Genomic DNA, 115343 nt, shown 5'->3' with positions numbered 1-115343 from the left:
GTTTACACAGTCCTCTACTACGCCATCAAGGCTGCGGGCCAGTTTGATCTGGCTGACATCGTGCTGGTACTGGCCCACGCCGATGGACTTCGGATCAATTTTTACCAACTCCGCCAGAGGGTCCTGCAGGCGGCGGGCGATGGATACCGCGCCACGGTAGGACACATCAAGGTCGGGGAATTCCCGGGCCGCCAATTCGGAGGCTGAATACACTGAAGCGCCGGCTTCGTTAACGATGATCTTGCTGATTTTCTGGTCCGGCAGTTTTTTCATTACTTCCCCGGCCAGCTTGTCGGTTTCCCGGCCGGCGGTGCCATTGCCGATGGCGATCAGGGCTACCTTGTACTTCATGCACAGGGCGCCAAGGGTAGCCAGCGATTGATCCCAGCGATTCTGTGGCACATGGGGAAAAATGGTGCAGGACTCCAGCAGCTTGCCGGTCTGATCGACCACCACCACCTTGACCCCGGTGCGCAGGCCCGGGTCCAGACCCATGGTGGCGTGCATGCCGGCTGGCGGTGACATCAGCAGGGCCTTCAGGTTGCGCGAGAATACCGAGATGGCACCTTCTTCAGCCATTTCGCGGATGCGTCCAAGAAGTTCGGTTTCCAGATGGGTGGCCAGTTTGATCTTCCAGGTCCAGCGCACGGTTTCTGCCAGCCAGGCGTCGCCGGCCCGTTGCTGATTGGTCCACTCAATGCACTTTGCCACCATGTCTTCGCACGGGTGCGGCAATGCACTTTCCAGTTCTTCAGGCAGGGCCATGCTGACATGCAGTACCCCTTCATTGCGGCCACGAAACAGGGCCAGGGCACGGTGGGAGGGGATCTCGGAAAGTTTTTCGCTGTGATCAAAGTAGTCGCGGAACTTGCTTGCTTCATCCTCTTTGCCGTCGGCCACCTTGGCGGTGACCATGGCGTGCTGCCACAGCCAGGTGCGCAGCCGGGTGAGCAGGTCGGCGTTTTCCGCAAAGCGCTCCATCAAGATCTGTTTGGCGCCGTCCAGTGCATCCTTGGCGCTATTGATGTTGTGCTCCGTGTTCAGGTAGCCGTTGGCCAGCTCTTCCGGATTTTGCGACGGGTCGGCGAGGATGGCATCGGCCAGCGGCTCCAGACCTGCTTCGCGGGCAATCATGGCGCGGGTGCGACGCTTTGGTTTGTAGGGCAGGTACAGATCTTCCAGCCGGGTCTTGCTGTCGGCGGCCAGAATCTGTGCTTCCAGAGTGGGGGTCAGCTTGTCCTGCTCGGTAATGCTTTTCAGGATTGCCACGCGGCGATCTTCCAGCTCGCGCAGGTAGCGCAGGCGCTCGTCCAGGTTACGCAGCTGGGTGTCGTCGAGGCCGCCGGTGGCCTCTTTGCGGTAACGGGCAATAAACGGCACGGTGGCGCCTTCATCAAGCAGGGCGACGGTGGCGCGGACCTGCTCCGGTTGGCAATTGATCTCGCTGGCGATGATCGCTTCGATGCTGGCCTTGGTGGCGGCCGGTGTGGGGGTCGACATGGAGAAAAAATCCCTCAGGCAAAAAACACAACGGCCGGCATCATAGGCAATGAGGCCGGCCGTTCACAGATTGTATTTTTGTGCTGAATGGTGTCAGCCGAGCAGTTCGTTGACCTTGCTGATCAGCGCATTCTCCTGCACGGGCTTGACCAGATAGGCTTTGGCGCCCTGACGCTCGCCCCATACCTTGTCCGTATCCTGATCCTTGGTGGTCACCAGAATCACCGGAATATGAGCGGTGGATGGCTCCTTGGTGATCTTGCGGGTGGCCTGAAAGCCGTTCAGCTCCGGCATTACCACGTCCATCAGGATCAGGTCAGGCAGTTCTTTTTTTGCCATCTCGACCCCTTCCAGACCATTGGTGGCGGTCACTGTCTGGTGACCATGGCTTTCCACGATCTTGATCATGTTAGCCATTTGGGTGGGGGAATCATCAACGATAAGGATCTTTGCCATGGGGTACTTTCTCCGCTCTTTCCCGGGGACCATCTTAAGTGGCCTCATTCAGGTCATCATCATAGCAGCGCAGTGAAATTGCCACACCTGCTGTTTACATGATTTCACCGTTAGGCGGCGGTGTCTGTCGGATGAGTGGTCAAGCGGCAGGCTTAGCGCCTGAAAGTAACCCGGGCACGGCGCAGCCAGCGCAGCAAAATGACCGTCAGGCCGACCTCCAGCAGCAGCCGCATGGCCAGCTGCCATTGGGCCAGCGCCAGTGTTTGCAGGGCCGGATCAAAGCGGCTTAACACACTGCCAATTAGCAGCAGCGGCAGGCCGGTGAGCAGCAGTATCCGGCTGCGGCTACGCACCGCCAGCTGCTGACCGAACAAGGCGCGCAGGGCCTGAGTGGTCAGCCAGCCGAGCAGCAGGGTAGTGAGCAGTGCCAGGGTTAGTGTGCCGCTGATACCGCTCTCCCTGATTAGTCCGAGCAGCATGAGCAGGTGGCCAAGCAATTGCAGGCCAAATAACAGCAGCAGGCCCGTGGGCCACCACAGGCTGCCGCGCAGGCCCGGTTGCGGTTCTTCGTTGCGGCGATATTGCTTTGGATCGAAATGCCAAATGCCGCTAACCGTGGCAGGGAGCTGGCGTGGCACCATGGCCTGGCCGATAAGTCCGGTGAGCCGTGCCAGCTTGGGTTTGGTTTCCTCGATGATCATCAGCATGCTCGGCACCACCAGCAGGATCAGCACGGTGCCAAAGCTCAGCCCGAATACCAGACTGACCGCCATGGGTTTGAGGAACTGTGCCTGCAGCGAGGTCTCCAGCAGGATCGGTGCAAGGCCTGCCACCGTGGTGATGGAAGTCAGCAGTACCGCACGCAGGCGCCGTACGCAGGCTTCAACAATAGCTTCGAAGTGATCCATGCCCGAGGCCACCAGCTGGCGGAAGAAACTTACCAATACGATGGAGTCGTTGACGATAATGCCGGCCAGGCCGAACAGACCCATGATGGAAAACATGGAGAACTTGACGCCGAATATGCCCATAAACAGATGGCCAATTACGGCACCGGTGAAGCCAAACATGATGGCGGTCATGATTGCCACCGGCCAGGACCAGCTGGCAAATACCCAGGCCAGAATGATGTAGATCAGCGCCAGCGCCAGCATTTGTCCGGTCTGGATGTCGCGCATGTTTTCGGCCTGCTCCTTGAGCTTGCCTTCCACATCAACACTGATGTGATAGCGCGCCTGAATCGCCGGCAGCACTCGCTCGGTGAGATCCTGAATGATCTGGTTGGCATTGCCCTGTTCGGGATCAAGATCAGCGGACACCACCACGGACAGTCGGCCATCTACCCGGCGCAGCAAATCAACGCCCTGACGACTGCTGAAAGTAACCACGTCGCTAAGTAGCAGGGTGTCGCCGTTGGGGGCAATTACCGGCATGCTGTCCAGCGCCGACAGGCTGCCCCGTTCGCTGTCCGGCAGCATTACCCGCACTTCCACTTCATCGTCCTGATCGTTGAACAGCTGAGCCAGAGTGCCATCGAAAGCGCTGCGCAGCTGGGCGGCCACAGAGGCCAGCGTCAGCCCCAGTGCACGGGCCTCGGCGGTTAGCTCGAAGGTTAGCTGTTCCTTGCCCCACGGAAGGTCATCCTCGACATTGCTGATGCCGCTATAACGCTTCAGGGCTTCCTGTATTTCCAGGGATGCGGATTTCAGTGTGTTGATATCCGCGCCACCAAGGCGCAGGGCCACCGGGCTGCCGGGCGGTCCCGCATCCGGTTGGCCGATGGTTAGCAGTTCCAGACCTGGCGGAGAGGTAATTCTTTCCCGCCAGGCGGTGATAAATTCGTCATTGGACACGCTGCGATCATTGCCCGTCCAAACCTCTACCAACAATGTGCCGTAGTGATCGCCGAGTTTATTGCGGCTGCCGCCGATACTTGGAAAGCCGGCGGCACTGCGATGAATTTGCACCACGGTTTGAACGATGTCGTCGTCAAATGAGGCGTCGGTTTCCTGCAAAGTGGTTTCCAGATGATTGAGGAAACGGTCAACCGTGCGTTGGTCGGTGCCAGCACTGAACTCCACCACAGCACGCAACTGGTCGCCATCCACCGGTGGGAAAAAGGTGAACTTGAGCCAGCCGGTGGCAACAATTGCCAGAGCCACAAAGAACGCACAGAAGGCGCCGGTAACTACCGCATAACGTCTCTCGATGGCCCAGCGTACTATGGGACGGAAAGTGTTTTCCCGGAAGCGGTCAAAACGTTGATCCATCCGTTCGCGCAGGCCGCCTTGCTGGATCTCCTTGTTGGCAAAGCTGTGGTGCAGGTGGCCGGGCAGAATCAGGAAACACTCGATCAGCGAAGCGATGATCACGCAGATCATTACAAACGGTATATCGAAAGCGATTTTGCCCATGGCGCCGCCCATTAGCGCCAACGGCAGGAATGCAGCAATGGTGGTCAGTGATGAGGCCACCACTGGCCAGAACATTCTTTTCGCCCCGCCAATGGCCGCGTGCAGGGGGGACTCCCCTTGTTGCAGGTGGGTCAAGGTGTCTTCACCAACAACGATGGCATCATCAACAATGACACCTAGCGCCAGAATCAGGCCAAACAGGCTGATCATATTGATGGTGCCACCCATAAAAAGCAGCACGCCCAGTGTTGCCATAAAAGACACTGGAATGCCCACGGTGACCCACCATGCCACCCGTGCATTAAGAAAAAAGAACAGCGTGGCGATCACTAGAATCAAGCCGGTAATACCGTTCCACATCAGTGTTTCTATTCGGTCGCGAAGGTGCTTCCAGGTTTCGAAGTAGACATGCATGTGCATGCCATCCGGCAGGGTAGGCTGCACCTCCGCAATCCATTGCTGCATGATGGCGGCGGAGTCCAGCGAGTCATCCTTCTCCGCGCGCATCACCTGAATTTCAATCGCCGGGAAGCCTTGGTAAGTCATGTAAGGCTGTTCATCGCGGGGCCGTCTTTCGATCAGGGCAATGTCACCCAGTCGCAGCAGGCGGCCGCTCTGGTCGGTGAACAAAGGCAGGTCGGCAAAGCCACGTTCATTACGGCGCTGGCCCAGTCCGCGCAATTGCTTGGCCGCTTCATCGCGGCCCACGGTGCCGGCGGGAATGTCGTCGCTGAATTGACGGATACGCACCGCCAGTTCATCCAGCGTCATGCCCAAGTCATGCAGGTTGGCGGCAGGCACCTGAATGGCCATTTCTTCAGCGGGTAGCCCGGCAAACTGTACCTGGCCGATACCACGGGTCAGCAACTCGTTTTCCATGCGCCGCACTAATGGCCGCAGTTCGGCCAGCGAGCCGCGCTCGGTATAAACCAGAATATTGCCGATGGGTGAGAAACGATCCAGTTTCTTGACCACCGGTTGCTCTGCATCCTGAGGCAGGTTGCGGATGGTGCTGATGCGCTGGCGGACGTCGGAAATGGCCAGGCTCAGGTCCGTGCCGTCTTCCATCTCCATAAAGAACATGGCCAGGCCTTGCTCAGAGCGGGCGGTCAGGCGACGCATGTTGGCCAGCGTTTTCAGGTTTTGTTCCACCGGGATGGTGATGGCCCGTTCAATGTCTTCCGGGCTGGCGCCGCGCCACGGCACGGACACGGTGATGTAATCGAAATCAAAGGTGGGGAACAGCTGGCGGTTAAGCTGCTGCAGGCCGTACAGACCCGCCATCAGCATCAGCAGCATGAGCAGATTGGCGGCCAGGCGATGTTCGGTAAAACTGGCAATGATGCCGCGCTGACTCATTGGCTATCTGACTCCGGGGTTTGCGTCTCCGGTTCAGGTTCCGGTTCCAGGCCTTGCGGGGTCTGGCCGCCTTCCGCCGGCTGGACGCGCAGGCCATCAATGGCGCCGGGGAGCTGGTTGATCACCAGGCGGTCGCCGGGTTGGAAGTCACCCTGAAACAGCAATCGTTGTTCACCGTCTGCGCCCTGCCAGTCGCCGATGCGCGTCACGGCTACCGTCTGCAGGCGGTTCTCATCGTCAAGTCGGTAAACCCGGTCAAGGCCATGCAGTGCGGCGGCGGGCAGCGCCACTAACCCATCCCGGGGCGGCAGCGTCAGGGTCATAGGTAGTGGCCGGCCCAGCTCCGGGGTGACATCACTGGCGTCCAGTATAAACAGGCCATCAATACCGCCGCGGCCGCGCTCCACTTCGCCGGCCAATCTGGCCAGCCGCAGCGGCAAGCGGCGGTTCTCGATAACCAGTTCACCAGCGAGACCGCCGGCATCAAGACCAGCACGCACCTCCGGCAGGTGGTTGAGTGGAATCTGGGCACGAATCTCGATGCCCTGATCCGCATACAGGCTGATTAGCGGCTCACCGGGCCTAACCCGCTCGCCCTCAGCCACATGCAGGGCGGTGATGCGTCCGTCGAAAGGGGCGCGTACTTCGCTACGGGCCAGATCCAGATCGGCCTGATCGCGGGCCGCCTGAGCACGTTCAATTTCGCTGTCGAGGCGGCGCACATCGTTCTGGTAATTGGAAACGGCCAGCTGGCGGGTCTCCAGGCTCAGCTGCTGTCGGGCCAGTGCCTGTCGGGCTTCATCAAGCTGGGTCTGGGAGGCCAGATTGGTTTCCCTGAGTCGCTCCAGGCGACCCACGTTCTGCTTGGCCAGATCGGTAAGCTGCTGCTCCAGCTCCAATGCCTTGCGGTCACTTTGATGGCGTTTTGTGGCGCTGGCCTTTTGTGCCTGAGTCTGAGATAGCGCCGCATCCGCTTGAGCGCGAGCCAGCGCTGCTTCGCGCGGGTCCAGCTGGAGGATCAGGTCGCCGGCGCTGACCCGGTCACCGGGTAAGGCAACCGCTTGCTGAACCAGCGCGGTGACGGAGGATGACAGGGTGGCGCTGGCCGGTGACTCAATGCGGCCAAACAGTGATAACTGCGGAGCGAACAGCCCCGGCCGGGCAATTTCGATCAGCACCCGCGGGCTGGAGTCCGTGGCTGGCTCCTGCGGCGCGGGCGGCTTGAACAGCACCAGTAAAGTAATCACCACTATGGTGCCGATCAGCAGCCGTGGTACCGGCGGCAGTTCTCGCCAAAGGGCGCTGAGACGGGCGGGCAGGTCAGACATGAAAGATAGTCTCGTTAAAGTTCGGACAATGGGCGGATGATACCCCCCGGGGGGTGCCAACGGTCAGTGATGATTCGTTACCGCAAAGGTCTGGCTGGCCGTTTTCGTCACAGATTGATACTTATCCCGTCAACTTGAGGCCCTTCCGGCAGTTGAAAAGCCCGCCACCTGCCCGGAAGATGCCCTCACATCTGACCTAGCGGAGTAGTCCATGAGTGCGGAACAACCGACAGACAAGATTCTGGTGGTAGACGATGACCAGCGTCTGCGTGGGCTGCTGCAGCGCTTTCTCGAAGAACAGGGCTTTTACGTCAAGGGCGTGGCCGACGCCGAGCAAATGGATAAGGCTTTGTCGCGCGAGCTTTTCTCCCTGATCGTGCTGGACCTGATGCTACCCGGTGAGGACGGCCTGTCGATCTGCAAGCGCCTGCGCCAGCGTGGTGATGATGTGCCGATCATTATGCTGACCGCCAAGGGAGACGATAACGAGCGTATCGAGGGGCTACAGCTTGGTGCTGATGACTATCTGGCCAAGCCGTTTAACCCGCAGGAGCTGGATGCACGTATCCGCGCTGTGCTGCGCCGTCGAGTGCGTGATCTGCCTGGCGCGCCGAGCCGTGATCAGGAGCAGATCAGCTTTGGCCCGTGGACGTTGGATCTGGGTACCCGGATTCTTAGTCGCGACGGCCAGGAGGTGGGTCTGACCACCGGTGAGTTTGCCGTTCTGAAAGCACTGGCCCAGCATCAGCGTGAGCCGTTGACCCGGGACAAGCTGATGAACCTGGCCCGTGGCCGCGAATGGTCGGCCATGGAGCGTTCCATTGACGTTCAGGTGTCGCGCCTGCGCCGGTTGATTGAGGAAGACCCGTCCCGCCCCCGTTATCTGCAGACCGTGTGGGGTGTTGGTTACGTTTTTGTTCCCGAGTAAGAATTGTCTGAGTAAAGGCGGATAGTGCCTGCCGCATACTTCGGTATGTGGCATGCTTGCCAGTATCTGTTGCTCAGGGAATGCATGTTCAATGGCCTCGTTTCTTCTTCCGCGTACCGCGTTTGGTCGTACTGCTGTTATCACCGGTCTGATCGTTGGCCTCAGTCAGGCGCTGAGCCTGTGGTTTTTTGCCCGTAACGCCTACCTTCCCGGCATTCGTGAATATGCTGAGCTGACCCATCTCTATGCCAGCGCGTCCGTGGGCAGCAAGGCGGATGTGGATATGGCGCGACGTATTGCGGACGCTACGGGTATCCAGATTACCGCCGGTCGAATGCCCCCGGATGATGAGCCATCATTTATTGCCCGGCCTCTGGTTGATCGTTTCCAGTTGGAAGTTGAAGAGCTGCTTAATGAGCCGGTGATGGTGCGCATGGAAGAAACCAGTTCACCGGTTCTGTGGGTTACCGCGCAAAGTCTGGACTACCAGTGGATTCGTGTGCCGATGAAGTTTTTCCGCCACTACGATCGCTATTTGCTGATCGGCTGGGGTGTGACTGTGCCGTTGTTCGCTTTTCTGGCGGGCGTATTTATTGCGCGTGGCTTGACTGATCCGTTACGCAAATTGGCGCGGGTGGCGGGAATTGTTGGCCGTGGCGATCAGGTGCCCCTGCTTGATGAGGAGGCCGGCCCGCTGGAGCTGGATGCAGTGAATAAGGCGTTCAACCGCATGGCTGCGGATATGTTGCATGCACAGCGTGACCGCGCCCTGTTGCTGGCGGGAATTTCCCATGACTTGCGCACACCGCTAACCCGTATTCGTCTGTCGGCGGAATTTATGAACGATGCGGAGTTGCGTGATGGTATTGTCGCTGACATTGAGGATATGGATGCCATCCTTGAGCAATTTATTGCCTTTATCCGCGATGGCTCTGACGAAGTGCCGGAGTTTGAAAGCATTAATGTGCTGATCGAAGAGGTACGTAATCGTCATGCCAGTATTGATGTGCGTACCTCGTTGCATGATGTGCCGCGCCTGATGCTGAAACGTCTTACGTTTCGCCGGCTGTTATCGAACTTGATTACCAATGCGGTGAAGTATGGCGCCGAGCCTGTGCTGATTAGTACCTCAGCAGGAAAAGGCGTTGTAGTGCTGACAGTTCGGGATCATGGGAAAGGCGTAAATGAAGCGGATATTCCAACACTATTGCAGCCGTTCTCACGTGGTGAAAAGGCGCGCACACTAAGCGGTTCCGGTCTCGGTCTGGCAATCGTCAAACGTATCGTTGATATGCATCATGGCAGCATGACGCTGAGCAATCATCCGGAGGGTGGTCTGGTGGTGGAAATCCGCTTGCCGTTTACCGGCAGACTGGTGCAGCCGGAGGCCCTGTCTGCGCGGGTGCGCTGACACTGGCGAACATGGTTCGCCAGTGGCTGGTTACATATATACCTTCAGCTTTTCACGGATCACTCTCTGAATGCTGCCGACTTCCATGGCGGAGCGCTCACGAATCATTTTCGGCACGATACGTTGCAAGTGCAGGCAGGGATCGTCTTTGCGGAATGAACGCAGATCGCCCTTGGTAATGACGGGTAGAAACGGTGCCTCCGGCTTTTCCTGACGCATCAGGGTGAGCAGGCCGACTTTCAACGGCACATTGCGCATTACCCGTTTGCCGCTGCTGTCTCGCATTGGCAGTGTCATATATAGCCCCTCTTTACCAAGCAGGTCACCGGGAATAATGGTGATGCCGGTTTCCTTAACGGCGTCTTCCGGGATGCCATTAAAGGTATCGTGATAGGCATAGGGGTTGGGCAGGATAATAAGCGAGCGGTCGTCCTGCTCCGGCACGGAAATTTCGTAGTTTGTATAGAGCTGTTGAACCGGCCCGCTATATACGCACAGCGTTTCCTGAAACTGTCGTACGAAGCTGATCGCCCGGTTATGGTTTTCAAAATGACTCAGACGCCAGATAAGGTGATCCGGCGCGTTCATCTCCTGACTGGGGTCTGTCATGCGTACGACACTCTTCGTAGTAATGCAGTGATTGTGCTTAGGGTTAAGCCGCTATGCAAATACTGTTGTGAGCTGATTGCAGACTTGTGTCAGGGACTATGTTGATGGGCACCTTGTCGGGTAAGCGACTGATGCCAGACCAGACCAATGGCAGCCCGGTTCTCAGCGCTGCCAAGGGTGGCATCGCGGGTAAGATCCGCACGCAATGCCAACGCATCGCGCCACTGCCAGCGCCAGCCCAGTCCAAGTCGCCATGGATTGTGATCGTTGATCAGGTTGGCGTCCTCGGATAGTGGCAGCGCTGCGGCGCCGGTAACATGGTTGTCCAATACCAGCTGTTCTGCGCGCAGCGCAAAGGAGTGGCGGGCTACGGTAATTTCCGGCTGTACAATAATGCCGCTGTAAACGCTGTCGATGGCCGCCCGCCGGGTGATATCTTCGATTACCCCGTCGGCCTCTACTTGCATCCACTCCATGCGCAGTGCCGCGCGCATATCGGAACGTACTTGCCAGCCAATTAATGCGTGAATACCGCCGAGTACACTGTCGCCGGTAAAGCGCACATCCGGCGGTGGCACAGCGCCAATACCACCGTGAGTATGGCCGTCGCTATAGCGATGATCGGGCCGCTCGGTGGCGCGGGCAAACAATGTCCACACTCCGGTTTGCAGGGTTAGTCTGCCACTTTGATGATTGAGCGAGGCAAAAAGGTCAGCAGCACCGCCGCTATCATCTGCGCTGGCGGGGAAGGCCTCGCCTTGCCAGAGCTCCACCCCGAAACTTATTCCATGGGGATTATGGCGCCACAGGCGAAAGCCATTGTCGTGAAAGTGACGGCCAAGAAAAGCATCTGCTGGCAAAGTGGCATCACTGAAAATACGCGCGCTACTGTGCTCGGATACGGACGGAGTAAATGCTGCGGACATCCGTCCTGCTTCAATCACCAGCGGGCCAACGGAATCGCAGCACACATATCCGACCCAGGCATGCTCAATGCTGGGGCCATCATCATGGCCGCTATGCTGTGCCGCCTTGAGTACGGCAAAAAAGTTTTCGTCGATGCGATAGCCCAGTGACAAGGACAGTTCGTCCATGCTGATGCCCCGTTGAGCCGGCCATGCGTGCCCGCCCATCATGACGCCAGGAATGCGCCAGTACTCATCGGATGCCACGGCGCCGTCAGTGCGTGCCGTCACCGCCAGACTGACGTCCAGTTGCGGCTGGCCAATTTCGCTGGGAATGCTATGGGCGAAAACATTAAAGCTGGCAGTCAGCAGCAACGCGGGAAGAAAAAAAGTTCTCATGGCGTAGCCCAGGGGTCAGCGAAGCGTTCCGAGTTAAGAAACTCGTCATCGGTGAGTGATTGCAAGAAAGCGATTAAATCGTTGATCTCATCATCGGTGATACTGAAGCCGGAGATAAAGCCATCCTTGTAGGGGTTCATCCGGCCATCGCCGGCATTTGGTCCGGCGGTTAGATTGCGGCCGCCGGCGGCGTAGTTGCGGATCGCATCTTCCAACGTGGCGACACTGCCGTCATGCATGTACGGTGCAGTGACCGCAATATTACGCAGTGATGGCGCGCGAAAGCGGCCCATATCCTGAGCGCGGCTGGTGATTTCATGCACGCCGGTATTCGGTTCGGGATATGCGCCGAGCCCGTCAATGTTGTACAGCCCGGTGTTATGGAAAGGTCGATCCACCAAAAACATGGTGCGGTCCTGTACTGAATCGGTGAAGTTGTATCCGCCGTGACAGTGGAAACACTCCAGCTCTTCGCTGAAGAAAAGCGCCATGCCGTTCTTGGCTGATTCACTCAGGGCGTTGCCATCGCCCTGCTCATAACGATCGAAGTTACTGGAGAACGACGTCATGCCGCGAATAAAGCTGGCCAGTCCTTTGACGATGGTGTCGTAGCTGATTGGCTGGCCCGGAAACGCAGCGTCGAATAATGGCGCATACCGTGGCTCGGACAATATCCGGTTAAGTACCAGCTCCTGATTTGCGTCGCTAATTCCGTGCTCAATGGGGGTTTCGCCAAACAGCGGAATAACGATTTGCTGTTCAATGGTTCGCAGGGATGGATTGCCCCAGGTCAGAGTCGGGTTATAAGCGATGTTAACCAGTGCCTGGGAATTACGTGGATGTAGTTCTCCGGTGGCACCGCGTGGCGCCACACGGCCATCCGCAAAGGCTTTGTCTTGGTGATGGCAGGAGCTGCAGCTGATAGTTTCATTGCTGGACAGACGTGGATCATAAAAAAGATGGCGGCCAAGCTGAAACTTGGCTTCGCTCATTGCATTGTCGATGGGTTCAACCGGCAATGGGATATTGGCGCGCACCTGCCAGTCAAAGTCACTGCGCAGGGCGCCGGCATCATCAATGGTGGTGATGCTTTCCGGGCAGCCGCTTAACAGCGGCAGTAGCAACGGAATCAGCAGGCGCCAACGCATGATTGATTAAGGCTGCAGAACAACAGAGAACACGGATTGCTCGTTTGCCGGCCCCACCGCTGCACCGAGGGTCATGCCAAGATTATCGAAGACGTTAGTGCACTCCGGGTCGGTATTGCCGGACATGCAGCCTGGGGCGCCGCCGGCATCCTCGGATAGTTCGTTATCAATAACCAGTGCTGCATAGTCAATGCGAATAGCAGAGGCGGTATCGTCAAAGCCGGTCAGGCTGATCTCTGGGCGATTGTTATATTCGCAGCTCACGTCTTCCGGTGTGTTTGGATCAACCCGCGGGTCGGGCGTGCAATTGGTGGCACCCAGATGGATGTTCCAGGTTGTGTTGGTCCAGGCGCCATCCGTGGGCCGTGTTACACCACCGTTGGGACGCACATCAAAACGCAGGTGCTTGTAGCCACCTTGCCAGTTCCAGAACATGCCCGGCAGGTTCAGCGGTGTGGGCGCGGTGGCCACATTATTGTGGTTGTGGCTGGATGGCACGCCGACTTTGAAGCGGACGCCGGCAATGACAACTGGCTGGTCCGGTACACTGCCGCGCAGGCTGGTGTTCACCGGTTTCAGATCGCCATTGCAACCGTCACCCTTGTCCTGAAAGTCGAGCAGGGCGATGCCGTCTGCCTGCCAGTTGTCGTCGTCCAGTGTTACCGGAATTTCCACGTCTTCATCGGTAACCAGTCGTACGTCATGAATAAAAATTTTAAAGTCTGCTAACGAGGCGCTGCTGCCACCAATGCCGAGGCCTTGCAGGCTGGCGTCGCAACTGATTTCAGTGCTGCCAGCAAAGGCTTCGAAGGGAATGCTGATGGTGCGAGTAGCGTTTCCGGAGTTTGTTGAGCTGCCGCCGCAGGCGGTCAGCAGGGCGGCGCTGCCCAGCACGACGATGGCGCGAAGAGTAGTCATATGACCCCCGGTTAGTTGGTGCATAAGTAGCGCGCGGACTAATTGGCGCTTCGATGGGGCGGGATTCTAGGGGTAGGGGGAGCAAAGCGGGATGTGGCAAAGTGTCGCAGGCGGCTTGTGCCGCCTGCGCTGGTGGGTCAGTGCAGCTTCAGACGTGGCCGTACCAGGCGGCTGAATTTGCCAGCCAGCAACAGCATGATGGTGCGCGGCCAGCCATACAGGGTTGCCTGATGCAGCCGGTACAGGCTGATATACATCATCCGCGCCAGCCACCCCTCAACGAAGAAGTTGCCGCCCTTCAGGTTGCCCATCAGCATGCCCACCGAGCTGTAGTTGGACAGCGATACCAGCGAGCCATGGTCTTTATAGACAAAAGGTCGTGGCGGGCGGTTGAACATCAGCAGGCGCTCAATCTCCTTGGCCAGATGATGGGCCATCTGCTGGGCTGACTGGGCACGGGGCGGGATCGGTCGATCCATGCCGGGTAGGTGGCAGGCGGCGCAGTCGCCGATAACAAAGACATTTTCCTGACCTTTGGCTAGCAGATTGCTGTCCACTTCCACCTGGTTCAGTCGGTTCAGAGTCAGGCCATCGATGTGGGTCAGGAGCTCGGCGGCTTTGACCCCCGCAGCCCAGACCAGCAGATCCGCTTCGATACGCTCGTCTTCGTTGGTGACAAAGGCATCCTGTTCAACCCGCGCCACCACCACGCCGGTACTGACGGTGACGCCCAGCGCTTGCAGGCGCTCGGTGGCTGCTATCGATACGCGCTCCGATAGCACCGGCAGAATGCGCGGCGCACCTTCAATAACGCGCACATCCAGCAGAGCCCGATCAAGCTGCTCGTGACCGTAGAACTTGAGCATGCTGATGGCGTGGTGCAGTTCGGCGGCCAGCTCGACGCCGGTGGCGCCACCGCCAACGATAGCCACCGACAGCGGTTTGCTGTTGTAGTTGGCGTGCAGGCAGGCGTTAAGGAATTTTTCCCGGAAGCGATCTGCCTGCTGGCGGCTGTCGATAAACAGGCAGTGTTTGGCCACTCCGGGTGTGCCGAAATCATTACTGCGGCTGCCTACCGCGAGCACCAGATAGTCGTAGCTGATCTGTCGCTCGGGCAGCACTTCATTGCCGCTGGCGTCGGCCAGCGCGGCCAAAGTAATAGTGCGTGCCTCGACGTCAGTGCCGGTTAATGTGCCAGGCTCAAAGCGGTAGCCATTCAGGCGGGCGTGGGCGCGGTAATCCACCGCATCCAGATCCGCATCGATGGCTCCTGTGGCCACTTCATGGAAACGGGGCTTCCAGACATGGAAGCTGTTGTTGTCCACCAGCGTGACGTCGGCGCGGCCGCCCCGTCCCAGTTTCCGCCCCAGCAGGGTTACCAGTGGCAGCCCACCGGCACCGCCCCCCACCACTACAATGCGTGGTTTACCCATAGACATGTCCCCAATTGCGGAAAGCGCGCCAGTCTAGTGCGCGGGGGAAACAAGTAAAGGCCGAATGTTGACTGAGATGTTGCCCGGGGGTCAGTCCGTTGGCCGATTGCCAAGCCGAAATTGGTGGGGAAAGGGAGCGTCAGCGGAAAAATGCAGCTATACAGGCGCCAATCACTGCTAACAGCAGAACGATGCGCAACGTGTCCGCATTGGCCTTGACGGCAAAGCCCACTGATAGCCGCACGCCAACAAGGGTGCCGGCGGTAATAATCAGGCCCGGAATCCAAAGTACCTGACCGCGAATGGCGAATACTGTCAGCGCCACCGCCCCGAACACGCCGGTGCAGACCAGCTTCAAGGCGTTGCCGGCCAGCAGGTTGTAGCGCAGCACGCCAACCAGTGCGAACAGTAGCAGGAAGCCGACTCCTCCCTGAACAAAGCCGCCGTAAAGGCCAGCGCCAAACAGGGCCAGCCAGCCGCCGGGGGACTCGCCCAGTTTTTTCGGTAGCTCATCCGCAGTTGGAGCCATTACCGCAGGCTTGAGCAGCAGCACCATCGCCATGGCAATCATGCTGCCAAGCAGCAGCGGTTTAAGCAGTCCCACTGGCATCCAGGAGGCCACCACGGAGCCAATCAGTGAGCCGGAAAGTGTCGGTAGCAGGATCGGCCGGATGGCGGACTTGTCCAGCACATTATGGCGATGAAAGCCGCGCACACCCTCTATGGACTGGGCCGCCACACTGACCCGGTTGGTGCCATTGGCAATGTCCGCAGGAATACCCATCAGCATCAGCGCCGACAGGGTAAACAGGCCGCCACCGCCGGCCAGCGTATTGACGAAACCAGCTGCCAGCCCGGAAACCACCAGCATGATCACGGTCCAGAATGTCAGTTCGTATTCCACGCAGGCTCTCGGCTGGGCATTAACTTGCGCAGTGTGCCAGCTTTGCGTGGCCTTGTCGGTGGCTGGGGCTTAACTCAACAGGTGGTTGCTGACCGGAGTGATCGGCAGATTGACCAGAATTGGTCAGCAGCTGCAGGGTGAATGGCAGGCACAATCGTCCCATTCAAACAGGAGGACATCATCATGACCCTGACTGCTCCCGTGGAAGGCATTCACCATATTGCTTTCGGTACCAAGTGCACCCGTGCCACCTACGAGTTCTATAACGACAAGTTAGGCATGCCGCTAATACACACCGAGAACCACAAGCTAAAGGATGGCTACTTTCGTCATTTCTTTTTCGATATGGGCATGGGGCAGGCGTTGGGCTTTTTTGAAATCCATGATGTCGGAGAGCAGCCGAACTACCGCACCGATCCGTCCACCGGGCTGGGTCTGCCGATCTGGGTGAATCATGTTTCTTTTCGTGTGCCGGACATGGCCAGTTATGAAGCTTTCCGCGAGCGACTGCGGGAGCGTGGAGTGATGGTGCTGGGCGAGACGGACCATGATTTCTGCCAGTCCATGTACTTGCTTGACCCGAATATGCTGATGATTGAATTCAGTGTCGACACTGACACGGAAAAATTCGGCATGAGTCACGACGAGGCGTACAAGTTACTGTTCGATACGCCGCCGGAGCAGATTCCGGAATCTGCATACAAGGGCCGTAAAAATCCGAAAGTAAAAATTTACGTCTAAGTTTGCTGTCTGTTTCCGGGGGGAAACCATGCTACTGATTTCGAAAACCTATTGGCTGGGGATGCCGTTTAATTACAAGGGCCCGCTGCCGCAAGACACCACCGTGACGCCGATTCATATCCAGGCTGCGGACATGCGTTGGATTTCCGGCTTGCACTACACCCCGCCAGCTGCCAGGCAGCAGAAGATCGGTGTGCTGGTGATGCATCCCCGGGCGGACTTTACCCGTCACTATTGTATTCCCGGCTTTGTCGGCGCTGGCATCAGTGTGCTTGGCCTGTGTACGCGCACATTAAACAACGATGCCACAGCGATTCACGAAGACCTTATTCTGGATGTTGCTGCCGGGGTGAAGTATCTACGTAGCAATGGTTGCGACAAGGTGCTGCTGTTCGGCAATTCCGGTGGTGGTTCGCTGTTCGCCTTCTATCAGGCGCAGGCGGAGAAGAGTCCCGCCGAGCGACTGGCGGTGGATGCTGCCGGCAAGCCCACCAAGCTGCAAATGGCCGAGATGATTCCCGCCGATGGATTGCTGGCGGTATCCGCCCATCCGGGCGAGGGCAAAATACTAGAACACTGTATTGATCCAGCAGTGGTTGATGAGCAGCAACCACTGCTTGGTAACCCGGCACTGGATATGTATAACCCGGCCAATGGTTTTGTTGCGCCGCCGGAGCCGAGCCACTACGACCGGGAATTTGTGGCGCGCTATCGCGCCGCCCAGAGGGCCCGGGTTGAGAAGCTGGATAATCTGGCTCGCGCCATGATCCATGATGCCCGGGAAGCGGAAGTGTTGTACAAGACATCCCGCGACACCCTGTCTTTTGAGGAGCGCCAGCAGATCGGTCGGCGAGCCGCATTGGAGCCGGTAATGGTGATCTATCGCACCATGGCCAACCTGCACTACACCGACCCTGATCTTGATCCAAGCAAGCGCAGCTATGGCTCCCTGTTTTCGGAACGCCCTGACCTGATGAACTTCCAGTACATCGGTTTTGGCCGGGTGGTAACGCCGGCTGCCTGGCTGTCGACCTGGTCCGGGTTGTCTTCCCATGCGGATTTTTGCAAAAACGCTGCGCAGATGAGTTGCCCGGTTTTATTAGTCAATGCGCTGCGCGATAAAGAAATCTATCCCGGCGATGCGCAGTTAATGTGGCAGAGTCTGGCCAGCGCGGATCGTACCTATCTGGATATTGATGCGGAGCATTATTTTGAGCCGCCATTTGGAGAGCAGACTGCCCCGGATGTGGATGCACTGATGGCCGAGGTATTGCCCTGGGTGATGGAGCGTTTTGCCTGATATTTTCAGGCAATAAAAAAGCCCGCATGAGGCGCGAGGCGTTCAATTAAACTGTTGATCTATCGAATCACCCAGCAATCAGGCCCATCTGGGGCCTGGTAGCTCCTTTGGGCGTACATTGCAGATCTTTCCCTGGCTCCTCGCTCCCTCTTCTCTCTTCTTATTACAGGTGGTCTGTATTTCCACTCGAAAGAGGGCTGCGGCTGCGGCCTTGGCCCTAGGAGCAGCGAGATATTTTGGCTGGAGGGGGAGACACCAGCGACACGAGCCCAAATTAGTCTGTTCGTCCTGCCTGATCGTATCTGTCGGTATTGAAAACGATGAGGATGTTGAGCTTACTGCCAATCCGGCATTCCAGCTGTAAGCGCATTTAGATAAGGCAGAAAATCGAACGCCTCGATGCCTTGAGTATCGAGGCGTTTATCTTTTGGGTCATCGGCTAAGTTGATTTCGGTAAAGTTGCGTGGTATTTAAGGACCATGCAAAAGCATTGGCATATCCGCCAGAGCTGCCACCGGCTCGAATCGATCGCGGCGTCCGCCGCGCCAAACATTTGTCGTGATCTCTTGCGCGAGTTCAGTGCGTAATCGGTGGCCAATAGTGAATTCGTGCATCGGAGAAAGCGATGAACAGCAATATATCGATTGCATTAGACATTGTTAATGATGTCATCCAGACCGCGAAAGGCACTATCTGCTTCAGCCGTGGACACTTGCAGGAATCAATTGCAAGCGGGTTTGGCTATAAATCATGGGCCTCATTTCGGGCTTCTGCGAAGCAAGAGGGATCATCGTCATCTTCCAAGGTCGTACCAGCCAAGCTCAGTCCGGAGATGGCCCGAGGACGAATGCGTGACCTATGCCCAAAAGATGCAGACTCTCTTCACGCGATACTCCTGGGCTGCAGCCTTTCCCTAGATGTCTGGAGCAGACCTCGTCAGCCAGAATTTCCTGGCAGGAGGATTTACGATATCCACGCATCCGTCCGGAACCATATCTGGGAGCTTGATGAGGTGTCGACCTTCGCACTCCCCATCTTTGGCAGTCCAAGAAAGAGTGAGCCTGGCGATGTCAACATGCTGGACGATAGATACATCGCAACGTCCTCAAGGTTCTATAGCCGCGCGAGCCTATCTGGATATTGGCTCGATTCCGACAATAATTACAGAGCGGGCGGCCTTGATTTCGATCGATACTTAGCGCCAGTAAAATCCTCGGGATTTGCAAGACTCAAGAACGGGGAGTGGAAGGGCGCATTATTTATTAACGAAGACGTCGAACAGAGGGAGACTGATGATCAAATCCTGAACAGGGTAAGGGGCGCGCTCTCGCGATCCATCCTTGCTGCATCCTCCCCCGGCGTACGCTGTCTTATTTATGCGCCAGATGGCTACGACTTTGGTGCATGGCGTGTATTGATGACTCTTGGAGTCAAGGCCTTGAAAGGGCCATGGAGTGAATCAAGTGGCGACATCCATTTTGACCTCCCGCAGTTAAAGAAAAGGATTTTCAGGCTCGAACAGCCGTTTCTGTGGCCATATCCAAGCTTTGCTCAAAGCGAGACAAAGATGCCTTTCGGAGGAAAGTTCGAGAAGGGGGTGTTCCATGCCCACCTATACACAAACGGCGTTCCTGAGGAAGCAAACACAACTAGGATTAATGACGTTCGTAATTGCCTCATTGACCAAGCTGAGTTGGTGCTAGGGATATAGAGAAGGACGTCCGGCATCGACGGTGGCTCAGGTTGGTTGGAGGGTAACAGACCCCACCGCCGGGCCGGACGATTTGTGGGATCGTAATAAAGTCGGTAACAACATAATAAAGTTGGTAACTCCGACGTCCCTCCTCCTTTACAAGTGGTCTGCATTTCTGCTCGAAAGGGAGCTGCGGCCTAGGACTAGCCAGATATTTTGGCTGGAGGGGGAGACACCAGCGACACGGGCCCAAATTAGTCTGTTCGTCCTGCCTTCCCTTCGTCTGATCACCCTTAGTCTGCTTAACACGTTATATCCTACTTTGGGAGACAACCCCGTCCTGGGGCCAGGGGACATCGGCGACCTTGCCTCAGGACATGAATGTCTCACCCCCCAAGACATGAGCGCCCTCCCTGTTAACTTGGAAAGCGTGAATAACATCCGCATTATGTCCCTTACACGATAGATGCGGAGGGTCGCACATGGTTGCCCAAAACAAACAAAGCACTGCCACTCTGAAAGAGAATGAGAAGAAATGGGGGAAGGATTTGATGGAAGCCGGCTGGACGGCTGTTCCTAGTATTGTTCTGGAGAAACAGGCAGCTCTAGGACTTGATTCAGTCGAGGTTAACATCTTGCTTCACCTAATGACTTATTGGTGGCATGCGGATAACAAGCCCTACCCCTCCAAGCGAGCTATTGCTGAGGCGATGAACTATACGCCCCGCCATATCCAAAGAAAGCTGGATGCTTTGGAAAAAGCAGGGTTCATTGAGCGGGAGAAGCGTTTTGATTCCGCCGGGGGCCAGCTCTCAAATCGGTACAGCTTTAACGGTCTGATTAAGGCGGTGCGACCTTATGCCGAGGAAAAGAACCAGCAGCGGGAGAAAAATCGCACAGAGGAAGTCGAGCGCCGCCGCCGGAAGGGGCGGCCAAAGCTGGCCGCCGTGAACGGCAAAATCGCCGACGATTAAGTTTTGATGGTTAGCGCGGCGTAGCTCAGTGGGATAGAGCGCCTTGCTTCGACATACCAGAGATCCGCAATCAAATGGTATGGGCAGGGGGGTCGCGGGTTCAAGTCCCGCCGCCGCAACCTCTACAATTAATTTGGCGCTGATGCGCCTAACGGGCCTCTCTGGCCCCGTAGGCATCGCCAGCAAAGCCGCCTTCATTTTGCTCTTCGCTCTCTGTATGCCTTCCCTAGCGCAGTCATGGGCTCCGCTGTAACATGCAAATGATGTCAGCGACACATGACAAAGTGGTTGGCAACTTAAGGCGCTCTTGCTGATCTGGAGTGGGCTTGGCATCGTCGGTGCCTTTTAGTTAGCAACTGATTTTTATTAGGCAATCATTAATTCGCAGATAAATAGACATTCCATGCGAGTTAATTTACCAGCTTATTTGGCTGCCGCTGCTTGGTAGCCAACAAGGAGGCAGTATGTCGTTTATGCGAGACATGAAGCGCGCTGCCCGCATAGCCAACAAGATCGACCGGTCCATCCAGCGCTCTCAGCGCGACGCGGAGCGCCGGCAGAAGGCCAGGGAGCGGGAACAACAGGCAGCGGAGCGCCGGGCCGCCCAGACTGCGCGTGCCCTGGAACGAGCAGCGAAACAGGCCATCAAGGATGAGCTCGCAGATGCCAGAGATGCCTATCAGGATCGGGTAGAGGAACGCCGGATCACCAAGGAAGAGATCATCAACGAGTACATGAGGTAACCATGTCCATCGAACTGATTACCGTACTGGCGGGCGTCTACTTCGTCTCGCTGGTGGCGGTGTATTTCATCGCCATGAAACTGGCGGACAAAAAATTCGAATACATCGAGTCCCTGAGCGACGCCTTGAAGAAGGCGAAGGCGGCCACGGGAGTAGCCCAGGCGGAGCTGAAATCCGTGCAGGCTGAAGTCCAGGTGGCAAAGGAAGAGCACAGCTTCCTTGATGCCTCAACAAAAGACCTGCAGGAGCTGCGCACTAACGCCCACGCCATCCGTGATCGGCTTACAAATGACAAGGCATCACTGGAGTCAGTGAAGAAAGAGCTCCACGACAAGGAGGTCGCCACCAGGGAACAGCAGGCCGCACTGAACAAGGTTCTGGGCCTGATCGACCTGTATTCCCGGGTTGACGAATATGTCTCCTATGGCCACTACGAGACCCCGGACTACCTGTTCGAGACCAGCGAGCGATTCGCGGCTGAGATCAAGGCTCTGCGGGAGAAGCAGAAGGCCATGATCAAGGACGGCTCGGCATTTGTGCAGGATGGGAATGTGCGCATCACCGGTGACGAGAGCATCGACAAGAAAATCATCGATGGTCAGATGAAGCTGCTAATGAGAGCGTTCAACATCGAGTGCGACGCGTTAATTGCCAAGGTGTCTCCCTCCAGCTTCAACCGCACTCTTGATCGTATTGAAAAGCTGGCCAATGATCTGGAGAAGTTGGTTGCCAGCCTGCGCTGCGGCATCAGCATCGATTATGTAGCGTCGAAATACGAAGAGTGCGGCGTGCAATATCAGTTCACTCTGAAGAAGAAGGATGAGCAGGATGAGCAGCGGCTCATTCGCGAGCAGATGCGTGAGGAGGCCAGGGCGGAGAAGGAGTACCAGAAAGCTCTGCAGGATGCCGAAAAGGAAGAGCAACTGTACGAATCCCTGTTGGCCAAGGCCCGCGAGGAGCTGGCAAGGGCGACGGCGGAGGAGCGTGCCGTGGCGGAAGCCAAGCTGGCGGAGCTGCAGGCGAAGCTCGAAGAAGCCGAAGCAAAGCGTGAGCGAGCCAAGAGCATGGCCGAACAAACCCGCCGCGGGCACGTGTACGTGATCAGCAATGTCGGCTCCTTCGGTGAGCACGTCTACAAGATCGGCCTGACGCGCAGACTGGATCCCATGGACCGGGTCAAGGAGCTGGGCGACGCGAGCGTACCGTTCAGTTTCGATGTTCATGCCATCATCTACGCCGATGATGCGCCGGCACTGGAAACGGCCCTGCACCGGGAGTTCAGTCACCGCCGGGTAAATGCCGTCAATCTTCGCAAGGAGTTCTTCCGAGTGCCGCTACCCCATATCCAGGAGGCCGTGGAGAAGCTCACCGAAGACGAGGCGGAATTCATCACCACTATCGCGGCCGAGGAATACTACGAGACCTTGCGACTGAAAGAACCTGAGGAAGTGGTCGGCGTCACAGGTTGAGTCTTGTTGCTGTCACCAACTAACAGCACAGCCATGCCCAACAGCAGCGTTATGGTCTGGCATGCTAGTAGGCGAGTTCATGTTGGAGGTTTGAGCTCTCCTGCTCAATAGGCCGAGTGTCGACATCTCCTACAACATGCGAATTAAGTCGGCCACCTGATAAAATAGGTGGTCGACTTGATGAGCTGCTTTCCAGCTGGCCGATCAGATTCAATGCAGTCCGGAGTCGTTGGCTGCAGGTTCAGATACTATGGATGTCTAGTTCGTCAGAGACAGCACCCCGGCAACAACGGACGGCCAATCTGGGTAGTCGTTGCTACCAAACTGGAGCACCGTTCCCCTGAAGCGCTCCTGTCCCTTTCCCTTGATATTATCGTCGATAAGAATGTCACCCTGGAACAGGCCTTTGTCCGCGCTGATATGGAGTCGCTTGACGAATCGATAGCCCAGATGCTGCTCGACCCATAGCCGCTTTTCGGTATAGCAATGCGGGTTGCGGGGAGAGGGTGCAGTTAAAATATGAACATCAAGGCCAGCCATGGCATCCAGCGCATGGACGGCTTCAATCGCGTCAGGCAAAGGTTCCAGATTCTGGAAGAAGCCGATCTTGGATTGTGGCCATCGGTTGTCAGGTTCCCGCTCTCGAGCCTTCAAAAACGCGCCACGGAAATCAGTCAGTACATCATCCATATCCACGAAGATGAGCAGCTTATCTCGGTTCCGGGGCCACCCCTCATCAGCCTCATGTGCGGCGCAAAGAGTCCGCCACCCCACCTCCCGAACACATCGCTTGGCCGGTGCGCCGCAGACTTCGCAGGTTCGCGAGGACAGTAATTCCGCCATGAGAACCATGCCCGATTGAAGCGAATCACACCCACCTGCGTAAAATCGAAGCCCGCCAAACTTTTCTTTCACCTGGACGGCCTGCACCTGTGGCATCCCGCTCTTGTCTGTCAGGTCTTGCAGACCTGCGCAAAGCGAGTCGATAAGGCAAAACCACCCATCATCAACCGCAAGTCCATTCGCTCGGCATTGTCCAAGAATTGTCGGGTACCGACTAAACAGCAGCTCATCTAATTCTTCTTTCACGTGCCCTCCTTCAGTGCCCGCTAGGATTCTGACTTTCAGTATTCAGCGCTCCAACCGCTGCGCGCAGCCGATCGTAGTCAATGAACGGCAGTAAGCGGGCAATGTTGCGCGCATCATCGATGCCGCGATGGTGTCTGCCCTCAAACTCCAGTTTGTGAAATGCCATCGCGGCGCGCAGGCCGGTACGACGATGGCCAGTGGATTTTTTCCAGGGTCTCTTCAGGTTCACATGCGGCATCTGAAGGAATGCGGCCTGGCTGGGATGGCTGTGCTCTATCGCAACAAACTGCCGGTAGTCGTAATTACCCCACGATCCCCAGATACCTGGTCTACTGTTGACCCACGCATCCAGCTGGCGCATTGCCTCCGTATAGACGGGCGCCGAGTCGACGTCTGACTGGGTGATACTGGTAAGCCGGGTGCAGAACTCACTCAGCAACGGTTCCCGAGTTGGCCGGACGAATGTGTCGAACTCGTCCAGCACCACGCCATCCGGGGTTGCCAGCACGCAGCCGATCTCAATGATTTCCATCTGGGCCACCGTGTATTTTGGCCGGTCATCCCAGCAAGTCGCTTCCAAATCAACAATAAAAAGAGGACGGGGCATACTGCCTCCTGCTTCTCTGGCCAAGCTGGCTAACCAGCCAATGAACATGATCGCGCCTATGACCGATATCAACGACGAGCATCACTGTGTCGGTGTCTGGCTCGCATATCTGGAAGGGCAGCTCGCCCATAAGCTCAAGGCGAATATCGATAGATACATGGGCTTGCATGACGTACGCTCGATTGGGATTTAAATCAGCCCTCCGCCAAACTGGCGAGAGCAACGGTGGCGGGCGCCACCAGCCTGGCGGAGCAGGCTTATATCGAGCGTGATATTCGGGGTGTCGGGTGGCGCAGTGATGTCACATGCCCACGCTGCTGCGAGCCGGCATTTGCAAACGCCGGCGGCCATGCCAGCACAAGATGGGAGATGGGGTGGGTCATGAGTATTTGCCGATCATTACGTTTTCGCACGATAGCGTAACTTCCTTTCTTTACGCAACATTTAGCATGCAAAAAAGTCGTAGCGAAGTGAGCCCAGCGCGATCTGGCTAGGTCGAGCAACGTAGGAAAATATGCCCAACAGTAATCGTTCCACCTTTTGGGGCCTTCTCGGGAGGACGATTATGCTCAGTATCGAAAGTTACTACGCTATCTACAATCTTCGATGGTTTAACAATATATTGTCCATGAACATCATGAACCATACGCAGGGCACGCTGCTGAGCAGAATTGCAAAGAGAGCGATAGAGGGCATCTATAGAATTTTCATCATCGGCCTTCATTATGCCAACCATAAAAGCGAGGGGCTCATCGATTGCATAGTTACCAGTGATAAATCGGCTTAGCCCATCTTTACCCAAGTAGGCGCTTCTGTTGTTGGTGATTTTCTTGAACTCGAATATCAAATTAAGGCGTTGAGCGGCCTGATTGGAAAGATAGACGATATCCTTTCGGATCCGTATAACCTTTCCTTCTTCGTCCAGCATCGGGTGCTGAGGCTCATTCTGCCAGAATCCGGTTAGACCTGCTGATTGTGAATTCATATACAATTCCATGTACAAAAGTTCTGTCAGCTTAGGCTCATGCTTTTTATAGAAGAACTCTGGATTTCGATGAGAACATCGATCCCACATGCTGGCGATAAAAGATACGGCCATCCGCGTTTCATCGGCCGGTATCAGTTCACTCCATGAATAGCGGGTCCTCACTGAGCGGCCTCCATGTCTCCCGATGCGGCTATCACACTCCGCACAACGCGCTCAGCATCCCGGTATGCCTCTGAGCTCATCCAGAGTCTGCGGATCAGAGGCTTTACCAGATACAGCGCATCGCCAGATCGAACGATTGTTTCAGGGATAAACTGAAGGTTATCGCCTAGATCCATAGGTAGTAGCTTGTTGGCAGATAACTTGGACAACAGTGCACTCAAGGCACGGTCATCCTTATTCAGTTGAAGCGCACCGCCAGAGGAAGCCTCTCGGGAAGCGGGCTGGATTTTCACCACTCCCAATGCTCCGGAGATGTCCTGCGTGTTGATAATGACGGACACATTGATAGTGCCGCGTCCGCCTCTCGCCTTCGACCAGTTCTGAATCTCCTCACGTAAAGCTCTTGTATACTTCTCAATCTGTACTTGTGGAGTCCGACCCTGAAGGGGGGTGTCCAGTCTGTCAATGGATCCTGGCTGAAGGTTTGGCGCGATATACTCAGAGACCTCCCTGATTCGAGACCTCTGCAAGCGACTTAGGGAGAAATAATCAAAAACAAGATCGTCAATAATCTTTGTATCCATGCCCTGACGTAGTATCTCTCTTGCTTTCTCCAGCGCTTGCATCTGAGTAGAGAGATCTTTGATTATTTTCCATGCCATCTCAGGGTTTGCATGTTGATCAGGATGAACGAATGGAAGGCCCTCAATGTCCTTGAGAGATACACGTTCGCGCTCAAAATTAACCTGATATGCCGTCATTAACAGAACATACTGCGCAAGGCTCGATTGCATATACGCTGCAACAAAGCGCATGACAGGCTCATCTTCCTCAGGCCCAGATAGCATGCCCACACTATGCTTAAAAGAGAAAGCCTCTTTCGAGAATACTGCCCGGATCTTGCGGTCACTTGTTATGCCATCTGTGAAAATGATCTTTGGTCCAGCGAAGGCCTGCAAAAGAGATTTTGGCAACCTTGTCACTGTTTTCATGAGAGGAGGGAAAGGCTCTAGTGCTGAGCGATCCAGAAGGGGGCCATCAACATGCAAGTTACGCGCATCAAGGAAAAGCATCTTGCGCAGTGGCTTAGAGGAAACAGGGTCAGAGATTGAGGCATCATGTGCATGAAACCCCTTTCGATTACTCCATGGGCCATTGCTGCCAATCAGGTCACCTAATTGGCCCTGTGCTCGCAGCGAGCTGATAGTCGCCATGTCCTGCATCGTTCCCCAAAACAGCGTTGTCAGGGATTCATTACGAAGTTGCAGGAACCGGGTCGCCAAGAGATGTCTATCGTGACTGTGCAGAGATAGTCGATTGAACGCCAAACTGATGTCTGCCTTGGGGACCCAGTACTCAAATGTCTCGTTGCCTGCCACACAGCCAATCATGTCTTGTGGCCTGGCTGTCCCAACGGCGATAAGACAGGGTTGCTTTGCCGTGCTGAACAGAAGTTTTCGGATATCCCCGAAATTAATTAACGTCTCTAGCTCATAGTGATCCAGCCAGGTACGTAAGAACTCCGAGCTGGTTGGGGCGGCCACTACACTTACCGGCAGGATCAGGCATGCGCGACCCTGCGGCTGCAGATAATCTCTGGCGCGCAACATGAATGCAGCAGCCATCTGCCGGCGCGGAATCTTGAAGCCCCTTTTCTTGGCCCAAGCATCGCTTGTAACGCTGGTTTTGCCTTTTGGCTCAACCCAGGGAGGGTTTGACAGAATGATGCTGAACTTCGTACCGGTCAGGTGCCCGTTCTTCTCGGAGAAGAAATCTCCCCGAGTCGCGCCACCAATAATGTTCCGCTTACTCAAGTTCGGCAGCTTTACCTGGTTGTCGTCCTGCAGCCGGGAGATATCGGATGGTTGCAAGCCTTCCAACAAGGAAAGATACAAACTGAAAGCCGTTACCCGGCAGGCAGACTCATTCAGATCCGAGCCAAAAATGTGCCCCTCAAGCAGGTCTCTACGCTCCTCAAACGATAGCGACCGGTCTTTGCCCCGTGCCTGTGCATAGGACAGCATGCGCCGATAAGCGGTGGTCAGCAGGATACCTGAGCCACAAGCACCATCGTATATGCGCTCTGAAAGAATGTTTGTTGATTTCTGGAATGCCAGATCTACCGCCAGGTTCGCCAAATGACGCGGGGTGTAGTAGGCGCCGGCATCGCGTTTATCGTCTGCAAGGAATGATTCATATATCCCGGACAGCAGCTCGACAGGGATGTACCGGAAGTCGTAATGCCAAAGGCTTTGCTGGCCGCCCTCAAGATCATCGCGGCATAGAAAACGATGCAGCAAAGCCAAGGCTTCATCGGATAGGGTTTTCCATAAGCCGGTACCCTCAGTTTCCGGCTCAAGCAACTCCCCGTTGAAATCCCCTTTCAATCTATTAATCAGTCGATAGATGCCTTTGCGGTCCCTGGCAGCTACTAAATATTCCAGACTGGAAAGGTTGTGCTTCTGGCGGTACCTATCGCCAACAATGCCACGATGCTCTAGGTAGGAGATGAACAGTACTTGCGCCATCAGGAACTGCGCGTCCACCTTGAGCAACCCGGATCCCTCAAGACTCCGAATCATATAATTCAGGTTCCGCAGGAGGTGCTGATCTACCCGGTCCTCAGGGACAAACCAGTCCTTGTGGCGCCGGAATAGCTCACCGGCCTGCACGCCCCGACAGGAATATGGGCCATGTGTGCCCCGGTCGGCCCAGGCAATGGTTTCGGGCTTCAGGTCTTTGCGACTGACAGGAACCAGGGTGGCTTGGGAAGGGCTGATCAGCAATAGCACCGAAATAAGGTTCTGATTCCAGATTTTCTCCCTTATGCGGTCCAGCGCATCCTGGCTCTCGGCCAAGGCGCCGTTGTCTTCAATAAAACAAACCGTGGGAACCCCTTCCACGTCAAAGACAGCCGTGGCTTTAATCGTGTTTTCGGGGTCTAGTAACTCACTGATTTCATTGCGATAGGCGTGGTTCGGCGGGATTGAATCCCCCCGGCAATGCAGCGCCTGCCGGGCGTTCGCATACCCCCAGCCATCAAGCCAACGCTGTGTGATTGAGCTCGCCACGAGTGCAATCCTTCCTTATCTATCCTTATGCAGACAAGGATAGTATCATGAGATTTACAGTAATCATATCCATTGTTGTAATGCAGACGAGCACACCACTCGTCATGATTGGTGACTAATGTCCACGACGACCATCAGCGCTACAGACCGCAAGCTGACGATGCGAGAGCGGCAATCATGGATTGCCAGCCTGAGCTACAGTCAGCAGCAACGATACCGTTTTCTGGAGTCACGGTTGCTCTGGGAGGGAGAGGTCAATCGCCGAGATATCTGTGACCAGTTTGGAGTCACACCGAACCACCTGACGCGGGAGATGCGGTCCTACAAGACACATTTTCCGAACAATCTTCGGTATGACGAGGTGAACCGCTCTTATAGACCTGGGGATCAGTTCACGCCCGTTTTCGCTTCTGGGGATGGGCAGGAATATCTAACCTTGTTGCTCGCACACGCTCAGAGCCCCTCCGATGGCCTGAAGGCGGAGCTCGGGTCTTTTGCTCCTTGCGATGTGTTACTGCCGCCTCAAAGCCATATAGACAACGCCATTCTTCGTGGCGTTTTACTGGCTATTCATCAGAAACGAGGATGCGAGATACGCTATCAGTCCTTCTCAACACCTCAAGCAGAGAACAGAACCATTTGGCCTCATGCCCTTGCATGGACAGGAGATCGGTGGCATGTGCGGGCATTCGATGGGCATCGCAGTATGCATATCGATTTGGCGCTTACCCGCATTCAGACGATAAAGCCATCCAACAAGGCTTGTCCTGAAGCCGGAGCGACAGATCATGCCTGGGAAATATTTGAGACTATCGAGATCATGCCAAGCCCTGATTTATCCGCCGGGCAGCAACGGGTCGTGACCCAAGAGTATGGAATGATAAAACGATCATATGGCTGGGTATGGGAGGTCTCCCTGCGGCGCTGCATGATTCCTTATTTCCTTTTCCGCTTTCGGCTGGATGATTGCCGAGGCAGTGAAAAGAGTGGAGGGGTTCCAGTTCAGCGAATTGTATTGCGAGACCCAAGGGTCCGAGAGCAATACGCCTTCAGGCGAGACTAGCTAGTCCTCATCGAAGTTCAAAACATCCTGAATGCTGTAAGGCTTTTCTGCCAACCCCAATCGCATAGCCGGTGTTTTTTTATCCTTTCCGGTAAGTATGTAATTGTGCGCCACGCGGAAAACGGAGACTATCTGCAATACCTTCTCGGGATTGTAAGGACTACCCCCTAACCATGTCCGCGCACTTGATGGTGAGTGGATCGGGCGCTCCAGCAATGACAAGCGGCGTCTGATTTTCATGAAGAATCGGTCGACACCATGCAGGCTTCCCCAGAGCATCATGTTTGCTATTTCCTGCGAAGACCAACACCCGCTATCGGTAAGATAACAGACACTTTTCACCGGTTCGGCCATATTGGGAAGTGGATGGCTTACCCAGCGCCTAGTTAAAATGGCTTCTTGCTTGCAAACTTTTTCGTACTCTTTCTCTACCATGCTACGAGCGAGCAGCCAGTCTGACTGATCGGGGGTTTCTCTCCTTAACTTTGCCAGCTGGCTCTCCCTTCTTGACAAACTCAGGCGCTTCTCATCAATAGTGATATCCTTGGCTGATTTCACTAGAAATGCATCAACCCTCCCATTCTTAATATCATCATGAAAGGCAGAAACGCATGCCGAGCGTATGCCCGCCTCATGATCCATATAAAAGACAATTCTTCTAGCTCCAGGAAGGAGTCTCTTCAGAAAATGAAAATGCGCGAACATTGTATAGTCACGCCTTACGCGCGCCCCCGTGGCCGGAAGTGCCATTGATGGTAGATTTTTCGCGATAACAATCTGATCTGGCTCTTGATCACTTGGCAACCAAAGTCTTGCGTACATACGAAATGGTTCGTATGTATCAAGATCGCCAATTTCTCGAGCATGTAGATCCACCTCAAAGATATCCAGAGACGGATCGTGGTCGAAGTGCATTCCGAAAACGTAGCCTGAATGGTTGTCGGCGCTCGCAACTCCGGTAATTCGGGCATTGCGGCGGTCCATGGCGCTGCCCCAGTTCATGCTATGTTCCTGTCGGTCAATCGCAATATTCAGGGCTCCAACATCAAACCCGTCAATCAACGGTCGCTCAGCATGTCGAGCGAATCGATTACATTGCTTTTGGAAAAATCCTAGTCGTTGATACAGAACAGCCGGTTGAACCTCCACAAGCTCGCAAATGCGACGCATGGGAACCTTGTTAATCAGTGCCCGGAAGATGGCTTCATTCTTTTCGGGGTGGCGCTGTCGCAGTGTGGCCTTGGGGCTGAATGAGAAGACTTTGTGGCAGCGATTGCAGCGGTAGCGCCTTGAGCCACTGGAGTTTGTGCCAAAGCCAGCATACTCGTAAGGATGGAGTCGCAGAGGATGATGCCGGTTCTCGCAGTCATTGTTCTTGCAGGCAGGACCCAAGGGAGGGACATGAGGTGCCCAAAGCCGCTCTAGCTCCTCGCATATAGCCTGGTTGCTTCTAAGACGATTGTATCGCCCACACGCAGCGCAATGGAGGGCCTTTTGCCCGCCACCGGTGCCTACAACTCGGAAGCCGTCACGGATCTTCTTACCGTCTGAATTATTCTGAGGGTGGCGTCCATACTGCGGACATAGAGGGTTGTGGCAGGTATTCACCTGAATGCCCCCCGCTTCGGGAGGTACGCGAGGTTTAGTACCCATCCGATGTCCCTCAGATAAATGCTGAGGGTACATCGAATCAGGCAAACATCAACAGTTTAATTGAACGCCTCGCATGAGGCGGGCTCTTTTATTGCTGCCTGAAGTAGCTTACATCTTCGGGCCGGCAGCGCGAATGTCCTCTGAAACATCCGGGTACTTGTCAGCAAAGTTCTGCTGGAACTGGGCTGCCAGATGCTTGGCTTGAGCATCGTAAGCGGCCGGGTCTTTCCAGGTTTTCTTCGGTACCAGCAGGTCGTCGTCAACACCCGGAACGGATACCGGTACGTCCAGATTCAGGCCGTCAATGTGGACAGTATCCACGCTGTCCAGAGCACCGGAAACAATCGCGTTAACTACGCCGCGGGTGGTGGGAATGCTAAAGCGCTTGCCTTCACCGTAGGCACCACCGGTCCAGCCGGTGTTGACCAGAAATACCTGAGCGCCGAAAGCATCAACACGCTTCATCAGCAGCTCGGCATATTCACTAGCGCGACGCGGGAAGAACGGTGCGCCAAAGCAGGTGGAGAAGGTGCTCTTGATGCCTGAGCCTGCACCCATTTCGGTGGAGCCAACCAGCGCGGTGTAACCGGACAGGAAGTGGTAAGCAGCCGCTTCACGGGACAGCTTGGACACTGGCGGCAGTACGCCGGTCAGGTCGCAGGTGAGGAAGATGATGCGCTTCGGCTCACCGGCCAGGTTTTCAACCACGCGCTTGTCAACGTTCTGCAGCGGGTAGGCGGCACGGGTGTTTTGGGTTTTCGATACGTTGGTGTAATCAGGCACGCGGGTCTGCGGGTCGATGACTACGTTTTCCAGTACCGCACCAAACTTGATGGCGTTCCAGATTACCGGTTCGTTCTGCTGTGACAGGTCGATGCACTTGGCATAGCAACCGCCCTCGATATTGAACACCACGCCTTCGCCCCAGCCGTGCTCGTCGTCACCGATCAGGTAACGGGCCGGATCTGCGGACAGGGTGGTTTTGCCGGTGCCAGACAGGCCGAAGAACAGCACCACATCGCCGTCGTCACCAACGTTGGCGGAGCAATGCATGGGCAGCACGTCAGCTTCCGGCAGCAGGAAGTTCTGCACGGCGAACATGGCCTTCTTCATTTCGCCGGCGTACTCCATGCCAGCGATCAGCACGCGACGTTGGGCGAACTGGAAAATGACGCAGCCGTCAGAGTGGGTGCCGTCACGCTCCGGGTCACACTTGAAGTTGGCAGCGTGGAGAATTTCCCAGTTGTCTTTCCGCGCCGGGTTGTACTGGGACGGACGGATAAACAGGGTGTTGGCAAACAGGTTGTGCCAGGCGGTCTGGGTGGTCACCTTGACCGGGATATAGTGGGCCGGTGCCGAGCCGACATGCAGGTGCGAGGTAAAGGTGTCGCTCTGCTCGACGAACTGCTCCACCCGTGACCACAGGGCGTCGAATTTGGCTGCGTCAAATGCGCGGTTGATCGGGCCCCAGTGAATCTTGGCGCTGGTGGTCGGCTCATCAACGATAAAGCGATCCATCGGCGAACGACCGGTGCGATGACCGGTGTCGCATACCAGGGCGCCGTTGGCTGCCAGTTGGCCTTCGTTGCGCTGGATAGCCAGCTCGACGAGTTGAGAGGGGCTCAGATCAGTATACGCATTGGTCATGTCAGGCTTCCTGGGCTTGTGGCCGGCCGGTGTGGATTCAGTTCTGGTTATTTGCACGGCAGGTCGCCGCGCGGGCCCCGTGCCAGATGGACTGGCAGGGCGGCCGGAGGAGGCGATGGGCCCACCCGGCAGTTACGGCGCGCGATTATGCCAGAACATGGACAGGATGGCGACGCGGGATCGAGGATCGGCGTGACTGGCCCGTCTGCACCGGTGGGCTTTTTACAGTTGGTGGATCAGCTGGCCCAGATCCACTCGGTCGAAGTGTTCATCTCGGGAGCAGAAATCACAGCTGATGGTGGCGCTACCCTGTTCATGCAGAATGGCCTGCAGCTCCGTGCAGCCCAGAGACAGCAGTGTATCGGTCACTTTGTCCCGCGAGCAGGTGCACTGGAAGTGCAGCGGGGTCGGCGCGGTGACCTGCGGCGGGGTTTCATGGAACAGTCGGTGCAGCACGGTTTCCGCTGGCAGGTCGAGCAGCTCTTCCATGCTCAGGGTGTCGGCCAGCGTCACCACATGCTGCCAGATGGCGGCGTTGTACTCATGATCAGCGATCCGGTCTGGCAGGCGCTGCAGTAGCAAACCGGCGGCACGACCATTGCCGCCGGCCAGCCATAGCCGGGTTGGCAGCTGCTCGGACTGGCGGAAGTAGTCTTCCAGGCAGGCAGCCAGGGAGCTGCCCTCCAGTGGCACCACGCCCTGATACTGGCTGCCGCGCTCTGGGCGGATGGTGATGGCCATAACGCCGTTGTCACCGATCAGCTCATGTAAATGCGGTTGCTCGGTGCTGGCGGTGGTATCACTGAAGCGCGCCAGACCACGGATGCCGCCATCGTGGGTGGCCTCCGCCAGCAGCAGGCTGACGGCGCCATTACCCTGAGCCTGCAGACTCAGCCGTCCCTCGAATTTAAGGGTGCCAGTCATCAGCACCACGGCGGCCAGACTCTCTGCCAGCAGGCCCTGCACCACCATGGGGTAGTCCCGCGCGCTCAGCACTGGGGCGACACTGGCCTCAAGGCGGACGATTTCGCCGCGGATATCGGAATCGGGAAACAGAAAGCGCTGGCGTTGGTCTTGCTGGGACATGGAAGCCTCCGGGGGGATGCGGGCGGGCATTCTACATTTGATCGCGGCGAAATCTCTCCATGGCGCGACGTTCTTTCTTGTCAGGCCGATGATCCGGCCCGGCGCCGACCAGCTTGCGGTTGGCGGCGGCGGTTTCCCGGGCGGCAATGCTGGCCTCGGTTTCCCGGTACATTTTTGCCGCCTGCGGGGCACCGCCGCGCTTGTCGGAGACCTCCAATACTTCCACCTCGCGCAGGTCGTTGCCCTGACGCAGGCTGATCAGCATGCCCACTTTGACCGCCTTGGCCGGACGGCCACGATCGCCATCCACCTGTATCTTGCCGCCGTCGATCATGTCGCGGGCGATGCTGCGGGTTTTGTAGAACCGCGCTGCCCACAGCCACTTGTCCAGGCGGACTCCTTCAACGCTGCTCATGCCGGCTGCACTTTAGATGGCATCACATCGGCGAACCGGTCGATGGCCGGGAACGGGTTGGTGTGGGGGCGGGGCGTCTGGGTTGAATCGGGATGCAGGATGCTCCACAGATGGCCGACGCCATATTCCTTGCCGGCCTGCAGCACTGGCAACGAGTCATCCACCAGAATGCTGCGCTGGCGATCAAATGGCAGGTGCTGCTGCAGCGCCTCCCAGAACGGCGCGGACTCCTTGGCGGCGCCAAGTTCGTGGCTGGTGATCAGCTTGTCGAAATACTGCTCCAGCCCAGTAAGTGCCTTTTTTACCGCAAGGGTATCCGGGTGGGCGTTGGTGACCATAACGATATGCCGGCCGCTTTCCCTTAATGCACGCAGAAAATCTTCCGCCCCAGGGCGATAACAGATGCGGCTGGCCACGTCTCGCTTCAGCGAGGCGATGTCCAGCCCCAACTCCGAAGACCAGAAATCCAGGCAATACCAATTCAGGGTGCCCTGATGGCGGTCGATCCATTCCTTTATCAGCCGATGGGCCTGATCATTGGTCAGGCCGTTCACCTCGGCATATTTTTGCGGCACCACTTGCTGCCAGAACCAGTTATCAAAGGCCAGGTCCAGCAGGGTGCCGTCCATGTCCAGCAATACGGTGTCGATGTCGTTCCAGGCGATCATTTTTCCCAATGTCCTGCCAAGCAGTTAAGCTAACGCGCTCCAGTATGCCCGATCAGAAGAGACAGATCATGACCGACCGCCAATCCTTGCTCGATCCCGTTGCCGATATCGCCCGCCGTGCCGGCGCTGCCATTCTTGAGGTCTACAACGGCCCGGACTTCAATGTGGAACGCAAAGGTGACGATTCTCCGCTCACCGCCGCCGACCTTGCCGCCCACAAGCTGATCCTGAAAGGGTTGACTGAACTGACCCCGGATATCCCGGTGCACTCGGAAGAATCCGAAGGCATTACCTGGGAAATGCGTCGTGACTGGCAGCGCTACTGGCTGGTCGATCCGCTCGATGGCACCAAGGAGTTTATCAAGCGTAACGGCGAGTTCACCGTGAATATCGCCCTGATCGAAAACGGCGTGCCGGTGCTTGGCGTAGTCCATGTGCCAGTAATGGGCGTGACCTATCTGGGCGGCGAAGGCGTTGGTGCTTTCAAGGAAACAGAAGACGGCCGTCAGGCTATTCAGGTGCGCAGCACTCCTCCCCATACCATTGTCATGGTTGCCAGTCGCAGTCACGGCACCGATACCATCGCTGTTCTGGAGGGCTTGATCGGCCAGCGTCTTGCCCCGGTGGAGCTGACCAGCATGGGCTCGTCCCTGAAGCTGTGTCTGGTTGCCGAAGGCCGTGCTGACATTTATCCGCGTTTGGCGCCGACGTCGGAGTGGGATACTGCCGCTGCCGATGCCGTGGTGCGCGCCGCCGGCGGCACCGTGGTCAATACATCTTTCGAGCCACTGCAGTACAACAAGCAGGACATTCTCAACCCGCACTTCCTGGTACTCGGCGCCGGCGTCGATACCTGGAAATTCCTCGAACCCGTGCTGAAGTCGTAACAGCGATAGATCAATCAGGAACCAGACAAACTGACAGGGAGTTCATCATGTTCACGCGCACCGATCTTGCTTTTACCAGCCATGGCGTTACCTGCAAGGGTTACCTGTATATGCCGTCCGAAGCCAAAGGTCCGGTGCCCTGCGTGATCATGGGGCACGGCTTCGCCGCCACCCGCGAATGCGGCATCGCACCCTTTGCTGAAGCCTTCGCCAATGCCGGCTACGCTGCGTTCATGTTCGACTACCGCCACTTCGGCGCCAGCGGCGGTGAGCCGCGTCAGGTGCTGGTGCCGTCGCGGGAAGTGGAAGACTGGCTTTCCGCCATTGCCTTCGTGCGCAAGCTCGATGGCATAAAGCCGGACGCCATTGCCCTATGGGGCACATCGTTCGGCGGTGGCCTGGTCACTGTTGCCGCCGCGCGCGACGGCAACGTGCAGGCGATCATTGCCCAGTGCCCGATGATGGATGGTCTGGCATCCGTGTTTGAAGTGATCCGCTATGCCGGCATTGCTCAGGTTCTCAAGCTCAGCGCCCACGGCGTTGTGGATATCACCCGCGCCCTGCTGGGTATGTCACCGCACTACATCGCCTCCGCTGGCCGCCCCGGCGAAGTGGCAGCGATGAGCGCCGCCGATTGTTATGACGGCTATCTCGCCCTGATCCCTGAGGGCGTGCCCAATAAAGTTGCCGCACGTATTTCCGCCACACTGATGACCTTCCGCCCGGTAGCAGAAGCACACAAAGTTACCTGCCCGGCACTGATCCAGATTTGCGAGAAGGACACCGTTGCGCCCATGGCCGCAGCAGAGAAAGCCGCGAAGAAAATGAAGCGGGCTGAAGTGCGCCGTTATGAGATGGGACACTTTGATATTTATCAGGGGGATTATCGGGAGAAGAGTGTGGCGGATCAGTTGGAGTTTCTTCAGAGGTGCGTGCACTAAAAAAGAGCGACCTTACTGCTGACAGAATATATTCGTAGGCGCCGGAAATGTTTGGCGTTTTATGAAATATGATTTCGTGAAAAAAGTTCCATGTTATGAATATTTATCTTGACCATTTGATATGTTGACGTTAAAAAACAAACCCAGCACGGCAAGGACTGGCCGGATAGTGTCAGGATGACATCAGTCTTCTGAGTATCATTTCTTCCAGACCCTTCATTTTCCGTCGTGAATCTCGTCTTTGGCGCGAGAACGGCGGGCATGTGGCTATGCGCGGCAATTGCTAATAAATTTGGGGGTAAAATCATGAAGCTTTTTGGTAAACATATAATCTCATTTTTCGTTGTGTCTCTGATGGCCGCCAACGCCAATGCTGACAAAGTTTGGCTTTTTGAAGATGTCCTCATAGAGGCGGTGGTTCTTTCTGACGTGAGCGGGACCATCGCAGCTCAAATTCATATGGATCATGCAAATCAATCCGATAATAATTCTTATGTTTGCGCGCCAACTTCGCAAAACAAAATCGTGAGTTACTGGAATGGATCCGCCAGTTCGCTTTTGCAGACTTTCCTGTCCACTGCCATGGCGGCGCAGGCTCAAGGGCTCAGAGTCGATATCATGGTTGATACTTCCAGCTGCAACACAAGTAATAACTGGCCGAATGACGGCGCCAATGGGCTCGGGTTTTATCTTCAGGGAATTCGCATTAAAGGGCCAGATTACGACCTTCCGTAGTTTTGCTCCGATAAAAGTTTAGGTGAGTTCGTGGCGTTGGGCTGATTATTGCTAGCTCTGGGATGTGGGCGCGGCTAGGGCTGCCCCAGTTTTGCCGCCATTCTTTCTCAACTCCAGAAGTCAGTGTTTCAGTGTGCCTTGCGGCATGCTATGGGGGATCTATGCGCTTAATCTCGTTAACTTTCTTTCTGGCCTTGCTAGTTTCAGTGCCAGCCTGGGGGGCTTCTGCTAGCCACGCCTATTATGGTGATTTTAACGGCGATGGTGAGATTGACGTATATATAGCCCCCGAAAATAAGCTGCTGCCTATGGTGGTTCCTACTTCTCAGTTGTTGCCTCTCGCCCCCCAGTATCCGCCGATGATCGTATGGTCCATTGGAATGGCGGGGCAATCCAGTGAGATTCTTTCGAACAGCACGCTTGCCTACAGAAGGTCACTTATAAAGGCTTCCGAGTACACGGGAAGCGTGTTCATCGGTGACTTTGATGGTGATGGAGAGTCGGATATCTTTGTTCAGGCACCGATAGCCGGCATGCCTTCGCTGCAATGGTTCTCATATAGTAACTCTTCCCACAATGTACGTGCATTTGAAGACATTGACGGAATTTCTGTCAGTGCCGACGAGGCAGTCGTAACGCTATTTGACAGAAATGGCGATGGCCGAACTGATATTACAGTATCGCCTCTTAATGAAGTTCTTTCCTATACATCTCTGGCGGGGCTCGATGGAGAATGGCTGGATGTCTCGGTTGTTTCTACCGGGCTGAGCGATCCAATGGATGACAGCCTATACTTCCTGGCTGCGGCTGTCCCAGGTGGTGCCGATGTGGTGAATGGCGCCGCAAATTATTCCATTCCCATTAATTTGGTTCCTGGGTCTGCCGGGCTTGCGCCGGAGCTGTCGTTGAACTACTCCAGCGAGGCGGGATATAGCTATCTCGGCATGGGCTTCTCTATGCCCGGGTTCGACAATATATCTCGTTGTCCGACAGATTATTTGCGCAGCGGTGTGATAAAGGGGGTGCAGTATGACAACACCGACCGGCTCTGTTTTGGGGGCAATCCACTGATTCTTGTTTCCGGCTCCCATTTCTCGAATGGAGCTGAATATCGAACCGAGGCAGAAACGTATCAAAAGATAATCTACCACACGAGTAATGGCGGCTGGTTCTCAGTTCTTACCAAGGATGGGCTTGATAAGCGCTACGGTTTTGCGGCTGGCTCGGCCATGACTATTGGTAGTGTTAAGGCTCAGTGGGCACTCGATAGAGTGGCGGACAGAGTTGGAACATACTACATAATTGAGTATGTCGCAGATGGTACGGCAGCGAGGCCACTGAAAATATCCTACTCATTTAACGATAGCGTGCCAGCGGTAAGTGGCTATGCGGAAGTTCTCTTTAACTATGAAGATGACTCGTATAAGCAGAAATACTACAGACATGGCTCATTGCTTGATCAAAGTGGGTTGCTAACGTCTATTGTAAATAAGCTAGATGGGAACGTGGTTTCGGAATACAAGTTTGGGTATTCCAGAAACCCTATAACTGGCAGGGCGCGAGTTGAAAGAGTGTATCAGTGTGGAGCCGACAGCTACTGTGCTCTGCCAACAGTTTTGGCGTGGACCGATGGCGGTGGTGCCGGTTTTGATGCAGAAATTGTAACGCCAATTAGTACGCAGTATACGGAAATCTATGAGGGCTATACCTCCTGGGCTGATATTAACAGGGACGGGAATGCTGACTATTGCAGAATCCAAAGTGGCAATCCTATTCAGCGTGGGAAGCCATACAACGATACCATCTACAGGCACAAGCCGATTTGCTCTTTGGGAGATGGTGCGCAGTTCAACCAATCAATAGAACTGGATAAAACGTTCTACTCCCTTAGTGATCTCAATGGCACGCAAACATGGATCGATATAAATAGCGATGGATATCCAGATTTTTGTTACTTCTACGGAGATAGTGGCAAAGAGAAAACCAAGTGCATGCTCAGCTCTAGCGGAGAAAGCTTCGCTTCGGAGACACTGGTCGCTGAGCCGGCAAAGCCTGGTGTGCCCGGTAGTAGCGTCCTAGCCCGGTATTGGGTTGACTTCAATGCTGACGGCGCTGTTGATTTATGTATTGTTCATAGTGGTGGCGGCTATTGGCTGAGATGCGCACTCAGCACTTTCAATGCATCCAAGACGATTGGTTTCTCGGATTTCGTTCTACTTGGTGAAGTATGGCGTTATTCAAAGCTCAACTTTGCAGATGTTAACGGGGACTCTCTGCCGGACGTCTGCTACGGGAAGAAGAATGAGTTGAGGTGCGTGCTTAATGTCGGTGGCACGTCAATTGCTGACTTTAATCAGGCTGGTGAAGGGCACTGGTTAAGTACCAGTGTGATGGCTGGGTCAGAGATGAGGACCCAGTTTGTTGACTTCAATGGCGACAGTTATCTTGATTGGTGTCGGGTTGTCAAAAATGGTGGCCATAGGGCTGTATGTACTTTAGGTACGGGGGTGGGCTGGGGTGATGAGCTGATTTCGCCCGCCATACCTGTAGGTGGCGCGCTGTCTATTTGGACAGACATTAATGATGATGGCAGGGCGGATTGGTGCAGAAACTACGAAGGAAAAATCCGCTGCATAATTTCAAAGGGATATTCGTTTGGTCATGATCTTGTCGTTGGCACGGCGTGGGTTGACGGGGCAATCAAGATCATCAATGACTCCGATGAGATAACGGCAAGCACCACAGACCAAGACAGAACCTTCACCGATCTCGATGGTGACGGTGTTATGGAGTACTGCCAGTTTCGGTCTACCGAAAGTGACGCGGCAATTGAATGCTATGCTATGGAGGAGAAGGAGCTCTCGGATTACCTGCTGTCCGCCGTGAATGGATTCGGATTAAAGACAGAGTTCGATTATGCCTCGATCCGAGACCCAGAGGTATACAGCTATCAGGAAGATATGTATGACGGAATTCTTGATGTAACAGGGTCTTTGATTGTCGTTAAGAATGTGACGGTATCCGGGCCTAGTGGCACATCGGAGTCATCTGGTTATAAGTATGAGAGCTACGGCTACAGACCAGACTATTTTGGGCCTCTGGGTTACAAGAAAATTACTATTACTTCCGATGCAGGCAGGAAAGTTACTGAAATTAATTACTCTCAGGATGTCGAAAACCTCAAGGCTGGCTTGGTTTTAGGCAAGGTAACTCGATATTTTGGTGATGGCTTGCCGGCAAGCGGTGAGATTACTGAGCAAGTGGTTAATAGTTGGCTTGTCCGGACTCTCGACGGTGTTGGTAATCTGGCGACCAATTCAATTCCGGACATCTGGGATAATGATGCTGCGACAGACTATCGTTATTCTATTCATCTCGAAGGCTCTACGGTCAGTAAATATGACCTTAATGGTGTGAGTCTGGGGGTTAGCACGGCAACCAATACCTTCGATGGTTTTGGGAATGTCCTCACTACAACAGCCTCGAACACGCTTTCTGGACAGGCGTTCTCGACAGTCACGGCCAATACCTATGATAACGACACGACGTCTTGGGTGTTGTCGCGCATTCGTACCGCAGAAGTTACTGAGTCCGTGACCTACAACGGCATTACAGACAGCGATACTCGTAAAACTGCCTGGACCTATTACCCGCCAACACATGCCAATTGGCCAGGCCAGATTCACACTCAATCTATAGAGCCTGACGAAGTCGGAGGCCCCATCACAACGAACACATTCGTTTATGATGAGCTCGGCCTGCAGCGCTCAATAACGGTTGATGCCAGAGATGCGCTTAGTACGACCAGCTGGTCCTATCATGATAATCGCTACCGCTATATCAACCGGGAAGTTAATTCACTCGGGCATGAAATGCTGCACTACTATAATGACGAGCTGGCCAAGCGCTCTTCATCTGTCGGTGCCAATGGCTTGTCTGTCCACTGGACCTACGATGAGCTGGGGCGCGTTCTAACAGAAACTGCAGCCGACGGTGCAATAACCCATACTCAGTATCAGCTATGCAGCGGTACTTGCTATGGCGCGGTGCATCAGGTTAGCAAGCATGTGACCGGTGCGGCAGGGGCGGTACTTGCTCCGTCTTCGACTGTTTATTTCGATGAGTTCGGCCGTCAGGTGGCTACTCGTAGCCTTGGAGCGGACGGCACGCCAATACTAACGCTTGCTGAGTTTGATGCCGAGGGGCGTGAGCTGAGATCCAGTGAGCCGTTCTTTGACGGTGACCCCATATTTTGGAATACCATCAACGCGCGCGACCTGATGGGGCGGATCACTAGCCAATCTACAGCTGGTGGATTGAACCAGCTGACCACTTTCAGCGGATTACAATCAATATCGACGAGCTCTTGGATTGATCCGCTGGATAGCTCTTCCAAGGTACGTGCATACACTGCCCTGGTGGATCTCAAAGGTAATAAACGCCAAGTCACCGACGACCTGAACCAAGTCATCACTTACGAGTATGACGCCTACGGAAATCAGACCGCAGTTAATCAGCCTGGCGGCATTACTATTAGTCAGACGTTCGATGCCTATGGCCGCCGGGTGGCCATGTCGGATCCGGATGCTGGTAGCTGGCAGTATTTTTATGATGGTCTTGGACGTTTGCTGCTTCAGGAAAACGGTGCTGGCCAGCGTGTGTGTATGAGCTATGACAAGCTTGGCAGGATGGTAACGCGTACGGATGATTACCAGAATGCAGCTACCTGGCAGGCGGCCACTGCTAGTGCCGCCGCCGGTTGCTCGGGCCAAGCTGTCACCACGACTTGGATCTACGACACTATTTCTTCAGGCAAAGGGCGGCTGGATAGCGTTGTGCATACGGGTGGGTATGACCGCGCACTGACATATGATGCCATCGGCCGAGTTACCGACCAGGTGGTGACCTACCAATCGACCACATACGCGTTTGGTTCAGAGTATGACGCCAACGGTCGGCTAGTACGCTCATCAATGCCGGGTATTGAGTCCGGGCGTGCTCTCAAGACAGAGAATATCTATAACAGCCAGTTTGGGCACCTTGAGGCAATGAAGGGGGTCGATCCAGATGGCACTGCAGACGTTGTCTACTGGCAGCTTGGCGCAACCGATGCTCGGGGAAATGCAACAGAACAGTTTCTGCAGAACGGACTAATTCGAGTTGAGCAGTTATATCAGTCGGCCACTGGCCAGGTTGCGAATATCCGGGCAAAGCGTGTAGCTGATCCCGACTGGGCTATACAGAACATGGGTTTCGCGTTTGATGCTGTGGGATCACTGCGCCAGCGTGACGAGTACATAGGCTCTCAGCAGCAGATTGAGGAAACCTTCTCCTTCGATGTGCTTGGGCGCCTTACTGACAGCGCTGTAGTGAACCTTCTTGATTCGAACAAGAACTACACTCAGTCACTTACCTACGGCGGGGATGGCAATATTCTGACCAAGTCAGATGTTGGTTCATACAGCTACGGTGCATCCTGTCAGGTTAACGGTGTCACATATACACCGGGACCGCATGCAGTAACTAGCGTCAACGGCATCAGGAATGAAAGCTATTGCTACGACAATGCCGGCCGGATGATTCGTCACAACGGCAAGACCATCAGCTATAACGCGTTTAGCAAAACCACCGAGATTCTCAGTGCAGATGCGTCAATGACTTTTGTCTACGGCCCGGAAAGAGAGTTGCTGCAATCAAGTACCATCATTACTGGCGAGCAGGTTACCAAAGTGATGTTGTCGGGCTATGAACATATCACCCGCACCGTCGCCGGGGTAACGACGGTTGAGGAAAAGTACTATCTCTCTGGCAATATCCTTGTCACGGTGGTGGACGGTGCGGACGGCCTGGCTTCGCGACAGGAAGAATTCCTGTTCAAAGATCATATTGGTTCTGTGGTTGCCGTCGCAGACGCATTCGGCTCGGTTACATCAAGAATGAGTTTTGACCCCTGGGGGCGTCGTCGTGACTGGGTTGATTGGCAGGGTTTCTCGGATAGCCAGTGGTTGGATGGCGGCTTCCTGAGCGAAACCACCCAGAAGGGCTTTACTGGCCACGAGATGCTCGATGAAGTGGGCCTGATCCATATGGGCGGGCGGGTATATGACCCGACGTTGGGCCGCTTCCTGAGCACAGATCCGGTGGTTCAGCAGGACTACAATCTACAGAACTACAACCGCTATACCTATGTGCTGAATAATCCGGTTAGTTATACAGATCCGACGGGCTACTTTCTTCAGGCTGCAGTTGCGTACACCGTCTTCGCTGTTGGTGTTACTACTGTACTGGCTGTCGCTGCCTCTCCTTATATTGCTACAGCATATTTTCTAGCAAGAGAGCTAGGCCGTTTAGCGGCTAAAAACAAATTTGGAGGGCAGCTTCTACAGATTGTAGCAGTGGGTGGTTGTGTCATAGGGGGAGGAGGGCCAGGGTGTATTGCAATGGCCTCAGGATGGGCTACTACCGCCGTAGCCGTGGGGAATGGTGCTAGTTTTAGTCAGGCGCTAAGGCTCGGCGTGCGGGCAGCAGCAGTGGCCTATGTTGCGGCTAGTTTTGCAGAGGGTATTGGCGATGCAACCACCGGGAAAGGATTTGGCATTCATGCAGAAAAAGCGTTTGCTCATGGTTTGAATGGTACATGGGCGTCGGCGGCGATGGGGGGAGAACCTTTATCTGGGTTTGCATCCGGCATGGTTTCTAGTGTGGCAGGGGGGTATGCATCGGGATTTGATGATGCTACCGCTGCTATGATCACGGGCATGGCTGGTGGGCTATCCTCTGCTGCTGCGGGCGGAAAGTTTGAGCATGGCTTTATGTTGGGAGTTGTGACCTATCTGTTTAATCATGCTGGTGACCATGGACAAAAGAGATGCACTGGGCGACCGTGCCCTTCTACTGGTGGAAGTCAAAATCCTTATGAGCCTGGTCTGGGCGATTTCTTAGAGCTATTGGGAGATAGCTTTATGAACAACTTTAGGGTTGGCTCTCGTTTAGGTGCTGCCTTTGGTACGGGTGTTGGAGTTTCCGCCGACCACGATGTTGACTTTCAATCTCATAACCTTGATTTGGAAGCAATTAAAGGCGCTAAGCTTGAGTGGGGTTTGTCTATAGGTGGAACGGCCTACTCATCTGGAAAAATTGAAGGTTTTTATCAGGGGGTAGAATTTCGTGCTTGGGGCGGAGCTAAAGTTATATGGGATTATCAGGGAAATTTCGCTGTTTCAACTTCGCTTGCTTTTCCCGTTTCTCATGGGGGAGGAGTTGTGTCGGGTTATGCAACTACAGGTCAAGAAATATCTGATAATTTAATGAGGTAATAAAATGATATTTATGTACATGTTGGTTTTTTTAATTTGGTTTATTGGATTTTTTCTATATTTTTCGAGTTTGAAAAGGATAGATAAACATAGGGTTGAAAATAAAAGTGTAATTTTTTGTCATTCATATACTGGTCTGTCGGCGATGGGGTCAGATGCCCATTTTTTGAATAATTTGTGGTCAGGCAAGGCTATATCTGATCATGAAGATAAGGAGTTAGTCGAAATATTAAAAAGCGCGAGGGTCATGCTCCGCTTGCAAGTATATTACTCCGTATCAGTATTCTTGCTTTTAATGCTTATGTCTCAGTTTTAGAAAAATTTAGCTGAGGCTCTTATATTTGTCCAAGTAGCCTAATCGGGATTTTCTACCGCTGCTTGCCTTGTCGATAGGCCACACTGGGTCAATGGGGCCGGATTCAATCACAGCTAATTAATCTGGAGTCGTTATTCAGTTCTCGCAAAAAAGGAGACAGATCTATTTAGGGCGCTCGCATTCAATTTCCTTTAGCGGTGGGACGTCGCACGCAAGATTTCAATGCAGCCTTTTCTAAAAACGTCTCGGTAGATCAGGATCAGCAGGATGCCATCGATGATCAGAAGCTTGCCTGCTCTAATGACTTGACCCGTATTTGCTCCTGTTCATTAAAAAGTTTGCTCCTAACCGCATCAATCTGCCGCTCCTTGTCCGCCTCACTGATTCCCGTGTTCGCAAGAATCGCCTCCCGCTCCCGCAGCCAGCTATCGACCCGCTGCTGCCACTGCGCCCGCTCCTGATCCAGCTTCGCCAATCGCTCAGCCGCTTCCCGGCCGACCAGATTCTCTCGCATCTGCTGCAAGTTGGCGGGGTTGCCATCGGTTTCCTGCCATTGCTGCGTCAGTGTCTGTAGATCCTGATAGCGGGTGATATCGCGGATTGATTCCTGCAGCTCCGCCGGCAGCTGGTTTTCAAGGGCGGCCAGTTGGCTGGCGCGTTCTTCTGCGCTCAGGTCTTCGTTTTGCATGACTTCCAGTCGGGACAGGGTGTAGTGGTCGTAGGCTTCTTCCTCGGCAAAGAAAGCGTCGTTGGCCACGGCATCGAAGCGGCCGGCGCGAATCGCTTCCAGTTGTTCTTTCTGGGCGCGTAGTTGGGTGGGGTCGATGCCATTTACGGGTGTCGCTGGTGCATCAAGGGCGGCGACGTCGTCCAGATAGCCGAGATAGCTTTCCAGCAGTTGCTCTGCTTCGGCGGCGGCGTCTCCGGAAAGGGTGTTATGGATATAGGCGCGCAGGCGCTGAACGATGGTCGGCAATGATTCTTCGCCCTGGGCTGAAAGGAAATAATCAAACAGCTGGCGGATGCGATTGGTGATGATCAGGTTGCCGTCGGCATCAAGCTGGAAGCCACCATCAACGTCGGTGTCCTGCAGGGAGGCGGGCAGGTTTTCCAGGCCGGTAATAAATTGCTGATTGCCGTTGCTGGTTTTGCTTGCGGCAATAATGGCAGAGGCGATGGTGCCGCTGTTTTCCTTGCTCTGGTTTGCAGCCGTTAGAGCGGCAACGTGCTGTTGCTCTTCGGCCGGCATCTGCCACCAGGTCACCAGCGCAGTCATCAACACAAAAGCGGTAACAGGGGCAGCGATAAGATAGCGGGTGCGAGGCATGGGATCAGCTCTGTTGTTATTTTAGGGCAGTGTAAATGACAAGGCGCCCGTGTGGGCGCCTTGTTTGTATTGCCGGTTTGGGTGGTGCTTTAGAGACCGGCTTTTTTCAGGCGGTTAGCATGTTGGCGGAACACGGATTTCGGGTTGGCTTCGAAAATGCTTACCAGGCCGAGAATCTGGTTCACTTCGTCCAGGTGATCCATGTAGTAGTTATCACGGATCACTTTGCCCAGACGGCTGCTGCAGCGGCCAACCAAGCCATCATTTCGCCAGTCCGACTTGCCGACAAATGCCAGGCCGGTGCCAGCCATGGCGTAGGCGCTGACGTCGAACAGGTTGGTCATTGCACCGGTGCCGCTCCAGGAGAAGTAACGCACGCCGTTGACGCTGTAGGCGCCTTCGCCGCAAGAGCTGGTTGGTACGCCTGCCGGAAACTTGGCATTAAAAGCAGCCGCGCCAGCGCTGGTCAGTGATTGCAGGCCGGCATAGGAGTCCTGCGGCAGCTTCTCGCCAGCGCCAAATCCGATCAGCCAGCCGAAGCCGTCTACTACGGAGGTCAGCACACCGGTTGCCGGGCTGCCGATTACCGGCAGTCCAGATGCTTGCATAAGCAGGTCTGCAGCTGGCGAGCCCTTGTTCGGGCCGCCCACCGAGGTGGCCGAGGCAATACGGTGGGGAATAACACCGGCAACATAGCGGATCGACTGGGCGCCATGGCTATGGCCAATCAGGTTGACCTTGGCGGCGCCTGTGATGGCGAGGATCTCTTCCACCTGACGCAGCAGTTGCTCGCCACGCACTTCGGAAGATTCGAACGAGGATACCTGGGTAACAAAAACCTTGGCGCCATCTTTGCGCAGCTGGTTGGGGATTTGATACCAGTAGTCCAGCGGGCCGAGATTGTCGAAGCCCGCCATGCCGTGGGCCAGCACGATCGGGTACTTGGTTTTGGTGTAGCTGCTTTTGAACAGGTTCCAGAACGCATGGCTGGGCGTGGAGAGCGCGAGGGTGAATACGGAAACCAGCAGCAAGGTTATCTTGCGATTCATTGGCGAGTCCTTATTGTCATTATTTTTATTTCAGGTTCTCGATCGTCTCCGGTCTGCGCCGGTTGGATCGGACTGCGTGGACAAATAATAGCCGCAAGTTGGTACGAACGTAGTGCCAAGAGTTGCCATTATTGGCGGCAAATTCTGCCAAAATCGACAGCTCTAATCCCTACGAGTCAGAGGCTTTTGGGCGGCTAATGCTATCGGCGTATTCATGCTCATGGGGCATGGTGCTGGGAAGAATATCAGGCATCTAAAGCCGTAAAGCGTGGGATTTATCCTGCGGGCTTCAGGGAGACTTAAATGACGAGGCGCCCCGAAAGGCGCCCCGCTTGCTGGTACGTCGTCCTGTTTACAGGCCGGCGTTTTTCAGCCTGTTGGCGTGCTGGCGAAACAGTGACTTCGGGTTGGCTTCGAAAATGCTCACCAGACCGAAAATGTGATTAACCTGATCCAGGTGATCCAGGTAGTAGTTGTCGCGAATCACTTTGCCCAGACGGCTGCTGCAGCGTCCAACCAGACCATCGTTTTGTGAGTCGCTCTCGCCGATAAAAGCAAGGCTGCTGGCGGCAAGTACATAGGAGCCGGGGTCCAGCAGATTGGTCAGGGTGCCGGTGCCACTCCAGGAATAGTAGCGCACACCGTTGACCTTGTAGGCGCCTTCGCCACAATCGCTTGTCGGTACGCCGGCCGGAAACTTGACGTTAAACGCTGCAGTACCTTCTTTGCTTAGTGACTGCATGGCTGCGGCCGCATCCTGAGGCAGCTTTTCACCCGCAGCGAAACCGATCAGCCAGCCGGCACCGTTTTGCAATGAAGATCCGACTGAGCCCAGATCTGCCGACATCGGTCCGCCTTTGTTGGGGCCGCCCACTGAGGTGACCGAGGCAATACGGTGTGGAATCACCCCTGCAACATAACGAACAGAATGGCTGCCATGGCTGTGTCCGATCAGATTGACTTTTTCTGCACCGGTAACGGCAAGGATTTCTTCAACCTGACGCAGCAACTGTTCGCCGCGGACTTCGGAGGAGTTGAACGACGACACCTGGGTGACGAACACAGTAGCGCCGTCTTTGCGTAGTTCGTTGGGGATCTGGTACCAGTAATCCAGCGGGCCGATGTTATCAAAGCCAGCCAAACCGTGTGCCAGTACGATCGGGTACTTCGTTTTGGTGTAGCTGCTTTTGAACAGGCTCCAGAAAGCATGGCTGGGAGTGGCTACCACCAGAGCGAATATGGAAACCAGCATTAAGGTCATCTTGCGATTCATTGGTGTGTCCTCATTGTCGTTCTTGTTATTTCAGCTCTCGATCGTTTTCGGCGTGGGCCGGGTAGATCGGACTGCGTGAGCAAATAATAGTCAGCAGCCGGGGCGGGCATAGCGGCAGGACTAGACAATCGTGGGGGCAAATTCTGCCAAAATGGGGGCTCGTCACCCCTGCGGCTGACGGGGATTTGAAGGGTTAAGACTGTCGGCTTAGATCGAATGCTGATGCAAGCATGAGCATATTGGTTGAAGCGGCGGCGCCCGCTACTGGCTGACCAATGCCATCATAAGCCCAGTGATCAACAGCGCCGCAATAACATTGACGCGCATGCCCGCGCGGATCATCTGCTGCTGGGGAATGCAGCCCGTGCCGAATACCAGCGCATTGGGGGGTGTCGCTACCGGCAGCATAAAAGCACAGCTGGCGGCCACGCCGATAATCGCCGCGGTGACCACCGGATCAGCGCCTACTGCCGTGGCCACTGGCATAAACAGCGGCACCAGCAGGGCAGCGCTGGCGGTATTGCTGACCAGCTCGGTGAGATAAATAACAAAAACTGAAACCAGCAGATAAAGCAGCCACGGCTGATCCGCCGGCAGGGCCTGACTGATGCCATTGGCCATCCAGGCGCTGGCGCCAGATGACTGCATTAATGTGGACAGGGTGATGCCACCACCAAACAGCAGCAGCACACCCCAGTTGGAACGCTGCTCAATCTGTTTCCACTCCAGCGTGCCGCTAATCCCCAGCAGGGCGATGGCCAGCAACGCCACCCAGGTGTCGAAATTGCTTTTGATGCCGAGCAGCTCGGCCAGGGGCTTGCCGAATACCCACAGGCATACGGTAACCAGAAAAATAATGACGGTAAGAATGGCGGCCCGGTGACGTGGGAACGTCAGCGCTTCGCCGCCACGGACATTTGGCAGATCCGGTTCCGGTTTCAGAGTGATATAGAGAATCAGCAGTGCAATCGGTAATAGCACGATGAAGGCGGGCATGCCGATCCTGAGCCAGTCATCGAATCCCCAGCCTAACGCGGCGGCGGTAATTGCATTCGGCGGACTGCCAACCAGGGTGGCAATGCCACCAATATTAGCTCCCCATGCCAAGCCTAAAAGCACGAACAGTTGATAGCGCGGAAACTTCTCTGCCAGTGGTGCGGATAGCCCCAGCGCTATTGGCAGCATCATGGCCGCCGCCGCCGTATTACTGATCCACATGGACAGCAGTGAGGTGGCCAGTGCCAACAATAGCGCCGCGCCCAATGCGTGCCCTCTTGCCAGTGTCATAAGTCTGCTGGCTAACCAGCGATCAATACCATGCACCGATAGCGCCGCGGCCAGGGCAAAGCCACCGAGGAACAGACCAATCACTGGATGGGCGAAACCGGCTAGCGCTGTTTTTGTATCCGCCAGCCCCAGCGCAATGCCGATCAATGGAATCAGCAGGGCGGTATAGGTCAGGGAAATGGCTTCGCTGAGCCATAGGGTGCCAGCCAAGGCGAACAGTGCCACGCCGGCCCGGGCGGCAGGATCCTCCGGACCCAGCGAGGCGATAAAGGCGATGGCGATGGCTACAGCGATACGAGCCGGCTTCATCAGGCGGACAGTTCCATCAGCAGCTTATTGATGCGACGCACATAAGCTGCGGCATCCTTCAGGCTGTCGCCACCAGCCAGACGGGCCTGCTCGTGGATCACCGCAATCAGATCTTCGCTGCGGCTGGCGTTGCCTTCCTGCTTCAGGCGTTGCACCAGCGGATGCTGCGGATTGATCTCCAGAATCGGCTTGCTGTCCGGAAGTTTCTGCCCGGCCGCTTCAAGAATGCGACGCATCTGTGCACCCATGTCATCTTCCTGCACTACCAGGCAGGCCGGTGAGTCAGTCAGTCGGTGGGTGGTGCGTACGCTTTCAATGTCGTCCTTCAGATTTTCGGCAATCTGTTTGCACAGTTCAGCGAACTCTTTGTCGGTTTCTTCCTTGGCTTTTTTCTCCTCGGCATCTTCCAGCGCACCCAGGTCCAGCTCGCCACGGGCAATGTCGCGCAGTGGTTTGCCATCGAACTCGTTCAGGTGGCTCATCAGCCAGTCGTCGATGCGATCCGACAGCAACAGCACTTCGATGCCTTTCTTGCGGAAGATTTCCAGATGCGGGCTGCCTAGCGCATTTTGGTGGCTGTCCGCAGCGATGTAGTAGATCTCTTTTTGATCCGGCTTCATCCGTGCCACATAGTCCGTCAGGCTGACGTTCTGAGTGGCTTCGCTATTATCGGTGGTGGCAAAGCGCAGCAGTTTGGCAATGGCCTCACGGTTGCTGTAGTCCTCTGCTGGGCCTTCTTTCAATACATTGCCAAAGGCATTCCAGAAGGTCTGGTATTTTTCCGGCTCGTTGTTAGCCAGTTTTTCCAGCATGTCGAGGGCGCGTTTGCTTAGTGCGCTTTTTAGCGAGTTGACTGTTTTGTCCTGCTGCAAGATTTCCCGGGACACGTTCAGGGACAGGTCGTTGCTATCCACGATGCCTTTGATAAAGCGCAGGTAGAGCGGCAGAAACTGTTCTGCGTCGTCCATGATAAAGACGCGTTGCACATACAGTTTCAGGCCGTGGGGTTTATCCCGCTGGTACATATCGAAGGGGGCTTTTTCTGGCACATAGATCAGCGAGGTGTAATCCAGTTTGCCTTCCACACGGTTATGACTCCACGCCAATGCTGGGGCGAAATCGTGGGAAACATGGCGATAGAATTCCTGATACTCGTCGTCCTTGATGTCGCTCTTGTTGCGAGTCCACAGGGCAGTGGCGGTATTAGCCTGGTCCCAGCTGATTTCCGGTTCTTTACCTTCTTCTTCAGCAGGCTTCTCATCGCGGACTAATACCGGAACGGCGATATGGTCGCTGTATTTGCGTACCAGACTTTTCAGACGCCAGGGTTCGAGAAACTCTTTTTCATCCGCGCGCAGGTGCAGCACGATGCGGGTGCCGCGCTCAGTCATCTCGGCGCTGCCAAGATCGAACTCGCCACTGCCTTCGCTGCTCCAGTAAACACCGTCTTTTGCCTCGGTGCCCGCCTTGTGGGTAAATACTTCCACTTTTTCGGCGACGATAAAGGCGCTGTAAAAGCCGACGCCAAACTGGCCGATCAGGCGGGAGTCTTTTTTCTGGTCGCCGGACAGGTTCTTGAGGAAGTCAGCGGTACCGGATTTGGCGATGGTGCCGAGGTTGGCGACGACTTCTTCCCGGTTCATGCCGATGCCGTTGTCGCGGATGGTCAGGGTGCCGGCTTCCTTGTCTGTTTCGATGTGGATGCTTAGGTCGCTGTCACCCTGATACAGGCTGTCGTCCTGCAGGGCGAGAAATTTGAGTTTGTCGGCGGCATCAGAGGCGTTGGAGATCAGTTCGCGCAGGAAGATTTCCTTGTTCGAGTACAGCGAATGCACCATCAGATGGAGTAGCTGTTTGACCTCGGTCTGGAATTCGCGCTTTTCGGTCTGGGCAGTCGCAGACATGGGGGTGAGTCCTCGTGGTTGTTCGGTTGACCAAGGGCAGATGGGGGCTGGGTTTTGTTTTTCAAGCTTTGTTGGTGGGGTAGGCAGTGGGATTGTCCGGCTCTTTGGGGTGTCAGGGGTTGCCGGGACACGCCGTGAACCCATCCATGGGGGCTTGAGTTCGGCATCCCTGCCTCACACAGTCCCGGCAACCCCTGACACCCCAAAGAACCTCGCATTGGCATTCTTGCCAACTTTTAAAGAAGCAGGATGCAGGTTGTTCAGGTGGTTAGCCCTGTCCGGGACCCTCGAAGCCAGGGATGGCTGAGAGGAGCTACAGGGATGTACTTGCCGCGTGTCCCGGGCAGGGCTAACCACCTGAACAACCGTCGAGTTCACTGCCGCTATTAATCATCTGATGACTGCTTTGCGTGTCGGCACAACCAGTGCGACACTTCCCGCCCAATGCAAAGCACGAGGCTCACCCCGATGACCAGAATGGTTTTCTGCCGCAAACTCCAGCAGCAGCTTGAAGGACTGGAGCGCCCGCCGTTCCCCGGCCCCAAAGGGCAGGAGATCTTCGATAACGTGTCGAAGCAGGCCTGGCAGGAGTGGCTGTCCCAGCAGACCATGCTGATCAACGAAAAGCGGCTCAGCGTCATGGACCCGGCCACCAAGGTTTATCTGGATGGCCAGCGTGAGCGTTTTTTGGCCAATCAGCCATTCGACCAGGCCGAAGGCTACGTCCCACCGGAAAAATAGCCGCCCGCTCGGTTGACCCGGCAGGGCCGAATCGCTTTAATAGCGCCCTCTCCAAAGCCCGGATAGCTCAGTTGGTAGAGCAGAGGATTGAAAATCCTCGTGTCGGTGGTTCGATTCCGCCTCCGGGCACCAAATTAGTAACAACAAAAAGCCCCGCCAAGCGGGGCTTTTTGTTTTCCGGGGCAACCGGTGCCGGTTAGCGCGCCAACCCCGAAACCGGGGTAAAGCTGGTGTCTGCCTTGGTCCGGCTAACTTGCTTCGGGAACTGATTGCGTACCGCTCTCTCGCCTCGTTTTACCAAAGCCTTGTTCACCGGCGGCAGTGCCATGCGAACCAGCTCGGCACTGACCCGCAGCGGAATCTGTGCTGGCCAGAAGTATTTTGCTGCGGTGCGCGGCAAGCCCAGAGTATCGCCCGCCTCATCGCCAAGAACGTAACGGGTGTAGCCAGTACGCAGGGTGCTTTCTACTTTGGCCAGCTGTTGACTGATCCAGCGGTCATCGGCGAACTGCAGGGTGGCATTGGCAAGTGACTGGCCGAGCAGCTTGCTGTCTTCATCGCTGTCGCAGATGGTGGCGACAATTTGATAGAGGGCGCGCATGGCGTCGTCCTCACAGGTGGGCAGAATGCGTTCCTCGACACCCATCAGATAGCCGATATAGCGCCATTGATGGACCACCGCCTCACGCTCGCGTTTGCTGAAGATAAAGCCGATTGAGCGTAGTCCGCTGAGCAGGATCACCGAGAACTCGAGAATGGTGGCCATGGAGTCCCATTGATTCAACGGGTAGCCCCAGGCCATGTCCCACTTTTCAGATTCAAGCAGCATGGCTCGCACCTGAGCGTGCATGACGCGCACCCGCACGGCGCTTTTAAAGCCTTCGGCGTCGCGCTCAAGTCCGCCACGAGTAGTGACGTCCAGCCAGAATTTGCTGGTTTCCACCAGTCGACCCGGAGTTCTGCGGTCAAGCTGGCCGGTGAATACCAGGGGTTTGGCTGCAGCGGCCCCCAGATAGCCGCCCATCAATGACAGGTTGCGCAGTACCAGCTCGCCGGACAGGCCAACCCGGCGCGAAACATCGCAGGCAAGGTTGAGCTTGTCGCGATCCAGCCAGATAGGTTCGTGGTCCACTTGCTCGAACAGGGCGACCAGCTCGGCGGGCGGGTCAGTCAGTGTATGCAGACCGCTTTCCAGCGCCTGATCCAGCAGCTTGCGGCCTTGTCCGGCGGGAAGTCTTTTGTACATGGCAACTACAGCGTCGGCGCGCGGGTCGCCGCTCAGCATGCTGCGGCGGATTTCGTTCATCTGCCCGGCGGTTGGGTGAGGGTCTGAGCCATATATCCAGCGGAAGATACGTCTTCCCCAGCGCAGACCGGGGCGATTCGGATCGCCAACACGGTTAAGCACATTCAGGGAGGGATGGGTTGCGCTGGTCATGGCTGGCTCCTGTCTGGACCTACATCAGAACTCACGGGTTCTGTTGCAGCATAACAGCGCTCTTATGAGGCCGGCAATGACCGGGATATTGATGAATATCAATACTGCCCATGCTGCCCGGATTGATACTACGCCCAGTATTTGGGAGGTCTTTAAACCCCCTATAGCAGCGCACCCACTAAACAGCCCAAAATAAGGAAAAAATCATGCTTCGATATGCTTCTGCTGCCGTGCTTGCCGTATCTCTGATTTCTGGTGTCAGCCATGCTGCGCCGCCCGTCCAGCCGGGTGAGGGCAGCAAGGCGTTGTTCCTGTCCAATGTATTCAACGAAAGTAATGTGGCGTTTCAGGCCCTCGGTTTGCCCGCCGGCCCGACTTACAACCTGGGCCTGTTTCTGAGCAAGGACCTCATGGCTTATGGCAGCGTGCGACTGATCAATCACGAAGAAGGCACCAACGCTGCTCTGGGTGGTGGTGTGCGCCTGTATCAGTCTCGCCCCGGTCCGCTGCGTACTTTTCTTGATGGCTCGCTGAGCTATATCAAGCTGGATGGCGTTGACGACAATGCCGGCGGCACTATCGATGGCGACATTGTTAGCCTGGGTGGTTACTTCGGTGCCGAGTACCTGTTCACCAAAAATGCCTCGGTGGCGGCCAAAGTAGGCGGCGCCTTTAGTGATTTCGGTGGAGATCTGGATTTCACTACTCTGGATCTGGGTGTTGCTGAAGTGATGTTTAACTTCTACTTCTGATGCCAGCCTGAAAAGAGGGCAAAACGATGTACAAGACAATTATGACCATTCCAGGCAAGGCGCTTGCTATGGCTGTCGCTGCGGCCTTGGCTGGTTGCGGTGGCGGCGATGTGGGCCCGGGAGATTTTGCCTACGGCTCGGCGCCGCGCTGCGCCAAGACCCTGCTGGTGGACGATGGATTGACTAATACTCAGCTCGCTTTGACCCGTTTGAATGAGCTGATTAATTTGGCTTCCATTTCACCTGAGGGCGGCGACTCCACGGAGTCCGGTGATCTGTATCGGTTTGATATTGCTGGTCAGTGTGGTGGCTGGGTGTACTTCACTCCGCTTGAAGGGAGCGATGCGGAACGCACGGATTACGATTTGGATATGCAGGAGTACTGCATGTCATCGCCGGAAGGTGATATTCGTTTCAGTGGTCAGATACGCGCCAGTGAACTGACCAGCATGGGTATGCCAAGTGAGCTTCTCACTGAGTTTTCCGGACTGCAGGCAAATTCTGCTGAAGATTCTTTCGTTGTCAGCATGACCGGTGGGCGAGCCGTCTATGGTCGTCCGGATACGGGTCGCCCGTTGGCGCCGAACGCTGACGCGCCGGACCAAGTGAGCATCGATGAGCTGGTGGTCAATCATCAGACTGCTGGCATCACTGATACGGTGCAAGCGCTGCAGGCCGAGCGCTGGGAGCAGGACGGGCTGGTTATTACTCGGGTTGAAGATGGTCGCTATGTGCAGAACAGCAGCGGCGATGTTTTTGCTTTGAGTACCCCAGCCGAGCCGCTTCAGGTGGACCCGGAAAGTGGTGAGTGGCTGGCCGGTGTGCTGGTACTGAGCTCCGACGACTATCCTGACGTGCAAGTACGCCCCACGGGCAACCCCGGTGAATACACTGCGGTGGTGCCGGCTAATGCAGCCGGTGAGCGCCTTGGCTGCGGCGTGGTGGATGGTCTCGGCTCCGGCCGCTGATTACTTCACCTTGGCGGCGGTCCGGCCGGGCCGTCCGCCAACCTTTTTACTCCCTGATTTAATCTGATACGGAGCAGTGCGGGTGCGACTGACTGACTTGATTGGCCGTCGCCTGGCGACATTCGCCCTGTGGTTGTACGACCGACCGAGAACGTCTGCCACGCTGCTGGCGCTGTTGCTGCTCGCCGCTGTTAGCCAGCTGCCCAGGCTAGAGCTGGACACCAGTGTTGGTAGCCTGTTGGGTCTTGATTCGCCTGAATTCGTTTCCTATCAGTCTTTCACAGAGCGCTTTGGCAACGATGCCTACGCGGTGATCACCGTATCCGCCGCGGATGTGTTGGCTCCGCAAACCCTGCAGCGGTTGCGCGACCTGCATAAGGAGCTTGAGAAAGAGGCTCCTCATGTTCGTCGGGTGACTTCTCTTCTTAATGCACCACGTTTGTATCGGCGCGATCAGCGCACTGTTATTAGTGGTTTGCTTAACCCCTGGCCGGAAACGGATGAGCAATGGCTGGCCTGGCAGCAGGAGGTATTGTCCAGCGAGCGCTACCGCAATGTGCTGATTAATTCAGCGCGGAATTTCACTTTGATCGTGCTGCAGTTGAACAGCACCCTGCGTCAGGGTGACAAGACTGTTCCGATGGGAGCGGTGGGCTACGCTGAGTTGGTGGATGCCATTCGGCCATTGCTGGCGCAGCATCAGGCGGAGGATTTTTCTTTGGAGCTGACTGGAGAGGCGGCGGCAGATGCAGCCATCCAGCGAGCCTTTGTGCGTGAGTTGCTGGTGCTGGGTGTGGCCAGTTTGGTAGTGGGTATGCTGCTCATCTGGCTGTTGTTCCGTAGTCCCATGGCTGTGGTCCTGCCGCTGGCAATTATTATTACCACGGCCGTTGTCACCTTCGCGATTATGGCCCTGGTCGGGCAGCCGCTGCAGCTGACACTTATTATCATGCCACCCCTGATCGTCGGTCTGGGGGTTGCTGATGCGGTCCATGTTCTGAATGCCTATAGCCGACATATCGAACTGAAGAACACCCCGCGGCAGGCCTTCTCTGCGGCCCTGACCGAAACCGCACGGCCGGTGTTGATGACTTCGCTGACCACAGCTGCGGGACTTTTTTCCTTCATGCTGGTGGGCATTCAGGCGTTGTCCAGCTTTGGCCTGTTTGCCGGCATCGCCACGCTGTTGGCTTGCCTGTTTACTTTTGCGATAGCGGCGCTCGCGCTGTCATGGTCGCCCATGCCGGTTGCTGCATCGACAGTGTTATTCGGTAGGCGAGAATTAATCGATCGGACAGCAGTGTTTTGCGTGGCTCTAGCGGGTCGCCATGCGGGAAAGATTATTCTGGCGACAATGCTGGCTGGAGGCATGGCGATCTACTCGTTGTCCTCGCTTCGCCTTAACCACGATACACTGGCTTGGGTGCCTGACGAGTGGACTGAAATTCGCGGCTTCAAACTCCTTGATCAGAACTTTGCTGCAGCCTCTCCTTTTGAGCTTGTTATTGATAGTGGCGCGCCGGGCGGTGTTCGCAAGTCCGAATTTATTACCTTGTTGCGGGATATTGCAGAGGATTTCTCCGCCGGTGAGGCGGCCACCGTATTCTCATCGGTATCTTCGGTGCAGACATATCTTGAAGATATCTCTCGTGCCATGGATGGGCGCTCGCTTGACTATGCCGAGTTCAGCAATGCGGATGATCTGGTATGGCGTGATCTGCGTTTCTTTCAGATTGGCATGCCAGATGCGTTCCATGCGCTGGTCAGTGGTGATTACCGCTATGCTCGTATGACGCTGGCCACCTCTCGCGCTTGGGCAATGGAATACGATACTCCGAAAAGGCTGGTTGACGACGTGCTGCGAAGACATGACGGCGTTGTCGCGGAAGCAACCGGGTTCTTGCCAATCCTGCGCCATACGCTGGATGTAATTATCTCTGGCGCTGCCATGAGCTTTGTTGCCTCCATGTTGATGGTGCTAACAATGATGGCGCTGTTCTTCCGCTCTTTACCAACAGCGACGTTGGCAATGCTGCCGAACGTGGTGCCGATTCTGCTGGTGCTGGCAGCGATATCGGCGGCCGGTGCACAGCTCGATATGATTACTATCATGATCGGCTCGCTGATTATTGGCGTGATCGTTGATGACACCATTCACTTTCTGAATAATTTCCAGACGGCGCGAGCATCCGGTCAAACGGCGGCACAGAGCAGTCAGCACGCACTGCAGACAAGTGGTCATGCCATGCTGGCTACCTCACTGGTGCTGATCGGGGCATTTGCCATGCTGGGCTTTTCTCAAATCGGGATTATTTCCCTGTTTGCCGTGATCAGCAGCAGTATTCTGGCGCTCGGCGTGCTTGGCGATTTTGTGCTGATGCCAGCCATCATGCAGTGGTTGTACCGCGATCGTTAGTCGCTTCCGTGAATGGCTAGGCGCTTGCCAGCGTACGCCACTGGCTGGACTCCTCCAGCTGCCGAGCAACCTGCAGCAGCAACCCTTCCTGTCCTTGTTGTGCGGTCAGTTGCACGCCCACTGGTAGTTTATCGTTGCCACAGAATCCCATTGGCAGGGAGATGCCCGGGGTGCCACAAAAATTACCCAGTTGGGTAAAGGGCACGCGCTGCAGAGCTTGTTCAGCCATCTTGTCCACCAGTCCCGTGGCGCGCAGCAGTTTGCCTGCTCCAAGTGTAGTGACGAGTCTGGCGCCCAGGGCTTCGCCGGCGGGCAGGTCCTGTTCGCCGATACGCGCCGGAGGCTGTGCGGTGGTCGGTGTCAGGTACAGGTCATAGTTGTTGAACAGGGCTGCGAACTGGCGTGACAGGGTGTTCCAGTGGCGCAGGTGGCGAGCATAGTCGCCGGCGCTGAAGCTGTTGCCAAGCAGGGCCAGTACCCGCGAATCCAGCTCGGTTTGACGCAGGCCAGCAGCGCCGTGTTGGGCGCGGATATCTTCCAGTTCGCAAGCAACTTGTCCGGCATACAGCATCAGGTAGCAGCGCGCCACTAGCTTGCCATCGACTTCAGGGCGGGCTTCCTCAACAGTGTGACCAAGCGCTGCCAGTTTCTCCGCAGTCTGCTCGGTGATGCGGCGAATATCTGGATCAACTTCGTTGCCCAGCGGAGAGCGGGTGTCCAGGGCAATACGCAGCTTGCCCGGGTCGCGCTGCATCAAGTTGAGAAATGAATCCGTGGGCGGTTCAGCGTGGTGCGGATCACCAGGCTCGGCACCGGCCAGCACATCCAGCAGCGCAGCGCTGTCGCGTACCGAGCGCACCAGAACGTGATCGGTGCTCATGCCATCCCAGAGCTGCCCCAGTTGCGGACCTTCACTGACCCGTCCGCGGGTTGGCTTAAGACCAATCAGGCCGCAATAGGCTGCGGGAATACGAATCGAGCCGCCGCCATCACTGGCGGTTGCCACCGGTACCATGCCGGCCGCCACCGCGGCAGCGGAGCCGCCACTGCTGCCACCGGTGATGTGATCCGTTGACCAGGGATTCCGTGTTGCGCCGAAGGCCTGTGGCTCGGTGGTGCCCTTAAGGCAAAACTCCGGCACATTGGTTTTGCCGACAATGATAAAGCCGGCGCGAATTAGCCGTTCAACCATGTAGCTGTTGCGCTCCGGGATGCGGTTGCGATGAGCTGCACAGCCATCAGTGGTTGGCGCGCCCGCAAGATGGTTAGGCGCCGTGTCCTTGAGTAGCAGTGGCACGCCGGCAAATGGTGCAGTGGCGTCCAGGGTCTTTAGCTGTGCAGCTGCTCGCTCGCGATCTTGCCATACCAAGGCGTTAAGCTTTGGTTGCCAGAAGTCGATTTGCTGCCACGCCTGTTCAAGTGCTTGCTGGGCAGATACCTCACCGTTGCGGATCGACTCTGCCAATGCGGTGGCATCCATTTTTCGATACTGATCACTGGCAAAACTCATGGCGCTCTCCAGAGTGTAAATTTTTATAGTGATTCGAGTAATTTTTTGATTGGTGCGGCCAGACCAAGCTCGCCGGGGCTATTGTGTTTTACCCAACGCTGTCGTGTGGTTTCGCGAACAACTTTACCGGCGGGCTTTACTTTGATGCGTAGTGGGCTGATGTCCAGATGAAAATGGCTGAAGGTGTGGCGAAAATCTGGCAGTGCCTTGATTCGGCCGCCATTCAGTCCGCGCTCGTTGAGGGCTCCTTTAAGGAGTGCCGGATCACCAATTTCCGGCAGGCACCACAGGCCGCCCCACAGGCCGCTGGGCGGGCGCTGTTCGAGTAGAACCTCGCCATGTTCGTTTTCTAACAGCAGCATCAGAGTCTGTCTTACCGGGGTGGCCTTGCTCGGCTTTTTGCCCGGGTATTGGGAAACTGTGCCGGCCTTGAATGCGCTGCAGTGTTTTGCCAGCGGGCATTCGTGGCAGCGAGGCTTGCTGCGGGTGCATAGAGTGGCACCCAGATCCATCATCACCTGAGAGTAATCGCGCAGCCGACGCGTGGGAGTATATTTTTCGGCGATCTTCCAGAGCTGACTCTCTACCGGCTTTTCACCGGGCCAACCAGCAATGGCATGAAAACGTGCCAATACCCGTTTTACATTGCCATCCAGAATGGGCGCGCGTATGTCCATGCTGATACTGGCAATGGCGCCGGCGGTTGAGCGGCCGATGCCCGGTAGCGAGGACAGCGCGCTGACGTCAGCGGGGAAGACTGCGCCGTGCTCAGCCACCACAATCTGTGCCGCACGATGCAGGTTTCGGGCGCGAGCGTAATAGCCCAGGCCAGTCCACAAATGCAGCACTTCATCCTGCGGTGCACGGGCCAGTTTCTGCACCGTGGGAAAGCGCTTCATAAAACGTTCGAAATAGGGAATGACTGTGCTGACCTGAGTCTGCTGCAGCATGATCTCTGACACCCATACCCGATATGGGTTGATGTTCTGCTGCCAGGGCAGATCCTTGCGACCGTGCTGGTCGTACCAGTCCAGCACGGTGTTGTGGAACGAGGCCGGCGTCATTGGAACAGTTTCTTCAGGCCTTCCTCTGCCTTTTTCTTCAGCTCGTCCTTTGCTTTCTGTTTGGCGGCATCTTTGATCACGGCTTCGGCGCTATCTCCCTCGCCTTCGATGCCAAAGCGATCCATTAACTTATCCTTGGCCAGCTGTGTCGTGATGTCCTTGCCGATTTCCCGAAATGCCTTACTGTCGGCGCCACACCACTTGCTGACATCTCCAGCCAGATTGCCTTTGCAACGCATGGGCCAGCTACGGTCCGCAATATATTTATTGGTGCTTAGCTCTGGCACTTTCATCGCCATGCGCATATCAAACGCCTGGCTGCGTAAATTCAGAAAGCCCTTGCCGGATAGCGTGCCTCGATCCAGCTCTGCTTGCAGGTCGTCAATCTGAGCAATCAAATCCTCAATGCGTACTTTGGCTTTCAGCTGCACCACTTCTGTGTCTTCTTTCAGCGCCGGCGGAAGTCGCCCCTGATCCACATCGGGCAGGAACTGGGTGATGACCTGATATTGGCCGAGCATGTCATTAATGCCGGCGCCTAATGCGTTATTCAGGTTCATGCCGCGAATGGTGCCCTGGGACAGGGTCAGGTTCAGGGCGCCATTGCTGCTATCTGCCAGTGCTTGCTCGGTGTTGCCTTTGGCACTAAAGGTCATGTTCATGTCGAGAATGCCTGTGAACAGGTCGTCTTCCAGTGCCATCTGCATGATCGGTTGAATCTGTACGCTATTGGTGTCGGCGGCAAAAGTGATCAGCGGGTTATCGCTGCGCGCATCCAGCGCTGCCTCGGCTTTCAAGCTGCCGGCCATCAGCTGAGTGTTAGCCTCAATCATTTCCAGCAGGCCATTGTCGGCGCGTACCAGAACGCGCAGGTCGCGCATCTCAATTCCTTCCACTTGTATGGTTCCCGCCGAGAACACGCCATCCAGCTTCAGCGCGCGCAAATCCTCCAGCGGCAATAGCGGCTCGCTGGAAAGGGGAGGGAGCAGTGTTTCCGTGGTGGCCAGTACTTCCTCCTCAGCGGACTCCCCTTCCACGGTTGGCGGCAGGTATCCATCAGCGGCCAGCTGGTCCAGCGTCAGGTCAAAGCGTATGTGGCCGCTATCAATATCAGTCATGCCGGCCACACCACTTATCGTGCTGTTGTCCAATGTGATCTTTAGTGGTTCCAGCAGGATGCTGTTTTCCGGGCCACTAAATGTCATTTCCATGGCGACCTTCTTTAATGCCGCTGGGTCGCTGGTTTCGATGGCTGCTTCGCCGATTGCCATTAGTGCCGCATTGGCATCAAACGGCGCCACACTGAGGGCGCCGCGGAAAATCGGCTTGGTAGAGATTTGAGTTAGCTCGATATTACCGCTGGTGCGGGTGCTGGCGGCTTCCACCAGCAGGTCGCTAATGCTGATGCGGTCATCATTCAGTGCTGCTTCCATATTCAGCCGGGCATGAACCTGCACTGGCAGTGTGGTCAGGCCCGCGAGGGTGGTGTCGACCACCAGAGCATTTAATTCGAAGGTGTTGCTGTCCAGGTTCATGGCCAGTGTGGTGGCCAGCGCCAGATCCACGCGCATATCCGCCTGATCCTGATAGCGCAGCGAGGCTTCCAGCGGGAACGGCTTATCCAGACTGACGTCCTGAGCATCAATGTTGAGCTGCTCAACGCGGATGTCAGTACCGTCGGTGCTGTTCAGATAGCGCACCCGGCCATTGCTGATGGTGATTTGCGGTATGGACACAGGCAGGTCCAGCGGCGCCGACTCGGCTGCTGGCTCTTCCGGGGTGGTAGCCGTCTCGCTGGCTGGCGCTATGCGATCCCAGTTGGCCCCTTCTGCGGTTTCTTCCAGGTTTAGCTCGACGCCGTCCAGATATAGCCCTGACAGCTCCACGGCGCCGCGTAGCAGCGGCATTACCGCGATGCTGGTGCGCACCTGGTCAAAGGCGGCGAACAGGGGCTCTTCGCCAGCAATGCGGACTTCTGTACGTCCCACCTCAATGCCCAGGTAGGGCCAGAAGGTCCAGGACAGGTTGCCTGGTATCTGCAGATCCAGATTCGCCTGTTCGCGGGCAGCGGTACTGATTTGCGGCTTGAAGTCATTGGGATCGATCAGACGGGTGACGGCAAAAACTGCACCGGCCAGAAGTATAATGATGGCCAAAACAATGATGCTCAGGATTTTCAGTGCGCGAAGCATGGCGGTCTCCTTGCGTGCCGGGTGCGTGCGGTCGATTATAGAGAGCCTGTGACTGGCATGGCCATGGATAACAACCATAACCCATGGCGCTTCGGTGGCATCACAGTGATAGCAGATTGGGGGAGATAGTGTTGAAAAAGTTCCGTTGGCTGCTGGTCAGTCTCATTCTTGGTGCCTGGCCTGCGTTTGCCACCATCAATCCGGGGCCACAGGATCAGGAGCTGGTTATTGGTCGCGACCTTGAAGTTCTGGAGGACCCGGAGGGGCATTGGTCCCTTGCCGATGTCAGTGGCCCGTTTGCAGATCGTTTTAGCCCCTCAGATCGCCTCTATCCCGGTTTTGGCTTTACTCGCTCAACCATCTGGTTGCGTTTCTCGGTGGACTTTTCACGAGTTCAGAATCGCACCTGGTATCTGGTTCAGCGTCATCCCATTGTTGATAGCGTGGTGCTCTACTCGCCTAATTCAAGCGGAGGTTATTCGGAGACGGAAATGGGTGATGGCCTGCCGTTTTCCCAGCGAGACATTGCACATCGTGAATTTATTTTCCCGCTGGATAGCAGCGTCAACATGGTGCAGACCTACTATCTCAAGGTGTCAGGAAAGGGAGCCCTCAATCTTGAGCTGAAGCTGTCCAGTGCTCAGGGTGTGATTGAGCGGACCTACAAAGAGCAACTGATTTTCGGCCTGTTCTTCGGTGGCCTGTTTGTCATGCTGGTGTATAACCTGCTGTTGTACTTTTCGGTACGCGATGTCGCTTACCTTTATTACGTCATCTTCCTCGGCGCTCTGGAGCTAAGCCTGCTCAATCTGAATGGCTTCGGACTGCAATATCTGTGGTCAGAATGGCCGCGAATTAATGAGCATTATCCATTCTTTGCCTATATCGGCATGGCCGCATTAATTCGCTATTCGCTTAACTTTCTTGATCTGTTGGGTCGTCAGCCGCAGGCCGGGCGCTGGCTGCAGTGGTTGTTTCGCATATCGGTGCTGATGGTGCCGCTCACATTGGTTGTGCCACCGCCCTGGTCCTACCACCTGAATACCCTGCTGGTGCTGACAGTTGTGCTGTCGCTGTTTGTGATTGGCACCGTGGCCTGGTTGAAAGGCTATACAGCGGCCCGACTTTATGTGGCCGCCTGGTCGGTTTTCCTGCTCGGTTGCGTGGTCTTTGCGCTGGACAACCTTGGTGTTATTCCGCACTCCACGCTGGGCAACTATGCGCCCCATATTGGCGGCGGTTGGGTGGCTGTGTTGCTGTCGCTGGCATTGGGAGACCGGATCAACTTGCTGGAAGAGCAGCGCGATAGTCTGTCTCTGGAGTCGGAAGAGGCCATGCGCCGCCATGTTGCCGAGGTGCAGCGTCTGGATCGGGACAAGCTTGTGTTCCTTGAGTACCTCAGCCATGAACTAAATACGCCGCTTAACTGGTTGGGCAGTGCTCGCTTGCTGGAGGCGGAATCTGTGCCCAAGGAGCTGCGTGATGCGGTGCTTATGGTGCAGCGTGGTCAGGACCGGCTGCAGCAGCTGGTGGCGACTTCACTGCGTTACTTCGACATGGCGGGGCGCCAGCAGCTTCCAGCGCAGAGCTATTGCCAGCCCATGTGGATTCTTGATCGCCTGATTACTGACTGCGCTGCGGTGGTGAAGGACAAGCAGCTCAAGCTGCTAAACCGTGTACCTGCGGACCTGACCGTACTGGCCTGCGAGCGAGAGCTGCGGGAAGTGCTGATGATGCTGCTGGATAACGCCCTGCGGGTCAGCCCGGAAGGTGGAGAGGTGGTATTTTCTGCCGATGTTTCCGAGCGCGAGGCGGTGATCCGGGTGTGCGATCAGGGCCGCGGGATCGTGCGTGACAATCTGGACGGAATTTTCCAGCCGTTCTTTATGGTGGGCTCGGGGCATCATGCAGACGGCTTCGGTCTGTCCTTGCCCATGGCCCGGGTAATGATCCGACAGATGTCGGGGGATGTCTGGGCGGAGAGTGCCGGTCTGGGTAAGGGGGCATGTCTGTGCATTCGTCTTCCCATAGAGACTAGCTAGGTTTCCGCCATGTGGGACCGCTGTCGAGGGGTGACGGGGCCAGCAGATTGCCGGTCTGGCGCAGCATTTCCTTGCCGACTCCGCGGCCCCGGGTGGCCGGATGCACGACTATTTGGCTTAGTTTCCAACCGTCCCCGGCGGCTATCACTCGGGCCAAGGACACCGGACGGGCATTGAAAATACCCTGAAAAAGGCGTCCCTCGCCCTGTTCAGCGGCGCTGGCCAGCGCTTTGGCAAGCTCGCTATCAGCTTTTAGCACGTTGGCGAAGTCGGCGGAGCTGGCCTCGGTGATGGCAATTTCACTAACTATCAGTGGCATTCAGGATTCCTCATTGGTCCGCAGGGCGGGCGGGGCCTATAATAGCCGCCCTGCCTAACGGAGGTCATTCATGTCGCAGCGTACAGCCAGTGTGTCGCGTAACACTCTGGAAACCCAGATTGCCGTATCGGTCAATCTCGATGGTACTGGTAAGAGCCAGCTCGAGACCGGCCTGCCGTTCCTTGATCACATGATTGATCAGGTCGCTCGCCATGGCCTGATCGACATCAATATCGCTGCCAAGGGTGACCTGCACATCGATGCCCACCACACCGTGGAGGATATCGGCATTACCCTGGGGCAAGCGCTGGCCAAGGCATGGGGCGACAAAAAGGGCGTGCGCCGTTATGGCAACGCCTACGTGCCGCTGGACGAGGCTCTGTCGCGGGTGGTGATTGATCTGTCCGGTCGGCCTGGCCTGGAAATGCATGTTGATTTCTCCCGCGCCCTGATCGGGGATTTTGATGTGGACCTGTTCTATGAGTTTTTTCAGGGACTGGTAAACCACGGCATGATGACGGTGCACATTGATAACCTGCGTGGCCGCAATGCGCACCATCAGGCAGAAACGGTGTTTAAGGCATTTGGTCGAGCGCTGCGTATGGCGGTGGAGTTTGATCCGCGTATGGAAAATATTACTCCGTCCACTAAAGGCACGCTCACCGAGAAAGGCTGATCAATGACTGAGATCGTCGCCGTTCTTGATTACGGCATGGGAAATTTGCACTCGGCTGCCAAGGCGCTCGAGAAAGTGGCCGACGGCCAGAAGATCGTGGTGACATCCGATCCTCAGGTTGTTGCCACTGCCGATCGGGTGGTCTTTCCCGGCGTGGGTGCTATTCGTGACTGCATGCGTGAGCTAGCCAGTCGCGGTTTTGATCAGGCGGTGCGAGAAGCCGCCAGTCGTGGCACGCCATTGCTGGGTATCTGTGTTGGTATGCAAGCACTGATGAGTCACAGCGAAGAGAACGGTGGCATTGAATGCCTGGGAGTGTTCCCTGGCAATGTGGTGCACTTCGGTGAGCGTCATTCTGAGTTCGGTGATCGCCTGAAGGTGCCGCATATGGGGTGGAATCAGGTTCGCCAGTGTCAACCGCATCCGATGTGGGCAGGTATTCCGGATTTCTCCCGATTCTATTTTGTGCACAGTTACCATGTTTCCGGTGTGCCGGAAAATCAGCAGGCAGGTACTTGTGAGTACGGTCTGGAGTTTCCGGCTGCGGTGTGTCGTGGCAATGTTTTTGCCGTGCAATTTCATCCGGAAAAAAGTGCTCCCCATGGCCTCACATTGCTGGAGAACTTTCTCCGCTGGGCGCCATAATTTTTGAATTCTTTAGTTGAGGTTTTTCCATGCTGCTGATTCCCGCCATCGATCTGAAAGACGGCAAATGCGTGCGTTTGCGTCAGGGCCGCATGGAAGATGACACGGTGTTTTCCGATGACCCGGTTGCCATGGCGCGGCATTGGGTTGAGCGCGGTGCACGCCGCTTGCATCTGGTTGATCTGAATGGCGCCTTTGCGGGCGAGCCGGTTAATGGTGGCATCGTCAAGGAAATTGCCAAGGAATTTCCCGATCTGCCCATCCAGATTGGTGGTGGTATCCGTTCGCCGGAGATCATTGAGGCCTATCTGGGAGCTGGTGTGCAGTGGCTGATCATTGGAACCAAAGCGGTACGTGAGCCGGAGTTTGTTGGTGAAATGTGCAAGCGTTTCCCGGGTCATATTATTGTTGGCCTTGATGCCAAAGACGGCATGGTCGCCACCGATGGCTGGGCCAATGTTACCGACGTCAATGTCATTGATCTGGCACGACGTTTTGAAAACGATGGGGTGTCGTCCATTGTGTATACCGATATCAGCCGTGACGGCATGCTGCAGGGCGTCAACGTGGAGGCAACGGTGCGTCTTGCCGAGTCCATGTCGATACCGGTAATTGCTTCTGGCGGCATTACCAATCTGGACGACGTGCGTGACCTTTGTGCAAGGTCTTCAAGTGGCATTGAGGGCGCGATTACCGGCCGTGCTATCTATGAAGGCACTTTGAACTTTGAAGCCGGCCAGCAGCTGGCGGATGAATTGACGGCGTAAGCCGAAAACTGTGCTGCATTACGCGGAGTCTGAATATGGGTCTGGCCAAACGCATTATCCCCTGCCTTGATGTCGATAAAGGCAGGGTGGTCAAGGGCGTCAAGTTCGAGAGCATCCGTGATGCCGGTGATCCGGTAGAAGTCGCCAAGCGTTATAACGACGAAGGCGCCGACGAAATCACTTTTCTTGATATCACTGCCAGTCACGAAGGGCGCGACACAACCCTGCACACTGTGGAAAGAATGGCCTCACAGGTTTTTATTCCGCTGACAGTTGGCGGCGGAGTGCGCACCTTGCAGGATATTCGCAATCTGCTTAACGCCGGAGCGGACAAGGTCAGCATTAATTCCGCAGCAGTACACAACCCGGAATTTGTTCGTGAAGCGGCAGACCGGTTTGGCTCTCAGTGCATCGTGGTGGCAATTGATGCCAAAAAAGTCAGCGCCGAAAGTGAGTCAAACCGCTGGGAAATTTTCACCCATGGTGGCCGCAAGCCCACTGGCATTGATGCTATTGCCTGGGCCAGGCAGATGACAGAATATGGTGCTGGTGAGATCCTGCTGACTAGCATGGATAAGGACGGCACCAAAGATGGTTTTGATATCGCCGTAACCCGAGCCATCTCGGATGCTGTAACGGTGCCGGTTATTGCTTCCGGCGGAGTGGGCACCTTGCAGCATATGGTCAATGGTGTTTTGCAGGGAGGTGCCGATGCGGTGCTGGCGGCATCCATTTTCCATTTTGCCGAATACACCATTCGTGAAGCGAAGGAATATATGGTGGCTGCTGGAATCGAAATGCGTCTTTGATGCGACAGTAGGTGGCAGATGTTACAAAGCCGGGTCGGTCTGATCCGGCTTTTCTTTTACAGTTGCAATCTGCGGCCGTTCCAGCAGCTGGGATACCGGCACAAGCTGGATCTCTGCCAGGTCAAGCAATGGCAAAATGTTCTCCAGATACTCGATGGTTTCCGGGTAGGGGTGGCCAATAACGATGGCATACCCGCGCCGCTTGGCAATGCGCATGGCCCGATTGAACTGCGCGTTGATGGCAGCCAGGTCGCGCTGATTATCCAGGAAGACATCCCGCCCAGCGTGAGCAAGACCGTGTTGTCGGGCAAGTTTCTCCGCCACCGATAAAGGAGTGGTGCGACTATCAACAAAGAACAGGCCGTGTTGGCCAAGACGTGCCATCAGATGGTTCATGGCGGTCTCGTCGGCGGTAAGAACTCCGCCCATATGGTTATTCATGCCGGTTGCTTGAGGGATGCGCTGAACCGCTTCATCAATGGTGCTGGAAAATTCCTCTTCAGGCATGTCCTGACGCAGGCCGCCGGCATCCAGAGTCACAAAGCTCTTTGCTGCCATGGGCATATGCAAAATAACTTCCTTGCCATTGTCATGGGCGAGGCGGGCAAGTTTCGGGCCGTGAGGGGCCTGTGGGATCACCGCGTAGGTAATTGCCCCAGGTAGCCTGGCGATGGCCTCGCCACGCAGTCGGTGATAGCCGAGATCATCGATAATGATGGCTATCCGGGCCTGAGCTGTTGCCAGTGTCGGCAGCAGTAGCAGGCTGAATAGAAGGGCCTTAAGCATTACTCGCCCTGATGCGGCATGGCCAACGCAATCCCTTTGAGCACGGATAGCGCTTCGTAAAGAGTGAAGTCAGTAGCCGCTAAAGGTTGACTGCTTTGTTCAGCTTCTTCGCCATTGCTCTTGCCATTCTCCAGGTGGCCGCGCAGGTCTGCCTCGCGTACCCCCTGTCGACCAGTGATTAGCTCAACCTTGGAAACTTCGCTGAGAATATCCGGGACGATTCCCTCTGCCTGAATTGAACGGCCATTGGGAGTGTAATAACGGGCGGTAGTCAATTTTAGAGCGCGATCGCCATGCAGTGGCAGAATGGTCTGTACGGAGCCTTTACCAAAGCTGCGCTGGCCCATGACAATGGCTCGGCTGTGATCCTGCAGTGCTCCGGCGACAATTTCCGAAGCGGAAGCGGAGCCCCCATTTACCAGCACAACCAGCGGTAAGCCATTGATCAGGTCACCTTTGGTGGCCGCATAGTTGATGCGGCTCGATTCATCTCGGCCCTGCGTGTAAACAATAAGCCCTTCGTCGAGAAACAGGTCCGAGATCTGCACCGCTGCATTGAGCACACCGCCTGGATTGTTGCGCAAGTCCAGCACCACACCTTTAAGGGTGCTGTCCTGCATCAGTTTGCGAAGGGCCTTTTCCGCGTCACGGCCAGAGTGGCTCTGGAATTGGGTGATACGCAGATAGCCGAAGCCTGGTTCTACCTCTTGTGCGCGGACACTCTGTATGCGAATACGATCGCGAGTCAGGGAAACGCTACGGGGCTTTTCGGTTCCTTCTGAAAGGATGGATAGATCTACGCTTGAGCCAATTTCACCGCGCAGCAGGTTGATTGCTTCCTCAAGTGCCATGCCTTTCACGAAGGTATCGTCGATTTTCAGAATCAGATCACCGGAACGCAGTCCTGCACGGCTGGCTGGTGTGTCATCCAGTGGGGTGACCACTTTGACAAAGCCGTTCTCCATGGTGACCTCAATGCCAAGGCCGCCAAACTCGCCGCTGGTGGAGATCTGTAGATCATCAAATTCGGACGGAGTCAGGTAGCTGGAGTGTGGATCCAGTTCGTAGAGCATGCCGCGGATGGCGGATTCAAGCAGAGTGCGGTCATCGATGTCTTCAATATAGGTGGCGCGAATACGCTCCATGACTTCGGCAAATACCCGCAGTTCGGTGATCGGTACGCCCTGACTTTCCGCCTGCGCATCCAGAGCGGGATCGGCGTGCACTATGCTGCTGAGAAGAGTGGCGAGACTGATAAAGAGAACGGCGCGGAATCGGATCATCAGTGTGTTGTCCGGTTATTATTGACGGCTGGCGATGGGAGGCAGTGTAACACGGCTGTTGCACCATTTATCCGGGTTCACGGGTACGCCGGCGCGGCGTATTTCAAAGTACAGGCCGGCGCTGCTGCTGCCGCCGGAGTCGCCCACCCGGGCAATAACATCACCAGTAGAGACCCACTCTCCAACTTCGCGGGCCAGCGTTTCATTCTGACCATACAGGGTCATATAAGTGTCGCCATGATCGACAATTATCAGCAGACCGAAGCCGCGTAACCAATCGGCGAATACCACGCGGCCTGGATGAATGGCCCGCACAGGCGTGCCAGCCGGCACATCCAGCAGTACTCCGCTCCAGCGCACCGAGCCCTCCCGGGCGCTGCCAAAGCGGGCGCTGATACGTCGGCTGACCGGCCATGGAAGCTTGTTGGCGAGCTTGCCAAATGGTTCACCTGACGGCGTTGAGGGAATGTCCGCAAGGCTGCGGCCAACATCCTGCAGGAGTTTGTTTAGGCGCTGCTCGTCGCTGCGCAGGCCCTCGAGGCGTTGTTTGGCGGAGCCGATACGCTGATTTACAGCGGATAGTGCAACACTGCGTTCTTTCACAGCCTTGTCCAGCTCAATGCGCTGCTGGCCGAGAGCTGCCTGGCGCTCATCCAGCTTTTGGCGGGCCGCTTCGGTGGCCGCTACGGCCTCCAGCAATGCTTCTATATCACTGTTAATCAGGCTCACCCGTTGCTGCCGGGCTCGCTGAAAATACTCCTGATAGCGCAGTAAGCGCGCCACCGCATCAGGCTGCTCCTGATTAAGCAGCAGGCGAGCCAGTTCCTGCCGGCCGTTCATATATCCGGCCCGCGCCGTGCGCCCAACCCAGTCCAGCTGGACGCCCCGCTCGCGGGCCAGTCGGGCCTGCCGGGTTTCGAGGCGCTGTAGCTCGGCAGCGGCTTCACGCCGTTCTTGTTCAAGTTTACGGTTCTGGCGGTTGAGCCTTGCCAGACGCAGCTCGACATCGCGCAAAGCGGCCTGTTCACGGTCGCGATCGCTGATGTCGGCGTGTAGCGCCTTCTCCAGCTCGCCGATACGCAGCCTCAGGGTCTGCAGGTCTTCTGCCGACGGGGTGTTAGCCCACAGGCTGGCTGGTATTAGCAGGCACAGTAAAATAGTCAGTCTCATGCCGGCGTTTTACCTTATGTCCGTCGGGGAGGGAAGCGTTGTAGTCATCTGTTATACTTGCGCCCCGTTTCCCTCAGTTGCCGGAAGTGCCAATGGACCGTCTGCTCGAATTCGTTATCAATCACTACATTCTGGTGTCCGCGTTCTTTATTTTGTGGGCGGTATTTTTCTCATTGGAGTCCAAGCGCGGTGGCAAGACCGTGAGCCCGCAGCAGGCCACCAATCTGGTAAACCGCGAAGATGCGCGAGTGGTGGATCTGCGTGATGCCGATGAATTCCGTCAGGGCCACGTGGCCGGTAGCATCAATATTCCGATGAGTCAGTTCGCAGAGCGCATTGCCGAGCTGGACAAGTTCAAGGACAAGCCGGTGATTCTGGTTTGCAAGATGGGTACCAGTGCTTCATTGGCTGGTAGACAGCTGAGCGCCCGTGGCTTCGGCAACGTGGTTCGTATGCAGGGCGGTATTCAAGGATGGCGCGCTGACAACCTGCCGGTAGTGAAGGCCTGATATGGTAGATATTGTTATGTACAGCACGCCCTGGTGTCCATTTTGTGTGCGTGCCAAGCGGTTACTGAAAGATAAGGGAGTGACAGTCACTGATATCGACATTAGTGGCAGCGGCGAGCTGCGTCAGGAGATGATTCAGCGCAGTGGTCAGAGAACCGTTCCGCAGATATGGATTGGTGAGCGCCACGTTGGTGGCTGTGACGAGCTTTACGCACTGGAACGTCAAGGCCAGCTGGACAGCCTGCTGGCGCAATAACAGAAGGGCGCTTTGGTCGCCTGAGTAGATGGAGAAAGTAATGTCAGAGCAAGAGAAGCGGGTTTTTCAGATTCAGCGTATTTATGTAAAAGATCTGTCTTTTGAGTCGCCGAATAGCCCGGACGTGTTTGCCGGTCAGTGGAACCCCACCGCCAATATGCAGCTGAATAATCAGGCTCGTAAGGTCGGTGAAGGTAATGAGTATGAGGTCGAGGTAGGCGTTACTCTTACGGCGGAGCAGGATGGTAAGACGGTCTATCTTGTGGAAGTGAAGCAAGCCGGCATCTTTACAATTTCCGGAATCGAAGGTGAAGAACTGGAGCAGCTACTGGGAGCCTATTGTCCCAACGTGCTGTTTCCCTACCTGCGTGAGGTGGTTGCATCTACCATCAATCATGGCTCCTTCCCGGCTTTCCAGTTGCAGCCGATCAACTTTGACGGACTGTTTCAGCAGGCCAAGGCCAAGCGCGCAGAAGAACAGCAGAAGCAGCTATCCCACTAAAGTAGTGGCGGCGTTCGCCGCCCTACAGCATTCCCGGAAAACCTTGCTGGCGCAGGGCTTCGTATAGCACTACGGAGACTGCGTTGCTTAGATTCAGGCTGCGACTTCCCGGCATCATCGGAATGCGCAGCTTGTGTTTATCTGACAGTGTCGCTAGCAGGGCTGCCGGCAGGCCGCGACTTTCCGGGCCGAACAGCAGAATGTCTTCGTCCTGAAAAACAAAGTCTCCGTGATGCCTGCTGACTTTACTGGATAGCGCCACCAAGCGCTTATCAGGCAAGGTTTCCAGCATGGCATCCAGGTTGGCATGGCAGCGAATGTCAGCAAACTCCCGATAGTCCAGCCCGGCACGCCGTAACTTCTTTTCGTCCAGCGAAAAGCCCAGGGGCTCAATAAGATGCAGGGTGCTACCGGTGTTGGCGCACAGGCGGATAATGTTGCCAGTGTTGGGAGGGATTTCTGGTTCGTAAAGTGCGATGTGGAACATGGCGCTACTCATCGCTGATGATAAATTCTTTCGCCGCGCGCCTCTGGCATCGAGCCAGATCCGCGGCGAAAGAATCTATGGTTTTTCAGGCACTACGGCCTGTTCGTTTGCGATCCGACTCGGTCAGTTGCTTCTTGCGCAGGCGAATATAGTGCGGAGTCACCTCCACAAGTTCGTCGTCGTCAATAAAGTCCAGTGCCTGTTCCAGCGACATGCGGATTGGCGGGGTCAAGACGATGTTTTCGTCGCTACCCGCCGCACGTATGTTGGTTAGCTGCTTGGCCTTGGTTGGGTTAACCACCAGATCGTTGTCGCGACTGTGAATGCCGATCAACTGGCCTTCATATACGTCCACGTTTGGCTCAATAAACATGCGGCCGCGCTCCTGCAGATTGAACAGGGCGTAGGCCAGAACCTTGCCAGCCACGTTGGAGATAAGCACACCGTTGTTGCGCTCACCAACTGTGCCAGGACGGAACTCACCATAGTGAGCGAAGGTGGCATTAAAAATACCACTGCCGGAAGTCAGGGTCATAAACAGTGAACGGAAACCGATCAGGCCACGGGATGGGGCAATGTATTCAAGACGCACCCGGCCTTTGCCGTCCGGGGTCATATTGCTCATGACGCCGCGACGCATGCCCATCTGCTCCATGATCGGGCCCTGATGTTGCTCTTCAACGTCCAACACCAGCTGTTCGTAGGGCTCCTGCTTTTCACCATCAATTTCCTTGAGGATTACTTCCGGACGACCAACTGCCAGCTCGTAACCTTCACGGCGCATGGTTTCGATCAGCACTGACAGGTGCAGCTCACCACGGCCGGATACGCGGAAGCGATCCGGGCTATCGGTGTCTTCAACCCGCAGGGCCACGTTGTGCTTAAGTTCTTCATGCAGGCGATCGCGGATATTACGGCTGGTTACATACTTGCCATCCTGTCCGGCGAACGGAGAGGTGTTTACATGGAAGAACATACTTACGGTTGGCTCGTCGACTTTCAGCGGGGTCAATGCTTCAACATTGGCCGGATCGCACAAGGTGTCGGAGATATCCAGCGGATCGAGGCCAGTGATGCAGACAATATCGCCGGCAGACGCTTCGGGCACTTCTACGCGCTCAAGGCCATGATGCCCCATGACAGTTAGCACTCGGCCACTGCGCACCTTGCCGTGACGATCAACAACTTTAACCGGCATGTTGCTTCTCAGCTTGCCGCGCTTGATCCGGCCGATGCCGATCATGCCAACATAGGAGTTGTAGTCGAGCGAGGAGATCTGCATCTGGAACGGACCTTCCTGATCGACCTGTGGTACCGGGACCTTGTCGACGATCGCCTGGAACAGCGGCGTCATGTCGTCGGCCATATTGTCCACGTCCAGTCCGGCAATGCCGTTCAGGGCTGAGGCATAGACCACCGGGAAGTCGAGCTGCTCGTCGGTTGCGCCGAGGCGGTCGAACAGGTCGAAGATCTGATCCATAACCCAGTCCGGGCGGGCGCCCGGGCGGTCGATCTTGTTGATCACTACAATCGGGTTCAGACCCTGCTCGAAAGCTTTCTGTGTGACAAAGCGAGTCTGCGGCATGGGGCCGTCCTGCGCATCTACCAGCAGAAGGACCGAGTCAACCATGGAAAGAACGCGCTCTACCTCGCCGCCGAAGTCGGCGTGCCCGGGGGTGTCAACGATGTTGATGTTGTAGTCGTTCCACTTAAGCGCGGTGTTTTTCGCAAGAATGGTAATGCCGCGTTCCTTCTCCTGATCGTTCGAATCCATTACCCGTTCTACGTTGCCGGCGCGATCGCCGAGGGTGCCGGATTGTTGGAGAAGACGGTCTACCAGAGTGGTTTTACCATGGTCAACGTGGGCGATGATGGCGATGTTACGAAGGCGTTCGATCACAGGTTTTCTACCGCAGGCGGAATTTAAGGGCGCGCAGTATAGCAGTGTATGGCCCCGCTGTGCCCGGAATCGTAAAACTGTCATGATTGCGCCGATGGGCGGTAGATCGCAGGAACCGCTTAGCCCGCCAATGGTCGGACCGGGTCTGTATATTTGCTCTGGCCTGCTGGTCAGTTTTTTGTCAGGAGAGGCTCTATGTATCCGCGGTGGTTGTCCATGTTGCCAGTTTTGCTGGTGATTACGTCATCCCTGGCTGCTGCACCTGCTGCCCCTGCCAAGCCCACCGCCCGTGTCATCTATGGGCTGCATGAGCAGGTGTTCATTACCGGGTTGGGGGTTGTGCTGCCCGCCAAGGTGGATACTGGTGCCGATAGCTCATCACTCAGTGCTATCAATATCCGCCCATTCACTAGAGGGGGGGAGCGCTGGGTCAGGTTTGATCTCGCCGTAGAGGGAATGGAGCTGAATGATGTTGAGCTGCCGTTATCCCACAATGTGCGCATTCGCCGGCGCGCCTCGGACTACGACCCTGAGGAAGAAAAATACTATGCTCGCCGGCCGGTGGTTGAGTTAATGCTTTGCATCGGCAATCGAGCGGCCGCCGTGAACGTTAATCTGGCTGATCGCCGTGGCTTTCGACAGCCACTGTTGCTTGGCGCCAGTGCACTCAGGGAAATGCGGGCGCTGGTTGATTCCGAGTTTGAGTATTCCGCCGGAGTGCCGCTGTGCGAGGGGGTTGAGGATGCGCGTCGCTATCCTCCCCTGGGTGATGATAAGGAAGAACGTTAATGCGTGGAGTGCGCCTGCATGCCAGGTTGCTGGCCTTGGTTCTTTTTCTGCTTGGTGTCGGCAGCGTTGCCTGGCAGGTATGGGTTCAGGAGATCCCGTTAGCAGAGTCTGATGTGGAGCCGGTCTGGGTGCTGGATGCGCGCGTTGAGTTTGAGCCGCGCGATAAGCTGCCCATCAAAGTGCAGATGTTTGTACCGCCCGGCCGGGATGATTTTGTCACCCTTAGTGAGAGCTTTGTCGGCAATAATTTCGGCGTCGGTGTGTCGTGGGTGGAAGGTAACCGCCTGGCTACCTGGTCCACCCGTCGTGCCCAGGGCCATCAGGTGCTCTATTATCGACTGGTATTGGCCCGTCGTTTTCTGGTTGGCGAGGTGGATGCTACCAATGCCCATTTTCGCCGCCGCGAGCCTTTGACGGGCGCGGAGCTGGTTGCAGCGGAGAGCCTGCTTGAGCCAATCCGTGAACGTTCGGCGGATATCCCGACTTTTATTTCTGAAACCATCCATACAGTCAATGACGACAGTAACCACAGCGTGCGTCTGCTGCTCGCCGGGGATAACTCTGAAACTCGCCGCGCGGAAGTGGTAGACATGCTGTTAGCCGCTGCCCATATCCCGGCGGAGCAAGTACATACTGCGCGTCTGGCCCATGGCGTGGAGCAACGGCCGGAGCTATGGCTGCGAGGCTTCAATGGCCAACGATGGTTGTACTTTAATCCCACTACCGCCGAGCAGGGGTTGCCGGAGGATCGGGTCATTTGGTGGATTGGTAGTGACCCCATGGTACAGGTTGAAGGCGCCAAGCGACTGCAAACCAGTATCAGTGTCAGTCGCACCGAAATGAGCACTATCCAGTTGGCTCGCACGGTGCAACCGGTTCAGGGGCGTACCCTGTGGGGATTATCGTTGTACGATCTGCCGCTGGAGTCGCAGCAGACATTCCGGGTGATTATTTTGATCCCGGTGGCTGTTTTGCTGATCCTGTTTTTGCGCAACCTGGTTGGTATCGAGACGCTGGGCACATTCACTCCCGTGCTGGTGGCCCTGGCATTTCGGGAGACTGATCTGTTCTGGGGTATTTTTCTGTTTACGGTGGTGACGGCGCTGGGTCTGTCACTACGCTCTTACCTCGAACACTTGCGCCTGCAGCTGCTGCCGCGCCTTTCTATCGTGCTCACCTTTGTAGTGGTATCCATCACTCTGATCAGTGTGTTCGGACACCGTATGGGCTTTGAACATGGTCTGTCTGTGGCTCTGTTCCCCATGGTGATTTTGACCATGGTGATTGAGCGCCTGTCGATTGTCTGGGAAGAGCGTGGCGGCATGCACTCCCTGAAAGTGGCATTTGGCACCATGGTGGCTGCAACGCTGGCGTACCTGTTGATGATTCGCCCGGAGCTGGTCTATTTCTTCTTCACTTTCCCCGGGGCACTGCTGGTGCCTGTCAGCATGATGCTGCTGATGGGGCACTACCGTGGTTATCGTCTCACCGAGTTGCGTCGATTCCGCGCGCTGGTGAAGGATGAGGGGGGCGCCTGAATGTTCTGGCACAAGACCTGGCGAGCCCTGCGGCAGCGCGGTGTACTTGGTATCAATCAGCGGAACTGCGATCTGATTCTGCAATATAACCAGCGTCACCTGTATCCGCTGGTGGACAACAAGTTGCTGACCAAGCAGCGAGCCATTACAGCCGGAATGCGTGTGCCGACGCTGTATGGCGTGATTGAAACCGAGCGTGATATTGCCGGGCTGGGGGGCTTGCTCTCCGGGCACCGGGATTTTGTTATCAAGCCAGCTCAGGGCGCCGGCGGTGATGGCATTATCGTGGTGGCTGATCGATTTGGTGATTATTGGCGCACCGCCTCCGGCAAGCTGCTGACACTGGATGATCTGGAGTTCCATATTTCAGGCATTCTGTCCGGGATTTACTCTCTTGGTGGTCATCGAGACAGCGCACTTATTGAGTACAGGGTGCAGCCGGACAGTGTTTTTTCCGCAATCAGTTTTGAAGGCGTCCCGGATATCCGCATTATTGTGCTACGAGGCTATCCGGTAATGGCCATGTTGCGTTTGCCCACCAGGCAGAGTCAGGGCAAGGCGAACCTGCATCAGGGTGCCATTGGTGTGGGAGTTGATCTGGCTAGCGGCGTAACCTTGGGTGGCACCTGGCACAACCTGAGAATTGAGAGGCATCCGGATACCGCGAATCCGGTGTCCGGTGTGCAGTTACCGTTCTGGGATGAATTTTTGCAGTTGGCGAGCCAGAGTTATGAGCTTACCGGGCTGGGTTACCTGGGGGTTGATCTGGTGCTCGATCGGGATGCCGGGCCAATGATCCTTGAGCTCAATGCACGTCCTGGCCTGAATATCCAGATCGCCAATGATGCCGGTTTGATGGCTCGATGCCGGGAGGCCGAGAGCGAAATGGGCCGCTGCCGGCGAGACGACCACGTGGCGACGGCTGAGGAGCGCATTCGTTTTTGCCAGCAGCACTTCTCTTCTCTTGGCACATGCTGAAAAATGCAGACCTTGGTCAGTTACAGCGCTATGATGCTGCAGCTTCATCGCAAAATGCACTAAATTGGTGCGCATTCACTTGTTTTGTACCAAAGTAGTGCAATATGGGGTCATGTGTAGACTTGGTGGGACGATAAATTCGTCCTTTCTGCTGGCACGCATCTTGCTGACTCAATTGCATTCAACTCTCAGCCCGGCCAGTTCTCCGGGATGGGTAAACTCACGCTGTTCCGGGAGGACGCGCAATCATGACTGGCAGAACTATCGGTTTGATCAAAGAGCACGACGTCAAGTGGGTGGACCTGCGGTTCACTGACAGCCACGGTAAAGAGCAGCACGTAACCTACCCGGCGGAAGACGTTACTGAGGACTTCTTCGAAGACGGTAAGATGTTTGATGGCTCGTCCATCGCCGGCTGGAAGCATATCAACGAATCCGACATGATCCTGATGCCGGACGATGAGTCTTCCATCATGGATCCGTTCTCCGATGTAAGCACTGTGATCGTGCGCTGCAACATCGTCGAGCCGGCCACCATGCAGGGCTACGACCGCGATCCGCGCTCCATTGCTGCGCGCGCAGAAGAATATCTGAAGTCCACTGGCATTGCAGATACCGCTCTGTTTGGCCCAGAGCCAGAATTCTTTGTGTTTGACGGTGTTAAGTGGAGCTCTGGCATGAGCGGCCAGATGTACCAGATTCACTCTGAAGAAGCCGCCTGGGTTTCCGGTGATGACTTTGAGCGTGCCAATAGCGGCCACCGTCCGCGCGTCAAGGGCGGTTACTTCCCGGTTCCACCGGTAGACAGCTTGCATGACCTGCGTGGCGCCATGTGTGCAGCCATGACCCAGATGGGCCTGCGTGTTGAAGTGCATCACCACGAAGTTGCTACTGCTGGTCAGTGTGAAATCGGTGTTGGCGCCAACACCCTTGTCAAGAAAGCTGACGAAGTACAGATCCTCAAGTACTGCGTACACAACGTTGCCCACGCGTATGGCAAAACCGCTACCTTTATGCCGAAGCCGCTGGTTGGTGACAATGGTTCAGGTATGCACGTGCACCAGTCGCTGAGCAAGGATGGCAAGAACCTGTTTGCCGGCGATGTTTACGGTGGCCTGTCTGAAACTGCTCTGTTCTACATCGGCGGTATCATCAAGCATGCTCGTGCCCTGAACGCGCTGACCAACCCGCTGACCAACTCTTACAAGCGTCTGGTTCCGGGCTTCGAAGCACCGGTAATGCTGGCCTACTCTGCGCGTAACCGCTCAGCGTCGATCCGTATTCCGTATGTGAAAAACCCGAAGGGGCGTCGTATCGAGACTCGCTTCCCTGATCCGGGTGCCAACCCGTACCTGTGTTTTGCTGGTCTGCTGATGGCAGGTCTGGACGGCATTCAGAACAAGATCCATCCTGGCGATGCTATGGACAAGGATCTGTACGACCTGCCGGCCGAAGAAGCACAAGCTATCCCGACCGTGTCGCACACTCTGACCATGGCGCTGGATGCGCTGGAAGCAGATCACGAGTTCCTGCTCAAGGGCGGTGTATTCTCCAAGGAAATGCTGGAGGCGTATATTGGCCTGAAGCGCGCCGATGTGGATCGTCTGAACATGACCCCGCACCCGGTGGAGTTCGATATGTACTACTCGGTCTGATCTTCGGGATCAGCTGGCAAAAAAGGGGCTTCGGCCCCTTTTTTGTTTTTGCGGCCGGTTAGCAGTGGGGTTTCCTTTATGCGGGGCGCGGCTCAGAATGAGACTGGTGACCGGAGAGGATATGTTGATGCTCAGATTTTCTGTTTTGCTGTTGGCGTTGTTCGGCGTTGCCGTACAGGCGGGGGCCGAGGAGCTGTCATCTACTGCGGATGAGTCTGGTGTTGATGAGGCTGTTGGTGAGCAGACACAGCGCATCTATCGTACCGTCGATGATCAGGGCCGGCCGGTATTCACCGATGCGCCTGGTTCCGGTAGGCCGGCTCAAGAGGTGCAGATTCGTGAGCAGAACACTATTCCCATGGTAGTGCCAAGGGCTGCTGCTCCTGCCGAGGAAAAGACTAAGGCTCCGGTTCGCTATGAGTTGGCGATCACTTCGCCTAAGAGCGAGGAAACACTGCATAACCCCGAGTCCATGACGGTGGCGGTGTCAGTGACTCCTGAGCCTTCTAAGGGGCATGTTCTGCGTCTTCTCAACAATGGTGAGGAAGTCGCCATGGTGATTGAGTGGCCAGAGAGAGGCGAGCACCGTCTGGTCGCTCAGGTCCTTGGTCAGGAAGGTGAGGTGCTGGCGGAGTCTGCTGAAGTGGTGGTTTATGTGCAGCGTGTCAGTATTCTGAACAAGTAGTCTGAGTCTTGGTTTCCTCACGGCTAGTCCCGGTGCGTTTCGCACCAAAATAGTGCATCCTCTTTCCCCATGGGGTCCACGGCTATGCCGGGGGCCTTGCTCCTGCACGGTGCGTTGTTGCATCGGATTGTGGCCTGAAAATTGCTTCTGTAGCCCATTATGACTGACTCCCTGTTCCACAAACGGCTGCTGGACCACCTGCGTACCGCCGTGCTGCTGCTCGACGGCGACTTGCTGGTGCGCTACCTGAATCCAGCCGCAGAAATGCTGCTGTCGATTAGTGCGGCCAGACTCAATGGCATGCGCCTGCCGGACTATTTCATGTCCGATGATGAGTCCAGGGCAGCACTGGAAAGGTGCGTTCGGGATGGTCACCCATTTACTCGTCGCGAGGCGCGTTTATTTGCTGGCCCCGGCCATGAGATCACGGTGGACTACAGTGTTAGCCATATCAGTGAGCCAGGTCAGGCGCCCACTTTGCTGATAGAAATACAGCAGCTTGATCGACTACTGCGGATTACCCGTGAGGACGCCCTGATTCACTCGCACCAGGCCACTCGAGCTTTGGTGCGGGGAGTGGCCCACGAGCTGAAAAACCCGCTCGGAGGTATCCGCGGGGCGGCTCAGCTGCTGGAGCGGGCATTGCCGAATGCGGAACTGGCGGAATACACCAAGGTGATCATAGATGAGGCTGACCGGCTTCGCAGTATCGCCGACCGTATGCTTGGACCACGGCGCTTGCCCCATTTTACTGAGGTCAATCTGCATGAGTGCCTGGAGCATGTGCGTCAGTTAACTCTGGCGGAGCACCCGGACGGCATTCGTATTGAGCGTGATTACGATCCATCGCTACCGGAAGTGCCGGCGGATCGCGACCAACTGATTCAGGTGCTGCTGAACCTGACTCGCAATGCGATTCAGGCGGTCACTGAAGCTGGCACCGAGGATGGTGTCATTACCTTACGCACCCGGGCGTTGCGACAGTTCACCATTGGTGCTCAGCGTCATCGCTTGGTGGCGCGGATTGAAATTGAGGATAACGGCCCGGGCGTGCCCGAGTTGATGCAGGAAATGCTGTTTTACCCAATGGTCAGCGGCCGTGCCAATGGCACCGGCCTTGGCCTGTCTATTTCCCAGTCAATCATCAGTCAGCACCGTGGGCTGATTGAGTGTGACAGCCAACCTGGCAGAACCGTGTTCAGCGTGTTGCTGCCTATGGAGGCTGCGCCCGCAGAAGGAGAGAGTGCACAGTCATGAATGCTACCGTCTGGATTGTTGATGATGATCGCTCAATTCGCTGGGTGCTGGAAAAAGCGCTAGGACAGGATGGCTTTGCCACGCGTAGTTTTGAAGATGGCGATGAAGCTCTGAATGCATTGGAGAGTGGTGAGGGCATACCGGATGTGCTGGTGTCTGATGTGCGTATGCCTGGTACGGATGGCTTGCGTATGTTGCGCATTCTGCAGCGCAAGTTTCCCGAGTTGCCGGTGATTATCATGACCGCGCATTCCGACCTGGATTCTGCGGTGGCTTCCTATCAGGGCGGTGCGTTCGAGTATTTACCCAAGCCGTTTGATGTGGATGAAGCGGTGGCGCTGGTCAAACGCGCCATTCGTCATCGTGCGGAAATTGAGGGGGAGCCAGCAGAGCAGCCGGTTGATCTACCCACTGAAATTATTGGTGAAGCTCCAGCGATGCAGGAGGTATTTCGCGCCATTGGCCGGCTTTCGCACTCTAATGTGACAGTGTTGATCAATGGTCAGTCCGGTACCGGTAAAGAGCTGGTTGCGCGGGCACTGCATCGTCATTCGGTGCGCAAGGATAAGCCGTTTGTGGCGCTGAACATGGCGGCCATTCCGAAAGATCTGATTGAGTCTGAATTGTTTGGCCATGAAAAAGGCAGCTTCACCGGAGCCAATGCCCAGCGTATCGGGCGTTTTGAGCAGGCCAATGGTGGCACTCTGTTTCTTGATGAAATTGGTGATATGCCGTTGGAGGCGCAGACCAGGTTGTTGCGGGTGCTGCAGGAAGGAGAGTTCTATCGGGTTGGTGGCACCACACCGATCAAGGTTGACGTACGTATTATTGCGGCCACTCACCAGAATCTGGAGAAGTTGGTCGCCGATGGCGATTTTCGTGAGGATCTGTTCCACCGGGTGAACGTCATTCGTATTCATATTCCCAAGTTGGCGGAGCGGCGTGAGGATATTCCCCGTTTGGCCCGGCACTTTCTGCAGCGCGCCGCGCGTGAGTTGGGCGTCGAAGCAAAGACACTGCATAAGGACTCAGAGCGTTACTTCTCATCGTTGGCTTGGCCAGGCAATGTCCGGCAGATGGAAAATGTTTGTCGTTGGTTGACGGTGATGGCGTCCGGTCGTGAGGTGCTGATCGATGATCTGCCGCCAGAGCTGCGTGAGCAGGAAAGCCGCAGCGAAGTGGTGGGAGACTGGGAAAAATCATTGCGCCTGTGGGCTGATCGAGCACTGGCAGCAGGCGGTAAAAATATTCTTGATGACGCTGTGCCGGCATTCGAGAGAGCGATGATCGACGTGGCGCTTAAGCATACTGGCGGCCGTCGCCGGGATGCGGCCAGCCTGCTGGGCTGGGGTAGAAATACCCTGACGCGCAAGATCAAGGAACTGGATATGGAAGAATCGCTGGGCGCCGAGGAAGACGGCTGATTATTCCAGCGCCCGTTTGGCTTGCAGGCTGATTAACTTCCAGTCGCCATCGTTCAGCCACTGGCTTTCGACCCGATATAGCTGGGCTTGATTTGGCAGGATGCCACCGCTACCGCCAGTAACCAAGGCGTTGAAATGTGCGGTGGCAAGGTCCTCGCGGATGTTGTCCGGGATGACCTGGATATTGGTAAGTACCACGCTGATATCGCGGTGCCGGAAGAAGGTGGCTGTCATGATCCGGCGTGCCTGATCAAGGTCAAGGCTGCCGTGGTTGCGCTCGTTGATCTGCAGATCGGGGTGCAAGTGGTCAACTACCGCAGAGCTGTCGCGTTGCTCAATGCCTTCTGCTATCTCTTTGATGGCGTTGCTGATGGCCTGCTCGGCTGCTGGCGGTGTGCCACAGGCGGCCAGCCACAGTGCCTGAAGGGCAATCACAGTATATGCTGTAGCGCGAAGCCAATCTGATCGAATCATGTATGCCACTTTATCCTCCGCTGTCGCCCCGTCAACAGTTTCATTTGCCAGTAGATGCGCTGCACTCCCTGTATGTTGAGGAGTCTGGTAATCCGGCAGGGCGTCCGGTCATCGTTCTGCATGGCGGGCCTGGCGGCAGCTGCTCGCCCCATCTGAGGCGCTTCTTTGATCCGCAGCACTGGCGCATCATACTGTTTGATCAGCGCGGTGCCGGGCGCTCCAGACCTTCAGCTTGCCTGACCGCTAACAGCACTGATGACCTGATCGCTGATATGGAAAAGCTGCGCCAGCATCTGGGTATCAATCGTTGGATGCTGTTTGGCGGATCCTGGGGGGCGACCCTGGCGCTGCGTTACGCCAGTCAGTATCCCGAAAAGGTCTCTGCCATGGTGCTGCGTGGGATATTTCTTTGTCGACAGCAGGATATGGATTGGCTGTACCGGGCAGGAGGCGCCAGCCGGGTCCGGCCGGAAGCCTGGGCGAAGTTTATTGCACCAATCCCGGAAAGCGAGCGCGATGATCCTCTGCATGCTTGGTATCGTCTTTTGAGTCAGGCTGATGGCCTGCAACAGCAGGTTTTGGCCAGTATCTGGGCGGCCTGGGAAGCTGCCTGCTCAACTGTGCTGCCATCCGAGGCGGTGGCCGAAGGCTTCTCCCGTCAGTCCCTCGCCATGGCCTTGATAGAAAGCCATTACTTCGTTAATCAGGGCTTTTTGCAGCAATGGCCTATGCCTCCGTCGCAGTTGACGGGCATTCCCGGAGTCATCGTCCATGGCCGGCTGGATCTGGTCTGTCCTGCGGATCAGGCTCTGGCGCTGCATCAGGCCTGGCCGGATAGTCGTCTGAATGTGGTGGAGGGGGCCGGCCATTCGGTGGCCGAAGCAGGTATTCAGGCTGCCTTGCTGGAAGCTGTGGCAGAGATGGGTCGCTTGGGAGACAGGCAGGGAGAGGGCCGGTGAAGCTGTTGCTACAACGGGTCAGCAGGGCCAGTGTTAGCGTTGCTGATGAGCAGGTCGGCGCCATTGGCCGTGGCATCCTGGCGTTAGTGGGGTTCGAAAGAGCGGACGGAGAGGAGCAGGTCACACGCCTGACTGAGCGGATGCTGAACTACCGCCTGTTCGCTGATGAGGCAGGCAAGACAAATCTTAGTGTCCGGGATGTTGCCGGGGGCGTGTTGCTGGTATCCCAGTTTACATTGGCGGCAGACACCCGCCGGGGCTTACGTCCGGGCTTTAGTCTGGCAGCCGATCCTCAGAGGGCAAACGACTTGTACCTGACCATGCTTGAGTTGCTGCGGCGGGAAGCCGGAGTTGAGCTGGCCAGTGGCATATTTGGTGCCGATATGCAGGTGATGCTGGTGAACGATGGGCCGGTTACTTTTTTGTTAGAGGGGTGAAAACCTGCTTGCATGCTAGCAGGTAGATTGGTCTATGATGGACTTGGCTGGCCACGCGATTGGGTGCGCCACATGGAAGCAAAAATCATTCTAATCTGGAGAAACACAATGAAGAAAACCATCATTGCTGCCTTATTGCTGGGTTCTGCTGCTGGTGCGCATGCTGATGCTGCGGGTGGCCCTGGTTGTGGTTGGGGTAACATGCTGTTTGAAGGTCAGAGCGGCATGCCGATGCACCTGCTGGCTACGCTGGTAAACGGTACCTCCGGTAACGCCACTTTCGGTATGACCACTGGTACCAATGGTTGTGACACCAGCGGCGCGTTGACCTACAGCGGTAAGAGCCTGCTGGCTATGAATGGCGTTCTCGAAGAAGTGGCTATGGATATGGCTACCGGTGAGGGTGAAGCGCTGACTGCACTGTCCGTATCAATGGGCGTGCCAGCTGAAGAGCGTGCACATTTTAATCAGGTTATGCACCAGAACTTTTCCGCTATTTTCTCCCGTGATGATGTGACCGCCGGTGAAGTGGCAGATCAGATCTCGGCTGTGATGAAAGCTGACGCGGTTCTCGCCAAGCATATCTGATCTAGCCCAAACTACGCTCTGCCGCACTCGCGGCAGGGCGTAATATCTTTTCATCTGCCTGCTGAGGCTATGTATTAATGCCATCGGGCATCCTCCTGTTTATTACTTTTTTTGTATTGATTCTTGCCTCACCGAGTGCCGTGCTGGCGAGTCCTCTCGAAGAGTTGGCGGCTGCACCACGCTGGCAGGCTCTGCTGCATATTAATCGTGGCGCCACACTGCGTAGCCGTGGTCAGAGTTATGTGGACGACGCACGCTTCTTTCTTTCTGAAGAAGGGCGTAGCAATTCGTTGGCAGAGCTACGTCGCTCTATTGAGGTGCTGGGCCAGCCTGACGCAGAGGAGCGTTGCCGTTTTCCCGCGCGCTACCGCTATTTGGCCGCTACACTTGGCTGGGATGAGCCAGAGCCTTTTTCCCATTGTGATGAGTATCAGCAGTGGCGGTCCGGTATCCCTGATGCATCCGTGGTGCTGGTATTTCCAGCGGCCTATCTGAACAGCCCTTCGTCCATGTTTGGTCATACTCTGCTGCGCTTTGACGCAGTGGATCAGCAGTCTGACTGGTACGCTTGGGCGGTGAACTTTGGCGCTCTGGTAACAGCGGAAGATAACTCGATTTTTTATATATATCGGGGCCTCGCCGGGGGCTATCCGGGGCGATTCTCCACAGTTTCCTACGTAACCAAGATTCAGGAATACGCCCATCTGGAAAATCGGGATATGTGGGAGTATCGGCTCGATCTTGATGCTAATGAGATTGGTTGGATGATTGATCATCTCTGGGAGCTCAAGGAAGTTGATTTTGACTACTACTTTCTTGATGAGAATTGCTCGTTCCGCTTACTGGAACTTCTTGAGGTGGCGCGCCCTGAAGTGGACCTGCTGAGTGATTTTCGTTTTGCAGAAGTGCCAGTGAATACGGTTCGGGCCATTGAGGGCGCCGGTTTGATTGCCAGTCGCTTGTATCGGCCATCCAAGGCAGTGGAGCTGGAGCAAGCTGGTGAGGCTCTGTCTGCGGACGAGCGCAGTATGGCTGTCAGGCTAATGAAAAGCGTGTCGCTGGCTGAGCAGCCTGAATATCAGGCGTTGTCCCAGGAGCGGCGTCATCTGGTGGCGCGAGCGGCCTATCAGGCGGCCAGATTTCGCGATCGCAGCAAAGAAAATAACCCTGAAGCAGCAGCCAACAGTTACGCATTGCTGCGGCTTATGCATGCTAATACTGCGCCAGAACTTCCCCCTATTCGGCCACCGGAGCCACCGGAGCATGGTCATGCTACACAGATGATTGCCATGTCAGGAGGGCAGCGTGATAACAATGGATTTGGTGAAATCCAGTATCGACTGACCTATCACGACTGGTTGGATAATCACCGTGGCTTTCTTGATGGCGCCTGGATCGAAGCGCTGAACTTACGTGTTCGCCGGGAGGAATCGGACCGCTGGCGTTTGTGGCAGCTGGATCTGGTTAATATCCGCTCGCTGGCGCCGAGAACGGCTTTTGTACGACCCACTTCCTGGTTTGTTCATGCGGGCATAGATCGCCCGGAAGTCGCGGGGCAGAGAGATGCCACCCGCTTTGTTCGTGGTGGTCCGGGGATGGCGTGGCGTGTCGGTGGTTGGCTGCCCTACGGCTATCTGCAGGCAAGAATTGAAAATAATGACAATGTCGATCCTTTTATTAATAGTGGTGGCGGTGCTGAACTGGGCGTGCTGCGACATGGTAATCGTTACAGCTTTCATCTAAGTGCCGAGTCGCTCTATTTCGCCGACGACCAGTATCGCCATCGCGGACAGATCGGCCTGCAGCTACCCATCAATCAGCAAAATGGCATCCGCCTGGCTGCCCTCCATGATGAGTGGCGCGGTGGCCGAGAGAATTCCTGGATGATGACATGGCGTTATTACTTCGACTGATCATTTTGTTATGGCCGGCTCTGCTTGTTGGCTGTAATAGCGTTTATTTTTTGCCGATGAAGCCGTGGGTACAGAACCCTGCCAATCAGGGGCTGCTCTATGAGGATGTGGTGCTTATTCATCCCCGCGGCGAGCGCGTACATGGCTGGTGGCTGCCGGCTAAGGGTGCAGCCAGAGGCACAGTGTACTTTCTTCACGGCAATGCACAGAACGTAAGCACGCATGTCATGAATGTCATCTGGCTTCCGGAGCAAGGCTTTAATGTCTTTCTGCCGGACTATCGTGGCTATGGACTAAGTGATGGCGAGCCAAAGATCAAATATGCGATGCAGGATATCCAGCTTGGTCTTGACTGGTTACGCTCGTCTGGCCGCCTCGGTGACAAGCCCTTGATTGTCTTTGCACAGAGCTTGGGGGCCAGCCTGACCATTCCGGTGCTGGCAAAGGAGGGCAACTATGGTCGCTATGACTGTCTTATGATTGAGGCCGCCTTTACCGGCTATGGCGATATTGTCGGCGATATTCTGGCGCGAAATTGGTTGTTGCGAGTTTTGAAGCCCGTGGTAATTCCATTTCAACCACAAAAATATGATGCGATTGATGCTATTGGCTATTTGCGTGCTCCATTGTTGGTATTACACAGTGAAGAAGACGAAGTAATTCCGTTTTCCCATGGTGAGGCACTATATGCTCAAGCAACGACAACCAAGGAGTTCCAGAGGCTGCGCGGGCGGCATATTGCCAGCCTTCGAGATCCGGATGTTCGCAATCGCCTGATTCGCTTTACTGAGGAGTATTGCGGTGTGCGCAGGCAACCACTGCGCCAAGCAACGCCTGACTCCAGCAAGCGCTCTCCCGAGCCTCCAGCAGCAGATTTATTGCGCCCGCCCGGGAATGGGCTTACCTTCTGATTGTCAATAATCGTTCACAGGACATAAATCATGAAGAAGCTCATGCTACCAATGCTAATTTCAGGTTCGGTAATGTTGTCCGGTTGTCTGGGGCAAAATGCCTTGTTCAATACGGTGCAGGATTGGAATGCCAGTGCGACGGACGAAAAGTTCGTTAATCAGGGTATCTCATTCGCCTTTTGGATTTTGCCAGTTTATGGGCTGACTTTGCTGGCAGATATTGTGATTCTCAACTCGGTGGAGTTCTGGACCGGCACCAATCCGGTGAATAACAAGGGGGCCAAAGTGGCAGGCACCACTGAGCGAGTCAAGGATGGTCTTGGTAATGAGGCTTTGTTGACCTATCAGGCGGATGGCTCGGTGCAGGTTGAGGTGCTACGCGGTGCGCAGACTGAAAGTTTTGTGCTGGCCCGCGATGGCAGTCAGGTTATGCGCATTCAGAACGGTGAGCGCGTTGCAGTAGGCAGTTTGGCGCTCTAAAAGCTCACTGCCCGGGCTGCCATGCGGCGGTTCCGGGCTATTCCTGCTCCTTTTCTCTTGCCTTGATTGAGCTGGCAATAAAAACACCTGCTTCAAAAAGAAGCCACATAGGCACGGCTAACAATGTCTGCGAGATAATATCTGGCGGTGTTAGCAGCATGCCTATAACAAAACAGCCGACCACCACATAAGGTCGCTTTTCTCGAAGTGATTCGACCGTGGTGATGCCGCTCCATACCATCAGCAAAATGGCAATCGGCAATTCAAAAGCAACACCAAAAGCGATAAACAGGGTTATAACAAAGTCCAGATAACGGCTGATGTCTGTCATCACCGCTACGCCTTCCGGGGCAATGGCGGTAAAGAAGCCGAACAAAACCGGGAAAACAACAAAATAGGCAAATGCCACGCCACCGTAAAACAGAGCAATGCTGCTGGCCAGCAACGGCAAGGCAAACTTCTTTTCATGTTTATAAAGGCCGGGAGAGATGAAGCCCCACGCCTGATGCAGAATCAATGGCATGGCCAGCAGTATGCTGACATACAGAGTCAGCTTGAACGGCACCAGAAAAGGGGAGGTGACGTCAGTGGCAATCATTGATGTGCCGGCAGGCAGTGATTGCATCAGCGGCTGGGCAACCAGGGTATAAAGTTCCTGGGAGAAATAGAAGAGGGGGAAAAACACACAGGCAATTGCCAGCATGGTTCTAAGTAGCCGGTCGCGCAGCTCTATAAGATGCTTGATAAGCGGTTGCGGTTCATCCAGTGGCGTCAGTTTATCGGTCATCTTTTTCTTTCTGTGAGGACTCTGGCGCAGCGTTAAGTGCTTGCTGCTCTTCGTGCTGACCGGAGGCCAGCGCATTTTCGTCGATGCCGAGTTCCTCAAGCTGCTTCTTGAATCGCTCTTTCATTTCCTCGTTGTAGGCTTCGCGCTCCATCTCGTACTTGAGGTTGTTTAGGGTGGCCTTGGCGCGACCAGTCCAGTGGCCAATGGCGCGTACCACCTTGGGCAGGCGCTCGGGGCCGAGCACCAGCAGGCCAATAACAAAAACAACCAGTAGCTCGAAGAAGCCGATATCAAACATCGACGCAGAACTCCATCAGGATCAGACCTGATCCTTGTCGCTGACTTTATCGTTCTGAGTCTCGGATTTACTTTCGCTGAGCTGTTTGTCAGCGGATTTCTCACCGTCTTTTACGGCTTCTTTAAAGCCTTTTACGGCACCACCCAGATCGCCGCCGATATTGCGCAGCTTCTTGGTGCCAAAGATCAGCATGATGATTACCAGTACGATGAGGAGCTGCCAGATACTGATGCCGGACAACATGGTTATTCTCCCTGTTGGGAACGTGAATTTTTTTCGTCGATGCCTGACAGGCCAAAGCGCTTGTCCAGTTCGGCAAGCACCTGGTCCGGGTTGGCTCCCAGTTTGCTCAGCATCACCATGGAGTGAAACCATAGATCCGCTGTTTCGCCGATCAGCTTGTCATTGTTGCCGCTGACCTCGGCGTCGCGCGCGGCGAGAATGCTTTCCACTGCTTCCTCGCCAACTTTCTCCAGAATTTTGTTCAGGCCCTTGTGATAGAGGCTCGCCACATAGGAGCTGGATGGCTCCGCCTGTTTGCGTTCCTCCAGCACTGAGTGGAGCCGGGCGAGGATGTCACTCATTCGTTACTCCAATATGACTGCTGCGAGCATAGCAGAATCGGCACGCTTTGTAGGAGCGACCGCTACGCCCGAATCGCCCAGCCGGTCAGGGCTAATCCGCCAACCAGCGCGGCGCCCGCCCAGAATGCGGGGGCCAGCGCCGCACCGCCAATCAGCCCCAGTCCAGCGAGCCCGCCAATTAGCTTGCGCCGATGGCGCGTCTGATCGCGCCGCAGGTGCTCCTCCAGTTGGCGTTGCTGGTGGGGCAGGTGGCGCAGGGTTTCCAGAGCATCACGGAACAGCTCTGGCATTTCCGGGAGCTGGGCCGCCCACTCCGGCAGCCTGTCCTGAAATTTTTTCAGAGTTGCGGAGGGACCGTATTGCTCCAGCATCCAGCTTTCCAGCATGGGCCGGCCCAGGGTCCAGATGTCCAGCTGCGGGTAGATGCTGCGACCCAGACCTTCGATATGCACCAGCGTTTTTAACAGCAGTATGTACTGGATCGGGGCTTCAATATGGAAGCCGCGGGCGGTGTCGAAAAGCTTCATTACCAGCGGTGCGAACTCCAGCTGGTCGAGGGGCATGGACATGATGGGGTCGACGATTTCTTCCACCGCCCGCTGGAACCGAGAGCGGTCCACCGGCACGGTAGTCCAGCCCGCGCGGATCACCACATCCACCATGCCGCCATAGTCGCGGCGCATTACTAGCAGGGCCAGACGGCCCAGTACATGCAAGTCTTCCTTGGATAGCCGTCCGGCGATAGCGCAGTCGACCGCAATATACTGAGGTGACTCCGGATGGGCCGGGTTCACAAAAATATTGCCGGGGTGCATGTCAGCGTGAAACAGGTTATGGCGAAAAACCTGAGCAAAGAAAATCTCAAAGCCTCGCTCTGCCAGCAGGCGTGGCTCAATGCCGGCGGCACGAATGCGTTCCACATCATTGACCGGGATGCCATAGATCCGATCTGACACCATCACTTTATCAGTGCACAGTTCGGCATGGGTGGCGGGGATATGCAAAAGTGGGCTGAACAAAAAGTGGCGGCGCATAGCTTCTGCATTGCGTGCTTCCTGACGCAGGTCCAGCTCGCCGAGAATCACATCCTCATAGTCTGCAACCACCCTGGAAGGACGAAAGTATCTGGCGTCTTTCCATAAACGCTCCAGCCATGCTGCGCCAGATTTCATCACCTTCAGGTCACGGGCAACGATGCGCTCGATACCCGGGCGGATAACCTTGACCACGACCTCCTGTCCGCCGGCTAACTCCGCCGCATGCACCTGGGCCACGGAAGCCGCTGCCATCGGGGTTTGTTCGAATCGGGCAAACAGTTCAGTCACCGGTTTGCCCAGCTCGCGCTCGATAATGCGCTGAGAGGCAGCAGCATCAAAGGGCGCCACCTGGTCCTGCAGCTTTGCCAGAGCATCCGTCCATTCGCCGGGTAGCAGATCGCGGCGAGTAGCAAGGAGTTGACCGAACTTGATAAAGATTGGCCCAAGCTCTTGCAGGGCATGTTGCAGCCGTTCGCCATCAGACAGGTGGCGTGGGCCGAACCAGCTGGACGGAATCAGATACTCGATAAGGATCAGTGGCCTGAGTAGCGGGTGAGGCGGCAGCAGTGAAATCAGCCGATAGCGGCAGATAATATGAAGTACAAACAGTACGCGGAAAATCGGAAACATTATTGCCCAGCCTCGCTCTGCTGCTTTAGGCGAGAAATGCGCGCAGCAAGGCGGTCCGCATCAGAGCGTAGCTCATCCACATCCTGATTGAACTCTACTACATCACGACGCAAGGCCATTAGCGATGATTCTTCGCGCAGGAAGTCACCGGCGCGATTGAGGAAAAGATCAAAAGCCTGACGTGCCATGGAAAATGCTCGTCGGGCTCCGTATTCCACTTGCTGAGCAAGTTCGCTGCCCAGTAGTGGCTGCATCAGCGCGGCCCAGTTCAGATCAAGCTGTTTGAGAATGCCAATAATGCTCTGCAGTAGTTCCCTGTCGCCACTGATCTGTACCGGCCCGGCGATGGCGCTGTCAGCAGTTTTCCACTGAAAAAGTTGCCCAGCAAGATCAATCGGCCCGCCTCGAACGGTCACATCGGCTTCTGCCTCACTGCCGTGATATAGCTCAATGCCATCGTCAACAATCAGGGCGTAAATCGATAGCGGAGGGAAACTAAGATGCACCGCAATCAGCCGGCCACTATGTTCGCGCAGTTGTTCAAGGGTCAGGGCATCCGCCTGCAGTGCAGTATTGATTGCGCGCTCCATGGTCGCCAGAGCAGTGGCTTCAAACAGGTTTGGTGGGCGCGTATCCATTAGCGTGGTTCCCTCACAACTTGAAGCCGCGGTGCAGGGCAACAATGCCGCCGGTCATGTTGAAATATTCGCAGCGGGCAAAGCCGGCTGTTTCCATCATGCCTTTCAGAGTGTCCTGATCCGGGTGCATGCGAATCGACTCAGCCAAATAGCGATAGGACTCTGCATCACCGGCCACTGCCTGGCCGAGCTTCGGCAAGATGCTGAACGAGTACAGATCGTAAAGCTTTGATAGCGGATCATGGATTGGTTTGGAGAACTCCAATACAAGCAAGCGGCCGCCGGGCTTCAGTACCCGCAACATGGAACGCAGTGCCCTGTCTTTGTCGGTAACATTGCGCAGACCGAAGGCAATGGTGATGCAGTTAAAGGTGTTATCAGCAAACGGCAGGGCTTCAGCGTTAACCTGCACCACCCGGGTGTTGTGGCCGCAGCCATTGTCGAGCAGGCGGTCGCGACCAACACCGAGCATGGCTTCGTTGATGTCGGCAAGGATCACTTCACCCTGGTCGCCCACCAGTCGGGAAAACTTCATTGCCAGATCGCCGGTGCCGCCGGCCAGATCCAGTACCCGCTGGCCGCGCCGCACTCCGGCCAGTTCCAGGGTGAAACGCTTCCACACCCTGTGAATGCCCATCGACATAAGGTCGTTCATCAGGTCGTACTTGGGCGCCACGGAGCGGAATACGCCGGCAACCCGCTTGGCTTTTTCCTGCAGCGGTACCTGCTGGTAGCCGAAGTGGGTGGTGTTGTCCTGGCTCATTTCAATTCTCCAAAAGGCGCCGGGTGGCCGGCGTATAGCCGGGCCAGAATCTGGGCTTCGGTCCGGGTCAGCTGGGTCAGCAGTTTGCCAGCGCTATCCAGATCGCGCATGGAGCCGAAACCACGCTCGAGGAAATCATACAGGTTGCCGAATCCGGCCGCATGGACCGGACGTCGCACCATGCGGAAAGTGGCTTGCAGCATACGGCCGCGCACATAACGGTCCACATGGTGGCCAACCTCGCTAATCAGGTCGAGCTGGCGTTGCCGCTCTTGCTGCCGCCCCAGAGCGCGGAAGCCTTCGATATACAGGGCGTCGGTAACTGGGCCGTCAAGACTGTCGTGCAGGGTATCGGCCAGCGCCTCATCCAGCTCCTGAGTCAGAATAGCTGCTTCCAGTACCGAGGCGGAGGTGGCCATCACCCGGTCGGGCAGCAGGCTGGCGGCCTTATTGACGGCTCGACGGATGTCTTGAGCCACCGGCAGCAGGTCTTTGCCGCCGTAGACCTCGTCGAGCAGAAAGCCGATCGCTGCCTGGTTGGCCGGTACCGCCAGCAGGTCAGCGTGGCTGCGGGTCAGGCGCTCACCCTGAAAGCGCTGCAGGGCGTGGAGGCGGCCGCGAAAGCGCTGGTCGTCGCCGTGCTGGCGCAGGGCAAAGAAGCGTTCGAGGTCCTGCTGGAGTTTTTCGTCGGCGCGCATGGGGAGTCCGGTTTTGGCGTGGCGCGGATGATAGCACCCCATGACCTTAAACCCCCACCGTCAGCACCGTGCCGATAAGGGGTGAGCGGAAACTGTCAGGTCGCGCTAGCTGTGCAAGCCCCGTGCTTCTGTCATTTCCTCTTCCTCGGCTGCCAGCCCTGCAGAATCTTCATGTAATTGAGTCGCTCCCACTGCTGTGGGGCAGGTGCGGAGGCCAGTGACATGACCCCACAGGCTTCGCTGACCGAGCGATACTGTTTGTCGTCCAGCCACTGGTGTAGCTCGTTGTGAATGGTTGCCAGCTGTTCAGGGCCATGCTCAAGCAGGGCAGAAGCAATCTGTACCACCGAGGCGCCAGCAAGAATGGCCTTGGCGGCATCCAGTCCACTGTGCACGCCGCCGCTGCAAGCCAGCTCCAGTGCGCTGGACGGATGCAGGATCGCTAATGCATGCAGTCTTAACGGTAGCTCTGCAGAGGTTGAGTAGGCTAACTTGAGATCAACGTCCAGTTGTTCAAGATCGATATCGGGCTGATAAAAGCGATTGAACAGTGTCACGCCGCGGGCGCCGGCATTCTTCAGTTGCTTGGCGAATGCGGGCAGTGCGCTGTAGAACGGGCTGAGTTTGACGGTCACCGGCACACTAACCTGATTCACCACGCTTTCGACGATACCTAGCTGGTCGCTTTCGATTTCGGCAGCGGTTCGGGTGGCACTGGTAACCACATCGTATAGGTTTAGCTCAATGGCGGCTGCGCCCCGCGCTTCCAGCTGCTTGGCGTAGTCTGTCCAGCCGCCGGGTGTGTTGCCGTTTAGCGAGGCAATTACGGGGACGTCAAGGTGCTGACACAGCTGTTCAAGTTGGCGCAGGTATGGCTCTGTGCCCAGAGCAAACACATCTGAATCGGGTAAAAAGCTGCGTGCTTCGGCGTCGTTGTCGATGCGGCTGTCGAGAAAATGATGGGCGGCCATCTGCTCAGCTACCACTTGTTCTTCAAACAGCGAATACATAACGATGGCCCCGGCGCCCGCAGCAACAGCCTGCTTTGCAGCTACAAGGTCGTGGCTGATGGGGCTCGCCGCGATAACCAGCGGGCTGCGTAGTGTCAGGCCAAGCCAGGAGGTGGTCAGGTCAGTCATCAGTGGACTCCGCAGGCAGGTGGATATTGGATAGCTGACGGTACAGCGCACGTTTTTGTTGTACGCCATGACGGGCGGCGGCGAGCAGTTCCTCATATCGTTGCGGGGAGCGCAGTTCGACCATGCGGAAGCGCGCTTCGTTTTCCATGTAGTGACTGATGTCCAGTTTGGGATCGCCGGAGTCGAGCATTAACGGAGCCTCGTCTTGCTCAATGCGGCGCGGGTCGAAGCGATACAGAGGCCAGGCACCGCTATTGATGGCGCGATGCTGTTGGGTTGGTGAGTTGATCAAGTCGTAGCCATGGGCGATACACGGGCTATGGGCGATGATCAATGATGGGCCGGGGTACTGCTCGGCTTCCTGAAAAGCTTTAACGGTTTGCGCGCTGCGAGCTTGCATGGCCACCTGCGCCACATAAACATGGCCGTAACTCATGGCCAGCAGACCCAGATCTTTTTTGGCAATAGATTTACCGGCGCTGGCAAATTTTGCTGCGGCACCCAGCGGTGTGGCCTTGGACTGTTGGCCCCCGGTATTGGAATAGACCTCTGTATCCAGCACCAGAACGTTAACCTTGCGGTTTGATGCCAAAACATGATCCAGGCCACCATAGCCAATGTCGTATGCCCAGCCATCGCCACCGACAATCCACACACTGCGCGGGACCAGATAGCGCGATAGATCAGCCAGACGTGCTGCTTCTGCAGTGTTAATTTTTGCCAGTAGTTTATTCAGTTCAGTAATGCGCAGGCGCTGGGCAGCAACCCAGTTATCGTCACCAGCCGTTGATAATAAGTCCTGCAGCAGTTTTTCCGGCAACTGGCTGTGCAAGTTCTGCAGCAGCCGCTTTGCCTCGTGGGTTTGGCTGTCGACGGCCAGACGCATGCCCAGACCGAATTCCGCATTATCTTCAAACAGGGAGTTAGACCATGCCGGGCCACGGCCATCAGCATTGGTGGTGTATGGCGTGGTGGGCAGGTTGCCGCCGTAAATGGACGAGCAGCCGGTGGCATTGGCAATCATTAATCGGTCGCCATAGAGCTGCGTCAGAAGGCGCAGATAAGGCGTTTCGCCACAGCCAGCACAGGCCCCGGAAAATTCGAATAACGGAATTCGCAAGGCAGCGCTGTGTTTATCTATGGGGAAATCATTCAGTGGTGCCGAGGGAATGGTTTCGAAGAAAGCAAAGGACGCCTTTTCCTGTTCACGATGCTCGGTTAGTGGTGCGGCCATCAGCGCCTTTCGAGATGGCTGGGTGCGGTCGCGCGATGGGCACACTTCGATGCATAGCCCGCAGCCGGTGCAATCCTCGGCAGCGACTTGAACGGTGTATTGCAATCCTTTGAGCTCCGGGTGGAAAGTTTCTTCCACGGAGCGAAAGCCCGGCGGTGCATTGGCTAGCTCCGCCGGATCATACACCTTGGTCTGGATAGCGGAGTGGGGACAAATCATGGAGCAAAAGTTGCACTGCACACAGATATCCGACTGCCAGACAGGAATCTCCTGGGCAATGGCGCGCTTTTCATAGCGGCTGGTTCCCGATGGCCAGCTACCATCCGGCGGGAATGCGCTTACCGGTAGCGCATCCCCCTGACCTTCGATCAACAGGCGTGTTACGCGCTGAACAAAATCCGGGGCGTCCTCAGGTACTACTGGAGGTCGGCTGCGCCGGTTGCTGGCTTTGCCTGGCAGCTTGATTTCGCCAAGTGCGGCCAGCGATGCCTGCAGGGCGGCAACATTGCGGCGTACCACTTCTTCACCGCGACGACCAAAGCTCTGTTCGATGCTTTGCCGAATTTGTGCCATGGCTTGCTCTTCGGGTAGCACCTTGCTTAATGAAAAAAAGCATGCCTGCATGACAATATTTATGCGTCTTCCCAATCCGGCCTGCTCAGCAACGCTATAACCATCCACCAGATATAGCTTACAGCGTCGTTCAATCAGTTGGCTCTGAAACTCCTGCGGCAGGCTATCCCAGAACTGATCCGCCGGCACGGCGCTATTGACCAACACGGTGGCGCCGCTTGCCGCGCTGGCCAGCACATCACGCCTGTCAATAAATTGCGGATCATGAATGCCAATAAACTGAGCGTGACGGATACGATAGGTGGAACGAATTGGCTGTGGCCCGAAGCGCAGATGGGAAATCGTTGTGGCGCCGGATTTGCGCGAGTCGTATTCAAAATGGCCCTGGGCATAGCCATCGGTTTGTTCGCCGATAATCTTTATTGAGGCTTTGTTGGCGGACACCGTGCCATCGGCGCCGAGGCCAAAAAAAAGCGCTCTGGTGACGTTATCCGGCTCGATATCGAAATCGCTATCAATCATCAGCGAGGAATGGGATACGTCATCACGAATGCCGACGGTAAAGCGGGTTTTCGGTTTGTCCTTTTTCAGCTCATCGAATACCGCTTTGACCATTGCCGGATTGAACTCTTTAGAGGACAGGCCATAGCGGCCGCCGATGATGCGCGGCAGGATAGCGCGCTCACCGGTGGCCACGGCATCGACCAGTGCCGAGGTCACTTCAAGCAGCAGCGGCTCGCCAACCGATCCGGGTTCCTTGGTACGGTCCATCACCGCCACCGCTTGAACCGTATCGGGTAGTGCTTTCAGCAGGTGGTTGATCGAGAAGGGGCGGAACAGTCTCACCTTGAGGATGCCGACTTTTTCTCCCTTGGCGCTCAGATACTCAACGGTCTCATGGGCGCACTCGGCGCCGGATCCCATCAGGATCATGACCCGTTCCGCCTGCGCGTGGCCGATGTAGTCAAATAACTGATAGTGACGGCCAGTGAGCGCCGCGAAGCGTTGCATAACGTCGCTGACAATGCCCGGGCAGGCGTTGTAGAACGGTTCTACTGCTTCTCGCGACTGAAAATAGGCATCCGGATTTTGCGACGTTCCACGAATTATTGGGCGGTCCGGGTCCAGTGCGCGCTGGTGGTGCGCTTGTACGGCATCGTTATCGATCAGTGCCCGCAGGGTATCCTCGTCTAGCAGGGCAACCTTGCTGATTTCATGGGATGTACGAAAGCCGTCAAAAAAATGCAGAAAAGGAATCCGTGACAGCAGCGTGGCGGCATGACCGATGGCGGCCATATCCTGAGCCTCCTGCGCTGAGCCTGAGGCCAGTAGGGCCATGCCTGTGCCCCGTGCGGCCATTACATCGGAGTGATCGCCGAAGATTGACAGGGCATGGGTAGCCACTGTGCGCGCGGCAACATGCATGCAGAATGATGTCAGTTCACCGGCCACCTTGAAAAGATCTGGCAGCATGAGCAGCAGTCCTTGAGAGGCGGTGAATGTGGTGGTCAGGGCGCCACTGGTAAGAGCGCCATGAACCGCGCCGGCGGCACCGCCCTCGGACTGCATCTCAATAACATCCGGGACGCTGCCCCATAAGTTGGTGCGGCCGCCGGAGGCCCAATCATCCGCATATTCGCCCATCACCGAAGCAGGGGTAATCGGATAAATAGCCACCACCTGACTGAGCTGATAGGCAACCCGGGCCACCGCCTCGTTGGCATCAAGGGTTTTGTAATGAATCGGGGCCATGCTTTGGCCAGGTGCGATGGGCTGGCTAGACATACTGGACAGACTCCCTGCTAACGACACCTTTTACTTTAGCGCCGAACAGCAGGGAATGCCCGTCATGTTGCCAACGACTGAGGGCTCGCTTTGATTACAGAATATATTTGCTCAGGTCCTCATCCTGGGCCAGCTCAGCCAGATGTCGATCCACCGCCGCAGCGTCCAGCACCAGGGCCTTATCGTGGTACTGCACAGCCAGGTCATCGGCATCGTAACTAATCTCTTCGAGCAGCTTTTCCAGCACCGTGTGTAAACGCCGTGCACCAATATTCTCGACCTTCTCGTTCACCTGCCAGGCAATTTCCGCTAGCCGACGGATACAGTCCGGGGTGAACTCTATTTTCAGGCCTTCGGTGGCCAGTAGCGCTCGGTACTGCTCCGTTAACGAAGCATCCGGTTCCGTAAGAATGCGTTCGAAGTCGTCCGGGGTCAGAGCTTCCAGCTCGACCCTGATGGGCAGACGGCCTTGCAGTTCCGGAATCAGATCGGAAGGCTTGGACATCTGAAAGGCACCAGAAGCAATAAACAGGATGTGATCAGTTTTTACCATGCCATATTTAGTGGTTACGGTGCTGCCTTCAATTAGCGGCAGCAAGTCACGCTGAACACCTTCGCGGCTAACATCAGCGCCCATGGTTTCGCCGCGACGGGCAACCTTATCGATCTCATCGATAAACACGATGCCATGCTGCTCGACCACATCAACGGCACGGGCTTTTAGCTCATCTTCATTAACCCGTCGCGCCGCTTCTTCATCCCGCGCCAGACGGAACGCTTCACGCACTTTGATTTTACGCATCTTGCGCTGGCCGCCACCCATCTTCGAGAACATCTGCTGTAGCTGGCTGGTCATCTCTTCCATGCCTGGGGGGGACATGATTTCCACGCCAATCTTCTGTTCTGCCAGATCAATTTCGATTTCGCGCTCATCCAGCTCGCCTTCGCGCAGCTTCTTGCGAAACAGTTGCCGGGTGGAGGAGTCTGTCGGCTCTCCCCCTCGCGCCGGAGGCAGCAGGGCATCAAGAATGCGATCCTCTGCCGCATCTTCCGCAGCCCGCTGGTGACGCTGCATGGCTTCCTCGCGCAGCATTTTTATGGCCATTTCCATAAGGTCGCGGATAATCGATTCCACATCCCGACCTACATAGCCTACTTCGGTAAACTTGGTTGCCTCGATTTTGATAAAGGGTGCATTGGCGAGCTTGGCCAGTCGTCGGGCGATTTCAGTTTTGCCAACACCGGTGGGGCCAATCATCAGAATATTCTTTGGCATTACCTCGGCGCGTAGTGCCTCAGGTAATTGCATGCGCCGCCAGCGATTACGCAGGGCAATGGCAACGGCTTTCTTTGCCGCTAGTTGGCCGACAATATGACGGTTTAGCTCGCGGACCGTATCGCGGGGGGTCAGTTCAGGCATGAGTGGTCTCGGTTATATGTGTGTTTACCAGGACAGTTCATCAATAGTGTGGCTCTGGTTGGTATAGACGCAGATGTCGCCGGCAATGCTGAGGCTTTTCTCGACAATTTCCCGGGCGCTGAGGTCGGTGTTTTCCAGTAATGCACGGGCAGCAGATTGGGCGTAGGGGCCGCCAGAGCCTATGGCAATCAAATCCATTTCTGGCTCAATCACATCACCATTGCCGGTAATGATCAGTGAATGTTCTTTGTCCGCCACTGCAAGCAGGGCTTCGAGGCGGCGCAGGGCGCGATCGGTGCGCCAGTCTTTTGCCATCTCCACCGCAGCACGGACCAGCTGTCCCTGATGTTTCTCCAGCTGGGACTCAAATCGTTCGAACAGGGTAAAAGCATCTGCCGTGCCGCCTGCAAAGCCGGCAATGACCTTGTTGTGAAACAGTCGGCGCACCTTGCGGGCATTGCCCTTCATTACGGTATTGCCCAGGGAAACCTGGCCGTCACCACCAATAACAACACTGTTGCCACGGCGGACGGAGACGATGGTAGTCACAGGCGGACTCCTTGCGGTGAAGAGGTAAATGGACGCGTCACATGGGACATGGGGACGTGGGCAGGAGTTTCAAGGCTTGCGGTTACATTGTGGCTGTGGGCGTCCCGGCGGGTCGGGCCGCTCCTGTATCAGCCGATCAGTCAGTCTTGGCGCGAATCGCCAGCGTCTCAATTCCCGCAGAAGCCAGCTTGTCCTGCGCCCGGTGGGCCGCGTTGGCGTTATCGAAAGGCCCGACCATTACTCGATACCAGGTATCACCATTATCCATCGACACGGGCTGTACTCGGGCACTCAGGCCATGCAGGATCAGCTCGCCACGGCGGCGGTCGGCATCGTTGTTGCGGCGGAAGCTGCCAGCCTGCAGCAGGTATTGCTCCTGACGGGAGGCCGCTGCCTGGGTGTTTTCGTCGGTGCCAGCGCCGGATTCTGCTTCCTGGTTGCGTCTGGCAGGCGCTGGATCATCTTCGCCCTTGGGAATGATTACCTCCATCTTGGGCAGCACCGCATAGAAGTCAAAGCGGGGACCGGTTTGCTTCGCCTCTGGCTGTTCCGTTGTCGCTACTTCTTTTGTTTGGCCGGTCATGTCTGGCGCATCGGCTCGCATGGTAGCGAGGTGATAAAGGAACATGACAAAGGCGCCACAGACAAGACCGCTAAACGCCCACACCCAGCCGGGCACCTGGCGCTCTGGCTTTCTGTTGCGGCTACGGCTGGGGCTGGCTCCTCGGGATGCAGGTTTGCGTGCCATTACATACGCTCCAGAGTGTTGATGCCCAAAAGGTCTAGACCTTGCTCCAATGTGCGACCGGTCAACGCGGCAAGACACAGCCGACTTTGTTTAACGGAGGCATCATCGGCATTTAATACCGGGCAGTTTTCATAGAAAGAAGAGAACAGCCCGGCAAGCTCATAAAGGTAGCTGCACAGCATGTGCGGCAACCCCTTGTCGACTACCTGATTCAATACTTCCGCAAACTGCACCAGATGATTGCCAAGCGCAATTTCCTGCTCAGCTTGTGGATCAATGGTGCCCTGCAGTTTACCGCTGTCCAAGCCCGCCTTGCGGAAGATGCTGGCGATACGTGTCCAGGCATACATCAGATAGGGAGCGGTGTTGCCGTCGAAGCTAAGCATCTGGTCAAAGTTGAAGATGTAATCGCTCTGTCGGCTTTTCGAAAGATCTGCATACTTTACTGCGCCAATGCCGACCTGGCGGGCGATGTCTTCCAGTGTGGATTGATCCATCTGTGGATTTTTTTCCTTCACCAGGACAAGAGCGCGCTGCTCCGCTTCGTTGAGCAGATCAATAAGTTTTACCGTGCCGCCATCACGTGTTTTGAAAGGTTTTCCGTCCGGGCCGTTCATGGTGCCAAATCCCATATGCACCAGATCGGTATCCATTTTGACAAAGTCCGCTCGCCGTGCCACTTCAAAGACCTGCTGGAAATGGAGTGCTTGGCGCTGATCAACAAAATACAACATACGATTGGCGTCGAATTCCTTTTGTCGATAGCGTAGTGCAGCAAGATCACTGGTGGCATACAGGAACCCGCCATCCTTCTTCTGCACAATTACCGGTAGTGGCTCGCCATCCTTGTTGCGGAACTGATCAAGAAATACGCAGGAGGCGCCATCGCTTTCACTGAGTAAGCCTTTCTGCTTGAGCTGGGCAACAACTTCTGTCAGCAGGGGGTTGTAGGTGCTTTCACCGCGCACATCGTCACGGCTCAGGCTGACGTCAAGACGCTCATAAACTTCAAAGCAATGGTTTAGAGAAATTTCGTTGAAGCGCTTCCATAGGGCCAGACAGTCTGCATCGCCGGATTGCAATTTGACCACTAGAGCGCGGGCACGATTGGCGAAGTCTTCCGATGCATCAAAGCGCTTTTTTGCATCTCGATAAAAAGCTTCCAGGTCTGATAGTTGCTGGCCGGCATCGCCGGGCAACTCTTCAAATAATGCCAGTAACATGCCGAACTGGGTGCCCCAGTCGCCGACATGGTTTTGCCGAACCACACGATGGCCGAGAAATTCAAGCGTGCGCGCTACCGCATCACCAATGATGGTGGAGCGCAAATGGCCAACATGCATTTCCTTGGCCAGATTCGGGCCAGAGTAATCGACCACCACGGTTTGTACTGGGTGGGCTGGGGCAACGCCAAGGCGGCTATCTGCCAGAGCATTGCTAAGTTGGCGGCCGAGCAGATCATCCGCCTGAAAGAAATTGATAAAGCCGGGGCCAGCAATTTCCGTGCGGCTGATGCTGCCATCCGCTGGCAGGTTGTTGATCAATAGCTCTGCCAGTTCACGGGGTTTCTTCTGCGCCGGCTTGGCCAGCATCAGGGCCAGGTTGGTGGCGTAATCGCCGTGGCTGCGGTCTTTGGTGCGATCAACCTGCGGCGTTACGGTGACATCCGCTGGCAGGGTGCCATTGGCTTTCAGTGCGGCTATGGCTTGATCAAGCGACTGGATAATGCGGTCTTTCATTGGTTGTCCGAAACACGGCGGATAATGGCCGGCGATTGTAAGGCAAAGCCGGCAGGTTTTCCTGCCGGCACTTGAGAAGCTTAAAGAAGGTCCACCGGGTCCACATCCAGATGCCAGCGACATTTACGCGCCAGCGGGTGGCTGTCCAGGCGGGCCAGCATCACATCAATGGCGCGGTGCAGTGGTGGCCGGTCCGGGCCAAGCAGTAGCAGCTGGCTGCGAAAGCGACCTTGACGGCGCTCGATGGGCGCCGGAATGGGGCCGAGCAGTTGAACCCCCTCGGGAAGCCCTTCCAGCTGAGCAATGTCACCAAGCAGAGACATGCCCTGATCGATTTTTGCGGCCTCCACACGGATTAATGCCAAATGACCGAACGGGGGCAGGCCTATATCGCGGCGCTCACCCAACAGGGCATCAGCCAGCTTGTTGTAATCGCCAGCCAGTAGTATGTGCAGTAACGGGTGTTCCGGGTGGCGACTTTGAATCAGGACCCGCCCAGCGACCTGCTCCCGACCAGTGCGGCCGGCAACCTGAAGGATGAGCTGCCCGGCGTGTTCAGGGCCACGAAAGTCAGAGCTTAAAAAGCCACCGTCGGCGTCGAGGATCACCGCCAGCGTAAGGTTGGGAAAGTGGTGGCCTTTGGCCAACATCTGGGTGCCCACCAAAATGGCGGGGGCGCCGCTATGGGCCTTTTTCAGGGCCGCATCCAGACTGCCCTTGCGCCGGGTGCTGTCGCGATCGACGCGGATGATGTTGCAATCTGGTAGTCGGGCCTTGAGCAGTTCTTCCAGCTTTTCTGTGCCGGTGCCGGCATCGCCCAGATTGCTTGAGCCACAACCCGGGCAGTGCCGGGGGATGCGTTGCTGGGCGCCACAGTGGTGACAGATCAGCCGGTTGTCGCTCTTGTGCCAGGTCATGTGCACGCTGCAGTGGCGACACTCGGCCTCCCAGCCGCAGTCGTGGCAATGGATCAATGGTGAGTAGCCGCGGCGGTTCAGGAATACCAGCGCCTGCTGTTTTTTGTTCAGGGTTTCTTCAATGGCCTTCAGGCTGTTAGGGCTAATGGGCTGCCGTCCTGGCAGGCTGCGACAGTCCTCCAGTAGCAGCGTTGGTGGCACGGCGTTGCCCGCTCGCTCGCTGAGCTTCAGATGGCGGTAGCGACCTGCTCTGGCAAGCTGCAGGGTTTCCAGTGCCGGTGTGGCACTACCCAGAACCACCGGGATGTCCAGCAGTCGGGCGCGCCACACAGCAAGGTCGCGGGCCGAGTAGCGCAGGCCGTCCTGTTGTTTCAGTGAGCCATCGTGGGCCTCGTCGACGATGATCATGCCAGGCTGCAGTAGCGGGGTAAAAATGGCCGAGCGGGTGCCCAGAATAATGCCCGCTTCACCCCGGCGGGCGCGCAGCCAGCCATGCAAACGCTCGCGGTCGGTCAGGCCAGAGTGCAGGCTGATTACAGGTACGTTGAAGCGCTTTTCAAAGCGCCGCACGGTCTGTGGAGTCAGGCCGATCTCCGGCACCAGCACCAGAATCTGCTTTTTTTCCGCCAGTAGCGGCGCCATGGCCTGTAGATAGACTTCGGTTTTACCGCTGCCGGTGATGCCATCCAGCAAAAACGGGGTAAAGCCCTTGGATCCCTGAATCGCCTTGATGGCAGCCAGCTGTTCGGTGCCTGGCGTGGGCGGTACTTCGGCCATCAGGCTGCGTGGGGCCGGTGCCTTGGATTCGACTTCGCGGAGTACCACCCAGCCCTTTTTTTCCAGAGACGTCAGAGCGGTACGCTGGATGTCCAGACCGGCAAGCATGTCAGCGGGCAGCCCGGCGGGGTGTTGCTGCAGTAGCTCCAGTGCCTGCTGCTGTCGCGGTGCCCGGTTTAGCGCCGAAGGCTCGGCAAAGCGACCCTGGGCGGTAAGCTGCCACTCCAATCGGCCGGGTAATAGAGCTTCGTTACCCTGACGTAGCAGCACAGGCAGCATGGTGGCGACAACATCGCCTATGGGGTGGTGGTAGTAGCTGGCGGCATGGTCACACAGCGCCATCAGGTCCTCATCAAGCAGCGGTTGCTGGTCGATGACCCGGCGGATGGGCTTAAGTTTGCTGCTCTCTACTTCGCTTTGCTGATGACCCCAGACCACGCCAATCAGCATCCGATTGCCGAAGGGCACCTCGCAGCGGCAGCCGGGTGCCGGCAGCTCCCCACTTCTGCCGGGCAGATAGTCAAACAGCTGCCGCAACGGCGCCGGTACGGCAACCTTTAGCACCAGAGTGGATGGGGAAGGGGGCATCAATGGCTCTCGGCAACAGATAAAGGCAGGATTGTCGCCTGCCCTGCTTGCGTCGCCAAGACAAGCTGGTATGATTCGCGCTCAAATTTGCCCGGCGCAAGCCGATAGTGTGGTGCCCGAAAACGGTTTCGGGTAGCGACACGCCAGGAGTCGAGTCATGAAAGCAGATATCCATCCCGAATACAAAGACGTCACCATTACCTGCTCTTGCGGCAATGTCATCAAGACCCGCTCGACCCGCGGTGATGATTTTCTGGTTGACGTTTGTTCAGCTTGCCACCCGTTCTATACCGGCAGCCAGAAGGTTTCCGATACCGGTGGCCAGATCGACAAGTTCAAGCAGCGTTTCGGCGCTATCGGGTCACGCAAGAAGTCCTGATCTGGTTAGGTCTGGTGACTCAAGCGAAAAGCACCCGCAGGGTGCTTTTTGCGTTTAATCGGGCCCCAGAAACAGTCTGTATAGCATGGCCGGCATTGGTGCCGGTGTTTTCCGGCAGACAGCCGGGCAGCCAAGGCTCCGGCCAAGGTTTGGGCGGATCAAGCAGGTCTAAGAGAGGCAAGTCATGTCTGATGAATTGAAACAGGCGGCACTGGAATATCACGCTAAACCCCGTCCGGGGAAAATCAGCGTGGAAGTGACCAAGCCGGCCGCCACCATGCGTGACCTGTCTCTTGCCTATAGCCCAGGTGTTGCCGAGCCGGTACGGGAAATTGCTCGCGAGCCGGAGCTGGCTTATCGCTACACCTCGAAAGGTAATCTGGTGGCAGTGATAAGTGATGGCACCGCTATTCTTGGTTTGGGCGATCTTGGTGCCCTGGCCTCCAAACCGGTGATGGAAGGTAAAGGCATTCTGTTCAAGCTGTTTGCCGGAATCGACGTATTCGATATTGAAATGGAGGCCGAGTCTACGCAGGCCTTTATTGATACGGTGGTGCGCATTCACAAAACCTTTGGCGGCATTAACCTTGAAGATATCAAGGCGCCGGAGTGTTTCGAAATCGAGCGTACTCTGAAAGAGCGGTGCAGCATCCCGGTATTCCATGACGATCAGCACGGCACTGCAATTGTGGTTGCAGCAGGCCTCGTCAATGCTTTGCGCATTCAGCAGAAAAAGATTGAAGATATTCGCGTGGTTTGTGTCGGGGCTGGTGCCGCCGGCGTGGCGTCGATCAAGCTGCTCATAGAGATGGGCGCGCGTAAGGAAAATATTCTGGTACTGGATCGCAAGGGTGTAATTCATTCTCGCCGCAACGATCTTACCCAGTTCAAGGCCGCGTTTGCCAATGACACTGACAAGCGCACCCTGGATGATGCAATTGATGGCGCGGATGTGTTTATTGGTGTGTCTGGCGCCGATATGCTGACGCAGGATATGGTGCTGAAAATGGCGCCGAAGCCGATCATTTTTGCGCTGGCTAATCCGGACCCGGAAATTCGCCCCGAGTTGGCCCGCGCCGTTCGCCCGGATGCGATTATTGCTACCGGTCGCTCCGACTATCCTAATCAGGTTAACAATGTACTGGGCTTCCCCTATATCTTCCGCGGCGCGCTGGATGTACGAGCCCGGGCTATCAATGAAGAGATGAAAATTGCTGCAGTGCATGCCATTGCTGCGCTGGTTCACGAACCGGTTCCGCAGGTGGTGCTGGATGCATATGGTGGTGAAGGCTTGTCGTTTGGCCCGGAGTACATTATTCCCAAGCCTACCGATCCGCGTCTGCTTGGTATTGTATCTGCAGCTGTTGCGAGAGCGGCGGTTGACTCAGGTGTGGCCGGTAAAGGTTATCCAGCCCACTACCCGTTAAGCACAGTAGATGATGTCTTTCCTCAGTAATATTCGAGAGAAATAAAAAAGGCCGGTTATCCGGCCTTTTTTATTTCTCTCGTCTGGCAATCGTCTCAGAACAGATGCTCAGGTTCATCTTGTACATCGTCGTGGATGGACTCAGATGGGCTGTTGCTATCCTGCTCGGGCACTGTGCCTTCAATAAAGTATTCAAAGATGGCGTCTGCGTCGCCGGGGCGAGCCAGTTTTCCGCTCGATGTATTGATTCGAGCGGTGACAATGCCAGCGGGCTGAGGTAATTGTTGCTCCTCTACGCCCTGCAGTGCATTGGTCATGTACTCCATCCAGATTGGCAGTGCGGCTCTGCCACCATACTCGCCGCGGCCAAGGGATGTTGGTTCATCAAAGCCTACCCAGACGGCGGCCACCAGTGCAGGAGAGTAGCCGACGAACCAGGCATCAACCTGATCGTTGGTGGTGCCGGTTTTGCCGGCAAGATCGCGCCGGCCCAGCTGACTTACCCGGTAGGCGGTGCCACGGCGCACCACGTCTTTAAGCATGGAGTCCATCAGCCATACATAGCGTGCGTCCACCGCGCGCTGAACTTCGATGGGTTCGGGAGTCGGCAATACACTTTGCTCGCTGACCACTTCTTTGGGATTCGCGATGGGCAGCTCTGGCTCTACTGTATCTGCTACCTCTGTCTGCTCCGCTGATTCTGTTGGGCACTCCGGGTCGCACAGCACTATCTCGGGGGCGAGCCACAGGGTGTTGTTCTGGTTATCGTCGATGCGCTGCATGAACCAGGGCTCAACGCGGAAGCCGCCATTGGCGAACACGCTGTACCCGGTTGCCATTTCCATGGGCGTCAATGCGGCACTGCCAAGTGCCAGAGAGAGATCGCGCTGGAATCGCTCGGTGGGCAGGCCAAACTCCTTCAGCGTAGCCACCGTGTTACTGATGCCGGTTTGTTGCAGCAGGCGAATCGATACCAGATTGAGAGAGCGGTACAGCGCCTCACGAAGACGGGTCGGACCATAGAAGCGGCTGCTTGCGCCGGTGGGGCGCCATGCTGTCTCTAGCGCCGAGTCTTCAAAAACGATTGGCGCGTCATTGATTAGCGAGGCAGGGGTCAGGCCTTTGCTCAGTCCGGCTGTATAGATAAACGGCTTGAGCGCGGAGCCTGCTTGACGCTGTCCTTGAAGGGCGCGGTTGAAATTTGACTGGTTGAAGCTGAAGCCACCAGCCAGCGAGCGCACAGCACCAGTTTTTGGGTCCAGCGCTACCAGCGCGCTTTGTGCCGCCGGAATCTGTGCCAGACGCCACTGACTATTGCCTTCAATAATGATTTCTCGCAGCCGCACTACGTCGCCAGCTTTGATGGCATCGGTTGTCCGCGTAAGCTCGGCGCCGACGGTGTCGACGTCAATATAGCGCCGTGCCCACTGAATGTTTTCCCAGCTCAGTGTGACCTGTTGGCCGTTGGCAAGAAGCGCTTTGGCATCTTGCTCTCCGGTGCTAATGATCAGTGCTGGCTGCAGGTCAGCAATGGGGTTAAATGGGCGCAGCAGTGCGGTCCACTGGTGCAGCAATGCGATGGACTCGTCGTTATCGGTAACCAGCTCTGGCTCCGGCAGCGGGTCTAGCTCTCCTATATCAAGGGAGGCTTCTGCGCCGCGCCAGCCATGGCGTTCATCGTATTCGTGCAAGCCAGAACGCAGCGCGTGCACCGCTGCTGCCTGACGCGGCCCTTCCAGTGTGGTGTAAACCCGAAGGCCGCTGGTATAGGCGTTCTCTGCACCGAATCGGGCAACCACTTCGCGGCGCACCATTTCCGCCAGATAGGATGCGTCCAGCTCTGGCGCCGGGCCGTGATAGCGGACGTCCACAGGTGCGGCGCGAGCAATATCCAGTTGCTCTTTATCGATAAAGCCAACTTTGTGCATGCGCCGTAGAATCCAGTTGCGCCGGCTCAAGGCACGGTCTGGATTGGTAATCGGGTTGTAAGCGGACGGCGCCTTGGGTAGGCCAGCGATCATTGCCCACTGGGGCAGATCAAGCTCGCTGATTGATTTGCCGTAATAGACCTGGGCGGCGGCTTCCGCGCCATAGGCGCGGTGGCCAAGGAAAATCTTGTTCATATAGAGCTCGAATATCTGCTCCTTGCTGAGCACCGACTCAATTTCCAGGGAAAGCACTATCTCATTGAATTTACGAAGGAATTTCTGCTCGCGATCAAGAAAGAAGTTGCGCGCTACCTGCATGGTAATGGTTGATCCGCCGGAGCGGATCTCGCGGTAGCGCAGCAGTTCAGCAAAGGCTCGGAGCAGGCCGCGCACGTCCACGCCGCCATGCTCGAAGAAGCGGTCATCCTCCGCTGCCAGTACGGCCTTAACAAACATTGGTGGCAGTTGCTCGTATTTAAGGGGCGTCCTGCGCTTGTCGCCGAACTCGCCAATTAGCAGTCCGTCAGCCGAGTAAACCCGCAGGGGGATTTGGAAAGACACATCGCTCAACTGGCTGGCTGGGGGCAGTTGCGGGGCCAGATATAAGTAGGCGGCATTAAGCACCATGATGGTGCCGGCGACGGAAAGGGTTGCTGCCAACAGTAGCCAGCGCCACCAAGGTCTTCGTAACTGCATGATTTTCAAACCTGAAAAACTGTCATTTTGGGGGGTAGGCCGGAAGCCACCCGTGAAGCCCGTCATTATATGGGGCAAAGCAAGTTGTGATCTAACATCCTTTCTGTTATTAATTATTCCTAAAGTGATTAGACATGAATATCCTGTAAGTGTATATTTCTTCGATAAAAATAGTCCGATAACAACCAGATAGGACATCAACGTGCTGGCCTTGTTCAGGAAAAAGTCCCAGATATATCTGGGAATCGACATCAGCTCTACCGCAGTCAAGCTGCTTGAGCTGTCCAAGTCCGGGGGGCGCTACAGGGTCGAGAGCTACGGTGTCGAGCCGTTGCCGGCCAATGCGGTTCAGGAAAAAAACATCGTTGACGTCGAAGGCGTTGGTGACGCCATCGCTCGTCTGGTCAGTCGCACGCGCCCGGGCTCCAAGATGGCCGCCGTGGCTGTGGCTGGCTCTGCGGTGATTACCAAGATGATTGAGATGGATGCCTCCTACGGTGAGGATGAAATCGAGAATCAGCTGAAGATCGAGGCAGATCAGTATATTCCTTTCCCTCTGGACGAAGTTCGCATGGATTTTGAAATTCTTGGCGAGTCCGAGAGTAATCCAGACAAAGTTGATGTCCTGCTGGCTGCGTCGCGCACCGAAAACGTCGAGATGCGCGAAGACGCTCTTGAAATTGGTGGTTTGCAAGCCAAGGTTGTAGATGTTGAAGCCTACACCATGGAGCGTGCTTTCCAGCTGGTTCTGCCGCAACTGCCTAATGCGGCGGAGTTGGAAACCATCGCGCTGTTTGATATCGGTGCGACTATGACCACGCTCAACGTTTTCCATCAGGGGCGCACTGTATATACCCGCGAGCAGTTGTTTGGCGGTAAGCAGTTAACTGAAGAAATTCAGCGTCGTTATGGCATTTCCATGGAAGAGGCAGGGCTTGCCAAGAAAACCGGTGAGTTGCCGGATGACTACGAGAGCGAAGTTTTGCAGCCCTTCAAGGACGCGATTGTCCAGCAGGTTAACCGTTCGCTGCAGTTCTTCTATGGTTCTACCCAGTTTAATGAAGTTGATTACATCCTTTTGGCCGGTGGTTCGGCATCAATCGCTGGCCTGCCGGAACTGATCCAGGACAAGGTAGGTGCTGCCTGCTCGGTATCCAATCCGTTTACCGACATGGCGCTGTCTAACAAGGTTAGCGCCAGCGCAATCGCCAACGATGCTCCCGCGATGATGATCGCCTGTGGCCTTGCCCTGAGGAGCTTCGACCAATGACAACAATTAACCTTCTCCCCTGGCGTGAGGCGCGCCGTAAGCAGCAGCAGCAGGATTTCATCATCATGCTGGCATTTGCTGCTGTGCTTGGCGCGCTGGTGTTCTTCGGCTGGAAGAGTGTCGTTGATGGCAAGGTTGATAATCAGCGCAACCGCAATGGCTATATTGAGCGGGAGCTTTCCCAGCTGGATCAGCAGATCAAGGAAATCGGTGAGCTTGAGCGTCGTCGTGAAGAGCTGATTTCGAGGATGAACGTTATTCAGGATCTACAGAATAACCGACCCTACATTGTCTACATGTTTGATCAGTTGGTGAGAACTCTGCCAGATGGTGTGTACTACACCAGCATTGAGCGCAAGGGCGATCTCTTCACTATCTCGGGCATTGCAGATTCCAATAACCGTATCTCAGCGTTGATGCGCAATCTGAACGATTCGGCATGGTTTAAGGATCCGGATTTGCGAACCGTCGCTGCTGCAGCTGGCGATGCTCAGGCGAATACCTTTAGCTTGACGGTTAGTCAGGAACTCCCCAGCGCCAATAGCGATAGCCAAGGGGGTGGCAAATGAGCAAAGCCGATAAGAAGGCCTTTGATCCGCAGGAGTTGATGGATGTCCTGCAGAATCTCGATTTTGAGAATGTGGGTGGCTGGCCATTGCCGGTTAAGTTTGGTGCGGCGGTGCTGGTGTTTGTTGCGGTGCTCGCAGCTGGCTACTTCCTGAGTATTGTCGAGCAGAACAGTCAGCTAGAGCGCTACCTGAATGAAGAGACCAACCTCATGCAGCAGTATGAGAAGAAGGCCTTCACAGCGCAGAATCTTGAGCAGTATAAAAGGCAGATGGTGGATATGGAGGAGATGTTTGGCTCGCTACTAAGCCAGCTGCCCAAGGACACCGAAGTGCCTGGTCTGCTTGAAGACATTACCCATACTGGTCTGGGCAGCGGCCTTGAGATTGACCGTATTGAGTTAGGTTCGGTTGTAGAGCGAGAGTTTTATGCCGAGCTTCCTATCAAGATGACGGTGCGCGGAGACTTTCATGGTTTCGGCTCATTTGTTAGCGGTGTAGCTGCGTTGCCGCGGATCGTGACGTTGGATGACTTTTCCATCAAGCCGGTTAGTCAGTCGGCAAACCGCTTTCTTGAGATGTCCATCAGCGCCAAAACGTATCGCTATGCGTCTGGGGCGGCAGCTCCGGCGGGGAGGCGTAAATGATGATCGCGCGCCAAGTCAAAATTGCATTTCGTAGTCTGCTGGCAGTAGTGGCTCTGGCCTCCCTGTCCGCCTGCGGTGGTTCGGGCGATTTCTCCGATCTGCAGGCAAAAATGGCAGAGATCAAGGCGCGGCCCAGAGGTCGCATTGAGCCGCCGCCGGAATTTGCGCCGATTGCCAGTGTGTCTTACTCAGTGCATCAGCTGCGCGGGCCCTTTACTCCGCCTATTGATGATTCTGGAGTGGAGATTCCTCAGGGGCGGCAGGTCGAGCCTGACTTCACTCGCCCGCGGGAATATCTGGAACGCTTTACTCTGGACTCCCTGAAAATGGTGGGTTCGATTTCTCGCCCAGGACAGCCCCTCGAGGTGCTGGTGAAGGACCCGACTGGCACTGTGAATCGGGCCCGGGTCGGCAATCACATGGGCAAAAATTTCGGTCGTATTATTGACGTTTCAGAAACATCGGTTGGCGTACTTGAAATCGTACCCGACGGGCAAGATGGATGGGTCGAACGTGCCCGTACCATCAAGCTAGCTGAATAAACGGAGCTGGGGATAACACCATGACAATCAAAATGGCTAGAACAAAAAAGCACTCAGCTGCTCGCAGAATTTCGCTGATCCTCGGCGCGGCGCTGGTGTCGGTGATTACGACGGTTGCCTCTGCAGCCACTCTGAAAGACATTAGCTACGCGTCTCTACCCGGCAATCGCCTGGAAGTGCGCTTGGCGTTTGATGGCGCTCCGCCGGAGGTAAAGGGTTACAGCATCGAAAAGCCGGCCCGTATTGCCCTCGATTTGTTAGATGCGACCAGTGGTCTGACGACCAAGTATCACAACTTGGGTACTGGCAATGCGCGCAGCATCACGGTCGTAGAGGCCAAGGATCGTACTCGACTGATCGTTAACATGATCCAGTTGCAGGGCTACGAGACGGAAGTGCAGGGTAATGATCTTGTGCTCGTGCTCGGCGTCGACGGCAATGCCGCAGCGCAGACCGCGGCTGCCCCCAGCGATGGCGCAGTGGCTGTGCCAGATGCGGGCTCGCTGGATGTGCGCACTGTGGACTTCCGCCGTGGCAGTCAGGGCGAAGGCCAGATCAATATCAGTCTTTCATCTTCCTCTATTCCGGTAGATGTGCGCGAAGAGGGCGGTCGGATTATTGCCCGATTCGTTGGTGCCAAGCTGCCTACGGATCTGCATCGTCGTCTCGATGTGACTGACTTTGCTACTCCGGTTAAATTCATTGACTCCCGTTACGACGGTCAAAGTACGGTAATGATTGTGGAGGCTGATGGCAGCTGGGAATACCTTGCCTATCAGGCCGACAACATGTTCACCATCAATGTTAAACCGGTGACTCAGGTTGAAGCCTCCAAGCGTAAGAAAGATGCATTCCAGTATTCCGGTGAAAAACTGTCGCTCAGCTTCCAGGATATTGAGGTTCGTTCGGTTCTGCAGCTGGTTGCCGATTTCACCAGTCTCAACCTGGTTGCTTCGGATACTGTTACTGGTCGTATTACCTTGCGCCTGCAGAACGTGCCTTGGGATCAGGCTCTGGATCTGATTCTGAAGACCAAAGGTTTGGATAAGCGTCAGATCGGTAATGTTCTTCTGGTGGCTCCTGCGGATGAAATCGCCGCTCGTGAGCAGCTAGAGCTGGAAAGTCAGAAGAAAATTGAGGCGCTGGCGCCGCTGCGTACCGAGTATGTCCGTGTGAACTATGCCCGCGCTGCAGATCTGGAGAAGCTGATCAAGGCGGAGGGTTCTTTGCTGACTAGCCG

Annotated in this window: 97 protein-coding genes and 2 tRNA genes (1 of these 99 cut by a window edge); 48 read left to right on the top strand and 51 right to left on the bottom strand. The window is 56.0% G+C overall.

Annotated elements, in window-relative coordinates; translation table 11 throughout:
* The 4 genes from J1C54_RS03390 to J1C54_RS03375 all read right to left on the bottom strand — a co-directional run.
* On the bottom strand, positions 1 to 1500 hold the 5' portion of the coding sequence (locus J1C54_RS03390; RefSeq protein WP_229144500.1) for a Tex family protein. It extends 882 nt beyond the left edge of the window; only the first 1500 of its 2382 coding nucleotides appear in the window; its start codon is at positions 1498 to 1500; the stop codon falls past the left edge of the window.
* Between the two features lie 93 nt (positions 1501 to 1593).
* Complete coding sequence (locus J1C54_RS03385) at positions 1594 to 1956, bottom strand: PleD family two-component system response regulator (RefSeq protein WP_229144498.1); 363 nt, start codon at positions 1954 to 1956, stop codon at positions 1594 to 1596.
* A 152-nt stretch (positions 1957 to 2108) separates the two neighbouring features.
* Positions 2109 to 5729, bottom strand: a complete 3621-nt coding sequence (locus tag J1C54_RS03380) for an efflux RND transporter permease subunit (RefSeq protein ID WP_229144497.1) — start codon at positions 5727 to 5729, stop codon at positions 2109 to 2111.
* Complete coding sequence (locus tag J1C54_RS03375; RefSeq protein ID WP_229144495.1) at positions 5726 to 7057, bottom strand: efflux RND transporter periplasmic adaptor subunit; 1332 nt, start codon at positions 7055 to 7057, stop codon at positions 5726 to 5728. The genes J1C54_RS03380 and J1C54_RS03375 overlap by 4 nt, the downstream gene beginning before the upstream one ends.
* A 211-nt stretch (positions 7058 to 7268) precedes the next feature.
* Here J1C54_RS03375 and ompR point away from each other — a divergent pair, with 211 nt between their 5' ends.
* Together ompR and J1C54_RS03365 are read left to right on the top strand one after the other, a co-directional pair.
* Positions 7269 to 7985, top strand: a complete 717-nt coding sequence (ompR, locus tag J1C54_RS03370) for a two-component system response regulator OmpR (RefSeq protein WP_229144493.1) — start codon at positions 7269 to 7271, stop codon at positions 7983 to 7985.
* Between the two features lie 91 nt (positions 7986 to 8076).
* Positions 8077 to 9396, top strand: a complete 1320-nt coding sequence (locus J1C54_RS03365) for an ATP-binding protein (RefSeq protein WP_229144487.1) — start codon at positions 8077 to 8079, stop codon at positions 9394 to 9396.
* A 30-nt stretch (positions 9397 to 9426) separates the two neighbouring features.
* Here the strand turns inward: J1C54_RS03365 and J1C54_RS03360 are convergent, their stop codons facing one another.
* From J1C54_RS03360 to J1C54_RS03335, 6 genes are all read right to left on the bottom strand, one after another.
* Complete coding sequence (locus J1C54_RS03360) at positions 9427 to 10005, bottom strand: hypothetical protein (protein WP_229144485.1); 579 nt, start codon at positions 10003 to 10005, stop codon at positions 9427 to 9429.
* 89 nt (positions 10006 to 10094) lie between these two features.
* Positions 10095 to 11309, bottom strand: coding sequence for a hypothetical protein (locus J1C54_RS03355; protein ID WP_229144484.1), 1215 nt, complete (start codon positions 11307 to 11309; stop codon positions 10095 to 10097).
* Positions 11306 to 12457 (bottom strand): methanobactin export MATE transporter MbnM, encoded by a 1152-nt coding sequence (locus J1C54_RS03350; protein ID WP_229144482.1) that lies wholly within the window; start codon positions 12455 to 12457, stop codon positions 11306 to 11308. The genes J1C54_RS03355 and J1C54_RS03350 overlap by 4 nt, the downstream gene beginning before the upstream one ends.
* Positions 12458 to 12463: 6 nt before the next feature.
* Positions 12464 to 13375, bottom strand: coding sequence for an MbnP family copper-binding protein (locus tag J1C54_RS03345; RefSeq protein WP_229144480.1), 912 nt, complete (start codon positions 13373 to 13375; stop codon positions 12464 to 12466).
* A 137-nt stretch (positions 13376 to 13512) separates the two neighbouring features.
* Positions 13513 to 14808: an NAD(P)/FAD-dependent oxidoreductase gene (locus tag J1C54_RS03340; RefSeq protein WP_229144478.1), complete on the bottom strand. Its 1296-nt coding sequence runs from the start codon at positions 14806 to 14808 to the stop codon at positions 13513 to 13515.
* Between the two features lie 139 nt (positions 14809 to 14947).
* Positions 14948 to 15712, bottom strand: coding sequence for a sulfite exporter TauE/SafE family protein (locus J1C54_RS03335; RefSeq protein WP_229144477.1), 765 nt, complete (start codon positions 15710 to 15712; stop codon positions 14948 to 14950).
* Between the two features lie 183 nt (positions 15713 to 15895).
* Here J1C54_RS03335 and J1C54_RS03330 point away from each other — a divergent pair, with 183 nt between their 5' ends.
* The 7 genes from J1C54_RS03330 to J1C54_RS03300 all read left to right on the top strand — a co-directional run bounded on the left by J1C54_RS03330 (position 15896) and on the right by J1C54_RS03300 (position 22632).
* Entirely contained in the window at positions 15896 to 16453 is a 558-nt protein-coding gene (locus tag J1C54_RS03330) for a VOC family protein (RefSeq protein WP_229144475.1), read from the top strand.
* Positions 16454 to 16481: 28 nt separating this feature from the next.
* The gene (locus tag J1C54_RS03325) at positions 16482 to 17753 is read left to right on the top strand and encodes a hypothetical protein (RefSeq protein WP_229144473.1); all 1272 of its coding nucleotides are present in this window, start codon (positions 16482 to 16484) and stop codon (positions 17751 to 17753) included.
* A 625-nt stretch (positions 17754 to 18378) separates the two neighbouring features.
* Positions 18379 to 19464, top strand: coding sequence for a hypothetical protein (locus J1C54_RS03320; protein WP_229144472.1), 1086 nt, complete (start codon positions 18379 to 18381; stop codon positions 19462 to 19464).
* Between the two features lie 464 nt (positions 19465 to 19928).
* Positions 19929 to 20420, top strand: coding sequence for a helix-turn-helix domain-containing protein (locus J1C54_RS03315; RefSeq protein WP_229144470.1), 492 nt, complete (start codon positions 19929 to 19931; stop codon positions 20418 to 20420).
* A 14-nt stretch (positions 20421 to 20434) separates the two neighbouring features.
* Positions 20435 to 20539 (top strand) — tRNA-OTHER (locus J1C54_RS03310).
* A 345-nt stretch (positions 20540 to 20884) separates the two neighbouring features.
* Positions 20885 to 21163, top strand: a complete 279-nt coding sequence (locus J1C54_RS03305; RefSeq protein ID WP_229144468.1) for a hypothetical protein — start codon at positions 20885 to 20887, stop codon at positions 21161 to 21163.
* 2 nt (positions 21164 to 21165) lie between these two features.
* Positions 21166 to 22632 carry a DUF4041 domain-containing protein gene (locus tag J1C54_RS03300; RefSeq protein WP_229144466.1) on the top strand — a complete coding sequence of 489 codons (1467 nt, stop codon included), beginning with the start codon at positions 21166 to 21168 and terminating at the stop codon, positions 22630 to 22632.
* A gap of 258 nt (positions 22633 to 22890) precedes the next feature.
* Here J1C54_RS03300 and J1C54_RS16690 read toward each other — a convergent pair whose 3' ends face one another.
* Positions 22891 to 23721, bottom strand: coding sequence for a hypothetical protein (locus J1C54_RS16690; protein ID WP_229144465.1), 831 nt, complete (start codon positions 23719 to 23721; stop codon positions 22891 to 22893).
* A 10-nt stretch (positions 23722 to 23731) separates the two neighbouring features.
* On the bottom strand, positions 23732 to 24328 hold the full coding sequence (locus tag J1C54_RS03290) for a 3'-5' exonuclease (RefSeq protein ID WP_229144463.1): 597 nt from the start codon (positions 24326 to 24328) through the stop codon (positions 23732 to 23734).
* A 58-nt stretch (positions 24329 to 24386) separates the two neighbouring features.
* On the opposite strand from J1C54_RS03290, the gene J1C54_RS16540 reads away from it, so the two are divergent.
* Positions 24387 to 24521 carry a hypothetical protein gene (locus J1C54_RS16540; RefSeq protein WP_255612483.1) on the top strand — a complete coding sequence of 45 codons (135 nt, stop codon included), beginning with the start codon at positions 24387 to 24389 and terminating at the stop codon, positions 24519 to 24521.
* 297 nt (positions 24522 to 24818) lie between these two features.
* Here the strand turns inward: J1C54_RS16540 and J1C54_RS03285 are convergent, their stop codons facing one another.
* Both J1C54_RS03285 and J1C54_RS03280 read right to left on the bottom strand, forming a co-directional pair.
* On the bottom strand, positions 24819 to 25427 hold the full coding sequence (locus tag J1C54_RS03285) for a hypothetical protein (protein WP_229144462.1): 609 nt from the start codon (positions 25425 to 25427) through the stop codon (positions 24819 to 24821).
* 47 nt (positions 25428 to 25474) lie between these two features.
* Entirely contained in the window at positions 25475 to 28549 is a 3075-nt protein-coding gene (locus tag J1C54_RS03280) for an N-6 DNA methylase (RefSeq protein ID WP_229144461.1), read from the bottom strand.
* A gap of 118 nt (positions 28550 to 28667) precedes the next feature.
* On the opposite strand from J1C54_RS03280, the gene J1C54_RS03275 reads away from it, so the two are divergent.
* Positions 28668 to 29612 (top strand): WYL domain-containing protein, encoded by a 945-nt coding sequence (locus J1C54_RS03275; protein ID WP_229144460.1) that lies wholly within the window; start codon positions 28668 to 28670, stop codon positions 29610 to 29612.
* Here J1C54_RS03275 and J1C54_RS03270 read toward each other — a convergent pair whose 3' ends face one another.
* From J1C54_RS03270 to yrfG, 5 genes are all read right to left on the bottom strand, one after another.
* On the bottom strand, positions 29613 to 30614 hold the full coding sequence (locus J1C54_RS03270) for a hypothetical protein (protein ID WP_229144459.1): 1002 nt from the start codon (positions 30612 to 30614) through the stop codon (positions 29613 to 29615). It abuts the gene before it with no gap.
* A gap of 759 nt (positions 30615 to 31373) precedes the next feature.
* Complete coding sequence (locus J1C54_RS03265; protein WP_229144458.1) at positions 31374 to 32912, bottom strand: phosphoenolpyruvate carboxykinase; 1539 nt, start codon at positions 32910 to 32912, stop codon at positions 31374 to 31376.
* 222 nt (positions 32913 to 33134) lie between these two features.
* Entirely contained in the window at positions 33135 to 33998 is an 864-nt protein-coding gene (gene hslO / locus J1C54_RS03260; RefSeq protein WP_229144456.1) for an Hsp33 family molecular chaperone HslO, read from the bottom strand.
* A 31-nt stretch (positions 33999 to 34029) separates the two neighbouring features.
* Positions 34030 to 34413: an RNA-binding S4 domain-containing protein gene (locus J1C54_RS03255; protein ID WP_229144455.1), complete on the bottom strand. Its 384-nt coding sequence runs from the start codon at positions 34411 to 34413 to the stop codon at positions 34030 to 34032.
* The gene (gene yrfG, locus J1C54_RS03250) at positions 34410 to 35081 is read right to left on the bottom strand and encodes a GMP/IMP nucleotidase (protein WP_229144454.1); all 672 of its coding nucleotides are present in this window, start codon (positions 35079 to 35081) and stop codon (positions 34410 to 34412) included. The genes J1C54_RS03255 and yrfG overlap by 4 nt, the downstream gene beginning before the upstream one ends.
* Before the next feature lie 68 nt (positions 35082 to 35149).
* On the opposite strand from yrfG, the gene cysQ reads away from it, so the two are divergent.
* The 4 genes from cysQ to J1C54_RS03230 all read left to right on the top strand — a co-directional run bounded on the left by cysQ (position 35150) and on the right by J1C54_RS03230 (position 44960).
* Positions 35150 to 35968 carry a 3'(2'),5'-bisphosphate nucleotidase CysQ gene (cysQ, locus tag J1C54_RS03245; RefSeq protein ID WP_229144452.1) on the top strand — a complete coding sequence of 273 codons (819 nt, stop codon included), beginning with the start codon at positions 35150 to 35152 and terminating at the stop codon, positions 35966 to 35968.
* A 47-nt stretch (positions 35969 to 36015) separates the two neighbouring features.
* Entirely contained in the window at positions 36016 to 36909 is an 894-nt protein-coding gene (locus tag J1C54_RS03240; RefSeq protein ID WP_229144451.1) for an alpha/beta hydrolase, read from the top strand.
* 306 nt (positions 36910 to 37215) lie between these two features.
* A complete protein-coding gene (locus J1C54_RS03235; RefSeq protein ID WP_229144449.1) occupies positions 37216 to 37644 on the top strand; it encodes a hypothetical protein in 429 nt (142 codons plus the stop codon).
* A 161-nt stretch (positions 37645 to 37805) separates the two neighbouring features.
* A complete protein-coding gene (locus tag J1C54_RS03230; protein WP_229144447.1) occupies positions 37806 to 44960 on the top strand; it encodes an RHS repeat-associated core domain-containing protein in 7155 nt (2384 codons plus the stop codon).
* A 596-nt stretch (positions 44961 to 45556) separates the two neighbouring features.
* Here the strand turns inward: J1C54_RS03230 and J1C54_RS03225 are convergent.
* The 5 genes from J1C54_RS03225 to htpG all read right to left on the bottom strand — a co-directional run bounded on the left by J1C54_RS03225 (position 45557) and on the right by htpG (position 52425).
* A complete protein-coding gene (locus tag J1C54_RS03225) occupies positions 45557 to 46603 on the bottom strand; it encodes a lipase secretion chaperone (protein WP_229144446.1) in 1047 nt (348 codons plus the stop codon).
* An 89-nt stretch (positions 46604 to 46692) separates the two neighbouring features.
* Positions 46693 to 47652 carry a triacylglycerol lipase gene (locus tag J1C54_RS03220; protein ID WP_229144444.1) on the bottom strand — a complete coding sequence of 320 codons (960 nt, stop codon included), beginning with the start codon at positions 47650 to 47652 and terminating at the stop codon, positions 46693 to 46695.
* 352 nt (positions 47653 to 48004) lie between these two features.
* The gene (locus J1C54_RS03215; RefSeq protein ID WP_304504397.1) at positions 48005 to 48925 is read right to left on the bottom strand and encodes a triacylglycerol lipase; all 921 of its coding nucleotides are present in this window, start codon (positions 48923 to 48925) and stop codon (positions 48005 to 48007) included.
* A gap of 261 nt (positions 48926 to 49186) precedes the next feature.
* Entirely contained in the window at positions 49187 to 50521 is a 1335-nt protein-coding gene (locus J1C54_RS03210) for a DASS family sodium-coupled anion symporter (protein WP_229144443.1), read from the bottom strand.
* On the bottom strand, positions 50521 to 52425 hold the full coding sequence (gene htpG / locus J1C54_RS03205) for a molecular chaperone HtpG (protein WP_229144441.1): 1905 nt from the start codon (positions 52423 to 52425) through the stop codon (positions 50521 to 50523). The genes J1C54_RS03210 and htpG overlap by 1 nt, the downstream gene beginning before the upstream one ends.
* Positions 52426 to 52893: 468 nt before the next feature.
* Between htpG and J1C54_RS03200 the strand changes: the two genes are divergently transcribed.
* Both J1C54_RS03200 and J1C54_RS03195 read left to right on the top strand, forming a co-directional pair.
* Complete coding sequence (locus J1C54_RS03200) at positions 52894 to 53166, top strand: oxidative damage protection protein (RefSeq protein WP_229144439.1); 273 nt, start codon at positions 52894 to 52896, stop codon at positions 53164 to 53166.
* A 56-nt stretch (positions 53167 to 53222) separates the two neighbouring features.
* Positions 53223 to 53298 (top strand) — tRNA-Phe (locus tag J1C54_RS03195).
* Between the two features lie 64 nt (positions 53299 to 53362).
* Here J1C54_RS03195 and J1C54_RS03190 read toward each other — a convergent pair.
* The gene (locus J1C54_RS03190; RefSeq protein WP_229144437.1) at positions 53363 to 54604 is read right to left on the bottom strand and encodes an oxygenase MpaB family protein; all 1242 of its coding nucleotides are present in this window, start codon (positions 54602 to 54604) and stop codon (positions 53363 to 53365) included.
* A gap of 206 nt (positions 54605 to 54810) precedes the next feature.
* Here J1C54_RS03190 and J1C54_RS03185 point away from each other — a divergent pair, with 206 nt between their 5' ends.
* The 3 genes from J1C54_RS03185 (at position 54811) to J1C54_RS03175 (ending at position 58740) form a co-directional block, all read left to right on the top strand.
* Positions 54811 to 55356: a hypothetical protein gene (locus tag J1C54_RS03185; RefSeq protein ID WP_229144436.1), complete on the top strand. Its 546-nt coding sequence runs from the start codon at positions 54811 to 54813 to the stop codon at positions 55354 to 55356.
* A 26-nt stretch (positions 55357 to 55382) separates the two neighbouring features.
* On the top strand, positions 55383 to 56324 hold the full coding sequence (locus tag J1C54_RS03180; protein WP_229144435.1) for a hypothetical protein: 942 nt from the start codon (positions 55383 to 55385) through the stop codon (positions 56322 to 56324).
* An 82-nt stretch (positions 56325 to 56406) separates the two neighbouring features.
* The gene (locus tag J1C54_RS03175) at positions 56407 to 58740 is read left to right on the top strand and encodes an MMPL family transporter (RefSeq protein WP_229144433.1); all 2334 of its coding nucleotides are present in this window, start codon (positions 56407 to 56409) and stop codon (positions 58738 to 58740) included.
* A 16-nt stretch (positions 58741 to 58756) separates the two neighbouring features.
* Here J1C54_RS03175 and J1C54_RS03170 read toward each other — a convergent pair whose 3' ends face one another.
* The 3 genes from J1C54_RS03170 to J1C54_RS03160 are packed head-to-tail and all read right to left on the bottom strand — an operon-like array spanning position 58757 to position 63506.
* Entirely contained in the window at positions 58757 to 60250 is a 1494-nt protein-coding gene (locus J1C54_RS03170) for an amidase (protein ID WP_229144431.1), read from the bottom strand.
* Positions 60251 to 60273: 23 nt separating this feature from the next.
* A complete protein-coding gene (mutY, locus tag J1C54_RS03165) occupies positions 60274 to 61314 on the bottom strand; it encodes an A/G-specific adenine glycosylase (protein ID WP_229144430.1) in 1041 nt (346 codons plus the stop codon).
* Positions 61311 to 63506 carry an AsmA family protein gene (locus J1C54_RS03160; RefSeq protein ID WP_229144428.1) on the bottom strand — a complete coding sequence of 732 codons (2196 nt, stop codon included), beginning with the start codon at positions 63504 to 63506 and terminating at the stop codon, positions 61311 to 61313. The genes mutY and J1C54_RS03160 overlap by 4 nt, the downstream gene beginning before the upstream one ends.
* A gap of 131 nt (positions 63507 to 63637) precedes the next feature.
* On the opposite strand from J1C54_RS03160, the gene J1C54_RS03155 reads away from it, so the two are divergent.
* Complete coding sequence (locus J1C54_RS03155) at positions 63638 to 65548, top strand: sensor histidine kinase (RefSeq protein ID WP_229144427.1); 1911 nt, start codon at positions 63638 to 63640, stop codon at positions 65546 to 65548.
* Here J1C54_RS03155 and J1C54_RS03150 read toward each other — a convergent pair.
* Positions 65541 to 65867, bottom strand: coding sequence for an acetyl-CoA sensor PanZ family protein (locus J1C54_RS03150; RefSeq protein WP_229144424.1), 327 nt, complete (start codon positions 65865 to 65867; stop codon positions 65541 to 65543). The genes J1C54_RS03155 and J1C54_RS03150 overlap by 8 nt on opposite strands.
* A 70-nt stretch (positions 65868 to 65937) precedes the next feature.
* On the opposite strand from J1C54_RS03150, the gene hisB reads away from it, so the two are divergent.
* Genes hisB through hisF form a run of 4 tightly spaced genes read left to right on the top strand, consistent with a single transcriptional unit; the run spans position 65938 to position 68764 of the window.
* Entirely contained in the window at positions 65938 to 66543 is a 606-nt protein-coding gene (gene hisB / locus J1C54_RS03145; RefSeq protein ID WP_229144422.1) for an imidazoleglycerol-phosphate dehydratase HisB, read from the top strand.
* Between the two features lie 3 nt (positions 66544 to 66546).
* Positions 66547 to 67188 carry an imidazole glycerol phosphate synthase subunit HisH gene (gene hisH, locus J1C54_RS03140; RefSeq protein WP_229144420.1) on the top strand — a complete coding sequence of 214 codons (642 nt, stop codon included), beginning with the start codon at positions 66547 to 66549 and terminating at the stop codon, positions 67186 to 67188.
* A 29-nt stretch (positions 67189 to 67217) separates the two neighbouring features.
* Entirely contained in the window at positions 67218 to 67955 is a 738-nt protein-coding gene (hisA, locus tag J1C54_RS03135) for a 1-(5-phosphoribosyl)-5-[(5-phosphoribosylamino)methylideneamino]imidazole-4-carboxamide isomerase (RefSeq protein ID WP_229144419.1), read from the top strand.
* 35 nt (positions 67956 to 67990) lie between these two features.
* Complete coding sequence (gene hisF, locus J1C54_RS03130) at positions 67991 to 68764, top strand: imidazole glycerol phosphate synthase subunit HisF (RefSeq protein ID WP_229144417.1); 774 nt, start codon at positions 67991 to 67993, stop codon at positions 68762 to 68764.
* A 21-nt stretch (positions 68765 to 68785) separates the two neighbouring features.
* Here the strand turns inward: hisF and J1C54_RS03125 are convergent, their stop codons facing one another.
* From J1C54_RS03125 to J1C54_RS03115, 3 genes are read right to left on the bottom strand one after another with little or no spacing between them, the layout of a single operon-like run.
* Positions 68786 to 69550, bottom strand: a complete 765-nt coding sequence (locus J1C54_RS03125) for a divergent polysaccharide deacetylase family protein (protein WP_229144415.1) — start codon at positions 69548 to 69550, stop codon at positions 68786 to 68788.
* Entirely contained in the window at positions 69550 to 70833 is a 1284-nt protein-coding gene (locus tag J1C54_RS03120; protein WP_229144414.1) for a S41 family peptidase, read from the bottom strand. Before J1C54_RS03120 ends, J1C54_RS03125 begins: the two co-directional genes overlap by 1 nt.
* Positions 70834 to 70851: 18 nt before the next feature.
* A complete protein-coding gene (locus tag J1C54_RS03115; RefSeq protein ID WP_229144413.1) occupies positions 70852 to 72003 on the bottom strand; it encodes a murein hydrolase activator EnvC in 1152 nt (383 codons plus the stop codon).
* A 92-nt stretch (positions 72004 to 72095) separates the two neighbouring features.
* Here J1C54_RS03115 and J1C54_RS03110 point away from each other — a divergent pair, with 92 nt between their 5' ends.
* From J1C54_RS03110 to secB, 3 genes are read left to right on the top strand one after another with little or no spacing between them, the layout of a single operon-like run.
* Positions 72096 to 72512, top strand: coding sequence for a rhodanese-like domain-containing protein (locus tag J1C54_RS03110; protein WP_229144411.1), 417 nt, complete (start codon positions 72096 to 72098; stop codon positions 72510 to 72512).
* Position 72513: 1 nt separating this feature from the next.
* The gene (grxC, locus tag J1C54_RS03105; RefSeq protein WP_229144409.1) at positions 72514 to 72768 is read left to right on the top strand and encodes a glutaredoxin 3; all 255 of its coding nucleotides are present in this window, start codon (positions 72514 to 72516) and stop codon (positions 72766 to 72768) included.
* A 40-nt stretch (positions 72769 to 72808) separates the two neighbouring features.
* Entirely contained in the window at positions 72809 to 73270 is a 462-nt protein-coding gene (secB, locus tag J1C54_RS03100) for a protein-export chaperone SecB (RefSeq protein WP_229144407.1), read from the top strand.
* Positions 73271 to 73292: 22 nt separating this feature from the next.
* Here secB and J1C54_RS03095 read toward each other — a convergent pair whose 3' ends face one another.
* Positions 73293 to 73757 carry a tRNA (cytidine(34)-2'-O)-methyltransferase gene (locus J1C54_RS03095; RefSeq protein ID WP_229144406.1) on the bottom strand — a complete coding sequence of 155 codons (465 nt, stop codon included), beginning with the start codon at positions 73755 to 73757 and terminating at the stop codon, positions 73293 to 73295.
* Between the two features lie 85 nt (positions 73758 to 73842).
* The gene (gene typA, locus J1C54_RS03090) at positions 73843 to 75657 is read right to left on the bottom strand and encodes a translational GTPase TypA (protein ID WP_229144405.1); all 1815 of its coding nucleotides are present in this window, start codon (positions 75655 to 75657) and stop codon (positions 73843 to 73845) included.
* Between the two features lie 195 nt (positions 75658 to 75852).
* Here typA and J1C54_RS03085 point away from each other — a divergent pair, with 195 nt between their 5' ends.
* The 7 genes from J1C54_RS03085 (at position 75853) to glnG (ending at position 83983) form a co-directional block, all read left to right on the top strand.
* Positions 75853 to 76446, top strand: a complete 594-nt coding sequence (locus tag J1C54_RS03085) for a RimK/LysX family protein (protein WP_229144402.1) — start codon at positions 75853 to 75855, stop codon at positions 76444 to 76446.
* On the top strand, positions 76446 to 77984 hold the full coding sequence (locus J1C54_RS03080; RefSeq protein WP_229144400.1) for an inactive transglutaminase family protein: 1539 nt from the start codon (positions 76446 to 76448) through the stop codon (positions 77982 to 77984). The genes J1C54_RS03085 and J1C54_RS03080 overlap by 1 nt, the downstream gene beginning before the upstream one ends.
* Positions 77985 to 78962 carry an alpha-L-glutamate ligase-like protein gene (locus J1C54_RS03075; protein ID WP_229144398.1) on the top strand — a complete coding sequence of 326 codons (978 nt, stop codon included), beginning with the start codon at positions 77985 to 77987 and terminating at the stop codon, positions 78960 to 78962.
* Between the two features lie 248 nt (positions 78963 to 79210).
* Positions 79211 to 80617: a glutamate--ammonia ligase gene (gene glnA / locus J1C54_RS03070; RefSeq protein ID WP_229144396.1), complete on the top strand. Its 1407-nt coding sequence runs from the start codon at positions 79211 to 79213 to the stop codon at positions 80615 to 80617.
* 121 nt (positions 80618 to 80738) lie between these two features.
* Positions 80739 to 81302, top strand: coding sequence for a DUF4124 domain-containing protein (locus J1C54_RS03065; RefSeq protein ID WP_229144394.1), 564 nt, complete (start codon positions 80739 to 80741; stop codon positions 81300 to 81302).
* Between the two features lie 159 nt (positions 81303 to 81461).
* Positions 81462 to 82559, top strand: a complete 1098-nt coding sequence (gene glnL, locus J1C54_RS03060; protein WP_255612482.1) for a nitrogen regulation protein NR(II) — start codon at positions 81462 to 81464, stop codon at positions 82557 to 82559.
* Entirely contained in the window at positions 82556 to 83983 is a 1428-nt protein-coding gene (gene glnG, locus J1C54_RS03055) for a nitrogen regulation protein NR(I) (RefSeq protein ID WP_229144393.1), read from the top strand. The genes glnL and glnG overlap by 4 nt, the downstream gene beginning before the upstream one ends.
* Here the strand turns inward: glnG and J1C54_RS03050 are convergent, their stop codons facing one another.
* Positions 83984 to 84457, bottom strand: coding sequence for a hypothetical protein (locus tag J1C54_RS03050; protein ID WP_229144392.1), 474 nt, complete (start codon positions 84455 to 84457; stop codon positions 83984 to 83986).
* Between the two features lie 2 nt (positions 84458 to 84459).
* Between J1C54_RS03050 and pip the strand changes: the two genes are divergently transcribed.
* The 6 genes from pip to J1C54_RS03020 all read left to right on the top strand — a co-directional run bounded on the left by pip (position 84460) and on the right by J1C54_RS03020 (position 89745).
* Positions 84460 to 85416, top strand: a complete 957-nt coding sequence (gene pip / locus J1C54_RS03045) for a prolyl aminopeptidase (RefSeq protein ID WP_229144391.1) — start codon at positions 84460 to 84462, stop codon at positions 85414 to 85416.
* The gene (gene dtd / locus J1C54_RS03040; protein WP_229144389.1) at positions 85413 to 85853 is read left to right on the top strand and encodes a D-aminoacyl-tRNA deacylase; all 441 of its coding nucleotides are present in this window, start codon (positions 85413 to 85415) and stop codon (positions 85851 to 85853) included. The genes pip and dtd overlap by 4 nt, the downstream gene beginning before the upstream one ends.
* 108 nt (positions 85854 to 85961) lie before the next feature.
* Positions 85962 to 86441, top strand: coding sequence for a DUF3015 domain-containing protein (locus J1C54_RS03035; protein ID WP_229144387.1), 480 nt, complete (start codon positions 85962 to 85964; stop codon positions 86439 to 86441).
* 77 nt (positions 86442 to 86518) lie between these two features.
* Complete coding sequence (locus J1C54_RS03030; protein WP_229144375.1) at positions 86519 to 88354, top strand: DUF4105 domain-containing protein; 1836 nt, start codon at positions 86519 to 86521, stop codon at positions 88352 to 88354.
* Positions 88333 to 89265: an alpha/beta hydrolase gene (locus tag J1C54_RS03025; RefSeq protein ID WP_229144374.1), complete on the top strand. Its 933-nt coding sequence runs from the start codon at positions 88333 to 88335 to the stop codon at positions 89263 to 89265. Before J1C54_RS03030 ends, J1C54_RS03025 begins: the two co-directional genes overlap by 22 nt.
* 30 nt (positions 89266 to 89295) lie before the next feature.
* Positions 89296 to 89745, top strand: coding sequence for a DUF3332 family protein (locus tag J1C54_RS03020; RefSeq protein WP_229144373.1), 450 nt, complete (start codon positions 89296 to 89298; stop codon positions 89743 to 89745).
* Positions 89746 to 89782: 37 nt separating this feature from the next.
* Here the strand turns inward: J1C54_RS03020 and tatC are convergent, their stop codons facing one another.
* The 15 genes from tatC to J1C54_RS02945 all read right to left on the bottom strand — a co-directional run bounded on the left by tatC (position 89783) and on the right by J1C54_RS02945 (position 106649).
* On the bottom strand, positions 89783 to 90532 hold the full coding sequence (gene tatC / locus J1C54_RS03015; RefSeq protein ID WP_229144372.1) for a twin-arginine translocase subunit TatC: 750 nt from the start codon (positions 90530 to 90532) through the stop codon (positions 89783 to 89785).
* On the bottom strand, positions 90522 to 90830 hold the full coding sequence (tatB, locus tag J1C54_RS03010) for a Sec-independent protein translocase protein TatB (RefSeq protein ID WP_229144371.1): 309 nt from the start codon (positions 90828 to 90830) through the stop codon (positions 90522 to 90524). The genes tatC and tatB overlap by 11 nt, the downstream gene beginning before the upstream one ends.
* 21 nt (positions 90831 to 90851) lie before the next feature.
* Positions 90852 to 91073, bottom strand: coding sequence for a Sec-independent protein translocase subunit TatA (gene tatA, locus J1C54_RS03005; RefSeq protein WP_229144370.1), 222 nt, complete (start codon positions 91071 to 91073; stop codon positions 90852 to 90854).
* 2 nt (positions 91074 to 91075) lie between these two features.
* On the bottom strand, positions 91076 to 91414 hold the full coding sequence (locus J1C54_RS03000; protein WP_229144369.1) for a phosphoribosyl-ATP diphosphatase: 339 nt from the start codon (positions 91412 to 91414) through the stop codon (positions 91076 to 91078).
* Between the two features lie 62 nt (positions 91415 to 91476).
* Positions 91477 to 93081, bottom strand: coding sequence for an AarF/UbiB family protein (locus J1C54_RS02995; RefSeq protein ID WP_229144368.1), 1605 nt, complete (start codon positions 93079 to 93081; stop codon positions 91477 to 91479).
* Entirely contained in the window at positions 93081 to 93719 is a 639-nt protein-coding gene (locus J1C54_RS02990) for an SCP2 domain-containing protein (RefSeq protein ID WP_229144367.1), read from the bottom strand. The genes J1C54_RS02995 and J1C54_RS02990 overlap by 1 nt, the downstream gene beginning before the upstream one ends.
* 13 nt (positions 93720 to 93732) lie before the next feature.
* On the bottom strand, positions 93733 to 94482 hold the full coding sequence (gene ubiE, locus J1C54_RS02985) for a bifunctional demethylmenaquinone methyltransferase/2-methoxy-6-polyprenyl-1,4-benzoquinol methylase UbiE (RefSeq protein ID WP_229144366.1): 750 nt from the start codon (positions 94480 to 94482) through the stop codon (positions 93733 to 93735).
* Positions 94479 to 95180: a hypothetical protein gene (locus tag J1C54_RS02980; protein ID WP_229144365.1), complete on the bottom strand. Its 702-nt coding sequence runs from the start codon at positions 95178 to 95180 to the stop codon at positions 94479 to 94481. The genes ubiE and J1C54_RS02980 overlap by 4 nt, the downstream gene beginning before the upstream one ends.
* Before the next feature lie 131 nt (positions 95181 to 95311).
* Positions 95312 to 96319 (bottom strand): dihydroorotate dehydrogenase-like protein, encoded by a 1008-nt coding sequence (locus tag J1C54_RS02975; protein ID WP_229144364.1) that lies wholly within the window; start codon positions 96317 to 96319, stop codon positions 95312 to 95314.
* Positions 96312 to 99911: a pyruvate:ferredoxin (flavodoxin) oxidoreductase gene (nifJ, locus tag J1C54_RS02970; RefSeq protein ID WP_229144363.1), complete on the bottom strand. Its 3600-nt coding sequence runs from the start codon at positions 99909 to 99911 to the stop codon at positions 96312 to 96314. The genes J1C54_RS02975 and nifJ overlap by 8 nt, the downstream gene beginning before the upstream one ends.
* Before the next feature lie 94 nt (positions 99912 to 100005).
* Positions 100006 to 101331 carry an ATP-dependent protease ATPase subunit HslU gene (gene hslU, locus J1C54_RS02965; RefSeq protein ID WP_229144362.1) on the bottom strand — a complete coding sequence of 442 codons (1326 nt, stop codon included), beginning with the start codon at positions 101329 to 101331 and terminating at the stop codon, positions 100006 to 100008.
* 24 nt (positions 101332 to 101355) lie between these two features.
* A complete protein-coding gene (gene hslV, locus J1C54_RS02960) occupies positions 101356 to 101880 on the bottom strand; it encodes an ATP-dependent protease subunit HslV (protein ID WP_229144361.1) in 525 nt (174 codons plus the stop codon).
* A gap of 136 nt (positions 101881 to 102016) precedes the next feature.
* Entirely contained in the window at positions 102017 to 102628 is a 612-nt protein-coding gene (locus tag J1C54_RS02955) for an SPOR domain-containing protein (protein WP_229144360.1), read from the bottom strand.
* Entirely contained in the window at positions 102628 to 104367 is a 1740-nt protein-coding gene (argS, locus tag J1C54_RS02950; protein WP_229144359.1) for an arginine--tRNA ligase, read from the bottom strand. The genes J1C54_RS02955 and argS overlap by 1 nt, the downstream gene beginning before the upstream one ends.
* 80 nt (positions 104368 to 104447) lie before the next feature.
* The gene (locus J1C54_RS02945) at positions 104448 to 106649 is read right to left on the bottom strand and encodes a primosomal protein N' (protein ID WP_229144358.1); all 2202 of its coding nucleotides are present in this window, start codon (positions 106647 to 106649) and stop codon (positions 104448 to 104450) included.
* A gap of 157 nt (positions 106650 to 106806) precedes the next feature.
* On the opposite strand from J1C54_RS02945, the gene rpmE reads away from it, so the two are divergent.
* Together rpmE and J1C54_RS02935 are read left to right on the top strand one after the other, a co-directional pair.
* The gene (gene rpmE / locus J1C54_RS02940; RefSeq protein ID WP_229144357.1) at positions 106807 to 107028 is read left to right on the top strand and encodes a 50S ribosomal protein L31; all 222 of its coding nucleotides are present in this window, start codon (positions 106807 to 106809) and stop codon (positions 107026 to 107028) included.
* 184 nt (positions 107029 to 107212) lie between these two features.
* Positions 107213 to 108484: a malic enzyme-like NAD(P)-binding protein gene (locus J1C54_RS02935; protein WP_229144356.1), complete on the top strand. Its 1272-nt coding sequence runs from the start codon at positions 107213 to 107215 to the stop codon at positions 108482 to 108484.
* A gap of 65 nt (positions 108485 to 108549) precedes the next feature.
* On the opposite strand, the gene J1C54_RS02930 is transcribed toward J1C54_RS02935, so the two are convergent.
* On the bottom strand, positions 108550 to 111078 hold the full coding sequence (locus tag J1C54_RS02930) for a penicillin-binding protein 1A (RefSeq protein ID WP_229144355.1): 2529 nt from the start codon (positions 111076 to 111078) through the stop codon (positions 108550 to 108552).
* Positions 111079 to 111280: 202 nt separating this feature from the next.
* On the opposite strand from J1C54_RS02930, the gene J1C54_RS02925 reads away from it, so the two are divergent.
* From J1C54_RS02925 to J1C54_RS02905, 5 genes are all read left to right on the top strand, one after another.
* Positions 111281 to 112348 carry a pilus assembly protein PilM gene (locus J1C54_RS02925; protein WP_229144354.1) on the top strand — a complete coding sequence of 356 codons (1068 nt, stop codon included), beginning with the start codon at positions 111281 to 111283 and terminating at the stop codon, positions 112346 to 112348.
* Entirely contained in the window at positions 112345 to 112917 is a 573-nt protein-coding gene (locus J1C54_RS02920) for a PilN domain-containing protein (protein ID WP_229144353.1), read from the top strand. The genes J1C54_RS02925 and J1C54_RS02920 overlap by 4 nt, the downstream gene beginning before the upstream one ends.
* Complete coding sequence (locus J1C54_RS02915; protein ID WP_229144352.1) at positions 112914 to 113561, top strand: type 4a pilus biogenesis protein PilO; 648 nt, start codon at positions 112914 to 112916, stop codon at positions 113559 to 113561. The genes J1C54_RS02920 and J1C54_RS02915 overlap by 4 nt, the downstream gene beginning before the upstream one ends.
* The gene (locus J1C54_RS02910; protein WP_229144351.1) at positions 113558 to 114103 is read left to right on the top strand and encodes a pilus assembly protein PilP; all 546 of its coding nucleotides are present in this window, start codon (positions 113558 to 113560) and stop codon (positions 114101 to 114103) included. The genes J1C54_RS02915 and J1C54_RS02910 overlap by 4 nt, the downstream gene beginning before the upstream one ends.
* A 20-nt stretch (positions 114104 to 114123) precedes the next feature.
* On the top strand, positions 114124 to 115343 hold a 1220-nt coding region (locus J1C54_RS02905; protein ID WP_229144350.1), incomplete at its 3' end, for an AMIN domain-containing protein.

It is taken from the genome of Alcanivorax sp. 1008 (assembly GCF_020667895.1).
Lineage (GTDB): Bacteria > Pseudomonadota > Gammaproteobacteria > Pseudomonadales > Alcanivoracaceae > PGZG01.
This window is presented reverse-complemented; position numbering and strand designations above follow the sequence as displayed.

Coding starts and splice junctions, on each gene's coding strand:
- argS (WP_229144359.1), bottom strand. CDS start 104,367: ATGAAAGACCGCATTATCCAGTCGCTTGATCAAGCCATAGCCGCACTG.
- mutY (WP_229144430.1), bottom strand. CDS start 61,314: ATGACGCCGGCCTCGTTCCACAACACCGTGCTGGACTGGTACGACCAG.
- J1C54_RS03355 (WP_229144484.1), bottom strand. CDS start 11,309: ATGAGAACTTTTTTTCTTCCCGCGTTGCTGCTGACTGCCAGCTTTAAT.
- J1C54_RS03325 (WP_229144473.1), top strand. CDS start 16,482: ATGCTACTGATTTCGAAAACCTATTGGCTGGGGATGCCGTTTAATTAC.
- J1C54_RS03035 (WP_229144387.1), top strand. CDS start 85,962: ATGAAGAAAACCATCATTGCTGCCTTATTGCTGGGTTCTGCTGCTGGT.
- J1C54_RS03365 (WP_229144487.1), top strand. CDS start 8,077: ATGGCCTCGTTTCTTCTTCCGCGTACCGCGTTTGGTCGTACTGCTGTT.
- J1C54_RS02930 (WP_229144355.1), bottom strand. CDS start 111,078: ATGCAGTTACGAAGACCTTGGTGGCGCTGGCTACTGTTGGCAGCAACC.
- J1C54_RS03025 (WP_229144374.1), top strand. CDS start 88,333: ATGGCGTTATTACTTCGACTGATCATTTTGTTATGGCCGGCTCTGCTT.
- J1C54_RS03265 (WP_229144458.1), bottom strand. CDS start 32,912: ATGACCAATGCGTATACTGATCTGAGCCCCTCTCAACTCGTCGAGCTG.
- J1C54_RS02920 (WP_229144353.1), top strand. CDS start 112,345: ATGACAACAATTAACCTTCTCCCCTGGCGTGAGGCGCGCCGTAAGCAG.
- ompR (WP_229144493.1), top strand. CDS start 7,269: ATGAGTGCGGAACAACCGACAGACAAGATTCTGGTGGTAGACGATGAC.
- J1C54_RS03300 (WP_229144466.1), top strand. CDS start 21,166: ATGTCCATCGAACTGATTACCGTACTGGCGGGCGTCTACTTCGTCTCG.
- J1C54_RS02975 (WP_229144364.1), bottom strand. CDS start 96,319: ATGACTGACCTGACCACCTCCTGGCTTGGCCTGACACTACGCAGCCCG.
- J1C54_RS02990 (WP_229144367.1), bottom strand. CDS start 93,719: ATGGATACGCGCCCACCAAACCTGTTTGAAGCCACTGCTCTGGCGACC.
- J1C54_RS03255 (WP_229144455.1), bottom strand. CDS start 34,413: ATGAGCAGCGTTGAAGGAGTCCGCCTGGACAAGTGGCTGTGGGCAGCG.
- J1C54_RS03160 (WP_229144428.1), bottom strand. CDS start 63,506: ATGCTTCGCGCACTGAAAATCCTGAGCATCATTGTTTTGGCCATCATT.
- J1C54_RS03340 (WP_229144478.1), bottom strand. CDS start 14,808: ATGGGTAAACCACGCATTGTAGTGGTGGGGGGCGGTGCCGGTGGGCTG.
- J1C54_RS03150 (WP_229144424.1), bottom strand. CDS start 65,867: ATGCCACTGATAGTTAGTGAAATTGCCATCACCGAGGCCAGCTCCGCC.
- hisA (WP_229144419.1), top strand. CDS start 67,218: ATGCTGCTGATTCCCGCCATCGATCTGAAAGACGGCAAATGCGTGCGT.
- J1C54_RS03215 (WP_304504397.1), bottom strand. CDS start 48,925: ATGAATCGCAAGATGACCTTAATGCTGGTTTCCATATTCGCTCTGGTG.
- J1C54_RS03075 (WP_229144398.1), top strand. CDS start 77,985: ATGTTCTGGCACAAGACCTGGCGAGCCCTGCGGCAGCGCGGTGTACTT.
- J1C54_RS03080 (WP_229144400.1), top strand. CDS start 76,446: ATGCGTGGAGTGCGCCTGCATGCCAGGTTGCTGGCCTTGGTTCTTTTT.
- J1C54_RS02980 (WP_229144365.1), bottom strand. CDS start 95,180: ATGCGCGCCGACGAAAAACTCCAGCAGGACCTCGAACGCTTCTTTGCC.
- hslO (WP_229144456.1), bottom strand. CDS start 33,998: ATGTCCCAGCAAGACCAACGCCAGCGCTTTCTGTTTCCCGATTCCGAT.
- J1C54_RS03095 (WP_229144406.1), bottom strand. CDS start 73,757: ATGTTCCACATCGCACTTTACGAACCAGAAATCCCTCCCAACACTGGC.
- J1C54_RS03065 (WP_229144394.1), top strand. CDS start 80,739: ATGTTGATGCTCAGATTTTCTGTTTTGCTGTTGGCGTTGTTCGGCGTT.
- J1C54_RS02995 (WP_229144368.1), bottom strand. CDS start 93,081: ATGTTTCCGATTTTCCGCGTACTGTTTGTACTTCATATTATCTGCCGC.
- J1C54_RS02915 (WP_229144352.1), top strand. CDS start 112,914: ATGAGCAAAGCCGATAAGAAGGCCTTTGATCCGCAGGAGTTGATGGAT.
- J1C54_RS03275 (WP_229144460.1), top strand. CDS start 28,668: ATGTCCACGACGACCATCAGCGCTACAGACCGCAAGCTGACGATGCGA.
- J1C54_RS03345 (WP_229144480.1), bottom strand. CDS start 13,375: ATGACTACTCTTCGCGCCATCGTCGTGCTGGGCAGCGCCGCCCTGCTG.
- hisF (WP_229144417.1), top strand. CDS start 67,991: ATGGGTCTGGCCAAACGCATTATCCCCTGCCTTGATGTCGATAAAGGC.
- J1C54_RS03210 (WP_229144443.1), bottom strand. CDS start 50,521: ATGAAGCCGGCTCGTATCGCTGTAGCCATCGCCATCGCCTTTATCGCC.
- grxC (WP_229144409.1), top strand. CDS start 72,514: ATGGTAGATATTGTTATGTACAGCACGCCCTGGTGTCCATTTTGTGTG.
- tatA (WP_229144370.1), bottom strand. CDS start 91,073: ATGTTGTCCGGCATCAGTATCTGGCAGCTCCTCATCGTACTGGTAATC.
- secB (WP_229144407.1), top strand. CDS start 72,809: ATGTCAGAGCAAGAGAAGCGGGTTTTTCAGATTCAGCGTATTTATGTA.
- J1C54_RS03200 (WP_229144439.1), top strand. CDS start 52,894: ATGACCAGAATGGTTTTCTGCCGCAAACTCCAGCAGCAGCTTGAAGGA.
- J1C54_RS03240 (WP_229144451.1), top strand. CDS start 36,016: ATGTTCACGCGCACCGATCTTGCTTTTACCAGCCATGGCGTTACCTGC.
- J1C54_RS02935 (WP_229144356.1), top strand. CDS start 107,213: ATGTCTGATGAATTGAAACAGGCGGCACTGGAATATCACGCTAAACCC.
- glnG (WP_229144393.1), top strand. CDS start 82,556: ATGAATGCTACCGTCTGGATTGTTGATGATGATCGCTCAATTCGCTGG.
- J1C54_RS03360 (WP_229144485.1), bottom strand. CDS start 10,005: ATGACAGACCCCAGTCAGGAGATGAACGCGCCGGATCACCTTATCTGG.
- J1C54_RS03375 (WP_229144495.1), bottom strand. CDS start 7,057: ATGTCTGACCTGCCCGCCCGTCTCAGCGCCCTTTGGCGAGAACTGCCG.
- J1C54_RS03220 (WP_229144444.1), bottom strand. CDS start 47,652: ATGAATCGCAAGATAACCTTGCTGCTGGTTTCCGTATTCACCCTCGCG.
- hisB (WP_229144422.1), top strand. CDS start 65,938: ATGTCGCAGCGTACAGCCAGTGTGTCGCGTAACACTCTGGAAACCCAG.
- J1C54_RS03110 (WP_229144411.1), top strand. CDS start 72,096: ATGGACCGTCTGCTCGAATTCGTTATCAATCACTACATTCTGGTGTCC.
- J1C54_RS03190 (WP_229144437.1), bottom strand. CDS start 54,604: ATGACCAGCGCAACCCATCCCTCCCTGAATGTGCTTAACCGTGTTGGC.
- J1C54_RS02955 (WP_229144360.1), bottom strand. CDS start 102,628: ATGGCACGCAAACCTGCATCCCGAGGAGCCAGCCCCAGCCGTAGCCGC.
- J1C54_RS03125 (WP_229144415.1), bottom strand. CDS start 69,550: ATGCTTAAGGCCCTTCTATTCAGCCTGCTACTGCTGCCGACACTGGCA.
- J1C54_RS03350 (WP_229144482.1), bottom strand. CDS start 12,457: ATGCGTTGGCGCCTGCTGATTCCGTTGCTACTGCCGCTGTTAAGCGGC.
- pip (WP_229144391.1), top strand. CDS start 84,460: ATGCCACTTTATCCTCCGCTGTCGCCCCGTCAACAGTTTCATTTGCCA.
- J1C54_RS16540 (WP_255612483.1), top strand. CDS start 24,387: ATGACCGATATCAACGACGAGCATCACTGTGTCGGTGTCTGGCTCGCA.
- J1C54_RS03290 (WP_229144463.1), bottom strand. CDS start 24,328: ATGCCCCGTCCTCTTTTTATTGTTGATTTGGAAGCGACTTGCTGGGAT.
- J1C54_RS03050 (WP_229144392.1), bottom strand. CDS start 84,457: ATGATTCGATCAGATTGGCTTCGCGCTACAGCATATACTGTGATTGCC.
- cysQ (WP_229144452.1), top strand. CDS start 35,150: ATGACCGACCGCCAATCCTTGCTCGATCCCGTTGCCGATATCGCCCGC.
- J1C54_RS03380 (WP_229144497.1), bottom strand. CDS start 5,729: ATGAGTCAGCGCGGCATCATTGCCAGTTTTACCGAACATCGCCTGGCC.
- J1C54_RS03305 (WP_229144468.1), top strand. CDS start 20,885: ATGTCGTTTATGCGAGACATGAAGCGCGCTGCCCGCATAGCCAACAAG.
- rpmE (WP_229144357.1), top strand. CDS start 106,807: ATGAAAGCAGATATCCATCCCGAATACAAAGACGTCACCATTACCTGC.
- tatB (WP_229144371.1), bottom strand. CDS start 90,830: ATGTTTGATATCGGCTTCTTCGAGCTACTGGTTGTTTTTGTTATTGGC.
- J1C54_RS03320 (WP_229144472.1), top strand. CDS start 18,379: ATGAACAGCAATATATCGATTGCATTAGACATTGTTAATGATGTCATC.
- hslU (WP_229144362.1), bottom strand. CDS start 101,331: ATGCCTGAACTGACCCCCCGCGATACGGTCCGCGAGCTAAACCGTCAT.
- J1C54_RS03120 (WP_229144414.1), bottom strand. CDS start 70,833: ATGATCCGATTCCGCGCCGTTCTCTTTATCAGTCTCGCCACTCTTCTC.
- J1C54_RS02945 (WP_229144358.1), bottom strand. CDS start 106,649: ATGCCCCCTTCCCCATCCACTCTGGTGCTAAAGGTTGCCGTACCGGCG.
- tatC (WP_229144372.1), bottom strand. CDS start 90,532: ATGACCGATAAACTGACGCCACTGGATGAACCGCAACCGCTTATCAAG.
- J1C54_RS03330 (WP_229144475.1), top strand. CDS start 15,896: ATGACCCTGACTGCTCCCGTGGAAGGCATTCACCATATTGCTTTCGGT.
- hisH (WP_229144420.1), top strand. CDS start 66,547: ATGACTGAGATCGTCGCCGTTCTTGATTACGGCATGGGAAATTTGCAC.
- J1C54_RS03030 (WP_229144375.1), top strand. CDS start 86,519: ATGCCATCGGGCATCCTCCTGTTTATTACTTTTTTTGTATTGATTCTT.
- J1C54_RS03285 (WP_229144462.1), bottom strand. CDS start 25,427: ATGGCCGTATCTTTTATCGCCAGCATGTGGGATCGATGTTCTCATCGA.
- nifJ (WP_229144363.1), bottom strand. CDS start 99,911: ATGTCTAGCCAGCCCATCGCACCTGGCCAAAGCATGGCCCCGATTCAT.
- J1C54_RS03170 (WP_229144431.1), bottom strand. CDS start 60,250: ATGAGTTTTGCCAGTGATCAGTATCGAAAAATGGATGCCACCGCATTG.
- htpG (WP_229144441.1), bottom strand. CDS start 52,425: ATGTCTGCGACTGCCCAGACCGAAAAGCGCGAATTCCAGACCGAGGTC.
- J1C54_RS03225 (WP_229144446.1), bottom strand. CDS start 46,603: ATGCCTCGCACCCGCTATCTTATCGCTGCCCCTGTTACCGCTTTTGTG.
- J1C54_RS02910 (WP_229144351.1), top strand. CDS start 113,558: ATGATGATCGCGCGCCAAGTCAAAATTGCATTTCGTAGTCTGCTGGCA.
- J1C54_RS03000 (WP_229144369.1), bottom strand. CDS start 91,414: ATGAGTGACATCCTCGCCCGGCTCCACTCAGTGCTGGAGGAACGCAAA.
- glnA (WP_229144396.1), top strand. CDS start 79,211: ATGACTGGCAGAACTATCGGTTTGATCAAAGAGCACGACGTCAAGTGG.
- J1C54_RS03185 (WP_229144436.1), top strand. CDS start 54,811: ATGCTTCGATATGCTTCTGCTGCCGTGCTTGCCGTATCTCTGATTTCT.
- yrfG (WP_229144454.1), bottom strand. CDS start 35,081: ATGATCGCCTGGAACGACATCGACACCGTATTGCTGGACATGGACGGC.
- J1C54_RS03270 (WP_229144459.1), bottom strand. CDS start 30,614: ATGAACTGGGGCAGCGCCATGGACCGCCGCAATGCCCGAATTACCGGA.
- glnL (WP_255612482.1), top strand. CDS start 81,462: ATGACTGACTCCCTGTTCCACAAACGGCTGCTGGACCACCTGCGTACC.
- J1C54_RS03020 (WP_229144373.1), top strand. CDS start 89,296: ATGAAGAAGCTCATGCTACCAATGCTAATTTCAGGTTCGGTAATGTTG.
- ubiE (WP_229144366.1), bottom strand. CDS start 94,482: ATGAGCCAGGACAACACCACCCACTTCGGCTACCAGCAGGTACCGCTG.
- J1C54_RS03115 (WP_229144413.1), bottom strand. CDS start 72,003: ATGAGACTGACTATTTTACTGTGCCTGCTAATACCAGCCAGCCTGTGG.
- J1C54_RS03235 (WP_229144449.1), top strand. CDS start 37,216: ATGAAGCTTTTTGGTAAACATATAATCTCATTTTTCGTTGTGTCTCTG.
- J1C54_RS03230 (WP_229144447.1), top strand. CDS start 37,806: ATGCGCTTAATCTCGTTAACTTTCTTTCTGGCCTTGCTAGTTTCAGTG.
- J1C54_RS03385 (WP_229144498.1), bottom strand. CDS start 1,956: ATGGCAAAGATCCTTATCGTTGATGATTCCCCCACCCAAATGGCTAAC.
- J1C54_RS03315 (WP_229144470.1), top strand. CDS start 19,929: ATGGTTGCCCAAAACAAACAAAGCACTGCCACTCTGAAAGAGAATGAG.
- J1C54_RS03085 (WP_229144402.1), top strand. CDS start 75,853: ATGTATCCGCGGTGGTTGTCCATGTTGCCAGTTTTGCTGGTGATTACG.
- J1C54_RS03180 (WP_229144435.1), top strand. CDS start 55,383: ATGTACAAGACAATTATGACCATTCCAGGCAAGGCGCTTGCTATGGCT.